The 114,475-nt window shown below is 54.7% G+C and carries 108 protein-coding genes, 5 tRNA genes and 1 pseudogene (2 of these 114 cut by a window edge); 53 read left to right on the top strand and 61 right to left on the bottom strand.

The genetic code is table 11. From position 1 onward, the window contains the following. The 6 genes from srlR to srlA all read right to left on the bottom strand — a co-directional run. A protein-coding gene (gene srlR / locus AC2TE5_RS17865; protein WP_032660362.1) for a glucitol operon DNA-binding transcriptional repressor SrlR crosses the window boundary here: on the bottom strand, positions 1-497 show its 5' portion. It extends 277 nt beyond the left edge of the window; the window shows 497 of its 774 coding nt (coding positions 1-497); it begins with the start codon at positions 495-497; its stop codon lies off the left edge, out of view. A 63-nt stretch (positions 498-560) separates the two neighbouring features. Further along, positions 561-920 (bottom strand): transcriptional regulator GutM, encoded by a 360-nt coding sequence (gutM, locus tag AC2TE5_RS17860; RefSeq protein WP_032660364.1) that lies wholly within the window; start codon positions 918-920, stop codon positions 561-563. Positions 921-987: 67 nt separating this feature from the next. Then, positions 988-1,767 (bottom strand): sorbitol-6-phosphate dehydrogenase, encoded by a 780-nt coding sequence (gene srlD / locus AC2TE5_RS17855; protein WP_407602296.1) that lies wholly within the window; start codon positions 1,765-1,767, stop codon positions 988-990. A 14-nt stretch (positions 1,768-1,781) separates the two neighbouring features. Further along, the gene (gene srlB / locus AC2TE5_RS17850; protein ID WP_023308951.1) at positions 1,782-2,144 is read right to left on the bottom strand and encodes a PTS glucitol/sorbitol transporter subunit IIA; all 363 of its coding nucleotides are present in this window, start codon (positions 2,142-2,144) and stop codon (positions 1,782-1,784) included. Between the two features lie 12 nt (positions 2,145-2,156). Next, on the bottom strand, positions 2,157-3,116 hold the full coding sequence (gene srlE / locus AC2TE5_RS17845; RefSeq protein ID WP_484612108.1) for a PTS glucitol/sorbitol transporter subunit IIB: 960 nt from the start codon (positions 3,114-3,116) through the stop codon (positions 2,157-2,159). After that, a complete protein-coding gene (srlA, locus tag AC2TE5_RS17840) occupies positions 3,113-3,676 on the bottom strand; it encodes a PTS glucitol/sorbitol transporter subunit IIC (RefSeq protein WP_023333189.1) in 564 nt (187 codons plus the stop codon). Before srlA ends, srlE begins: the two co-directional genes overlap by 4 nt. Positions 3,677-3,928: 252 nt before the next feature. Between srlA and mltB the strand changes: the two genes are divergently transcribed. The 19 genes from mltB (at position 3,929) to AC2TE5_RS17745 (ending at position 18,497) form a co-directional block, all read left to right on the top strand. After that, positions 3,929-5,029 carry a lytic murein transglycosylase B gene (mltB, locus tag AC2TE5_RS17835; protein WP_173651697.1) on the top strand — a complete coding sequence of 367 codons (1,101 nt, stop codon included), beginning with the start codon at positions 3,929-3,931 and terminating at the stop codon, positions 5,027-5,029. Between the two features lie 301 nt (positions 5,030-5,330). Beyond that, positions 5,331-5,984 carry a metal ABC transporter ATP-binding protein gene (locus AC2TE5_RS17830; RefSeq protein WP_045355803.1) on the top strand — a complete coding sequence of 218 codons (654 nt, stop codon included), beginning with the start codon at positions 5,331-5,333 and terminating at the stop codon, positions 5,982-5,984. Then, on the top strand, positions 5,981-6,841 hold the full coding sequence (locus AC2TE5_RS17825; protein ID WP_032660373.1) for a metal ABC transporter permease: 861 nt from the start codon (positions 5,981-5,983) through the stop codon (positions 6,839-6,841). Before AC2TE5_RS17830 ends, AC2TE5_RS17825 begins: the two co-directional genes overlap by 4 nt. 14 nt (positions 6,842-6,855) lie before the next feature. Further along, positions 6,856-7,734, top strand: a complete 879-nt coding sequence (locus AC2TE5_RS17820; RefSeq protein WP_213328625.1) for a metal ABC transporter substrate-binding protein — start codon at positions 6,856-6,858, stop codon at positions 7,732-7,734. A 129-nt stretch (positions 7,735-7,863) separates the two neighbouring features. After that, positions 7,864-8,361: a nicotinamide-nucleotide amidase gene (gene pncC / locus AC2TE5_RS17815; protein WP_023308944.1), complete on the top strand. Its 498-nt coding sequence runs from the start codon at positions 7,864-7,866 to the stop codon at positions 8,359-8,361. A gap of 89 nt (positions 8,362-8,450) precedes the next feature. After that, entirely contained in the window at positions 8,451-9,509 is a 1,059-nt protein-coding gene (recA, locus tag AC2TE5_RS17810) for a recombinase RecA (RefSeq protein ID WP_023308943.1), read from the top strand. A 68-nt stretch (positions 9,510-9,577) separates the two neighbouring features. Beyond that, complete coding sequence (gene recX, locus AC2TE5_RS17805) at positions 9,578-10,078, top strand: recombination regulator RecX (RefSeq protein ID WP_484612107.1); 501 nt, start codon at positions 9,578-9,580, stop codon at positions 10,076-10,078. Positions 10,079-10,209: 131 nt separating this feature from the next. Next, entirely contained in the window at positions 10,210-12,837 is a 2,628-nt protein-coding gene (gene alaS / locus AC2TE5_RS17800; protein ID WP_213328623.1) for an alanine--tRNA ligase, read from the top strand. Positions 12,838-13,078: 241 nt separating this feature from the next. Then, complete coding sequence (gene csrA, locus AC2TE5_RS17795) at positions 13,079-13,264, top strand: carbon storage regulator CsrA (RefSeq protein WP_000906486.1); 186 nt, start codon at positions 13,079-13,081, stop codon at positions 13,262-13,264. A 342-nt stretch (positions 13,265-13,606) separates the two neighbouring features. After that, positions 13,607-13,699 (top strand) — tRNA-Ser (locus tag AC2TE5_RS17790). Positions 13,700-13,703: 4 nt separating this feature from the next. Beyond that, a tRNA-Arg gene (locus tag AC2TE5_RS17785) sits at positions 13,704-13,780 on the top strand. A gap of 64 nt (positions 13,781-13,844) precedes the next feature. Then, positions 13,845-13,921: transfer RNA gene (locus AC2TE5_RS17780), tRNA-Arg, on the top strand. A gap of 29 nt (positions 13,922-13,950) precedes the next feature. After that, positions 13,951-14,027 (top strand) — tRNA-Arg (locus AC2TE5_RS17775). 160 nt (positions 14,028-14,187) lie between these two features. After that, positions 14,188-14,264 (top strand) — tRNA-Arg (locus tag AC2TE5_RS17770). Between the two features lie 125 nt (positions 14,265-14,389). Then, complete coding sequence (gene yqaB / locus AC2TE5_RS17765) at positions 14,390-14,956, top strand: fructose-1-phosphate/6-phosphogluconate phosphatase (protein ID WP_032648006.1); 567 nt, start codon at positions 14,390-14,392, stop codon at positions 14,954-14,956. Beyond that, the gene (locus AC2TE5_RS17760; RefSeq protein ID WP_008499541.1) at positions 14,953-15,381 is read left to right on the top strand and encodes a YqaA family protein; all 429 of its coding nucleotides are present in this window, start codon (positions 14,953-14,955) and stop codon (positions 15,379-15,381) included. Before yqaB ends, AC2TE5_RS17760 begins: the two co-directional genes overlap by 4 nt. Before the next feature lie 83 nt (positions 15,382-15,464). Continuing rightward, positions 15,465-17,009, top strand: a complete 1,545-nt coding sequence (gene gshA, locus AC2TE5_RS17755; RefSeq protein ID WP_159514771.1) for a glutamate--cysteine ligase — start codon at positions 15,465-15,467, stop codon at positions 17,007-17,009. 153 nt (positions 17,010-17,162) lie between these two features. Further along, a complete protein-coding gene (luxS, locus tag AC2TE5_RS17750) occupies positions 17,163-17,678 on the top strand; it encodes an S-ribosylhomocysteine lyase (RefSeq protein WP_047646219.1) in 516 nt (171 codons plus the stop codon). Between the two features lie 54 nt (positions 17,679-17,732). After that, a complete protein-coding gene (locus tag AC2TE5_RS17745; RefSeq protein WP_213328622.1) occupies positions 17,733-18,497 on the top strand; it encodes an AraC family transcriptional regulator in 765 nt (254 codons plus the stop codon). Here the strand turns inward: AC2TE5_RS17745 and leuA are convergent. From leuA to AC2TE5_RS17680, 13 genes are all read right to left on the bottom strand, one after another. After that, a complete protein-coding gene (leuA, locus tag AC2TE5_RS17740) occupies positions 18,484-20,139 on the bottom strand; it encodes a 2-isopropylmalate synthase (RefSeq protein ID WP_484612106.1) in 1,656 nt (551 codons plus the stop codon). The genes AC2TE5_RS17745 and leuA overlap by 14 nt on opposite strands. Before the next feature lie 182 nt (positions 20,140-20,321). After that, complete coding sequence (gene emrB / locus AC2TE5_RS17735; protein ID WP_038417314.1) at positions 20,322-21,869, bottom strand: multidrug efflux MFS transporter permease subunit EmrB; 1,548 nt, start codon at positions 21,867-21,869, stop codon at positions 20,322-20,324. 16 nt (positions 21,870-21,885) lie between these two features. Further along, positions 21,886-23,058, bottom strand: coding sequence for a multidrug efflux MFS transporter periplasmic adaptor subunit EmrA (gene emrA / locus AC2TE5_RS17730; protein ID WP_063144178.1), 1,173 nt, complete (start codon positions 23,056-23,058; stop codon positions 21,886-21,888). A gap of 126 nt (positions 23,059-23,184) precedes the next feature. Then, positions 23,185-23,715: a transcriptional repressor MprA gene (mprA, locus tag AC2TE5_RS17725; RefSeq protein ID WP_023308933.1), complete on the bottom strand. Its 531-nt coding sequence runs from the start codon at positions 23,713-23,715 to the stop codon at positions 23,185-23,187. 313 nt (positions 23,716-24,028) lie between these two features. Then, a complete protein-coding gene (locus AC2TE5_RS17720; RefSeq protein WP_121424494.1) occupies positions 24,029-25,213 on the bottom strand; it encodes an MFS transporter in 1,185 nt (394 codons plus the stop codon). 207 nt (positions 25,214-25,420) lie between these two features. Continuing rightward, a complete protein-coding gene (gene proX / locus AC2TE5_RS17715; RefSeq protein WP_484612105.1) occupies positions 25,421-26,416 on the bottom strand; it encodes a glycine betaine/L-proline ABC transporter substrate-binding protein ProX in 996 nt (331 codons plus the stop codon). 9 nt (positions 26,417-26,425) lie between these two features. After that, positions 26,426-27,496 (bottom strand): glycine betaine/L-proline ABC transporter permease ProW, encoded by a 1,071-nt coding sequence (gene proW / locus AC2TE5_RS17710; RefSeq protein WP_159514766.1) that lies wholly within the window; start codon positions 27,494-27,496, stop codon positions 26,426-26,428. After that, the gene (gene proV / locus AC2TE5_RS17705; protein WP_484612104.1) at positions 27,480-28,691 is read right to left on the bottom strand and encodes a glycine betaine/L-proline ABC transporter ATP-binding protein ProV; all 1,212 of its coding nucleotides are present in this window, start codon (positions 28,689-28,691) and stop codon (positions 27,480-27,482) included. Before proV ends, proW begins: the two co-directional genes overlap by 17 nt. 331 nt (positions 28,692-29,022) lie before the next feature. Beyond that, positions 29,023-29,982 (bottom strand): class 1b ribonucleoside-diphosphate reductase subunit beta, encoded by a 960-nt coding sequence (nrdF, locus tag AC2TE5_RS17700; RefSeq protein WP_213328617.1) that lies wholly within the window; start codon positions 29,980-29,982, stop codon positions 29,023-29,025. Positions 29,983-29,991: 9 nt separating this feature from the next. Then, entirely contained in the window at positions 29,992-32,136 is a 2,145-nt protein-coding gene (gene nrdE / locus AC2TE5_RS17695; protein ID WP_213328616.1) for a class 1b ribonucleoside-diphosphate reductase subunit alpha, read from the bottom strand. After that, positions 32,109-32,519, bottom strand: coding sequence for a class Ib ribonucleoside-diphosphate reductase assembly flavoprotein NrdI (nrdI, locus tag AC2TE5_RS17690; RefSeq protein WP_214539112.1), 411 nt, complete (start codon positions 32,517-32,519; stop codon positions 32,109-32,111). Before nrdI ends, nrdE begins: the two co-directional genes overlap by 28 nt. Further along, a complete protein-coding gene (gene nrdH, locus AC2TE5_RS17685; protein ID WP_213328614.1) occupies positions 32,516-32,755 on the bottom strand; it encodes a glutaredoxin-like protein NrdH in 240 nt (79 codons plus the stop codon). The genes nrdI and nrdH overlap by 4 nt, the downstream gene beginning before the upstream one ends. Positions 32,756-33,006: 251 nt before the next feature. Next, positions 33,007-33,333, bottom strand: coding sequence for an ElaB/YgaM/YqjD family protein (locus tag AC2TE5_RS17680; RefSeq protein ID WP_023333166.1), 327 nt, complete (start codon positions 33,331-33,333; stop codon positions 33,007-33,009). A 160-nt stretch (positions 33,334-33,493) separates the two neighbouring features. On the opposite strand from AC2TE5_RS17680, the gene AC2TE5_RS17675 reads away from it, so the two are divergent. After that, a complete protein-coding gene (locus tag AC2TE5_RS17675) occupies positions 33,494-33,838 on the top strand; it encodes a DUF2002 family protein (protein ID WP_023333165.1) in 345 nt (114 codons plus the stop codon). Between the two features lie 32 nt (positions 33,839-33,870). On the opposite strand, the gene alaE is transcribed toward AC2TE5_RS17675, so the two are convergent. Continuing rightward, the gene (gene alaE / locus AC2TE5_RS17670) at positions 33,871-34,320 is read right to left on the bottom strand and encodes an L-alanine exporter AlaE (protein WP_121424489.1); all 450 of its coding nucleotides are present in this window, start codon (positions 34,318-34,320) and stop codon (positions 33,871-33,873) included. 494 nt (positions 34,321-34,814) lie between these two features. Between alaE and stpA the strand changes: the two genes are divergently transcribed. Next, a complete protein-coding gene (gene stpA / locus AC2TE5_RS17665; RefSeq protein WP_213328611.1) occupies positions 34,815-35,219 on the top strand; it encodes a DNA-binding protein StpA in 405 nt (134 codons plus the stop codon). 38 nt (positions 35,220-35,257) lie between these two features. Here stpA and AC2TE5_RS17660 read toward each other — a convergent pair whose 3' ends face one another. From AC2TE5_RS17660 to AC2TE5_RS17645, 4 genes are all read right to left on the bottom strand, one after another. After that, complete coding sequence (locus AC2TE5_RS17660; protein WP_121424487.1) at positions 35,258-35,437, bottom strand: YodC family protein; 180 nt, start codon at positions 35,435-35,437, stop codon at positions 35,258-35,260. A gap of 79 nt (positions 35,438-35,516) precedes the next feature. Next, positions 35,517-36,038, bottom strand: coding sequence for a rhodanese family protein (locus AC2TE5_RS17655; protein WP_484612103.1), 522 nt, complete (start codon positions 36,036-36,038; stop codon positions 35,517-35,519). A 9-nt stretch (positions 36,039-36,047) separates the two neighbouring features. After that, positions 36,048-36,347, bottom strand: coding sequence for an ArsR/SmtB family transcription factor (locus tag AC2TE5_RS17650; RefSeq protein ID WP_063144167.1), 300 nt, complete (start codon positions 36,345-36,347; stop codon positions 36,048-36,050). A 37-nt stretch (positions 36,348-36,384) separates the two neighbouring features. After that, positions 36,385-37,323, bottom strand: a complete 939-nt coding sequence (locus tag AC2TE5_RS17645; protein ID WP_213328609.1) for a LysR substrate-binding domain-containing protein — start codon at positions 37,321-37,323, stop codon at positions 36,385-36,387. 320 nt (positions 37,324-37,643) lie between these two features. Between AC2TE5_RS17645 and AC2TE5_RS17640 the strand changes: the two genes are divergently transcribed. The 7 genes from AC2TE5_RS17640 (at position 37,644) to AC2TE5_RS17610 (ending at position 46,101) form a co-directional block, all read left to right on the top strand. Next, positions 37,644-38,249, top strand: coding sequence for an ankyrin repeat domain-containing protein (locus AC2TE5_RS17640; RefSeq protein WP_213328608.1), 606 nt, complete (start codon positions 37,644-37,646; stop codon positions 38,247-38,249). Between the two features lie 108 nt (positions 38,250-38,357). Then, positions 38,358-39,899 (top strand): acyl-CoA synthetase FdrA, encoded by a 1,542-nt coding sequence (gene fdrA / locus AC2TE5_RS17635; RefSeq protein WP_484612102.1) that lies wholly within the window; start codon positions 38,358-38,360, stop codon positions 39,897-39,899. Further along, entirely contained in the window at positions 39,899-41,314 is a 1,416-nt protein-coding gene (locus AC2TE5_RS17630) for a YlbE family protein (protein ID WP_213823010.1), read from the top strand. Before fdrA ends, AC2TE5_RS17630 begins: the two co-directional genes overlap by 1 nt. 11 nt (positions 41,315-41,325) lie before the next feature. Further along, entirely contained in the window at positions 41,326-42,906 is a 1,581-nt protein-coding gene (locus AC2TE5_RS17625) for a xanthine permease (RefSeq protein WP_484612101.1), read from the top strand. Beyond that, complete coding sequence (locus AC2TE5_RS17620) at positions 42,903-43,859, top strand: carbamate kinase family protein (protein WP_484612100.1); 957 nt, start codon at positions 42,903-42,905, stop codon at positions 43,857-43,859. Before AC2TE5_RS17625 ends, AC2TE5_RS17620 begins: the two co-directional genes overlap by 4 nt. Before the next feature lies 1 nt (position 43,860). Beyond that, positions 43,861-45,240 carry an amidohydrolase family protein gene (locus AC2TE5_RS17615; protein WP_484612099.1) on the top strand — a complete coding sequence of 460 codons (1,380 nt, stop codon included), beginning with the start codon at positions 43,861-43,863 and terminating at the stop codon, positions 45,238-45,240. Positions 45,241-45,366: 126 nt separating this feature from the next. Next, entirely contained in the window at positions 45,367-46,101 is a 735-nt protein-coding gene (locus tag AC2TE5_RS17610) for a class I SAM-dependent methyltransferase (RefSeq protein WP_484612098.1), read from the top strand. Here AC2TE5_RS17610 and AC2TE5_RS17605 read toward each other — a convergent pair. Then, entirely contained in the window at positions 46,095-46,697 is a 603-nt protein-coding gene (locus AC2TE5_RS17605) for a short chain dehydrogenase (protein WP_213328601.1), read from the bottom strand. The two genes, AC2TE5_RS17610 and AC2TE5_RS17605, sit on opposite strands and share 7 nt — an antisense overlap. 97 nt (positions 46,698-46,794) lie before the next feature. Between AC2TE5_RS17605 and AC2TE5_RS17600 the strand changes: the two genes are divergently transcribed. The 3 genes from AC2TE5_RS17600 (at position 46,795) to AC2TE5_RS17590 (ending at position 49,478) form a co-directional block, all read left to right on the top strand. Then, a complete protein-coding gene (locus AC2TE5_RS17600) occupies positions 46,795-47,682 on the top strand; it encodes a LysR family transcriptional regulator (protein ID WP_213328600.1) in 888 nt (295 codons plus the stop codon). A gap of 19 nt (positions 47,683-47,701) precedes the next feature. Then, positions 47,702-48,883, top strand: a complete 1,182-nt coding sequence (locus AC2TE5_RS17595; RefSeq protein ID WP_484612097.1) for an aminotransferase-like domain-containing protein — start codon at positions 47,702-47,704, stop codon at positions 48,881-48,883. A gap of 85 nt (positions 48,884-48,968) precedes the next feature. Beyond that, on the top strand, positions 48,969-49,478 hold the full coding sequence (locus AC2TE5_RS17590; RefSeq protein WP_484612096.1) for a DUF6622 family protein: 510 nt from the start codon (positions 48,969-48,971) through the stop codon (positions 49,476-49,478). A gap of 2 nt (positions 49,479-49,480) precedes the next feature. Here AC2TE5_RS17590 and nudI read toward each other — a convergent pair whose 3' ends face one another. From nudI to AC2TE5_RS17555, 7 genes are all read right to left on the bottom strand, one after another. Further along, positions 49,481-49,906, bottom strand: a complete 426-nt coding sequence (gene nudI / locus AC2TE5_RS17585) for a nucleoside triphosphatase NudI (protein ID WP_193805780.1) — start codon at positions 49,904-49,906, stop codon at positions 49,481-49,483. Positions 49,907-49,963: 57 nt separating this feature from the next. Beyond that, the gene (locus AC2TE5_RS17580; RefSeq protein WP_084492157.1) at positions 49,964-50,233 is read right to left on the bottom strand and encodes a HigA family addiction module antitoxin; all 270 of its coding nucleotides are present in this window, start codon (positions 50,231-50,233) and stop codon (positions 49,964-49,966) included. Between the two features lie 88 nt (positions 50,234-50,321). After that, on the bottom strand, positions 50,322-50,759 hold the full coding sequence (locus AC2TE5_RS17575; RefSeq protein WP_023333145.1) for a hypothetical protein: 438 nt from the start codon (positions 50,757-50,759) through the stop codon (positions 50,322-50,324). Between the two features lie 327 nt (positions 50,760-51,086). Next, positions 51,087-52,256: a beta-barrel domain-containing protein gene (locus tag AC2TE5_RS17570; RefSeq protein WP_484613357.1), complete on the bottom strand. Its 1,170-nt coding sequence runs from the start codon at positions 52,254-52,256 to the stop codon at positions 51,087-51,089. Positions 52,257-52,266: 10 nt separating this feature from the next. Continuing rightward, on the bottom strand, positions 52,267-54,465 hold the full coding sequence (locus AC2TE5_RS17565; RefSeq protein ID WP_484612095.1) for a type I secretion system permease/ATPase: 2,199 nt from the start codon (positions 54,463-54,465) through the stop codon (positions 52,267-52,269). Beyond that, the gene (locus AC2TE5_RS17560) at positions 54,462-55,865 is read right to left on the bottom strand and encodes a TolC family outer membrane protein (RefSeq protein ID WP_484612094.1); all 1,404 of its coding nucleotides are present in this window, start codon (positions 55,863-55,865) and stop codon (positions 54,462-54,464) included. The genes AC2TE5_RS17565 and AC2TE5_RS17560 overlap by 4 nt, the downstream gene beginning before the upstream one ends. A gap of 80 nt (positions 55,866-55,945) precedes the next feature. Beyond that, positions 55,946-66,028 (bottom strand): BapA/Bap/LapF family large adhesin, encoded by a 10,083-nt coding sequence (locus tag AC2TE5_RS17555; RefSeq protein ID WP_484612093.1) that lies wholly within the window; start codon positions 66,026-66,028, stop codon positions 55,946-55,948. Positions 66,029-66,787: 759 nt separating this feature from the next. Here AC2TE5_RS17555 and AC2TE5_RS17550 point away from each other — a divergent pair. The 3 genes from AC2TE5_RS17550 to AC2TE5_RS17540 are packed head-to-tail and all read left to right on the top strand — an operon-like array spanning position 66,788 to position 68,641. Next, entirely contained in the window at positions 66,788-67,315 is a 528-nt protein-coding gene (locus tag AC2TE5_RS17550) for a tetratricopeptide repeat protein (protein ID WP_213328594.1), read from the top strand. A 7-nt stretch (positions 67,316-67,322) separates the two neighbouring features. After that, positions 67,323-67,853 carry a sigma-70 family RNA polymerase sigma factor gene (locus AC2TE5_RS17545; protein ID WP_213328593.1) on the top strand — a complete coding sequence of 177 codons (531 nt, stop codon included), beginning with the start codon at positions 67,323-67,325 and terminating at the stop codon, positions 67,851-67,853. Next, on the top strand, positions 67,850-68,641 hold the full coding sequence (locus AC2TE5_RS17540) for an anti-sigma factor family protein (RefSeq protein ID WP_484612092.1): 792 nt from the start codon (positions 67,850-67,852) through the stop codon (positions 68,639-68,641). The genes AC2TE5_RS17545 and AC2TE5_RS17540 overlap by 4 nt, the downstream gene beginning before the upstream one ends. Here the strand turns inward: AC2TE5_RS17540 and AC2TE5_RS17535 are convergent. Both AC2TE5_RS17535 and AC2TE5_RS17530 read right to left on the bottom strand, forming a co-directional pair. After that, positions 68,633-69,190 (bottom strand): YceI family protein, encoded by a 558-nt coding sequence (locus AC2TE5_RS17535; RefSeq protein WP_213328591.1) that lies wholly within the window; start codon positions 69,188-69,190, stop codon positions 68,633-68,635. The two genes, AC2TE5_RS17540 and AC2TE5_RS17535, sit on opposite strands and share 9 nt — an antisense overlap. Before the next feature lie 174 nt (positions 69,191-69,364). Continuing rightward, on the bottom strand, positions 69,365-69,721 hold the full coding sequence (locus tag AC2TE5_RS17530) for a hypothetical protein (protein WP_029740047.1): 357 nt from the start codon (positions 69,719-69,721) through the stop codon (positions 69,365-69,367). A 402-nt stretch (positions 69,722-70,123) separates the two neighbouring features. Here AC2TE5_RS17530 and AC2TE5_RS17525 point away from each other — a divergent pair, with 402 nt between their 5' ends. Continuing rightward, positions 70,124-70,438 carry a hypothetical protein gene (locus tag AC2TE5_RS17525; RefSeq protein WP_484612091.1) on the top strand — a complete coding sequence of 105 codons (315 nt, stop codon included), beginning with the start codon at positions 70,124-70,126 and terminating at the stop codon, positions 70,436-70,438. Here the strand turns inward: AC2TE5_RS17525 and AC2TE5_RS17520 are convergent. Further along, complete coding sequence (locus AC2TE5_RS17520; protein ID WP_193941637.1) at positions 70,416-71,219, bottom strand: DUF4225 domain-containing protein; 804 nt, start codon at positions 71,217-71,219, stop codon at positions 70,416-70,418. The two genes, AC2TE5_RS17525 and AC2TE5_RS17520, sit on opposite strands and share 23 nt — an antisense overlap. A 330-nt stretch (positions 71,220-71,549) precedes the next feature. On the opposite strand from AC2TE5_RS17520, the gene AC2TE5_RS17515 reads away from it, so the two are divergent. From AC2TE5_RS17515 to AC2TE5_RS17505, 3 genes are all read left to right on the top strand, one after another. Next, entirely contained in the window at positions 71,550-72,335 is a 786-nt protein-coding gene (locus AC2TE5_RS17515; RefSeq protein ID WP_484612090.1) for a nucleotidyltransferase domain-containing protein, read from the top strand. A gap of 138 nt (positions 72,336-72,473) precedes the next feature. Beyond that, complete coding sequence (locus AC2TE5_RS17510; RefSeq protein WP_484612089.1) at positions 72,474-73,250, top strand: isocitrate lyase/PEP mutase family protein; 777 nt, start codon at positions 72,474-72,476, stop codon at positions 73,248-73,250. Then, complete coding sequence (locus AC2TE5_RS17505; protein ID WP_484613356.1) at positions 73,234-74,280, top strand: bifunctional transcriptional activator/DNA repair enzyme AdaA; 1,047 nt, start codon at positions 73,234-73,236, stop codon at positions 74,278-74,280. Before AC2TE5_RS17510 ends, AC2TE5_RS17505 begins: the two co-directional genes overlap by 17 nt. A gap of 147 nt (positions 74,281-74,427) precedes the next feature. Here AC2TE5_RS17505 and AC2TE5_RS17500 read toward each other — a convergent pair whose 3' ends face one another. The 5 genes from AC2TE5_RS17500 to arsH all read right to left on the bottom strand — a co-directional run bounded on the left by AC2TE5_RS17500 (position 74,428) and on the right by arsH (position 77,459). Beyond that, positions 74,428-74,895, bottom strand: a complete 468-nt coding sequence (locus AC2TE5_RS17500) for a hypothetical protein (RefSeq protein ID WP_484612088.1) — start codon at positions 74,893-74,895, stop codon at positions 74,428-74,430. Positions 74,896-74,897: 2 nt separating this feature from the next. Continuing rightward, positions 74,898-75,164, bottom strand: a complete 267-nt coding sequence (locus AC2TE5_RS17495) for a hypothetical protein (RefSeq protein WP_484612087.1) — start codon at positions 75,162-75,164, stop codon at positions 74,898-74,900. A gap of 31 nt (positions 75,165-75,195) precedes the next feature. Beyond that, a complete protein-coding gene (locus AC2TE5_RS17490; protein WP_484612086.1) occupies positions 75,196-75,468 on the bottom strand; it encodes a hypothetical protein in 273 nt (90 codons plus the stop codon). 773 nt (positions 75,469-76,241) lie between these two features. Continuing rightward, positions 76,242-76,460 carry a hypothetical protein gene (locus AC2TE5_RS17485; RefSeq protein WP_010434242.1) on the bottom strand — a complete coding sequence of 73 codons (219 nt, stop codon included), beginning with the start codon at positions 76,458-76,460 and terminating at the stop codon, positions 76,242-76,244. Between the two features lie 300 nt (positions 76,461-76,760). Next, complete coding sequence (gene arsH / locus AC2TE5_RS17480) at positions 76,761-77,459, bottom strand: arsenical resistance protein ArsH (RefSeq protein WP_332942161.1); 699 nt, start codon at positions 77,457-77,459, stop codon at positions 76,761-76,763. 85 nt (positions 77,460-77,544) lie between these two features. On the opposite strand from arsH, the gene AC2TE5_RS17475 reads away from it, so the two are divergent. The 3 genes from AC2TE5_RS17475 to arsC are packed head-to-tail and all read left to right on the top strand — an operon-like array spanning position 77,545 to position 79,637. After that, positions 77,545-77,865: a metalloregulator ArsR/SmtB family transcription factor gene (locus AC2TE5_RS17475; protein ID WP_032938043.1), complete on the top strand. Its 321-nt coding sequence runs from the start codon at positions 77,545-77,547 to the stop codon at positions 77,863-77,865. Between the two features lie 44 nt (positions 77,866-77,909). Then, positions 77,910-79,199 (top strand): arsenic transporter, encoded by a 1,290-nt coding sequence (locus tag AC2TE5_RS17470; protein WP_024274589.1) that lies wholly within the window; start codon positions 77,910-77,912, stop codon positions 79,197-79,199. Positions 79,200-79,211: 12 nt separating this feature from the next. Continuing rightward, the gene (arsC, locus tag AC2TE5_RS17465) at positions 79,212-79,637 is read left to right on the top strand and encodes a glutaredoxin-dependent arsenate reductase (protein WP_332942162.1); all 426 of its coding nucleotides are present in this window, start codon (positions 79,212-79,214) and stop codon (positions 79,635-79,637) included. A gap of 303 nt (positions 79,638-79,940) precedes the next feature. On the opposite strand, the gene AC2TE5_RS17460 is transcribed toward arsC, so the two are convergent. From AC2TE5_RS17460 to AC2TE5_RS17450, 3 genes are all read right to left on the bottom strand, one after another. Beyond that, positions 79,941-80,345 carry an H-NS family histone-like protein gene (locus AC2TE5_RS17460; protein ID WP_024274587.1) on the bottom strand — a complete coding sequence of 135 codons (405 nt, stop codon included), beginning with the start codon at positions 80,343-80,345 and terminating at the stop codon, positions 79,941-79,943. Positions 80,346-80,907: 562 nt separating this feature from the next. Further along, positions 80,908-81,135 (bottom strand): hypothetical protein, encoded by a 228-nt coding sequence (locus tag AC2TE5_RS17455; protein ID WP_010434226.1) that lies wholly within the window; start codon positions 81,133-81,135, stop codon positions 80,908-80,910. 268 nt (positions 81,136-81,403) lie between these two features. Continuing rightward, on the bottom strand, positions 81,404-81,622 hold the full coding sequence (locus AC2TE5_RS17450) for a cold shock domain-containing protein (RefSeq protein ID WP_332942163.1): 219 nt from the start codon (positions 81,620-81,622) through the stop codon (positions 81,404-81,406). A gap of 278 nt (positions 81,623-81,900) precedes the next feature. On the opposite strand from AC2TE5_RS17450, the pseudogene cspF reads away from it, so the two are divergent. The 3 genes and pseudogenes from cspF to AC2TE5_RS17435 all read left to right on the top strand — a co-directional run bounded on the left by cspF (position 81,901) and on the right by AC2TE5_RS17435 (position 91,097). Beyond that, positions 81,901-82,113, top strand: a pseudogene (cspF, locus tag AC2TE5_RS17445) (cold shock-like protein CspF). 75 nt (positions 82,114-82,188) lie between these two features. Next, positions 82,189-82,359 (top strand): YnfU family zinc-binding protein, encoded by a 171-nt coding sequence (locus AC2TE5_RS17440; RefSeq protein ID WP_305955329.1) that lies wholly within the window; start codon positions 82,189-82,191, stop codon positions 82,357-82,359. A gap of 155 nt (positions 82,360-82,514) precedes the next feature. Then, entirely contained in the window at positions 82,515-91,097 is an 8,583-nt protein-coding gene (locus tag AC2TE5_RS17435; protein ID WP_332942164.1) for a GH36-type glycosyl hydrolase domain-containing protein, read from the top strand. A 19-nt stretch (positions 91,098-91,116) separates the two neighbouring features. Here the strand turns inward: AC2TE5_RS17435 and AC2TE5_RS17430 are convergent, their stop codons facing one another. After that, on the bottom strand, positions 91,117-91,350 hold the full coding sequence (locus AC2TE5_RS17430; protein ID WP_004132711.1) for a hypothetical protein: 234 nt from the start codon (positions 91,348-91,350) through the stop codon (positions 91,117-91,119). Positions 91,351-91,443: 93 nt separating this feature from the next. On the opposite strand from AC2TE5_RS17430, the gene AC2TE5_RS17425 reads away from it, so the two are divergent. The 5 genes from AC2TE5_RS17425 to AC2TE5_RS17405 all read left to right on the top strand — a co-directional run bounded on the left by AC2TE5_RS17425 (position 91,444) and on the right by AC2TE5_RS17405 (position 95,355). Further along, positions 91,444-91,680 carry a YnfU family zinc-binding protein gene (locus tag AC2TE5_RS17425; protein WP_350308983.1) on the top strand — a complete coding sequence of 79 codons (237 nt, stop codon included), beginning with the start codon at positions 91,444-91,446 and terminating at the stop codon, positions 91,678-91,680. Positions 91,681-91,749: 69 nt separating this feature from the next. Further along, a complete protein-coding gene (locus tag AC2TE5_RS17420) occupies positions 91,750-92,022 on the top strand; it encodes a hypothetical protein (RefSeq protein WP_016247220.1) in 273 nt (90 codons plus the stop codon). 202 nt (positions 92,023-92,224) lie between these two features. Then, complete coding sequence (lpxP, locus tag AC2TE5_RS17415; protein ID WP_332942165.1) at positions 92,225-93,133, top strand: kdo(2)-lipid IV(A) palmitoleoyltransferase; 909 nt, start codon at positions 92,225-92,227, stop codon at positions 93,131-93,133. Positions 93,134-93,906: 773 nt separating this feature from the next. Next, positions 93,907-94,896, top strand: a complete 990-nt coding sequence (locus AC2TE5_RS17410) for a glycosyltransferase (RefSeq protein ID WP_047058004.1) — start codon at positions 93,907-93,909, stop codon at positions 94,894-94,896. 3 nt (positions 94,897-94,899) lie between these two features. Then, entirely contained in the window at positions 94,900-95,355 is a 456-nt protein-coding gene (locus AC2TE5_RS17405) for a hypothetical protein (protein ID WP_223226960.1), read from the top strand. 79 nt (positions 95,356-95,434) lie between these two features. On the opposite strand, the gene AC2TE5_RS17400 is transcribed toward AC2TE5_RS17405, so the two are convergent. The 13 genes from AC2TE5_RS17400 to AC2TE5_RS17340 all read right to left on the bottom strand — a co-directional run bounded on the left by AC2TE5_RS17400 (position 95,435) and on the right by AC2TE5_RS17340 (position 103,698). Next, entirely contained in the window at positions 95,435-95,809 is a 375-nt protein-coding gene (locus AC2TE5_RS17400; RefSeq protein ID WP_032938032.1) for a TA system toxin CbtA family protein, read from the bottom strand. A 38-nt stretch (positions 95,810-95,847) separates the two neighbouring features. Continuing rightward, positions 95,848-96,207, bottom strand: coding sequence for a type IV toxin-antitoxin system YeeU family antitoxin (locus tag AC2TE5_RS17395; protein WP_049101822.1), 360 nt, complete (start codon positions 96,205-96,207; stop codon positions 95,848-95,850). A gap of 22 nt (positions 96,208-96,229) precedes the next feature. Beyond that, on the bottom strand, positions 96,230-96,451 hold the full coding sequence (locus AC2TE5_RS17390; RefSeq protein ID WP_032938028.1) for a DUF987 domain-containing protein: 222 nt from the start codon (positions 96,449-96,451) through the stop codon (positions 96,230-96,232). 13 nt (positions 96,452-96,464) lie between these two features. Continuing rightward, positions 96,465-96,947: a RadC family protein gene (gene radC, locus AC2TE5_RS17385; protein ID WP_047058008.1), complete on the bottom strand. Its 483-nt coding sequence runs from the start codon at positions 96,945-96,947 to the stop codon at positions 96,465-96,467. An 89-nt stretch (positions 96,948-97,036) separates the two neighbouring features. Continuing rightward, a complete protein-coding gene (locus tag AC2TE5_RS17380; RefSeq protein ID WP_226863590.1) occupies positions 97,037-97,177 on the bottom strand; it encodes a hypothetical protein in 141 nt (46 codons plus the stop codon). A gap of 10 nt (positions 97,178-97,187) precedes the next feature. Then, entirely contained in the window at positions 97,188-97,667 is a 480-nt protein-coding gene (locus AC2TE5_RS17375) for an antirestriction protein (protein ID WP_075206252.1), read from the bottom strand. Between the two features lie 79 nt (positions 97,668-97,746). Next, positions 97,747-98,568: a DUF932 domain-containing protein gene (locus AC2TE5_RS17370; RefSeq protein ID WP_071067384.1), complete on the bottom strand. Its 822-nt coding sequence runs from the start codon at positions 98,566-98,568 to the stop codon at positions 97,747-97,749. Between the two features lie 106 nt (positions 98,569-98,674). After that, the gene (locus AC2TE5_RS17365) at positions 98,675-98,887 is read right to left on the bottom strand and encodes a hypothetical protein (protein WP_047058010.1); all 213 of its coding nucleotides are present in this window, start codon (positions 98,885-98,887) and stop codon (positions 98,675-98,677) included. Between the two features lie 84 nt (positions 98,888-98,971). After that, positions 98,972-99,331, bottom strand: coding sequence for a hypothetical protein (locus AC2TE5_RS17360; RefSeq protein ID WP_004136901.1), 360 nt, complete (start codon positions 99,329-99,331; stop codon positions 98,972-98,974). A gap of 54 nt (positions 99,332-99,385) precedes the next feature. Further along, a complete protein-coding gene (locus AC2TE5_RS17355) occupies positions 99,386-99,850 on the bottom strand; it encodes a hypothetical protein (RefSeq protein ID WP_004114621.1) in 465 nt (154 codons plus the stop codon). A 277-nt stretch (positions 99,851-100,127) separates the two neighbouring features. Continuing rightward, the gene (locus tag AC2TE5_RS17350; protein WP_224224984.1) at positions 100,128-101,348 is read right to left on the bottom strand and encodes a hypothetical protein; all 1,221 of its coding nucleotides are present in this window, start codon (positions 101,346-101,348) and stop codon (positions 100,128-100,130) included. Between the two features lie 302 nt (positions 101,349-101,650). Further along, the gene (locus tag AC2TE5_RS17345; protein WP_047058011.1) at positions 101,651-103,261 is read right to left on the bottom strand and encodes a YfjI family protein; all 1,611 of its coding nucleotides are present in this window, start codon (positions 103,259-103,261) and stop codon (positions 101,651-101,653) included. A 227-nt stretch (positions 103,262-103,488) separates the two neighbouring features. Beyond that, on the bottom strand, positions 103,489-103,698 hold the full coding sequence (locus tag AC2TE5_RS17340; RefSeq protein WP_032755279.1) for a helix-turn-helix transcriptional regulator: 210 nt from the start codon (positions 103,696-103,698) through the stop codon (positions 103,489-103,491). 277 nt (positions 103,699-103,975) lie between these two features. On the opposite strand from AC2TE5_RS17340, the gene AC2TE5_RS17335 reads away from it, so the two are divergent. The 4 genes from AC2TE5_RS17335 to AC2TE5_RS17320 all read left to right on the top strand — a co-directional run bounded on the left by AC2TE5_RS17335 (position 103,976) and on the right by AC2TE5_RS17320 (position 111,452). Then, entirely contained in the window at positions 103,976-104,737 is a 762-nt protein-coding gene (locus tag AC2TE5_RS17335) for a hypothetical protein (RefSeq protein ID WP_332942166.1), read from the top strand. Positions 104,738-105,627: 890 nt separating this feature from the next. Next, positions 105,628-107,937, top strand: a complete 2,310-nt coding sequence (locus AC2TE5_RS17330) for a TerB N-terminal domain-containing protein (protein WP_332942167.1) — start codon at positions 105,628-105,630, stop codon at positions 107,935-107,937. Positions 107,938-107,940: 3 nt separating this feature from the next. Next, on the top strand, positions 107,941-109,257 hold the full coding sequence (locus AC2TE5_RS17325) for an ATP-binding protein (protein WP_047058012.1): 1,317 nt from the start codon (positions 107,941-107,943) through the stop codon (positions 109,255-109,257). After that, entirely contained in the window at positions 109,254-111,452 is a 2,199-nt protein-coding gene (locus AC2TE5_RS17320; protein ID WP_159873020.1) for a DEAD/DEAH box helicase, read from the top strand. Before AC2TE5_RS17325 ends, AC2TE5_RS17320 begins: the two co-directional genes overlap by 4 nt. Before the next feature lie 204 nt (positions 111,453-111,656). Here the strand turns inward: AC2TE5_RS17320 and AC2TE5_RS17315 are convergent, their stop codons facing one another. The 4 genes from AC2TE5_RS17315 to AC2TE5_RS17300 form a co-directional block, all read right to left on the bottom strand. Next, positions 111,657-112,676 carry an NADP-dependent oxidoreductase gene (locus AC2TE5_RS17315; RefSeq protein ID WP_332942168.1) on the bottom strand — a complete coding sequence of 340 codons (1,020 nt, stop codon included), beginning with the start codon at positions 112,674-112,676 and terminating at the stop codon, positions 111,657-111,659. Next, a complete protein-coding gene (locus tag AC2TE5_RS17310) occupies positions 112,673-113,074 on the bottom strand; it encodes a hypothetical protein (protein WP_332942169.1) in 402 nt (133 codons plus the stop codon). Before AC2TE5_RS17310 ends, AC2TE5_RS17315 begins: the two co-directional genes overlap by 4 nt. Positions 113,075-113,076: 2 nt before the next feature. Continuing rightward, positions 113,077-113,895 (bottom strand): oxidoreductase, encoded by an 819-nt coding sequence (locus AC2TE5_RS17305; RefSeq protein WP_332942170.1) that lies wholly within the window; start codon positions 113,893-113,895, stop codon positions 113,077-113,079. Between the two features lie 132 nt (positions 113,896-114,027). Then, positions 114,028-114,475: the 3' portion of an SDR family NAD(P)-dependent oxidoreductase gene (locus AC2TE5_RS17300; protein WP_252052509.1), read on the bottom strand. The gene runs 335 nt beyond the window's last position; 448 of the gene's 783 nt are visible here — the last part of the coding sequence; the start codon falls outside the window, past its right edge — the gene reads right to left on this strand; the stop codon is at positions 114,028-114,030.

Below are 114,475 nucleotides of genomic sequence, written 5' to 3'. Positions count from 1 at the left end.
AAGCTGAAGTGCTCGAAGGCATTTTCCGCCAGCTGGCCGTGAAACGACGCCGATTTTTTGCGGAAGGTGCCGCCGGGCATCAGGATGGTCTGCTCGCTGTCGAACTCCGACAGGGCGTTGACGATGTGCAGGCTGTTGGTCATCACCGTGATGTTGTTAAAGCGGCTGAGCAGCGGGATCATCTGCAGGACGGTACTGCCTGCATCCAGAATGATGGAATCGCCATCGTGGATAAATTTTACGGCGGCTTCGGCAATCAGCGCTTTCTGGTGGGTATTGATCAGCGTTTTGTGATCGATAGGCGGGTCGGCTTCGTCTTTATTGAGCACCACGCCGCCGTAGGTTCGAATGACGGCGCCAGAATTTTCGAGCAATACCAGGTCCTTGCGTATTGTCGTGCCGGTGGTGTCAAAGTAGTGGGCCAAATCCTCTACCGAACATTTTCCCTGCTTTTGCAGATGTTCGAGAATGGCCGCCTGCCGCTGACGAGGTTTCATAGGCGCTTCGTTCCTTAGGTTGCGAAATGATAATTTCGCAAGTCTATAGCTTTCACAACGAAATTATCCATGTTTCAGATTAAGCGCTAATGATAGTGCATTCTGACAGAGTGGATCATGGGGAAAGATCACATCAGGCCGTAATTCCTGCAGCGAAATGCCGTTGATTGCCTGGATTTTCACCGGACGGGCGAAGACGGTCATGCCGCGCATGATCAGGGAATCGCACACCTGGTCGTGCTCATCCAGCGCAACGGCGACGACCACGCGCGGTTTGAAGCGTCCGCCGGAACGTCCGACCCCGACGCGACCTTTCTGGCACAGGGCATCAAACGCGCGGTTAAACTGGTGAATCTGCCAGCCGCCAAACGCCATCTGGCACAGCCAGGCGAGGGCGGCGACGGTGATGAGTGCGGTTACCATATCGACTCCTTGTTTTGTTCCCTCTCCCGGTGGGAGAGGGTTAGGGTGAGGGCATCAGGCCGCTCGATCAGAACATGACCTGCCCACCGGTCACGTTGATCGACTGCCCGGTGCAGTACGAGGCTTTCGGGCTGGCGTAAAACAGCAGCATATTCAGCACGTCCTGATAATCGCACCCGCGCTTCAGCGGCACTTTATCGATGTAGTACTGCTCCACTTCCTCAGCCTTGATGCCGAGCTTGGTGGCATACTGCGGCAGCAGGGACTGGAACATCGGCGATTTCAGCAGGTTGCCCAGCATCAGCGAATGCACGGTAATGCCGTACTCGGCCAGATCCAGCGCCAGAGACTGCGTCAGCCCCACGCCGCCAAACTTCGCCGCGCTGTAGCCGGAGTTATGCTTGCTGCCCACTTTCCCTGATTTGGAGTTGATCTGAATGATGCGCCCCTGAACGCCGTCGCGGATCATCAGACGGGAAAACTCGCGGGCGCAGAGGAAATAGCCCACCAGATTCACCTGCAGCGAACGGTCAAAATCCCCCAGTTCGAAATCGCTGATAAAGGCCGCTTTCGCAATCCCCGCGCTGTAGACTAGCAGGTCGGTACGCCCAAAAATCTCGTCCACGCCGCGGGCCAGCGCCATCACGCTCTGCTCGCTGGTGGCGTCGGCACCAAACCCGTACGCCGTCCCTTCACCAAACTCGGTGTTAAGGGTATCCGCCACGCGGGCGGCTTTTTCACTCTGAATGTCCACTACCGCCACGCGGTAACCCTCTGCGGCAAGCCCACGGCAGAGGAACTCGCCTAAGGTTTGTCCTCCACCAATGACAACGGCAACCTGACTCATGTGTTTCTCCTTAATTACGCAACAAATTTTAACGTGCAGCCTGGGGTGACAGCCTGCGGAACCGGGCCCGCCACGTGAACCGTGCCGGGATACTCGGCCTGCGGCTGGCCGTCGAAACGCAGGGTGATGTGGCCCAGCTCGCGCAGGTTTTGCTCGGCCACGTCGCCGACGGCGGTCACGGCATAGCGCGCCTCGCCCAGCTCCAGCTGGCTTCCTGCCTTCAGCTCGCCCTTCAGCTCGCCGTGGCAGTGAATAAAACAAAACTCTTCGATATCCGCCGGGGCGCCTTCGCGGAAGGTGATCAGCATCTGGTCGCTCAGCGCGTCGGCCGCGCTCTGGCCGATGCGGGTAATGGTGGTCTGGTAAATGACGGTCATCGCAGGAACCTCTTATTGATAAATAAAGCCGGAGACAAACCAGGCAATCAGCACCGTCGGCGCGCCCGTCAGAAAGCGGCTGACCAGCACCGACGGCACGCCCACCCGCACGGTGTCCTGGCGCGCTTCGGCCAGCGACAGCCCAACGGGGATGAAATCGCACGCCGCCTGGGCGTTAATGGCAAACAGGGCGGGCAGGGCGAGGTGCGGGGGAATGTTCCCCAGACCAATCTGCACGCCAATCAGCACGCCGATGACCTGGGCAATCACCGCGCCCGGGCCGAGGAACGGCGACAGCAGCGGGAAGGAGCAGATCAGCGCCAGCGTCACCAGCCCGAACGGGTGGCTGGCGAGCGGGGCGAGGCCGTGGGCAATCCAGTCGCCCAGGCCGGACGCCATGATGATGCCGATCAGCGCCGAGACGAACGCCATAAACGGCAGGATAGTTTTCAGCACCGTGTCGATGGTGTCGCGTCCGGACTGGAACAGCACCGCCACGGCGGAACCCATGCCCATCCCGACCTTCGCCAGCAGGCCGCCGCTCTGCTCGGTGATTTTCTTGCTGGTGTCGTACTCGCGCGGGGCCGCTTTTTGCGGCGCGGGAGTCCCGTTCACCAGCGTGATGTTGTCCTCCTTCACGCCTGAGACATAAATGTCCTCAAGGATGTACTGCGCCAGCGGGCCGGATTTTCCGGTGGAGTGAATATTCACCGTCGGAATGCGGCGCTTCGGATAGATGCCGCAGCGCAGCGTGCCGCCGCAGTCGATCACCGCCACGCCGATTTCCGCTTCCGGCGGCTCGCCTTCCTTGAAGCCGTCGACCGCTTCCCAGCCGGTCAGCTCGCGCAGCCTGTCGACGATCGCCGGGCGCGTCCCTGCGGTGATGTAGACGATCTTTTTGCCTTCGGTGGCGTCGAACTCCAGCGGGCCGCCCCAGCCGCCCGCGCCTTTCTCAATGCGGATCCGGTTCATGCTGTGGCTCCTGAAAGATGGACTTTCTGTTCAAGCTGGATGCCCATTTTTTTCTCAAAAATGGCGGTGGTGAGGTCGGTCACCCAGCCGCGGAAGAAGTTGGTGACCAGGCCGACCAGCAGATAGCTCACCGCCAGCGGGCCGAGCGGCAGGCCAAGGGTGGTGAGGCCGCTGGCGATCCCGAGATAGACAAACAGTTCGCCGGGGTTGATGTGCGGGAACAGGCCGTTCATGGAATGGCAGCTGTAGGAGGCGGCGGCGTAGTAGCTCGGCTTGTACTTTTCCGGCATGAAGCGACCGAGGCTTAAGGTCATCGGGTTACAGAACACGAAGGTACCGATGAACGGCAGTACCAGGTAGCGGGACAGCGGATTCCCGGCACAGCGCTGGGCGAAGCGTTCAATGCGCTGCTGGCCGATAAAGTTGATCAGCGCGTTCATGATCACCAGCAGGCTGATCAGCAGGGGCAGGATCCCGGTCACCATGCCGGTGAACACTTCTCCGCCTTTCTGAAACAGCCCGATGAACCACTCGGCGCCGTGGGTGATGGTTTCTATCATTCTTCTCTCCTGTGGGGCTTTTTTGTTTTTGTCTGACTGGGCTAATAATAATCACTTTGAAAGGTTTTAAAGTGTTATTTAGATCTCACAATGAAAGAAAAATGGATTATTTTGAAAGTTTATTGGTGGGGTGAATGATTTTCGGTGGAAAAAAGCGCGGATTTGCGTGGGGGAGGTGCGTACCGCTTCCTTGAGGTGTTGCGGATGCTTTACCATACTGGGTTCTTATCGAACCCGTTAAATGGATGTCTCATGTTCAAGCGTCGTTATGCAGCGCTGTTGCCTGCGCTTATTCTGCTGTCTGCCTGTAGTAGCAAACCTAAGACCGAAGCCGTTCAGCAAACGGCGGGCGCGCCTTCCGGAGGATTCCTGCTGGAGCCGCAGCACAATATGATGCAGATGGGCGGCGACTTCGCGAATAACCCGGCGGCCGAGCAGTTCATCGATAAAATGGTGAGCAAACACGGCTTTGACAGACAGCAGCTGCACGAAATTTTGTCTCAGGCCAAGCGTCTGGACTACGTGCTGCGCCTGATGGACCGTCAGGCGCCGACGGCCCAGGTGCCGAGCGGGCCGAACGGCGCCTGGCTGCGCTATCGCAAACAGTTTATTACCCCGGACAACGTGCAAAACGGCGTGGTGTTCTGGAATCAGTATGAAGATGCCCTCAACCGCGCGTGGCAGGTGTACGGCGTACCGCCGGAAATCATCGTTGGGATTATCGGCGTGGAAACCCGCTGGGGCCGCGTGATGGGTAAAACCCGCATCCTGGACGCGCTGGCGACGCTCTCCTTTAACTACCCGCGCCGCGCGGAGTATTTCTCTTCCGAGCTGGAAACCTTCCTGCTGATGGCACGCAGCGAGCAGGACGATCCGCTCGATCTGAAAGGGTCGTTTGCCGGCGCGATGGGCTACGGCCAGTTTATGCCGTCCTCCTATAAGCAATATGCCGTCGACTTTAACGGTGATGGTCACATCAACCTGTGGGATCCGGTGGATGCCATCGGCAGCGTGGCGAACTACTTCAAAGCGCACGGCTGGACGCCGGGTGGGCAAGTTGCGGTGCAGGCAAACGGCGAGGCGTTTGGTCTGGAAAACGGCTTCAAAACCAAATACAGCGTCGCACAGCTGACGGCGGCAGGCTTAACGCCGACGCAGCCGCTGGGCAATGTTGATCAGGTGAGTCTGCTGCGTCTGGATGTGGGAACCGGTTATCAGTACTGGTACGGCATGCCGAACTTCTACACCATCACCCGCTATAACCACAGCACCCACTATGCGATGGCGGTGTGGCAGCTGGGGCTGGCGGTGTCGCAGGCGCGCGTTCCGGCGGCGTCACCGTTTAGTCAGTAAGCCGCTCCGACGGGTAGGCCGGGTAAGGCAACGCCGCTACCCGGCATGGCTGCACGCACGGTGCGGCCTGATGCCCTCACCCACGGGAGAGGCAAATTCCTCAGAAACATTTCGCCACACTCCCTTTTCAAACCCGCCATTTACATCTTAACTGCCTTTTATTATTGTTATGTTATAACATTTAATGTGGTGTCGACATGTCAACGTCCCTTTTTTCTCTGTCTGCTCTGGTTCGGCTTTTGCTGGCGCTGGTGCTTGTTGTCTTTATCGGGCTGGCCGTGCGCTGGGCGGTGGCATTGCCATGATTGTGATGAATGAACTGGTTGCGGGTTATGAACGCCAGCCCGTTACGCGGCCCCTCTCGGGCACCATTGAACGCGGAAGCATGACCGCCATTATCGGCGCTAACGGCTGCGGGAAATCCACTCTGCTAAAAACGCTGGCGGGGTTTATCCCTCCCGTCAGCGGCGGCTTCCGCTGGCAGGGGAAGCGCCCGGTCATCGGCTGGCTGGCACAGCGTCACGCGCTGGAGGCGCAGTTTCCGCTGACCGTACAGGACGTGGTAAGCATGGGCTGCTGGCCGGGCATTTCGCTTTTTTCCGGGTTTCGTCGCGAAACGCGGCTGCGCATTGCCAGCGCGCTTGAGCGCGTTGGGCTTGAGTCCATGGCGTTATCCACCATCGATGAACTCTCCGGCGGTCAGTTTCAGCGCATGCTCTTTGCCCGCGTCCTGGTGCAGCAGGCGCCGCTGGTGATGCTGGATGAACCCTTTACCGGGGTCGATGAAGCCACCTGCAGCGTGCTGATGGATTTGATGCTGGAGATGTATATGCAGGGGCAAACGCTGCTCGCGGTACTGCACGACAGCGAGCGTGTGTCGCGCCATTTCCCGCAGACGTTACGGCTGGACGCTGACGTCCCCCAGTGGAAAACCGAGCGGGTGAGGGTGGCATGATCTGGCATCTCTTTTTTCAGCCGTTTATTGAGTACGGCTTTATGCGTCGCGCGCTGGTGGTTTGCCTGGCGCTCTCCGTCAGCACTACCGCGCTCGGCGTGTTTCTTCAGTTGCGTCGGATGAGCCTGATGGGCGACGCCCTTTCTCACGCCATTTTGCCGGGTGTCGCCGTGGGGTATTTGCTCAGCGGGATGTCGCTGCTGGCGATGAGTATTGGCGGTTTTATCGCGGGAATTACCGTGGCGCTGCTGGCCGGTCTGGTCAGTCGACGCACGCCGCTGAAAGAAGATGCGAGCTTTGCCGGGTTTTATCTTGGCTCGCTGGCGCTGGGGGTCACGCTGGTGTCGCTGCGCGGGTCAAATGTCGATCTGCTGCATCTGCTGTTTGGCTCCATCCTCGCCGTGGACAACGACGCCGCGCTGTTTGTCACGGGCGTTTGTATGTTCACCCTTATTACGCTGGCGCTGTTTTATCGCGGGCTGGTTACAGAAGCGTTTGATACCGCCTGGCTACAGGTGAACGCCCGCTGGCTGCCTGGCCTGCTGCACGGACTGTTTCTGGCGCTGCTGGTGCTTAACCTGGTGGCCGGTTTTCAGGTGCTCGGCACGCTGATGGCCGTCGGGCTGATGATGCTTCCGGCCGTGGCGGCACGCTGCTGGGTGCGCACGTTACCTGCCTTACTCCTGATGGCGGGTATCAGCGGTATTTTCTGCGCATGGCTGGGGTTGAGCCTCTCCTGGGCGATGAGTCTACCGGCCGGGCCATCCATCGTGCTCACCGCCAGCGCGCTGTTCTTTATTTCCATTTTACTGGGTACGCGAAGCAGGCTCGCTGGCAGTCTGCGCGCGCTTTTTTAACGCAAGGGGAAACGATGAAACGTACAGGATTTGTAGTGGCGCTCGCGCTGGGGATGATGTCGCACGGCGTGATGGCGAAAACGCTGAATGTGGTCACCAGCTTTTCGATACTGGGGGATATCACGCAGGAGGTAGGCGGTGACCATGTGAAGGTGACGACGCTGGTCGGGCCGGACGGCGATCCGCATACCTTTGAACCGTCGCCGAAAGACAGCGCGGCCCTGAGCAAGGCTGATGTGGTGGTGGTGAACGGCCTGGGGCTGGAAGGCTGGCTTGACCGTCTGGTAAAAGCCTCCGGATTTAAGGGGCAGCTGGTGGTGGCTTCAGCCGGGGTGAAAACCCACACCCTGGAAGAGGACGGCAAAACCGTCACCGATCCGCACGCGTGGAACAGCGCGGCGAACGGGGCGCGCTATGCGCAAAATATCCTGAACGGGCTGGTGAAAGCCGATCCGGATGATAAAGCCGCGCTGGAAGCCTCCGGTAAACCGTATATCGCGCAGCTTAGCCAGCTGGATAACTGGGCCAAAACGCGCTTTAGCCAGATCCCGCCGGCGAAGCGTAAAGTGCTGACCAGCCATGACGCTTTCGGCTATTTCAGCCGCGCCTACGGCGTGACGTTCATGGCGCCGCAGGGGCTGTCGTCTGAGAGCGAAGCCAGCGCGGCGCAGGTCGCTGAGATTATCAATCAGATTAAAGCCGACGGCGTGAAAACCTGGTTTATGGAAAATCAGCTCGATCCGCGTCTGGTTAAGCAGATTGCGTCGGCGACGGGCGCGCAGCCTGGGGGCGAGCTTTACCCCGAAGCGCTGTCGGCAAAAGGTGGGGCGGCAGACACCTACGTTAAGGCGTTTCGCCACAATGTGAACACCCTCGCTGAGAGCATGAAATAACCTTTCCACCGCCGGTGCGTCCGTACCGGCTTTTTTCTGAAGCCCCCTCGTAAAACCTGAAGTGCATCCCCACATCTGACGAGAAAGTGCTATCTTGTGCTGCACGTTTTTCTGATGCCTGGAGCGAGAATGACTGACCATGAATTGATGCAGCTTAGCGAGATCGTTGGCCTTGCGCTGAAGCAGCGTGGCGCGACAATCACCACTGCGGAATCCTGTACCGGCGGCTGGGTGGCGAAAGCGATTACCGATATTGCCGGCAGTTCCGCCTGGTTTGAACGCGGTTTTGTGACCTACAGTAACGAAGCTAAAGCACAGATGATTGGCGTGCGCGAATCCACGCTTGAACAGCATGGCGCGGTCAGCGAACCGGTGGTGATCGAGATGGCCATTGGTGCGCTCAAAGAGGCACGCGCAGATTACGCGATTTCCATTAGCGGCATTGCGGGCCCGGACGGCGGCAGCGACGTGAAGCCTGTCGGCACCGTCTGGTTTGGGTTCGCCACCTCCAAAGGGGAAGGGATCACCCGCCGGGAGTGCTTCAGCGGCGATCGCGAAAGCGTGCGTCGTCAGGCAACCGTTTATGCGTTAAAAACGCTCTGGCAACAATTTCTACAAAACACTTGATACTGTATGACCATACAGTATAATTGCACCAACAGAACAGAAATCCACGGTGAAGCACAGTCGCTTCTCCCGGCATGACAGGAGTAATAATGGCTATCGACGAAAACAAACAGAAAGCGTTGGCGGCAGCACTGGGCCAGATCGAAAAGCAATTCGGTAAAGGCTCCATCATGCGCCTGGGTGAAGACCGTTCCATGGATGTGGAAACCATCTCCACCGGTTCGCTTTCTCTGGATATCGCGCTGGGCGCTGGCGGTCTGCCTATGGGCCGTATCGTAGAAATCTACGGGCCAGAGTCCTCCGGTAAAACCACCCTGACGCTGCAGGTGATTGCCGCGGCACAGCGCGAAGGTAAAACCTGTGCGTTTATCGATGCCGAGCACGCGCTGGATCCTGTTTATGCCCGCAAGCTGGGCGTGGATATTGACAACCTGCTGTGTTCTCAGCCGGACACCGGTGAGCAGGCGCTGGAAATTTGTGACGCGCTGGCGCGTTCTGGTGCTGTTGACGTTATCGTGGTCGACTCCGTTGCCGCACTGACGCCAAAAGCCGAAATCGAAGGCGAAATCGGTGACTCTCACATGGGCCTCGCGGCACGTATGATGAGCCAGGCGATGCGTAAGCTGGCGGGTAACCTGAAGCAGTCCAACACGCTGCTGATCTTCATCAACCAGATCCGTATGAAAATTGGTGTGATGTTCGGTAACCCGGAAACCACTACCGGTGGTAACGCACTGAAATTCTACGCCTCTGTCCGTCTGGATATCCGCCGTATCGGCGCGGTGAAAGAGGGCGAGAACGTGGTGGGTAGCGAGACCCGCGTGAAGGTTGTGAAGAACAAAATCGCCGCGCCGTTCAAACAGGCTGAGTTCCAGATCCTCTACGGCGAAGGGATCAACTTCCTCGGCGAGCTGGTTGACCTGGGCGTGAAAGAGAAGCTGATTGAAAAAGCGGGCGCCTGGTACAGCTACAACGGTGACAAGATTGGTCAGGGTAAAGCGAACGCGATCTCCTGGCTGAAAGAGAACCCGGCTGCGGCGAAAGAGATTGAGAAGAAGGTGCGTGAGCTTCTGCTGAACAACCAGGACTCCAAACCTGATTTCGTGGTGGATGCCGCGGATGCTGAAGAAACTAACGAAGACTTTTAATTCTTTCGTTTAAAAATGAAGGGCTGCTGATGCGGCCCTTTTTGCATTTCTGAATCAGCAGGTTTTTTATGAGTGAACCGACAACACGTCGACCCGCGTATGCACGCTTACTGGACCGCGCGGTGCGCATCCTGGCCGTGCGTGATCACAGTGAACAGGAGTTGCGGCGAAAACTGTCGGCTCCGGTGATGAGTAAAAACGGGCCGGAAGAGATTGATGCCACCGCGGAAGATTATGACCGCGTGATTGCCTGGTGCTATGAGCATCGTTATCTCGATGACGAGCGTTTCGCCTCGCGGTTTCTCGCCAGCCGCGGCCGCAAAGGATATGGGCCCGCACGCATCCGGCAGGAGCTGAACCAGAAAGGGGTGGCCCGGGAATCCATCGAAAAAGCGATGCGCGAATGCGATATTGACTGGTGCGAGCTGGCCAGGGAACAGGCGATACGTAAATACCGCGAACCGCTGCCGCGTGAATTTTCAGAAAAAGTCAAAATCCAGCGCTTTTTGCTCTACCGCGGCTTTCTGATGGAAGATATTCAGGATATCTGGCGTAATTTTGCCGATTGAACGCATGCGGGATTTTACTTCCCACCCAAGAAAACTTATCTTATTCCCACTTTTTCCAGTAGCTGGTCTGTCCAACGGTTTACCGATACAGGCTGGCTACGACATTTCGTTAGCTTGATTTCAGGATAATTATGAGCAAGAGCACCGCTGAGATCCGTCAGGCGTTTCTCGATTTTTTCCATAGTAAGGGACACCAGGTTGTTGCCAGCAGCTCCCTGGTACCGAACAACGATCCGACTCTGCTGTTTACCAACGCCGGGATGAACCAGTTCAAGGATGTGTTCCTTGGTCTCGACAAGCGTAATTATTCCCGCGCCACAACCTCACAGCGTTGCGTGCGTGCGGGCGGTAAACACAACGACCTGGAAAACGTCGGTTACACCGCGCGTCACCATACGTTCTTCGAAATGCTGGGTAACTTCAGCTTCGGCGACTACTTCAAACACGATGCTATTCAATATGCGTGGGAACTGTTGACCGGTGAAAACTGGTTCAACCTGCCGAAAGAGCGTCTGTGGGTTACCGTCTATGAAACCGATGACGAAGCCTACGAAATCTGGGAAAAAGAAGTCGGGATCCCGCGCGAGCGTATTATTCGCATCGGTGATAACAAAGGCGCGCCATACGCGTCTGATAACTTCTGGCAGATGGGTGATACCGGCCCTTGCGGTCCGTGCACCGAGATCTTCTACGATCACGGCGACCACATCTGGGGCGGCCCTCCAGGTAGCCCGGAAGAAGACGGCGATCGCTACATTGAGATCTGGAACATCGTGTTCATGCAGTTCAACCGTCAGGCCGACGGTACGATGGAGCCGCTGCCGAAGCCTTCCGTTGATACCGGTATGGGCCTGGAGCGTATTGCCGCGGTTCTGCAGCACGTTAACTCCAACTATGACATCGATCTGTTCAGCACGCTGATCAAGTCCGTCGCGGAAGTGACCGGCGCGACCGACCTCAGCAACAAATCTCTGCGCGTTATCGCGGACCACATTCGTTCCTGTGCGTTCCTGATTGCCGACGGCGTTATCCCGTCGAATGAAAACCGTGGCTACGTGCTGCGTCGTATCATTCGTCGTGCCATCCGTCACGGCAACATGCTGGGCGCGAAGGACACCTTCTTCTATAAACTCGTTGGGCCACTGATTGGCGTGATGGGTGCTGCCGGTGATGAGCTGAAACGCCAGCAGGCGCAGGTAGAGCAGGTTCTGAAAACCGAAGAAGAGCAGTTTGCACGTACACTGGAGCGCGGTCTGGCGCTGCTGGACGAAGAGCTGGCGAAACTTAAGGGCGACACGCTGGATGGCGAAACCGCTTTCCGCCTGTACGACACCTACGGCTTCCCGGTTGACCTGACGGCGGACGTTTGCCGCGAGCGCAACATCAAAGTTGACGAAGCGGGCTTCGAAGCCGCGATGGAAGAGCAGCGTCGTCGTGCGCGTGAATCCAGCGGTTTCGGTGCAGACTACAACGCGATGATCCGCGTTGATAGCGCGTCAGAATTCAAAGGTTATGACGCGCTGGAACTGACCGGCAAAGTGACCGCTCTGTTTGTTGACGGTAAAGCCGTGGACAGCATTAGCGCGGGCCAGGATGCGGTTGTCATTCTGGACAAAACGCCGTTCTACGCGGAGTCCGGCGGCCAGGTTGGTGATAAAGGCGAACTGAAAGGCAACGGTTTCAGCTTCAGCGTCAGCGATACCCAGAAATACGGTCAGGCGATTGGTCACCAGGGCAAACTGGTTTCCGGTTCTCTGAAAGTGGGCGAGGGCGTACAGGCTAACGTGGATGAAGCTCGCCGCGCGCGCATTCGTCTGAACCACTCTGCAACCCACCTGATGCACGCTGCCCTGCGCGACGTACTCGGTACCCACGTTGCACAGAAAGGTTCTCTGGTTAACGATAAAGTGCTGCGTTTCGACTTCTCGCATTTTGAAGCGATGAAACCGTCTGAAATCCGCGCGGTGGAAGATCTGGTGAACGCGCAGATCCGTCGTAACCTGCCAATCGAGACCCACATCATGGAGCTCGAGGACGCGAAGAAAAAAGGTGCGATGGCGCTGTTTGGTGAGAAATATGACGACCGCGTTCGCGTGCTGAGCATGGGCGACTTCTCTACCGAGCTGTGCGGCGGTACGCACGCATCGCGCACCGGTGACATCGGCCTGTTCCGCATTGTTTCCGAGTCGGGTACGGCGGCAGGTGTGCGTCGTATTGAAGCGGTGACCGGTGAAGGTGCGATTGCCAGCCTGCATGCGCAGAGCGATCAGCTGCACGACATCGCGCAGCTGCTGAAAGGCGATAGCCAGAACCTGGGCGAGAAAGTGCGCGTTGCGCTGGATCGCACGCGTCAGTTGGAAAAAGAGCTGCAGCAGCTGAAAGAGCAGGCTGCGGCGCAGGAGAGTGCAAACCTCTCCAGCAAGGCTGTAGACATTAAGGGCGTCAAACTGCTTGTCAGCGATCTGGCGGGCGTTGAGCCTAAGATGCTGCGTACTATGGTCGACGATCTCAAGAACCAGCTTGGTTCTACCGTTATCGTGCTGGCGACAGTGGCAGAAGGTAAGGTTTCTCTGATTGCGGGCGTCTCTAAGGATGTGACCGACCGCGTAAAAGCAGGGGAACTGATTGGTATGGTCGCTCAGCAGGTGGGCGGCAAGGGTGGCGGTCGTCCGGACATGGCGCAAGCCGGTGGTACGGATGCGGCGGCACTTCCTGCGGCATTGGCCAGCGTTGAAAGCTGGGTAAGCGCGAAACTGTAATAACTACAAAGCACAAGCAGACGCCATAGCGGTAACGTTATGGCGTCTTGTTCACTGTGCTATCGATAACGATAAAGTCAGGTTGAGTTTGTGTATATCGGCTAAACTTACGTTTAACAGAATGTGATGCCGTGACTGCTTACACTTTACGTGTTTGTCATCGCTTACTTTTTGGCGTTATATGATGGATAATGCCGGGATACAAGAGACCCGACTCTTTTAATCTTTCAAGGAGCAAAGAATGCTGATTCTGACTCGTCGAGTTGGTGAGACCCTCATGATTGGGGATGAGGTCACCGTGACAGTTTTAGGGGTAAAGGGTAACCAGGTACGTATTGGTGTTAACGCTCCTAAAGAAGTATCTGTCCACCGTGAAGAGATCTACCAGCGTATCCAGGCTGAAAAATCCCAGCAGTCCAGTTACTGATATTGTCGCGTCTCGCTGTCGGGCGAGACGCAACCCTCCTGTCATTTTTCCTGCTCAACGTTACCGTTTAATTTCAAACGCTCTCTTTTTAACCACTCCGTCACCCTAAACTCGCCCTTACGCCGCCATTTCTGCAAAGGTTTTCTGTGAAGATGCCTGCAAAATCCGCTTATAAAACACCCTCTTTGCGGCTTTTACATGCGAATTGCGTGTGATTTGTGCAAACGATAAAAGCTTTTGGAAAATTGTTTGACTTATAAGTCCCAGAAAGTAATATATGCGCCACGCAGCGACGAGAAGCTCTTAACGAGTAACTCGAAGCACTCGAAAGAGGCGTTGTGTGGTGAGGTGGCCGAGAGGCTGAAGGCGCTCCCCTGCTAAGGGAGTATGCGGTCAAAAGCTGCATCCGGGGTTCGAATCCCCGCCTCACCGCCATTTTGCATCCGTAGCTCAGCTGGATAGAGTACTCGGCTACGAACCGAGCGGTCGGAGGTTCGAATCCTCCCGGATGCACCATCTATTACTTCATATTGCTTTAGAAGTGATATGAATATCGAGCAGTACAGTAGTAAATCCCGATGCATCCGTAGCTCAGCTGGATAGAGTACTCGGCTACGAACCGAGCGGTCGGAGGTTCGAATCCTCCCGGATGCACCATTTACTATTTCTGAAAGCAGTACCCTGATGCATCCGTAGCTCAGCTGGATAGAGTACTCGGCTACGAACCGAGCGGTCGGAGGTTCGAATCCTCCCGGATGCACCATATTCTCCGAGATAATAGCCACGCTGTTGTTTCAAGGTCTGCGAGTTAATCGCGAGCACCAGGGAGGATAACGTTGCTTCAGCAACGGCCCGCAGGGCGAGGCGCAGCCGAGTAATCCTCCCGGATGCACCATTATTATTTCTGAAAGTAGTTCCCTGATGCATCCGTAGCTCAGCTGGATAGAGTACTCGGCTACGAACCGAGCGGTCGGAGGTTCGAATCCTCCCGGATGCACCATCTCTTCTGTTATTCCCTTCGATGTTTAGTTCTTAATCACTCTCGTAGTTATCACTTCGCAATCAGCGACAAAAATCACCATTTACGATAAAGTAATGCTTTGTTAATCGTTTAGCGAGAGCACGATGTACGCACAGTATGACGGTTTGATCTTCGATATGGACGGCACTCTCCTGGATACCGAACCCACGCATCGTCAAGCCTGGACTGATGTCCTGGGCCGCTACGGTATGCGTTTCGATCTTCAGGCGATGATTGCCCTCAACGGATCCCCCACCTGGCGTATTGCACAGGCCGTGATTGAACTGAATCAGGCCGATCTCGACCCGCACCTGCTCGCGCGCGAAAAAACCGATGCGGTAAAAGCCATGCTTTTAGATACCGTACGCCCTCTGCCGCTGATTGATGTGGTAAAAGAGTGGCACGGGCGTCGCCCGATGTCGGTCGGAACAGGCAGCGAAAGTGCGATTGCTGAGGCATTACTCAATCATCTTGGCCTGCGCCACTATTTTTCTGCCGTGGTCGCCGCCGATCATGTTAAACATCATAAGCCCGCACCGGACACCTTCCTGCTTTGCGCTGAGTTAATGGGCGTCCCGGCGGCAAAATGTGTCGTGTTTGAAGATGCCGATTTTGGTATCCAGGCCGCGCGTGATGCCGGAATGGATGCGGTGGATGTGCGCTTACTGTGAGTGACGCGCTGTCACTCGCCTCATTATTCGCCAGCAGTTTTTTAAGCGCCACGCTGTTACCGGGAAATTCGGAAGTGGTGCTGGTGGCGATGCTGTTGTCCGGCGTGAGTCAGCCCTGGCTGCTTGTATTAATAGCAACAATGGGTAATAGCCTTGGAGGGCTGACTAACGTTATTCTTGGGCGTTTCTTTCCGCTGCGCGAAAAATCGCGCTGGCAGGAAAAGGCAGTCGGCTGGCTAAAACGCTATGGCGCTGCCACGCTGTTATTAAGCTGGATGCCTGTAATAGGCGATTTACTGTGTCTGCTGGCGGGATGGATGCGCATCTCCTGGGGACCGGTGCTCTTTTTTTTGTGCCTTGGCAAGGCGTTGCGCTATGTTCTCGTGGCGTGGGCAACACTACAGGGTATGACGTGGTGGCACTAATTGGTGGAATGAATACGCGACCTTCAATCGTCAACCATTACAATTATGCTGAGTAACATTACTTTGACAGGCGGGAGGTCAATTTGATCCCGGACGTATCTCAGGCGCTGGCCTGGCTGGAAAACCACCCTCAGGCATTGAAGGGTATTCAGCGTGGTCTTGAGCGTGAAACGCTGCGCGTTAACGCGGACGGTAGCTTAGCGACGACGGGTCACCCGAAGGCGTTAGGCTCGGCGCTGACACATAAATGGATCACAACCGATTTCGCTGAAGCACTGCTGGAGTTCATCACGCCAGTAGAGGGTGATATTGATCATATGCTGACGATCATGCGCGATATCCATCGCTATACCGCGCGCAACATGGGCGACGAACGTATGTGGCCGCTCAGCATGCCGTGCTATATCGAGCAGGGCCAGGAGATTGAGCTGGCGCAGTACGGCACGTCAAATATCGGTCGGCTGAAAACGCTCTATCGCGAAGGGTTGAAAAACCGCTACGGCGCGTTGATGCAGACGATCTCTGGCGTGCATTACAACTTCTCGCTGCCAATGGCTTTCTGGCAGGCGAAATGCGGTGAAACAGATAAAGACGCGATCTCTGAGGGCTATTTCCGCCTGATCCGCAACTATTACCGTTTCGGCTGGGTGATCCCGTATCTGTTTGGTGCCTCCCCGGCGATCTGTTCTTCGTTCCTGCAGGGGAAACCGACCACGCTGCCGTTCGAGAAGACCGAGTGCGGAATGTACTATCTCCCGTACGCGACCTCTCTGCGCCTGAGCGATCTCGGTTATACCAATAAATCGCAAAGCAATCTCGGTATTACGTTTAACGAATTGCACGAATATGTGGCAGGATTGAAGCGGGCGATCAAAACCCCGTCGGAAGAGTACGAGAAAATCGGCCTCGAAAAAGACGGCAAGCGCCTGCAAATCAACAGCAATGTGCTGCAGATTGAAAACGAGCTGTATGCGCCTATTCGTCCTAAGCGCGTAACGCGCAGCGGTGAAACCCCGTCGGATGCGCTTCAGCGCGGTGGGATTGAATACATTGAAGTACGCTCGCTGGATATCAACCCGTTCTCACCGATTGGCGTTGATGAACAGCAGATTCGCTTCCTGGATCTGTTTATGGTCTGGTGCGTGCTGGCGGATGCGCCGGAAATGAGTTCAGACGAACTGCTCTGCACCCGTACAAACTGGAACCGCGTGATTCTGGAAGGGCGTAAACCGGGTCTGACGCTCGGTATCGGCTGCGAAACGGCACAGTTCCCGCTGACCAAAGTCGGCAAAGATCTGTTCCGTGACCTGAAGCGTGTTGCCCGGACAATGGACAGCATCGACGGCGGCGACGCGTATCAACAGATCTGCGATCGGCTGGTGGAAAGTTTTGATAATCCGGAACTGACGTTCTCAGCACGCATTCTGCGTTCTATGATCGATCAGGGCATTGGCGGCACGGGGCGTTCACTCTCAGCGGAGTACCGTGAGATGCTGATGCAGGAGCCGTTAGAAGTGCTGAGCGAAGCGGATTTTGTAGCGGAACGCGATGCGTCCGTTGTGCGTCAGAAAGAAGTTGAAGCGGCGGATACCGAGTCGTTTGAGGCGTTTCTGGCGAAGCAGGCTTAAGCAGAAAAGAAAAAGGCCACATCGCTGTGGCCAAAATATACATCTCTGAATTCAGGGATGATGATAACAAATGCGCGTCTTTCATATACTCAGACGCGCATTCTGTAGAAGAGTTCAGTTTATTTTAAAAAAAATCACTATCGGAGGTGACGTATGCCGTTATTAGATAGCTTTACTGTCGACCATACCCGTATGGAAGCACCTGCAGTTCGCGTGGCGAAGACCATGCACACCCCGCACGGCGACACGATCACCGTCTTCGATCTGCGTTTCTGCGTGCCAAATAAAGAAGTGATGCCAGAGAAAGGCATTCATACCCTGGAGCACCTGTTCGCTGGCTTCATGCGTGACCACCTGAACGGCAACGGCGTTGAGATCATCGATATCTCTCCGATGGGCTGCCGTACCGGTTTCTACATGAGTCTGATTGGTGTGCCTGACGAGAAACGCGTCGCAGATGCGTGGAAAGCGGCGATGGAAGACGTGCTGAAGGTGAAAGAGCAGAACCAGATCCCTGAGCTGAACGTTTACCAGTGCGGTACTTACCAGATGCACTCTCTGGAAGAAGCGCAGGAAATCGCGCGTCACATCATCGAGCGTGATGTTCGCGTGAACAGCAACGAAGAGCTGGCCCTGCCAAAAGAAAAACTGCAGGAACTGCACATCTAGTGCACCTTTTCCCTCTCCCTCAGGGAGAGGGTAGGGTGAGGGTTGTTTAACCCCATGACCACAACCGCAACCTTCTCCTTTACCCATCGTCCCCTCGTTCCGTTTGCCCATGATTATGTTCATGGCGACAGCGAACCGTGGCATGAGCACGACTGCGCGCAGCTGTTGCACACCCTGAGCGGCGTGGTACGGGTGGATACCGCATCGGGCTGTTGGGTAGTTCCTCCCGGTCGCGGCGTCTGGCTGCCGGCGGGGACAGAGCACTCGCTTCGCATCACCGGCAACGTGGCGGCGCGAACGCTGTTCATCGATCCGCTGGCGCGGGCCGATCTCCCCGCAACCTGCCAGATCGTGCAGATCGCGCCGCTGCTGCGCGAGCTGATCCTCGTCTCCCTTGCTTTACCTGAATCGTACTCACCCGGAAGCCGGGATGAACGCGTCTATGAGCTCATTCTCGATGAAATCCGCACTATGCCGGTGCTGCCGTTTCATCTGCCGGAGCCGGAAAGTGAGGCGTTACGTCACCTGTGTCTGCAAATCCGGCAAAACGCGGGGGAAAGCTGGAGCAGCGCGCAGGCCGCGAGCATGACGAACATGAGCGAGCGCACCCTGAACCGCCATTTTCAGCAGCAGACGGGATTAAGCTACGGCGAGTGGTTGAGAAGGGCACGCCTGCTGGAAGCCTTAGTGCGGCTGGCGCAGGGCCAGCCGGTATTGCGCGTGGCGCTGGAGCTGGGTTACGGCAGCCACAGCGCCTTTACGGCGATGTTCCGCCGGGTGATGGGCGTCTCCCCCAGCGATTACTTTAAGAACGACTGACGGCGTTAAGCAGCGCCTGAAGCGACGCGCGCGCCACGTCGCTGTCAATGCCCACGCCCCAGCGGCTGCTGCCGTCCTGGAACAGGCAGCGGATGTAGGCCACCGAGCGGCTGTCGCTGCGTTCACCTAACGTATGCTCGTGATAATCCTTAATCATGAACGGGGCGTTGACCCAGCGGCTTAAGCCCTGAGCTGCGGCGGAGAGCAGACCGTTACCCTGACCTTCCAGCTGACGCGTTCCCCCCTGCGTAGAGATGCTTGCCGTCAAACGCAGCTGGCCGTCCTGCTGGCTGTCGCTGCGGTAGGATTGCAGCGCAAACTGCGGCGTGGCTACCAGGCCGTAGCGGGTGCGGAACAGCTGCCACAGCGCATTCTGCGTCATCTCTTTTCCGTGGCGATCGGTTTCCTGCTGCACGTGCTGGCTGAAATCCTGCTGCAGGGCGCGGGGTAATTTCAGACCGTGATTCTGTTCGATGAGCCACGCGCTGCCGCTTTTCCCCGACTGGCTGTTTACGCGGATCACCGCTTCGTAGGTGCAGCCGATATCCTGCGGATCGACGGGCAGATAGGGCATCTCCCAGCGCTCGCCAGGCCTGCGGGCATCAAAGCCTTTTTTGATCGCGTCCTGGTGCGAGCCGGAGAAGGCGGTATAGGCCAGCCGACCCGCCCACGGATGGCGCGGATGCACCGGCAGCTGGTTGCAGGCTTCCACCACTTCCACCACCCGGTTCATATCGCTAAAGTCCAGATTCGGGCTGACGCCCTGGCTGTAGAGATTCATTGCCAGCGTCACCAGGCAGACGTTGCCCGTGCGCTCCCCGTTGCCAAACAGGCAGCCTTCCACGCGGTCTGCGCCCGCCATTACGGCCAGCTCGGCGCTGGCGACGCCGGTACCGCGGTCGTTATGCGGATGCACGCTGATGCAGACGTCGCGGCGGCGGCTGAAGTGGCGGCAGAAATACTCGATCTGGTCGGCATAGACGTTCGGCGTGCTCACTTCGACGGTGGCCGGTAAGTTGATCACCATGGGCCGTTCGTCGCACGGCTGCCAGATCTCCGCCACGGCTTCACAAATCTCCAGCGCAAATTCCGGTTCGGTAAAGCAGAAGGTTTCCGGGGAATACTCATACTGCCAGCGGGTGTCCGGGTTCTCTTCACACAGCTGACGAATAAGCCGCGTGGAGCGCGTCGCCAGCTCGACGACTTGCGCTTTCTCCATGCCGAACACCAGGCGGCGGAACAGCGGGGCGGTGGCGTTATAGAGATGGACGGTGGCCTGTTTCGCACCGCGCAGGGATTCGAAAGTGCGATGAATAAGATCTTCCCGCGCCTGGGTTAACACCTGAATCGTGACGTCATCCGGGATGCGGTTTTCTTCAATCAGCTGACGAACAAAGTTGAAATCGGTCTGCGAGGCGGAAGGAAAAGCGACCTCGATCTCTTTGAATCCGCAGCCCAGCAGCAGGTCCCAGAACTGCAGCTTGCGTGCGCTGTCCATCGGCTCGGCAAGGGCCTGGTTGCCGTCGCGCAGGTCGGTTGAGAGCCAGCGCGGCGCGCGGGTGATGCGTTGCTCCGGCCAGCGGCGGTCGGGCAGGGAAAGGATCGGATAGGGTTGGTACTTGTCGGCGGGTGTGTTCAGCATGATGCGCTCCTGTTGTCTTTTCACTATCGTGAATTGATTTCAGGCGCGCTGCTTTATCGGAACTGACAATGGCTATCGCATTCTGGACACGGTGCGGTTTTTTGCCGGATGGCGGCTACGCCTTATCCGGCCTACGTTCGTAGGCCCGGTAAGCGCAGCGCCACCGGGCAACTGTCCCAGGACTAGTGCGCACCGCCGCCGCCGCTACCGGCGCCAAACGGCGGTTTAGCAAACCACACCAGTCCCAGCAGGACGATAAAGATCCCTGCCGATATCCAGAAAATCTCGTTGGCCGAGATAATCAGTCCCTGGTTGGTGATCTGCTGGGCAATCCACCCTGACGCCTGCTGCTCCGTCATGCCCATTCCCTGCAGCTGGTTGTACATCTGCTGAGAGTTCGGGTTGAACGGATTCACCGCTTCGGTCAGCTGTGCATGATGCATCGATTCACGGTTCGTCCACAGGGTGGTGGTGATCGACGTACCAATCGAGCCCGCCAGCGTTCGCGTAAAGTTCGACAGGCTCGATGCCGCCGCCATGCGCTCAGGCGGTAAACCGGAAAGCGTGATGGTGGTCAGTGGCATAAAGAAACACGCCACGGCAAAGCCCTGAATAAACTGCGGCCACGCGGAGGCGCCAAAGTCCATTCCCGGTTCGAACGTATACGCGCGCCAGTAGAAGCAGACGGCGTACATGATAAAGCTGAACGTCACCAGCCTGCGCATGTCGAGCTTGTGGGCGAAGCGGCCAATAATCGGCGACAGCAGAACCGGAATCAATCCAACTGGCGCCGAGGCTAAACCTGCCCAGGTTGCGGTGTAGCCGTATACCTCCTGCAACAGCTGCGGCAGCAGTACAATCGCGCCGAAGTAGAGCATGTAGGCGAGGCTGATACACAGACAGCCTATGGTGAAGTTTCGCGACTTAAACAGCGACAGGTCGACTATCGGGTTATCGTCCGTCAGCTCCCAGACAATCAGGAAGCTCAGCGACACCACCGCGACAATCGTCAGGATGATGATCTCCCGGGAGTTGAACCAGTCCAGCTCTTTACCCTGGTCGAGCATGACCTGCAGGCTACCGATGCCGACAACCAGCAGTGCCAGACCAATGGCGTCGATACGCCGCTGTTCCGTCCGGGTTTCTCTTCCGCGCAGCGACTGGAGCGTCAGCATTACCACGATGGCGCCAATCGGTACGTTGATGAAGAAGATCCAGCCCCAGTGATAGTTGTCGCTGATATAGCCGCCCAAGATAGGCCCGCAAATCGGGGCGACAATCACGGTCATCGACCACAGCGCCAGCGCGATGGAGCGCTTGGCGGGCGGGTAGTTGTTCAGCAGTAAGCTCTGCGACAGCGGAATCAGCGGCCCGGCGACAATCCCCTGAATAACGCGGAAGAAGATCAGCATCGTCAGGCTGCTGGACATGCCGCACGCCCAGGAGGCAAGAACGAACAATACCGTCGACCAGAGGAACAGCTTCACTTCACCGACGCGCTTTGCCAGCCAGCCGGTAATCGGAATGGAGATGGCGTTTGCCACCCCAAACGAGGTAATGACCCAGGTCCCCTGGCTCAGCGACGAGCCAAGGTTACCGGCGATGGTCGGGATCGCCACGTTCGCGATGGTGGAGTCCAGCACCTGCATGAATGTCGCCAGCGACAGCGCGATGGTCATAATGACCAGCTGCGCGCCTTCCAGCGGTTTTTGCGGCTTTTGCTGTTGCATAACGCTCACCTTCGGATTAACCGGCGTTTGCCTTCACGATGTCATCGATCAGCTTGTTGACCGGATCGAGGCTAATTTCACGGGCGTTACTTTCATAAGCCGGGCTGCTGCGAACCTGGCTTGCCAGGATCTGACCGTCGCGGTTGGCGGTGTCGACCGTCACCAGCGTAGAGAGGCCGATACGCAGCGGGTGATCCGCCAGCTGTTTGGCATCCAGCTCAATACGCACAGGCAGACGCTGAACCACTTTGATCCAGTTGCCGGTGGCGTTTTGCGCAGGCAGCAGGGAGAAGGCGCTGCCGGTCCCCATATCCAGGCCGACCACTTTACCGGTGTACTTCACGTCGTCGCCGTAGATGTCGCTGACAACCGTCGCGGTCTGGCCGATACGCATATGGGCAAGCTGCGTCTCTTTAAAGTTGGCGTCTACCCACAGATTGTCTGCCGGCACGACCGCCATCAGCGGCGTGGTTGGGCTAATCTGCGCCCCTGGCTGGACGGAACGACGGGAGACGTAGCCGGTCATCGGGCTGACGATTTTGGTACGCTGCAGGGCAAGCCACGCGTTGCGCACTTCGGTCGCCGACTGCTGTACGGCGGGCTGGTTTTCCAGGCTGGTGCCCAGCACCATCGCTTGGTTAGCGTTGTACTGTTGAATGGCCACATCCAGCTGTGCCTGAGCGCTGGCAACGGCATCGCGGGCGTGCTGCAGCTCTTCACGGCCAATCAGGTTAGCCGTGCCGAGCGGTACGCGGCGGTTCAGGTCGCTCTGCGCCTGCGCCAGCGCCGTTTTCTGCACGTCGATGTTGGCCTGCAGCTGCTTGCTGTTGATCATCAGCTGGCGGGTCTGACGGACGCTGGAGGCCAGCGCGGTCTGTGCTTTTTCAAACGCCTGCTGGGCGTCGGTTGGATCGAGGGTCACCAACACATCGCCTTTTTGCACAAAGTCGGTATTGTCAGCCCAGACTTTCGTCACGCTGCCCGACACCTGCGCCATAATTTGTACCTGGTTCCCTGCCACGTACGCGTCGTCAGTCTCTTCAGCATGACGCAGTACTAAAAACCAATAGATCCCATATGCCACGGCAATAATGATAAAGAGCAAGGTCAACAGAAGAAGGGCGCTCTTACGTTTGCCTTTCTTGTTGCCCGGCTGCTGCGGGGTAGTGCTCTCCGCATTTGCGCTCATTGTAGTTCTCCACGATCTTCTTATTTTCACATCGGCTGAGCCGACCTGTTGTCAGAAAGGCCAGCAGTGTGACGTGCTGGCCTGTCGGTTTTCTTATGAATCTGGAATGGTGAGCGTGTCGTCGCGTTAGCGCAGCGCCTCAAGAACGGCGCCGTCTTCATCCATCTGGTCCAGACGGGTGAGCAGCTTGCGAGTGATGTGCTCAAGCTGGTCGCGCTCGGCGGTGCTGAGGGCAGACCAGAGTTTGTGCAGGCAATTGTGCTGAGGTGGCAGCACCTCACGCAGGAACTGGTGACCTTTATCGGTCAGTTGCAGATGCAGGCAGCGGCGATCGTTGTCGCTTTCACGGCGCTCAATCCAGCCACGCTTTTCGAGTTCATCGGCAATACGGGTCGCATTGGTACGGGAGGAGCCCAGCGCGCAGCTCAGTTCGGAAGGCTGAATGCTGTGATTTTCCTGAGACTCCAGCGTAATCAACGCCATAAACAACGTCTCGTTAATCCCTTGAGCTTTCAGCATTTTATTACGGTTTTCCAGTAGCTTACCCTGCATGTGCATGCACAAGCGGGTCAGCAGGATTTCCTGGTACGGGAAGTCCTCATGGCGACTGGCGCGGAATTTAAGCATTTGTTCAATGGGCGTAAACGAACTATCCATTTGGGCATAACCTCATTAATTACAGCCGATATAGTAACGATAGTGACAAATAATGTAAATGAATTATTTGTGCGGTTATATCCGCCAAACTTATGTCACCATCAGAAAGCGCCGGGTAAGTCCGTGACCCGGTGAGCACAGAAAGCGTAGGGTGTGAACCCGCTGAAGAGAGGATGTGAGGACGGGGGTCTGAACTATTCATGCCGATTGTAAATATGTCACCCACATTAAAATTTCTGGGATAAATGATTACGTTTACATTAACAGAGTGAAGGGCCTCTTAACACCCTAAGAGGCCAACGCAATGTAAAACTTAGTGAATTGCATCCTGACGATGGTAGCCGCGCCACCATACTAGCAGGTTAAGGGTAGCGACGATGGCCCCAATCGCACATACCCCAGACCACCCTGCATGCTGCCACGCTGACGCGGAAATGAGCGAACCCGCAGCGCCGCCGATGAAGTAGCTGGTCATGTAACCGGCCGTCAGGCGGTTACGCGCCTCTGGCTTCACGCGATAGATGACGGTTTGATTGGTGATGTGAACGCCCTGCACGGTGAGATCGAGCACCAGGATACCGACGATCAGCGCCAGCACCGAGATGTGTCCGTACCAGATCGCCGCCCAGGAGAGCAGAAGTAAAACCAGCCCTGCGGAGGTGGTCAGGTGGGATTTGCCCTTGTCGGCCAGCCCGCCTGCGGGACGCGCGCCCAGTGCGCCAGCGGCGCCGGCCAGACCGAACAGGCCAATCACCCCTTCGGAATAATTGAACGGCGGCGCGGCCAGCAGAAACGCCATCGACGTCCACAGGATGCTGAAGTTAGCGAAGGTGAAACAGCCCAGCAGGGCGCGGGTGCGTAGAAGCTTGTCCTGGGTGAACAGACTGAAAACGGAGGCCAGCAGCTGAGGATAGTTCAGGTGATTTTCCTGCTTCACCTTTGGCAGCCCGCGCCACAGCGCCAGCGCCATGATGACCATCAGCACGCTCGCCACCCAGTATACGGTGCGCCAGCCGCCGAGGCTTGCCAGCAGCCCTGCAACGGTACGCGCCAGCAAAATCCCCAGCAGCAGGCCGCTCATGATGGTGCCCACCACCTTGCCGCGTTTTTCCGGGGAGGCGAGGGTCGCGGCGAGCGGAACCAGGATTTGCGCCACCACGGAAAACAGCCCCGTTAGCGCGGTACCCACGATCATCATCGTCAGCGACTGGCTGCTGGCGGTGATCAGCATCCCACCGGCAGCCAGCAGGGTCATGGAGACGATCAGCATTCGCCGTTCAAACATATCGCCGAGCGGTACCAGGAACAGCAGCCCGGCGGCATAGCCCAGCTGTGCAGCGGTGACGATAAAGCCTGCGGAGCTGGCGGAGAGATTGAACGCGCGGGCGATGGTGTCGAGAAGAGGCTGCGCGTAATAGTTGCTGGCGACTGCCAGACCCGTTGCCACGGACATTAAAAGGATGAGTGCGGGGCTAAGCCCTTGAGTTGTTTTTGTCATTAGTTTCAGGAATCGTTAGTTGAGTGATTATTTTTCCGGAAACCATAATAGCTAATGATTGTGAAAGTTGGGGGATTGTTGGGTGATGTATTGTGCGGTTTAGGGGATGGTGCGGTCTGGTGCCCTCACCCTAACCCTCTCCCACGGGGAGAGGGAACGCTAACACCCTCTCCCTTCGGGAGAGGGCTGGGGTGAGGGGAAAGTACTTTACTTCTGCGCCTCTAGCGCCTCTTTCACCCAGCCGTCAAACTGCTGCTGGTGGGCTTTGATCCAGCCGTCCACGTGGCCTTTCACATCCGCTTCAGACGATTTGCCCGCATGCATCATCGCGTTCTGGGCATTGATGTCCGCCAGCGGCAGCTTCATCACCGAGAACAGCTTCGCCACCGCCGGGTTTTTCTCCGCCCAGGCTTTGTTGGCCACGATATGCATGGTGTTCACCGGGAAGCCGTAGTTCATGCCGTTCGGCAGCCTGGTGTCGATATCTTTCTGCTCGCCCGGCAGGGAGGAGAACGGCACCTGCAGCCACACCACGTCTTTACCCGGCTTCAGCACGTCGCTCACCCAGTATGGCGTCCAGGTGTAGTAGATCACCGGTTTACCCTCTTTGAAGCGGGCAATGGTGTCGGCCATCATCGCTGAATAGTTGCCGTGGCTCACGTCGACCGTTTTCGCCAGATCGAAGGCTTTGTTCTGGTGGTTAATCACCGCCTCACAGCCCCAGCCCGGCGAGCAGCCCATCATGTCGGCCTTGCCGTCGCCGTTGGTGTCGAACAGTTTGGCGATCTTCGGATCTTTCAGCTGTTCAATATTGGTGATGTGGTACTTATCTGCGGTTTTCTTGTCGATCAGATACCCCTGCGCCGCACCCGTCACGAAGGTCCCTTCGCGATAGAACTTCTTGTCGCCACCGGCGGCGGCATACATGTCGTCGTGCAGCGGCTGCCAGTTCACCGCGGTAAAGGTGGCGTCACCGGAGGCAATCGACGTGTAGCCCACGTTGTAATCCACTTCGCTCGGCGTGTTGACCGTATAGCCCAGCTTCTCCAGCGCGCGGCTGACGATCAGGGTCTGGAAGCTCTCTTCCGAAATGGTGCTCTGCACCGGCTGCACGGTAATGCCTTTGCCCGGCAGGTCTGCCGCAAACGCGCTGGTGGAGACAAGGGTGGCAAACGCGGTAGCAAAAAGTACGTTATGTCGCATCGTTGTTCCTTATTTTGATTTGGTGAAAGGGCGGGTGAGTAACCCGACAGGGCCGGTGGTATACCAGCGACGGTTGCCGCGACTGCGTGAATCACGACCGACGGCCTGGGTCAGGCGGTCAAGAATAATGGCGAGGATCACAATTCCGACGCCGCCGACGGTGGCCAGCCCCATGTCGAGACGGCCAATGCCGCGCAGCACCATCTGACCCAGACCGCCAACGGCGATCATCGAGGCGATCACCACCATCGACAGGGCCAGCATCAGCGTCTGGTTAACGCCCGCCATGATGGTCGGCATCGCCAGCGGGAGCTGAACTTTAAACAGCATCTGACGCGGACTGGCACCAAACGAACGTGACGCTTCGATCAGGTCAGCAGGCACCTGGTTGATCCCCAGAATGGTCAGACGAATAATCGGCGGCAGGGCGAAGATAATGGTCACCACCACCCCCGGCACGTTACCGATGCCGAACAGCATCACGATAGGCACCAGATAGACGAACGCCGGGGTGGTCTGCATCGCATCCAGCAGCGGGCGAATAATCTTCGCCGCCCGCGGGCTGCGCGCCAGCCAGATCCCCATCGGTAAGCCGATGACAATGCAAAAGAGCAGGGCGGTCAGCACCAGCGCCAGGGTGATCATCGCCTGCGACCACGCGCCAATCGCGCCAATGGCAATCAGCGAAATCAGCGTAGCGATCCCCATCCCTGCGCTACCGAACTGCCAGGCGATCAGGGAGAACAGGATAATCGCCACCGGTGCCGGCATGCCCAGCATCAGCTGCTGGAAGCCGTTCAGGATGTAATCCACCGGGACGCGGATCCCCTGGAAGACCGGACGGAAGTGCGTGACCACCCAGTCGATCCCCTCTGTAACCCAGCTGTCCAGCGGGATCAGCGTTTTGTGGAACGGATCCATGATGTTGAAGTGTTCTGGCGCAGGCGCGGGTGCGCTGTTCAGCCAGTCTGCCGCGCCGCCGCCATCGGCAGGAGCGGGCGTGGAACCCCACGCGTCGGCGGATTGCGCAGCGCTGTCCGCTGCCTCAGTGGTACCCCACGGGTTAGATTGATCGGTCATTGTTTGCCCCCTCGCGATCTAAAGCCTGCAGCAGCATCCGTTTTGAGATGATGCCGACGTACTGTTGTTCCTCACCGACGACCGGTACGGCGCACGGCGCCTGGCCCACGTGAGAGAGCAGCTCGCTGAGCGGCGTTTCGGCGTCCACGGCAAGCGGAGCGTCAATTAACGCCGCATCGATTCCCTGGTTCTCAGTGAGAGCCGTTTTCAGGGAGTCGATGGAGACAATGCCAACAAATTTATTGCCGCGTTCAACCAGATAACCGTATTCACGGTCTTCGTCCTGCAGCAGCTTAAGCGCCGAGCGCGGGCCAAAGCCTGGCGTTTTACGGATAATGCCGTTTGGCGCTCGACGGGCAATATCTTTGGCGCTAAAGACCTGGCTAATATCCACGCCGCGGAAGAAGGTGCGGACATAATCGTTCGCCGGATTATTGAGAATTTCATCCGGCGTGCCGACCTGCACCACTTCACCGTTTTGCATAATGGCAATACGGTCGCCAATACGCATGGCTTCATCCAGATCGTGGGAAATAAAGACAATAGTGCGCTGATGTTTAGCCTGTAATTTTACCAGCTCATCCTGCATCTCGGTGCGAATTAACGGATCGAGGGCGGAGAAGGCTTCATCCATTAATAATATGTCTGGATTAATGGCTAATGCACGGGCTAATCCCACGCGCTGGCGCATACCGCCGGAAAGTTCATCCGGGTACCCATGCGCATAATTTTCCAGCCCGACCTGACGCAGTGCATCAAGGGCTTTTTCCTGACGTTCCTGAGCGGGCGTGCCGGCTAATTCCATACCGAAGGCGGTATTATCCAGCACCGTCATGTGCGGCATCAGCGCGAATGACTGGAACACCATTGCGATCTTCTTTCTGCGCACCTCGCGAAGCTCTGCGTCTGATATTCTGGCGATATCGACGCCGTCAATCAGTACCTGTCCGCGGGTGGGTTCAATCAGGCGATTGAGAAGGCGAACCATAGTGGATTTACCCGAACCGGATAATCCCATGATGACAAAAATCTCGCCTTCTTCAATGGCCAGACTGGCGTCTTTAACGCCAAGCGATAGCCCGGTTTTTTCCAGAATTTGCTCTTTCGTAAGGCCTTTCTCAATATATTTGAATGCGCGCTGCGGGTGCTCGCCAAATACTTTATAAAGATTTTTCACTTCTAATTTAATTGCCATGCAATAGAGAGTGTCCTGTTATTTGTTTATGCCGATATGATTACCATGGTAAATTGTTAACGGGCATAACCCTAACATACTGAGAATCTGAGACAACCCTGCATCGAGCTGAGGGCGGAATTTTGACGCAAGCGAAACGGCTGAATTTCCCATGAATAAAGGGCTGAGGGCGGTTTGAATTTTTCTCGATTTTTTGCTGCTGCATCGGGAAATTTCGCCTGAATCGGAATGATTCAGGCGAATATGACGCGGAAATTACAGTGTAGTTGTTTTGTAAATATTAGAGAGGGAATTGTTGGGTTTATATTAAATTAACGAACGTTAGCGTTCATTAAAAATCCCAGTCTTCATCCTCGGTTTCCACTGCTTTGCCCATCACATACGATGAGCCCGATCCCGAGAAGAAATCGTGGTTTTCGTCAGCATTGGGCGACAGCGCGGCCAGAATAGCCGGGTTCACCTCCGCCATCTCCGGCGGGAACAGCGCGTCGTAACCCAGGTTCATCAGCGCCTTGTTGGCGTTGTAGCAGAGGAAGGCCTTCACGTCGTCCTCCCAGCCGGTGCCGGCGTAGAGTTCTTCGGTATAGCTCAGCTCGTTGTCGTACAGATCCATCAGCAAATCGAGCGCAAAGCCTTTAAGCTCCTCGCGCTTTGCCTCGCTGACTTTCTCCAGCCCTTTCTGGTACTTATAGCCGATGTAATACCCGTGCACCGCTTCATCACGAATGATGAGCCGAATCAAATCGGCGGTGTTGGTGAGCTTGCCCCGGCTCGACCAGTACATGGGCAGCCAGAAGCCGGAATAGAAGAGGAAGGATTCCAGGAACACGCTGGCGATCTTCTTCTTCAGCGGCTCGTCGGCCCGGTAATACGCCAGCACCAGCTCCGCCTTTCTCTGTAGTGACTCGCTCTCTTCGCTCCAGGTGTAGGCCGCGTCCACGTCTTTGGTCTGACACAGGGTAGAGAAAATCGAGCTGTAGGAGCGGGCATGCACCGCCTCCATAAAGCTGATGTTCGACATCACCGCCTCTTCGTGCGGCGTTAGCGCGTCGCTCATCAGAGCGGGCGCACCGACGGTATTTTGAATGGTGTCCAGCAGCGTCAGGCCGGTAAAGACGCGGATCGTCAGCTGCTGTTCGGCGTGGCCGAGCGTTTGCCAGGCCGGAATATCGTTGGAGAGCGGGACCTTTTCCGGCAGCCAGAAGTTGCTGGTCAGACGGTTCCACACCTCCAGGTCTTTGTCGTCCTGGATTTTGTTCCAGTTAACGGCACTCACGCGTGACAGTTTCATCCTTTCTCCTTACAGCGCGCAGGACACGCAGCCTTCGATTTCGGTGCCTTCCAGCGCAAGCTGGCGCAGGCGAATGTAGTACAGCGTTTTGATGCCTTTCTTCCAGGCGTAGATCTGCGCTCTGTTGATATCCCGCGTGGTGGCGGTGTCCGGGAAGAACAGCGTCAGCGACAGCCCCTGATCCACATGTTTCGTCGCCTCCGCGTAGGTATCGATGATTTTTTCCGGGCCTATCTCATACGCATCCTGATAGAGCGCCAGGTTCTCATTGGTCATAAACGGGGCAGGGTAGTAAACGCGCCCGGTTTTGCCTTCCTTACGAATTTCAATTTTCGACACGATCGGGTGAATGCTCGACGTGGCGTGGTTGATGTAGGAAATCGATCCGGTCGGCGGTACGGCCTGCAGGTTCTGGTTATAAATGCCGTAGCGCATCACGTCGTCACGCAGCTGCTGCCACATCTCGTGCGTCGGCAGGGTAATCCCCGCGCGGGCAAACAGTGCGCGCACTTTTTCGGTTTTCGGCTGCCAGTCGCCTTCCAGATACTGGCTGAAATACGCCCCGCTGGCGTAGCGGGACTGCTCAAAGCCCGCGAAGCGCTGGTTGCGCTCGCGCGCCAGCATCATCGAGGTGTGCAGCGCGTGCCAGGTAATGGTGTAGAAATAGAGGTTGGTGAAATCCAGCCCTTCCGGACTGCCGTAGGCGATGCCTTCCCGCGCCAGATAGCCGTGCAGGTTCATCTGCCCCAGCCCGATGGCGTGCGACGCGGCGTTACCCGCTTCAATAGACGGCACGCTGCGGATATGGCTCATGTCCGACACCGCCGTTAGCCCGCGAATGGCGGTCTCCACCGTGCGGCCAAAGTCGGGGGAATCCATGGTGTGGGCAATATTCAGCGACCCGAGGTTGCAGGAGATATCCTTGCCGATGTCCGCGTAGTCCAGGTTCTCGTCGTAGGCTGACGCGCTGTTGACCTGCAAAATCTCCGAGCACAGGTTGCTCATATTGATGCGCCCGGCAATCGGGTTCGCGCGGTTCACCGTATCTTCATACATGATGTACGGATAGCCGGACTCAAACTGGATCTCCGCAAGCCGCTGGAAGAACTCGCGGGCGTTGATGGTTTTTTTGCGAATGCGATCGTCGGCCACCAGCTCGTTGTACAGCTCGCTGATGGCCACATCGCCAAACGCTTTGCCATAAATACGCTCAATATCGTACGGCGAGAAGAGCGCCATGTCGGCATTCTCCCTGGCCAGCTTAAAGGTGATGTCCGGGATCACCACGCCGAGCGACAGGGTTTTGATGCGGATTTTTTCGTCGGCGTTTTCGCGCTTGGTATCGAGAAAACGCAGAATGTCCGGGTGGTGCGCGTGCAGGTAAACCGCCCCCGCGCCCTGGCGTGCGCCAAGCTGGTTAGCATACGAAAACGCATCCTCCAGCATCTTCATCACCGGGATCACGCCGGAGGACTGGTTTTCGATGCGCTTTATCGGCGCGCCCGCTTCACGCAGGTTTGAGAGCAGAAACGCCACGCCGCCACCGCGTTTGGAAAGCTGCAGCGCAGAGTTCACCGCGCGGCCAATCGACTCCATATTGTCTTCGATACGCAGCAGGAAGCAGGAAACCAGCTCGCCGCGCTGGGCTTTGCCGCAGTTGAGAAAGGTCGGCGTGGCGGGCTGGAAGCGTCCGGAGAGGATCTCCTCGGTTAGCTGCTCCGCCAGCGCTTCATCACCCTGCGCCAGCGTCAGGGCCACCATCACGGTGCGATCTTCAAAGCTCTCTAAGTAGCGCTTGCCGTCAAAGGTCTTGAGGGTATAGCTGGTGTAGTACTTCCACGCGCCGAGAAACGTCTGGAAACGAAAGCCGCTGGCGTGAGCGCGTTCAAACAGCGTCACCACAAAGGCGCGGTCGTAGCGGGTCAGCACGCGTTCTTCGTAGTAGCCTTCTTTAATCAGATAGTCGAGACGTTCATTCTGGCTTGCAAACGTCACGCTGTTGGGCCGCACGTGGGCGGCAAAAAAGGCATCCACCGCCTCACTGTCTTTATCGAACTGGATGCGCCCCTCCCGATCGTAGAGGTTAAGCATGGCGTTTAATGCGTGGTAATCCGGTGTCGCCTGAATCACCCGTTCTGCGGTTGTCGTTGCCAAAATTCGTTCACTCCTTTACGCACGTTTTCGACGTCCTGCTGTGTCCCCATCAGCTCAAAACGATAGAGATACGGCACGCCGCATTTTTGAGAGATGACATCCCCGGCGCGGCCAAAGGCATCGCCGAAATTGCGATTCCCCGCCGCGATAACGCCGCGGATTAGCCCGCGGTTATGAGGATCGTTGAGAAAGCGGATCACCTGACGGGGAACGGCCCCCGCCGTGCCGCCGCCGCCATAGCTGGGCACCACCAGAATGTACGGTTCCTCTACCCGGATCCGCTCCCGCTCGTTGAGCGGAATACGCACCGCATGCAGCCCGACGCGCTCGATAAAGCGGAGCGTGTTTTCCGAGCTGCTGGAGAAGAAAACCAGCCCACTCATGCCCTGGCGGCCTGCGCGGTCAGGCGGTTAATCATGTCCGGGCGGAAGCCGGACCAGCTTGTCTCCCCGGCGATTACCACCGGAAGCTGACGAAAACCCTGCTTGCGCAGGGTATCTGCGGCCTCGGGGACCTGGTCAATATTCACCATCTCAAACGCTACGCCACGGCTTTCCATTGCCCGTTTTGTGGCGTGGCACTGAACACAATCGTTACGAGTGTAAATAATAATGCTCATGATTCGTATTTCCATTTAAAATGAGGGTGCGGCGCGAATCGTCGCGTCAGGTTGTGTGTGTCTTGCTAAAAGGAATACTAGATGTAGTTGTCTTAAGTTTCAACCATACAAGATATGGGAAATTTAGATTAATGTTGCCCCTATGATGAGCACAGCGGGGCAGGGCAGGCTATGCGGGTTTTTCAGGCGAGAAGGCAAAGAAAAGCCCGGCAGCCATTGGCCACCGGGGCTGAGAAACGTGCGCGAGGGGGTTATTTACGCAGGCTGAGCAGGGCACCCACGAAGATCCCGACGGCCGCGACCGTGCCCAGCGTGCAGAGCGGTTTTTCGCGCACGAAGGTCGTTGCGCAGCTGACCGCATCGCAGGCAGCCTGGGTCGTTCGCGTACGCCCGTTCAAGCGCGCGCGGGTTTCACGGAGCAGAGACTGAGCCTTACGTTTTGCGGCATCCGCTTCGTCCTTCGCGTCAGTTCCCCAGGATTTCAGCACCTCTTCCAGCGTATCCGCTAATTGGCTGACATCATTACGAATATCCTGAGCGTCGTCATTAATATCGTTTCGGTTCGGTCTGTTAAACATACGATCCTCCGTAATTTTGTGTTCCCGTTCAGTTTAGTTCAGAAATTTAATATCTGAAGCGCATCACGCGTTATCCGGCAGTTTATGGATTATTCTGAAAGCCCTGCTAATGCTGAATACTGTAAGGTGGCCGGGCAGGAAAAGATAACGAGGAAGAGATATGTATTTACGACCTGATGAGGTGGCGCGCGTTCTTGAAAAAGAGGGATTCACCATGGATGAGGTGACATCAAAAGCGTATGGATATCGCCGTGGCGAGAATTATGTTTACGTTAATCGCGAAGCAAGAATGGGACGTACCGCTCTCATTATTCACCCGACGCTGAAAGACAGAAGTCTGTCATTTGCTGAGCCTGCCTCGGATATTAAAACCTGCGATCATTATCAGCAATTTCCGCTCTATTTAGGCGGCGAACGGCATGAGCATTATGGTATTCCGCATGGCTTCAGCTCACGCATGGCGCTGGAGCGGTTTTTGAAGGGACTGTTTGGCGACGTACAGTAAATTCGCGACTGGCTTTCGCCAGTCGCTTCACATCACGCTTTTGCCTGGCTGTACTGGCTGACCTTAAACAAGCGGCGGCAGTAGTCGAGGAAATAGCCGTATACCGCACCCATCAGCATTGAAATCACAATATTCGAACTGACGGCCGCTGCGATCTGGTGCCAGTCTGCGCCCACCGTCAGCAGAATGGCCACGTAAACCGGCGACTGGAACGTCACATACGCCAGAACGTCCGCCAGGTTTTTCGCCCAGCCTGCGGGGCTGATACGACGCGCGAAGCGCATTACCGCATCGCGGTATAACCCGTAAGGCCATGCAATAATAATATTGACCGGGATCGCCACCAGACGAGAGGAAAGTGACTGCTCGAAGGACATTCCGGAGAGGAATATTTCGATCAGCATGTTCACAACGGAACAGTAGACAACCATCGCGAAAGTATCCGCCACGGCATGGCGAAGGCGTGATTGCGGTGAGAACATGTCTGAACTCCTTGAGAAGAACACAAAAGAAACGATTTTCCCGAAGCGATTAGTGCTTTAGGTTGGTTTGTTTGACATGTATAGCGTATATCTCTATGTTTGAACTAACAACTAGTGATTAATTTTTATTTAATCGCCTTTTGTCCACAAAATTCTCTAAAGTTGATTGTTTTTTGTTCGGTTCGTTATAATCTGTCTCGCTTGATAATTTTTTCATGTAAATCAGATGGTTGATGTTAATGGTGTCGAGATGGGATTTGCTCCTGTTGCGTGTAGCGTAGGATGCTGAAATTTGGATTAAAGTTGACCATTTATATTGATGTGGTGATTGAATCTGTGCGTATCCCATCTGCGTCATAAGATAATATTAACGGTGATATTTAAAGATATTTACACGACTGGCCGGACCGCCTCGCGGGTAGATATTTCTATGGAAATGAATTATTCTGTCGACGATTTATCTATTTACCCTAAAGAGAAGGTTTTCAAATAATATGTCTTTGACGTTACAGAATCTTAATAATATCCGAACTCTGCGCGCCATGGCGCGTGAATTAACCCTGGACGTTCTTGAGGAAACGCTGGAAAAGGTCAGGGTCGTTACTGAAGAGAAACGGAGTGAGCTGGCGGAATTAGAGCATCAGCGTGCCGAGCAGCAGGAAAAAATTAATGCCCTGCTGGAGCTGATGAAAGCCGATGGTATTTCACCGACTGACCTGCTGGGCTCTGAACGGGTGCAGGCGGGTAAGCCCGCGAAAAAGCGCAAGCCGCGTGAAGCAAAATATCGTTTTATTGACCAGAACGGTGAAGAGAAAACGTGGACCGGCCAGGGCCGCACGCCGAAGCCTATTGCCAGCGCGCTGGCAAACGGTAAATCACTGGATGATTTTCTGATCTAACAGGTTAGCCGGGCGGAACACGCCGCCCGGCTGGCTGTTCAGCAGACGCCGAAATCGCCTTCTTCGGTATACGGCGCCAGTTCGGCAGCTTTCAGGGTATATTTCTCGCCTTGCTCATTGCTGGCCTGGACCGCCACAATGCTGTCACCGTTCACTTCGAGCACTTTCAGCTTCGGGCCGCCTTTACGCGGTTGCACATAATCACCGACAGAAAACATATTACCTCCTCATCGTTTTAGCGATCTTCACCTTAGCCCACGCATGACGCCGGGTACAGCGTATTTCACCGATTACTGCTTATGAGGTACGCCGGTTCCAGGGCATCACCTTGAGCAGTCGCGCCATGCCGCAAAAGCCCGTCACACCGGCGAACAACAGCCCGGCTCCGACAAAACCGCTGAGCAGGAAAAAGCTGCTGGAGACGCTATAGCCCAGCACTACGCCACAGAGTATCAGCAGCCCGGCGGCAATTTGCACCTGACGCATCAGCGGCAGCGGCTGGGATTTGTCCTCGACGGTCGGCAGCCCGGCCTGCTTCCAGCCCTGAATGCCCCCCTCGACCACAAAGGCCTGTGCGGGCGCGGCGGCCTGAGCAAGGCGGTCGACATTCCCCGACGTCCGGGCGCCGGACTGGCAGTGAAAAATCACCGTATCACCCGCCTGCGCGTTAAGTCCGCCGGGTAAGGTATCCAGCGGCACGGAGCGCGCGGCGGGAATATGCTCGCGGGCGTACTCATCGGCATCACGAATATCAATCAGTTTTGCGCCTTCAGCGACGCGGGCACTGGCCTGGCGCGGGGAAAGAAGAGGAAGAGACATGGCGGCTCCTTACGGGCAATAAAGGGTTTTCAGGGTGCTGATCAGCTGATGTACCGCATCGTTTTTAATGAAATAGAGAATGCGCTGCGCGTCGCGGGTGCTGTCGATAAGCCCTTCCTCACGCATGCGCGCCAGATGCTGCGACGTAGCGGAGGGACTTAGCCCCGTGGCTCGCGCCAGTTCCCCCGCGCTGGTGCCGGGCGCTCCGCACAGGGTGCAGAGGATCAGCAGACGACGCGGGTTGCTCATCGCTTTTAAGAGTGTGGCGGCCTGCCCGGCGCTGGCCTGAAGCTGTTCAAGTTCGGTCATGATAGTTTAGCAATTACTTAATTAAGTAAATGCTAAACTAATTTGTGGCCTCGCGCCAGAGGAGATCGCTATAGATGTGGGTCAGCGCCCCCGCAGGGCCAAACTGCTGTTTGATCCACCGCGTGACCTGGCCGGTTGCGGCATGCTGTGTGGCGAGCAGCATACGCGAGTCCTGACGCGGGTTATTAATACGTCGGGTAACCAGCAGCCCCGCATCTACCGCCTCCCGGGTCATATATTCCGGTAAAAAACCTATCCCTTCGCCCAGGATCTGACACTGACATTTGGTGTTAAAGTCCGGCACCAGAATGGCCTCCTGACCGTGCAGCAGCCAGCCGACCTTTTTGTTAATGGTGTGCGCGGTATCTTCTACCATGATGTTGGGATACAGGCGCAGCTGGCTTTCCGCTATCGGCTCCGGGGTGAACGCCAGCGGGTGTTCCGGCGCGATGGCAAAGACCCAGCGGATGGCGCCGATCTCGGTGTAATCAATCCCGCCGCCGTCGAGCAGCGTGTCCGGCGCGCCAATCGCGATATTGGCCTGGTTGTTGATGATGGAGTCCCAGACGCCGTTGTACACCTCGGTGGTCACGGTGATCTGACAGGTCGGGAACTGTTTTTTCAGCACCTGCAGCAGCCTGGCGGTGTGGCGCGGCGTGTATAAAAGCTGATTAATACAGATGCGCACCCGCGCCTCGATGCCCTGCGAAATGGTATCTATCCCGCGCTTGATGGCGTGGAAGTCGTTTAGCAGGTCGGTGGCCTTACGGTAAAAGTAAAACCCGGACTCGGTCAGCTCAATGCTGCGCGTGCTGCGGACAAACAGCACCACGTCCAGCCCTGTCTCCATGCGCTTAATGGTGTAACTGATGGCGGAGGTCGTCACGCCCAGCTCGGCGGCGGCTTTGCTGAAGCTGCCGAAGCGTGCGGCGGTAGTAAAGGCCAGCAGGTTCTCTTCGGTAAAGATGGAATTCATATCTCACTCCCTTCAGCCATCAGTTTTGAACATATTTTAACAGCGTTGTTACAACACATTTGAAGCCGATCACAGTTCTGACTATTTGCCGAAAGCCGCATGCAGTAAGGCTTCGTCAGACATAAGCATAATGCAGTCTCGAGCGCTAAAACGTGGGGAAACATAAGAAAAAGATTGCACAGACGCACGTTTTGACCGGTTTGTTGAATTTAACTCAACAATGAATTGACTGTCGATGAATCATTTTTAAGCGGATTCTTTTATGACCAGGCTGTTGCTATTCTCAGGTCAACAGAAATAAAAACATCGGGAGTCTGAATATGTCTGCGAACGAACTCGTTACTGAATTTCTGCTGGCGGCAGAAGAGGGCAATAGCGATGCGCTAAAAGCCTGCCTGGAAAAAGGCGTGGATATTAACGCCACCAATCGACAGAAAAGAACCGCCGTTATTATTGCCAGCCTGAAAAAAAATTATGCCTGCGTGGAGTTATTAATTGCCGCCGGGGCGGATATTGATAAACAGGATCAGACCTGCTTTAACCCCTTCCTGATTAGCTGCCTGACCAACGATATCACTCTGCTGCGCATTGTCCTTCCGGCAAATCCGGATCTCGACCGCCTGACGCGTTTTGGCGGCGTGGGCATTACGCCAGCCAGTGAAAAAGGGCACGTGGAGATCGTGCGCGAGCTGCTGGAAAAAACCGATATCAACGTCAACCACACCAACTTTGTCGGCTGGACGCCGCTGCTGGAAGCGATCGTGCTCAACGACGGCGGCGCGAAGCAGCAGGAGATCGTCAAGCTGCTTCTGGATCACGGCGCAAACCCGCACATGACCGACAAATACGGCAAAACTCCGCTCGAACTGGCGAGGGAAAAAGGCTTCGATGCGATAGCAAACCTGCTGCTGGCGGCGGGCGCATAACGTATTCGGCCAGCCTTTTCCGTCTGGCCGTTAATTCAAAAAGTATTTTTTACCGACGTGCATTTTGCACGACGGCGGCCCCCTTTTATCCGCATTCAGGAGAAAATAATGCCAACGAAAATCGTGATTAAAAAGAACACCTATTTTGACTCCGTATCATTAATGTCCGTTTCTACTAAAGCCAATAAATTACCGGGCGTCGAGCAGGCGTTTGTGGCCATGGCGACGGAAATGAACAAAGGCGTCTTAAAAAACCTCGGGCTATTAACGCCGGAATTAGCCGAAGCTAAAAACGGCGACCTGATGATCGTGATTAAAGGCGACGCGGCGAATGATGAAACGCTGGCCGCTATTGAAGCGCTGTTCACCCGTAAAGAGAGCGCAGGCTCCCATGAGGCGCGCTACGCGACGATTGCCAGCGCCAAAACCCATCGCCCGGACAGCAACCTCGCGGTCATTTCCGTCAACGGTACCTTCGCCGCCCGCGAAGCGCGCCAGGCGCTGGAAAACGACCTTAACGTGATGCTCTTCTCCGATAACGTATCGCTCGACGACGAGCTGGCGCTGAAGCAGCTCGCGCACCGGAAAGGGCTGCTGATGATGGGGCCGGACTGCGGCACCGCCATCATCAACGGCGCGGGGCTGTGCTTTGCTAACGCGGTGCGCCGCGGCTCGATTGGCATCGTCGGCGCATCCGGCACCGGCAGCCAGGAGCTGAGCGTGCGCATTCACGAATTCGGCGGCGGCGTGTCGCAGCTGATTGGCACCGGCGGGCGCGATCTCAGCGAGAAAATTGGCGGCCTGATGATGCTCGACGCCATTGATATGCTGGAAGCCGACGAGGGCACCCGGGTTATCGCGCTGATCTCCAAGCCGCCCGCGCCAGCGGTGGCAGAAAAGGTACTGACCCGCGCCAGAGCCTGCCGCAAGCCGGTGGTCGTCTGCTTCCTCGGCCGCAGCGAACCGCCCGCCGATGAAAACGGCCTGCAGTTTGCGCGCGGTACCAAAGAGGCTGCCCTGAAGGCGGTCCTGCTCACCGGCGTCAAAAAAGAATCCCTCGATCTGCACCCGCTCAACTGGCCTTTGATTGAAGAGGTGCGCGCCCGCCTGACTCCGCGGCAGAAGTACATTCGCGGCCTGTTCTGCGGCGGAACCCTGTGCGACGAGGCGATGTTCGCGACGCTTGCGAAATTCGACGACGTCTACAGCAACATCCAGCCGGATCCGTCTAAGCGCCTGAGCGACATCAGCGTCAGTAAAGCCCACACCTTCCTCGACTTTGGCGACGACGACTTCACCAACGGCAAGCCGCACCCGATGATCGACCCGACCAACCGCATCAGCCGCCTGCTGCAGGAGGCGCGGGATCCGGAGGTGGGCGTGATCGTGATGGACTTCGTGCTGGGCTTCGGCGCGCACGAGGATCCGGTCGGCGTGATGCTCGATGCCATCAAAGAGGCACAGGCCATCGCGAAGGCCGATCGCCGTCCGCTTGAGATCCTCGGCTATGTGCTCGGCACCGACCTGGATCCGCAGTCGCTGGCGCAGCAGTGTCAGCTGCTGACCGACGCAGGCGTCATCTGGGCCAGCAGCAGCACCAATACCGGATTACTGGCACGCGAATTTGTTTGCAAAGGGGAGAAAGCATAATGACGACCTTATTCAACCAGCCGCTGAACGTCATTAACGTCGGCATTGCGATGTTCAGCGATGACCTCAAAAAACAGCACGTTCCCGTGACCCAGCTCGACTGGACGCCGCCGGGACAGGGCAATATGCAGGTCGTTGAGGCGCTCGACCAGCTGGCGGAAAAACCGCTGGCGGAGAAAATCGCCGCCGCTAACCAAATCGCCCTTGAGCGCATTATTCAGTCCCATCCGGTGCTGGTGGGCTATGACCAGGCCATTAACGTTGTGCCGGGCATGACCCGCACCACCATTCTGCACGCCGGTCCGCCCGTCTCCTGGGAAAACATGTGCGGGGCGATGAAGGGCGCGGTGACCGGGGCGCTGGTGTTTGAAGGGCTGGCGAAAGATCTGGACGACGCGGCAAGGCTGGCGGCTTCAGGCGATATTACCTTCTCGCCGTGCCACGAGCATGACTGCGTGGGCTCGATGGCGGGCGTCACCTCCGCGTCGATGTTTATGCACATCGTTGAAAACAAAACCTACGGCAACCGCGCGTTCACCAACCTCAGCGAGCAGATGGCGAAGATCCTGCGCATGGGAGCCAACGACCAGAGCGTGATCGACCGCCTGAACTGGATGCGCGACGTGCTCGGCCCGATGCTGCGCGACGCGATGAAGATTATCGGCGAAATCGACCTGCGCCTGATGCTGGCCCAGGCGCTGCACATGGGCGACGAGTGCCACAACCGCAACAACGCGGGCACCACGCTGCTTATTCAGGCGCTGACGCCGGGGCTGATTCAGGCGGGCTATCCGGTGGAGCAGCAGCGCGAGGTGTTCGAGTTTGTCGCCAGCAGCGACTACTTCTCCGGCCCGACGTGGATGGCGATGTGTAAGGCCGCGCTGGACGCCGCTCACGGCATTGAGTACAGCACCGTCGTCACCACCATGGCGCGCAACGGCTACGAGTTTGGCCTGCGCGTTTCCGGCCTGCCGGGGCAGTGGTTCACCGGCCCGGCGCAGCAGGTGATTGGCCCGATGTTCGCGGGCTATAAGCCGGAAGACTCCGGGCTGGATATTGGCGACAGCGCCATTACCGAAACCTACGGCATCGGCGGCTTTGCGATGGCGACGGCCCCGGCAATCGTTGCGCTGGTGGGCGGAACGGTGGATGAAGCCATCGACTTCTCCCGTCAGATGCGCGAAATCACCCTCGGCGAAAACCCGAACGTCACCATTCCGCTGCTCTCGTTTATGGGCATTCCGACCGCCATCGACATCACCAAAGTCGCGGGCAGCGGCATTCTGCCGGTGATTAACACCGCCATTGCCCATAAAGACGCGGGCATCGGCATGATTGGGGCGGGCATCGTTCACCCGCCGTTTAGCTGTTTTGAAAAGGCGCTGTTGACCTTCCGCGATCGCTACTTTTTATAAGGCAAGCATCCATGAAAAACATGAAACTGGAGTGGAAAAGAGGTGACTGGGCGGCCTATTTCGGGTTGATGACCAACAACCTGACCAATTTGCTGACCATGATGGGGCTGCTCATTTTTGTCGTCGGCATCCCGAAGGAGATTGTTTATGGACGCATCGCGCCGGCCTTCGGGCTGGCGGTGCTGGTCGCGAGTATTTGCTACGCCTGGTTCGGCATGCAGATGGCGCGCGCCACCGGGCGAACGGATGTGACCGCGCTGCCGTCCGGCCCTAGCGCGCCGTCAATTTTCACCGTGACCTTCCTGGTGCTGATGCCGGTTTATCAGCAAACGGGCGATGCGGAGTTTGCGATCCAGATTGGCCTGGTGTGGTGCTTCGTGGAGGCGATGATCCTCGCGGGAGGTTCGTTTTTAGGGGAAACCATCCGCAAGATGATCCCGCGTACCGTGCTGCTGTCGTGCCTCTCCGGGTTGGGCCTGCTGCTGCTGGCGATGAACCCGATGCTGCAGGCGTTTGAAGCGCCGACCGTGTCGTTCATCGTATTGCTGCTGATCTTCATTAACTGGTTTGGCAAAAAGCCGATTTTCGCCCGTATCCCGACCGGCCTGCTGCTGCTGATAGCCGGTACCGCACTGGCGTGGATCTCCGGCCTGCAAAGCCCGGAAGCGATAAAAGCGTCCATGTCATCCTTCGGCTTTAACCCGCCGCAGGTGCACGTGGAAGGCTTCCTGCAGGGCCTGCCGCACGCGCTGCCGTATCTTGCCTCTGCCGTGCCGCTGGGGCTGGCGAACTACATCTTTGACCTGGAGAACATCGAAAGCGCCCACGCGGCGGGGGATGCGTATCCGACGCGCAAGGTGATGCTGGCGAACGGTCTGGCCTCCATGCTCGGCTGCCTGATGGGCAACCCGTTCCCGGTGACGGTCTACGTCGGCCACCCCGGCTGGAAAGCGATGGGGGCCAGCATAGGCTACACGCTGGCCTCGGGCGTGACCATGTTCATCGTGCCGCTGTTCGGGCTGGGGGCGTTTATGCTCGCTATCATTCCGATGACCGCCATCGTGCCGATTCTGGTGTTTATCGGCGTCGTGACGGCCAACCAGGTGGTAAGGGAAACGCCCAAAGTAGAGGTGCCCGTTATCTTCATCTGCCTGTTCCCGTGGATCGCCAACTGGGCGCTGACCATGATGAACAGCGTGATGGGGGCGGCAGGCACCAGCGCGGCCAGAATCGGCACCGAGGTGCTGCACAGCAAGGGGATCTACTACGAGGGTTTAGTCCATCTGGGGAACGGCGCACCGCTCGCCAGCATGCTGTGGGGCTGTATCGCCATCTTCGCCATCATCAACAAACCGCTGCGCGGGGCCGTTGCGGCTGCGGGTGGGGCGCTGCTGGCGCTGTTTGGGGTGATCCACGCCCCGGTGGTGGGCTTTGCCGAAGGCAGTTCGCTGATGTTCGTCACCGCGTATCTGATGATGGGCGGCATGTTTGTGGTGAAGCATGTGCTGGAGACCTCTGTTAATCCCCCTCTCCCTGTGGGAGAGGGCCGGGGTGAGGGCACCAGAACGCACCTTCTAAAGGAAACAAAATGAAAGAGCTTATGGTCGTCGCCATCGGCGGCAACAGCATTATCAAAGACAACGCCAGCCAGTCGGTTGAACATCAGGCGCAGGCGGTGAAAGCGGTGGCAGAGTCGGTGCTGGAAATGCTGGCCTCCGACTATGACATCGTGCTCACCCACGGCAACGGCCCCCAGGTGGGGCTGGATCTGCGCCGCGCCGAAATCGCCCACGAGCGGGAAGGACTGCCCCTGACCCCGCTGGCAAACTGCGTGGCGGACACCCAGGGCGGCATCGGCTACCTGATCCAGCAGGCGCTCAACAATTGCCTGGCCGCGCGCGGGGAGCAAAAAGCGGTCACGGTCGTCACGCAGGTGGAGGTGGATAAAAACGATCCCGGCTTTACGCACCCGACGAAACCTATCGGCGCGTTCTTCAGCGAGGCGCAGCGCGATGAGCTGCAGCGCGCGCACCCGGACTGGCGTTTTGTTGAGGACTCCGGCCGTGGCTATCGCCGCGTGGTGGCTTCACCGCAGCCGCTGCGGATTGTTGAGGCGGATGCCATTAAGACGCTGACCCAAAAAGGGTATGTCGTGATCGGCGCGGGCGGCGGCGGGATCCCGGTCGTGCGCAGCGAGCAGGGGGATTACCAGAGCGTCGACGCGGTGATTGATAAAGATCTCTCTACGGCGCTGCTGGCGCGGGAGATCGGTGCCGACGTGCTGGTGATTACCACCGGCGTGGAAAAGGTGTGCGTCAACTTCGGCAAGCCAAACCAGCAGGCGCTGGACACCGTTAACGTGGCGCAGATGACGCGTTATATGGATGAAGGCCACTTCCCGGCGGGCAGCATGCTGCCCAAAATCGTCGCCTCGCTGGAATTTTTAAGCCACGGCGGCAAGCGGGTGATCGTCACCTCGCCGGACTGCCTGCCCGCGGCGCTGCGCGGGGAAACCGGCACCCATATCGTTAATGAAGGAAGATAAGATGAGTGAAAATAAAAGCCGCCGCGAGTTTATTAGCCAGAGCGGCAAAATGGTCACCGCCTGCGCGCTGTTTGGCGCGACCGGATCCGTCGCGTATGCTGCTGACTCCGCAAAGCCAACCTGCGAGACGGGTAAACCGATGAACATCACCGCGAAACATTACTATCTCGACAACGTGCTGCTCGAAGCCGGATTTAACGTCGACGGCGGCGTGGCGACGAGCACCCGCACCGAACTGAAAACGCTGGAAATCAAGGACGGGAAGATCGTCGCCCTGCGCGACAACAAGAGCCACGCCGACGCCACGCTGCCGCACTATGACGCAGGCGGCAAGCTGATGCTTCCGGCGATGCGCGACATGCACATTCACCTGGATAAAACCTTCTACGGCGGCCCGTGGCGCTCCCTGAACCGTCCGGCGGGCACCACGATTCAGGACATGATCCGCCTTGAGCAGAAGCTGCTGCCGGAGCTGCAGCCCTACACCCAGGAACGTGCGGAAAAGCTGATCGACCTGATCCAGTCGAAAGGCTCCACCATCGCCCGCAGCCACTGCAACATTGAGCCGGTTTCCGGCCTGAAAAACCTGGAAAATTTGCAGGCGGTGCTGGCGCGCCGCAAAGCGGGTTTTGACTGCGAAATCGTTGCCTTCCCGCAGCACGGCCTGCTGCTGTCGAATTCCGAAAAGCTGATGCGCGAGGCGATGCAGGCGGGGGCGCACTACGTGGGCGGGCTGGACCCCACCAACGTCGACGGCGCGATGGAGAAATCCCTCGATCTGATGTTCCAGATCGCGCTGGACTACGACAAAGGGGTGGACATTCACCTGCACGAAACCAGCCCGGCAGGCGTGGCGGCGGTGAACTATATGGTCGAAACCGTGGAGAAAACGCCGGAGCTGAAGGGGAAGCTGACCATTAGCCACGCCTTCGCGCTGGCGACGCTCAACGAGCAGCAGGTAGATGAGATCGCCACCCGCATGGCGGCGCAGCAGGTGACCATCGCCTCCACCGTGCCGATTGGCACCCTGCATATGCCGCTGAAGCAGCTGCGAGAGAAGGGCGTGTTCGTGATGACCGGCACCGACAGCGTGATCGATCACTGGTCGCCGTACGGTCTGGGGGACATGCTGGAGAAAGCGAATCTCTACGCTCAGCTCTATATTCGTCCCAACGAGCAGACGCTCTCCCGTGCGCTCGGTATCGCCACCGGCGACGTGCTGCCGCTGAACGACAAAGGCGAACGCGTGTGGCCAAAAGCGCAGGACGACGCCAGCTTTGTGCTGGTGGATGCCTCCTGCTCCGCCGAGGCCGTGGCGCGCATTTCACCGCGTACCGCGACGTTCCATAAGGGAAATCTGGTCTGGGGTACTGTGGGCTAAAAGCGAGCCGGGTGGCGGCTTCGCCTTACCTGGCCTACTGAAACCCTCAAATCGTAGGCCGGGTAAGCGCAGCGCCACCCGGCAATGTTTTATACTGGGAGTCACATTCTTAAAGAGGGATCTGCCATGGCACAAAACATCTACGACAATCCGGCGTTTTTTGAAGGCTACGCCCAGCTTCCGCGCTCGGTACAGGGTCTGGACGGCGCGCCGGAGTGGCCTGCGCTTAAGGCCATGCTGCCGGATTTAACCGGCAAATCGGTTGTCGATCTCGGCTGCGGCTACGGCTGGTTCTGCCGCGCCGCGCGCGAGCTGGGCGCGGCTCACGTCACTGGAGTCGATATCTCAGAAAAGATGCTCGCCCGCGCAGCGGAGCTTACCGCTGACCCACAGGTTCACTATCTGCGTAGCGATCTGGAATCTCTCACGCTCAACGAGAACAGCCTCGATCTGGTCTACAGCTCGCTGGCGCTGCACTACCTGCCGGAGCTGGACACGCTGTTCGCCAGGGTTCAGCGCGCGCTTAAGTCCGGCGGCAGCCTGGTCTTTTCGATGGAGCACCCGATATACACCTGCGCCTCCCGTCAGGGCTGGCTGACTGACGATAACGGCGAGCGGTTCTGGGGCGTAAACCATTATCAGGATGAAGGCAAACGCGTCAGCAACTGGCTGGCGGACGGGGTGGTGAAATACCACCGCACGCTCGGCACCACGCTTAACGCGCTGATCGGGGCCGGATTAACGGTAAGCGAGGTCAACGAGTGGGGGCCAGCGCAGGCGCAGATTGACGCCTGGCCCGCGCTGGCCGAAGAGGCGGAGCGCCCGATGCTGGTGCTGATCGCCGCCCGTAAGGCTCAGTAACCCACCTTATACACCCGCCCGCTCTGCACGCCTTCCACGCTGCGGCGGTAGGCCAGCGCCACGGTCGCGGCGGGAACGCTTTCAAAGCCCGGGAAGAATCCGTCGTACGCTTCGGCGGATTCGGTGAGCACCGTCGGGCTAATCAGGTTGATGCGGATCCCGCGCGGCAGTTCGCAGGCGGCAGCGCGGACAAACCCTTCCAGCGCCGCATTTACCGTGGTGGCATTCACGCCCTGCGCAATCGGCTCGTGTGCCACAATCCCGCTTATCAGCGTAATCGAGCCGCCTTCATTCAGATAGTGCTGGCCGGTCAGCGCCAGTCGCACCTGCCCGAGCAGTTTATCCTGCAGGCCCTGGTTGAAGTCGCTGTCCTTCATGGTCGCGAGCGGGCCAAAGTGAAGGCCACCGCTGGCGGAAACAATCGCATCCACCGGGCCTATTTTCTCAAACAGCGCCTGGACGCTCGCCTGCGAGGTGATATCCACCTGCTCGTCGCCCTGCGTGCGACCCACGCGGATGACCTCGTGGCGACGACTCAGCTCTTCCGTTACTGCACGACCGACCGTACCGCTGGCACCAATAATGACGATTTTCATAGCCGACTCCTTATGTTGTGAGCCTTTATTCTTTAATAAATAAAAATGCAGATAAACTGGGCTAAAGTTAGAAGATTACTAACCAGGGGTTTGGAATATGGATAAGCTTCGCGGTATGGAGACGTTTATTGCGGTGGTGGAAAGCGGCAGCTTTACCGGCGCGGCGTCACGTCTGGAGATGTCGGCGGTGATGGTGGGGAAGTATATTGCCCTGCTGGAGTCCCAGCTCGGCACGCGACTGCTGGAGCGCAACACGCGCCGTCAGAGCCTGACCGATGCCGGACGGGTCTATTTCGACGAGGCGAAGCGGGTGCTGGAGCAGGTCTCCATTGCTGAAAATGCAGTCGAGCGGCTGCGGGCTGCACCTGCCGGAACGTTGCGCGTCACGGCACCCACGTCGTTTGGCGGCTGCGTGATTGCCCCGCTGACGGCAACCTTTTTACAGCGCTACCCGGAGGTACGCATCGAGCTGGATCTTACCAACCGGATGGTCGATCTGGTGGAGGAGGGCGTCGATCTGGCCATTCGCATTGGTGACGTTCGCAATGACGATCTGGTGGCGAAATACCTGTGCCCCTACAACATGGTGATCTGCGCCGCGCCGGATTATTTAGCGCGACACGGCACGCCGCAAACGCCAGACGATCTGGTGGATCATCTGTGTCTTTCGCACACGGTGTGGACCGCGCGTAACGAGTGGCGGCTGCCGGGCGTGGAAGGGGAGGTGCGCTGGAAGCGGGATGCGATCTTAAGATGTAACGACGGCTACGGCTTACGCATGGCGGCGCGAGCCGGGGCGGGGCTGTTGCTGCAACCGGAAGTGCTGGTGGCGGAAGAGCTGGCAAGCGGCAGGCTGGTGAGGGTGCTGGAGCAGTACACGCCCGCGCCGAGGCCGGTGCATTTATTGTGGCGTCAGGATTTACGTCAACTGCCTAAGCTTACGGAATTTATCGCCCATATTCTGCTAAGATTGGGCACAATATAAAAAAGAAGGTAATCAAAGAATGTCTGCAAACAAACTCGCCAGCAGCGCGCAGGGCCTGCAATCATCTGCCATCCGTGAATTATTAAAACATAGCAAAATGGCCGGGGTGATTTCGCTGGGCGGGGGTATCCCTAATCCCGATCTGTTCGATCACGAAGGGCTTAAAATTGCCGCCGATGCCGTCTTATCACAGCATTTTGGCGAGGCGTTCCAGTACGGCCTGACGGAAGGCGTCCCGGGGCTGCGCGAAGAAATTCAGCGCATCTGCGAGGGACGCGGTATTGCCTGTAAGGCCGATGATGTGGTCGTGACCTCCGGTTCACAGCAATCGCTTGACGTGCTGGCGCGTGCGTTAATCAACCCGGGTGACACCGTTGTGGTTGAGCGTCCAACCTATCTTGCCGCGCTGCAGGTCTTCGGCCTGGCGCAGGCCAACTTTGAATCCGTTGGCACCGACGGCGACGGTATGAAGGTCGACGAACTTGAGGCCCTGGTGGCAAAGAAAGCTATCAAAGCGGTCTATATCGTTCCAACCTTTGGTAACCCCGGCGGCGTCACGCTGTCTGAAGCGCGCCGTAAGCAGCTGGTGGAATTATCAAAGCGCTATGACTTCGTGATTATCGAAGACGACCCGTACAGCGAAATTAATTATACCGATGAAGTCTTCCGCCCGTTGATTGCCCATGCCAAAGATATCGGCAATGAAGAGAACGTGGTGTATACCTCAACCTTCTCTAAAATACTCGCGCCGGGGACTCGCGTAGGCTGGGTGCTGGTGCCGGAATGGCTGAAGCGCGCGGTAGTGAACCTTAAGCAAACCACCGATCTGCACACCAGCACGCTGTCGCAGCTGATGACGTATGAGTACCTGAAAACCGGTCGTCTGGCCGATCAGATTAAAACGATCCGCGAAGCCTATCGTCAGAAATACCAGACGTTCGCAACCGAGCTGGAGGCCGAGCTGGGCGATGTGATGTCGTTCCACAAGCCGAAGGGCGGTATGTTCCTGTGGGCGAAGATGAATAATGGGTGTAACACCACCCGCTGGCTTGAAAAAACGTTAAGCAACGGCGTAGTATTTGTGCCTGGCGAGTTTTTCTACTGCAATGAGCCAGACCCAACGACGCTGCGCATGTCATTTGTGACGCCAACGGATGAAGATCTGAAAGAGGCGGTTCAACGCCTGAAAAAATCGCTCTAAAAGAGCTGCGCATAATGGCTTTCCTGCCGTTATGCGCAATACGCGTTCAGGGCGGCACGGGCCGCGATCGTTCATGGTGAGTTCCATGTTTGAATTTCTGATCGGTGTCGTTACCCACACGCCCGTCTGGGTATGGGTGCTGTTTATCTTCCTCATCTCTCGCGGCATTAAAGCCCGCAGGCCCACCACCGTTACGCTGGAGAGGCTTGCCGTCATTCCGGCGATCTTTCTTATCTGGGATATTTACGATCTGGTGGTCTACCGCACGTTAACCCCCGGGACTGTCGCATTGTGGACGGCGGGGATCCTCGCCGGGGCCGCGCTGGGGTATTTCCTGATTAAGCAGGCTGTTATCACCCGTACAGAGGCGCCGCGCACCCTTTTCCGCCAGGCAGACTACACCGCGCTGCCGTTTATGATGCTGGCGTTCGGGGTGAAATATGTGCTGGGCGTGATGAGCGCGGTCTCTCCCCAGACGATGCAGCAGCCCGCCATGAGCGCGCTGGCGATCGTCTCCGGCGGCGTGTTTGCCGGCGTGTTTCTCGGGAAATTTGCGCGCTATATTGGGGTGTATGTCGCCCGTGTTCCGGTCTGAATTTACAGGAGGCCCTTTTGGGCGAAGGTAATACGCGTGGCTTCGTTGAGATCAAGCTCTTTTAACGATTCCGGATTAACCCAGGCGATCTCCTGAAACTCGTCATTAAACGTGACGGCCCGGTTGGTGCTGATGCAGTCGAAGATCAGATAGATCATGTAAATCTCCTCAGTGGTGCCATCGGCGTAGGTTTTCACTCTGATGTCATCGCGAAAAGCCCATGGCGTGACCGAGGCGATCTCCAGCGCTTCGCCCAGCTCTTCGCGGATCTCACGGCGCAACGCCTGTTCCATGGTTTCGCCCGGCTCCATTCCGCCGCCGGAGAGGGCCCACTGGCCGGGGAACACGCCGCGATCGTTGGCCATTTTGCACAGCAGATAGGCACCGTCGTTCTGGATGATGGGGCAGACAATGGTTCGTTGGCGCATGATTTCTTCCTGAAAAATGAATTTGGGCTACTTTAGCAGATTGGGGGGATGATTATGTTAGAGGTGCTCGATTCTCGCTCCTTGGTTTTCTGCGTTTTGCTGCAGATTCAGCCAGAATTCAATACTGGTATCGAATGCGTTCGCCAGTCTTGTGGCCAAATCAACGGTGAGTTTGATTTTATTGTTTACCAGCGCGCTGGCAGTGGTGTGATCGGTGTTTATTCTCTCTGCCAGTTCTGAGATGCCGAGACTGAGTGGCTTAAGATAATCGTGCAGCAACACTTCGCCTGGTGTGGTTGAGATGCGTAGTTTTTCCTGGTTATTCATAATTAACTTCCTGTTTATAAATATAAAATGAGTGCGGTTTGATGCCCTCACCCCGACCCTCTCCCACAGGGAGAGGGAGAAAACCATGTCAACCCAGCAACGCGACCCCAGCCTCGGTTCTCAGCCAGCGCGGGGCTTTTAGCTGGTCAGCAAAATATCCCGTTAGTTCAAAGAGTAAATCTCCCATCACACGAGCGGATTCAGGGGCGAGCGCGCCCCCCATCAACAGTTGCGTAATTTCCTCGCAGTAGCGACAGAGCTGATCGGATTCAGCGTTGAATGCAGGTTCACATTCGGGGAACACATTGACGGTAAGACGTTCCTGTAAGTGCTCAGGGAGCGGCTCCAGCAGCATCGGGCGAAGCAGGGCGAGGGTCGATGCAAGACGACCGCAGAGCGCTATTTTTCTTGCAGGATCGGTCTCTTCCACCAATGCTTCGCAATAGCGTTGGCAGTTGTCGGCAAGTTCAGTGAAGTCGGTATTGTGGCCGAAGGGGGTCGTGAAAAGTGCGTTACTGGTGGTCATATGACAGTTTCCATTAAGTGATTAAGACCCTGCCAGAGAAATGCCAATTTCCCGGGTGGCAGGACTGAACGGAGTTGGCATTACCGGCCTTAATGGACACCGGCGCGTCTTGCGACGCCCCCGTCCAGCCCACCATTGAAATGTAGCCAGACGCACGGCGCAACAAGAGCTCACGCCGCCATTAAGTTTAACCGGGATGCCAATCCCGACGCCAGATTTTGCTGGCGTGGAAGGAACATACGCCCGATTAACCCTAATAAAAAGCAGGCTACCCAGAAGAAGTTAAATCCTGCGAGGCGGCTTCAGAAAATGATTTAAGGCGTTTCATCACCGCTCCCTCAGCGCCTCTTTCGCCCGGTTAAACGGCTTGATCATATAATCCAGCACCGTTTTCTCTCCGGTCTTAATGTCCACCGTCGCAATCATCCCCGGCACAATCGAGAAGTGCCTGCCCGCCTTATTCACCAGGTAATCCTGGCTGGTGCGGATGAACACCCGGTAATAGAACACCTCTGGTTTGGCTTCGTCCTGGATGGTATCCGGGGAAATGGTTTCCACCACGCCGTGCAGCCCGCCGTAAATGGCATAATCGTAGGCGGTGATTTTGACCAGCGCCTCCTGGTTCGGGTGGATAAAGGCGATATCGCGCGGCGACAGGCGGGTTTCAATCAGCAGGTGATCGTCCACCGGCACAATCTCCATCAGCTCGCCGTTGGGTGGGATCACGCCGCCGATGGTGGTGACCTTGATGTTTTTCACGATCCCGCGTACCGGGGATTTTACCGTCAGACGTGTCACGGAATCCTGGCGGCCTTTGAGGATGGCCGAAACCATATCCACCTCCGCGTTGGCTTTGGAGAGCGCCTCGCGCGCCTGAACGTAATACTGCGAGCGCAAGTCGGTGAGCTTCAGCTCCAGATCGCTTTTCTGCCGCTGCAGGCGCAGCACCTCCACGTGGCTGGCGGCGCCGGTTTTGACCAGACGCTGGGTGATGGCCAGCTCCTTATTGGCGAGATCTAACGCGGCGCGCAGCTCCCGCTGGGTATCCTCCAGCTGCGCGCGGCGGGAGTTGTAGAGCCGAGTTTCGTCAGCCATCAGATCCGGCCATTGTGCCAGCGAGGGGGGGAACTTCAGCGGGAGATCGTTCACCTCGGCGTACAGGCGGGCGCTGGAGGCCAGTGAAGCCCGGTAGCGCGCCGCGCTTTCGCCGACGTTCGATTCGGAACGCGTCGGGTCGAGCCGCGCCAGCACCTGTCCGGCCTGCACCTGATCGCCCTCGTGCACGTTCAGCTCGGTGAGGATCCCGCCGTCGAGAGACTGTAAGACCTGCTCGCGCGAGCTGGGGATCACTTTACCCGAGCCGGTTGACACCTCGTCCAGCATGCCAAACCACGCCCAGACGCCCAGCACCACGAACATCAGCAGCGAGAAGATCACGATCCGACGCGCGCCGGTGTAGCCGCTTTCGGAGTCGAGAGCGTTATCCAGATCGTCCATTGCCGCCACGTCACGCTGACTGATTTTCATTTTTCCACTCCCTTCCGGTTGCTGCCTGCTGCTGCTGTTGCTGCATACGGCTGTTGTTCAGCGCCTGGGCTTTTGGCGCGTCCATCACCAGCATCCCCTCTTTCAACACCACGACGCGCTCCACCAGTTCCAGCACCGGCACGCGATGCGTGGCGACAATCAGGGTGCGATGCCCGAGCCAGTCGCCCAGACGCTGGATGAATTCCCGCTCGGTGTGCTCGTCCAGCGACGCGGTGGGTTCATCCATCAGCACGATATTCGGATCGCGCAGCAGCATTCGCGCCAGCAGAATCGACTGCCGCTGCCCGCCGGATAACCCCACGCCGTTTTCCATGATCGGGTAGTCCAGTCCTTTTGGGAGTTTCTGCACAAAGCCTGCCGCGCCTGTCAGCTCCAGCGCCTCGAAAATCTCTTCGTCAGTGGCGCGCGGCATGCCGAGGGTGATGTTTTCGCGCAGGGTGCCGTAAAACAGCCGGGCGTTCTGGGTCATAAAGCCGACGTTGCGCCGGACGTCGGCGACGTCGAGATGCGGCAGGCTGAAGTTATCAAGCCGCAGCTCGCCGGCCGCCAGATCCATCCCGCCCGCCATGGCCTGCAGCAGGGTCGATTTGCCCGCGCCGTTGCGCCCCAGAATCGCCACTTTTTCACCCGGCCGGATCTCCAGCCGGTTAATGCGCAGCGCCATGCGCGGATCGTCCGGCTGATAGCGGAACTGCGCCTGCTCGAAGAGGTAGTGACCGCGCAGCACGTCCTGGCGGATCGGCGTCTCCTCGCGCTGGTTTTCGGTGGGAAGCTGCATGATGCTGTCCAGCCCCTCTTTTGCCGCTTTGACCTGCTGCCAGCGGGCCAGCACGCCGCACAGCGTCGCCATCGGGGCGATCATGCGGGAGGCCAGCATCGACGCGGCGACCACCGAGCCGGTGGTCAGGGTGCCGTCGATCACCATCGGGGCGCCGACCACAATCACTCCGGCATAGACCAGGCTCTGGATGGTCATCCCCCAGCTGATCAGGTTCTGCGTCAGCTCGCGGGTGCGCAGGCCGGATTCCGCGGTGATCTGGATATAGCTGTTCCACTGCTGCAAAAAGCGGTTTTCCGCCTGCATCAGCTTGATGTCCTCCAGCCCCTGCACGCTCTCCACCAGCACCGCGTTGCGCAGGGTCGATTCATGGGCTGACTGCTTCGCCAGCTCCGCCAGCTTCTTCTGCATCAACAGGCCGGGCAGGACCATGATCACCGCGGCGACCGGGGCGATCCACGCCAGCTGCGGAGCGATGATCGCCAGCACTACCACGAACAGTAAAAAGAAGGGCAGGTCGACAATCGTTGAGATGGTGGACGAGGTCACCATCTCGCGGATCTGCTCCAGCTCGCGCAGCTGGGAGATAAAGCTGCCGGTGGAGCGGGGAATAGCGCTGTTGCGCAGCCGCAGCGCGTGGCCGAAGACGCGATCCGAAACGCGCATATCCGAGCGCTTGCCCAGCAGATCCATAATGTGCCCGCGCGCCACGCGCAGCACAAAGCCAAACAGGGTGGCAATCAGCACCCCAATGGTCAGGACGTAAAGCGTCGGGTAGGACTGGGCGGGGATCACCCGGTCATAGACCTGCATGGAAAAGACGATCCCGGAGAGCGACAGCACGTTGATAAAGAGGGCGGCCAGCATGACCCAGCTGTAGGGGCGCAGGTCGCGCATCACCAGCCGGTAGAGCCAGTCCGGGCGGTATTTTGAAATATAGGCGTCCACGCGGCTGTCCTTCAGCGCGGCGAGAGGACGCAGGGCAATAACGTGGCGGATAGCGGGCAGCATCGCCGTCATCGACAGCCGGTTGGTGTAGGTCTCATCGCCGAAAAAGCTGACCTCCAGCGTATCGTCCCCGTCGAAATGCTCGATCACGCCGATCCTGCCGTCATGCATCGCCACCACCACCGGCAGACGCCAGCTGTTGATCGCCTGCCGATCGTCGGTAAGGAGCTGAAACGACAGCCCCGCCTCGCGGGCCAGCTGGGTGAGGGCGGGTACCATCGGTTTGCCTTTTAGCCACGGCGCACCTGCCAGCAGCGCGCCGGGAGAGCAGGCGACGCGGTAGCGCGTGGCGACAAAACCAAAGGCCTGCGCCCACTGCGCCAGCGCCTCATCCGTCATGTTTTCACCTTGCGGGATATCACGCTGCTTCATGGCTGGATCTCCACGGTCTGGATGGTGCGGTTATCAAGATCGAACGCATGACGCAACTGCCCGGTGTTATACAGGCAGTTGAGCTGCAGCTGGTGCAGCTGACCGAGGGTCTGCTGCTGGGTGAAGCGCGCCTGATAGACCTCCTGCTCGGCGTTGAGCACGTCGAGCAGCGGGCGCGAGCCGAGATCGAGATACTGCTGCTGGTACAGTTCGCGGGTGCGGGCGCTGAGGGCCTCCTGGCGGCCCTGGATTTGCAGCGTGCTTTGCAGGCTCACCACCTGGCTGCGGGCTTCCAGCAGCTTCTGGCGGACATCAAGACGCGTACGCTGAATGGTGGACTGCGCCGCCTCCACCGCGTGTCCGGCAGCGTTACGCCGGGCGGTGAGGCCGCCGCCCTGGTAGAGCGGCATCTGCACTTTCACCCAGGCGGAATACTGGGTGCGATCCCGCGTTTCACTCCCCGCGTAGCGATCGTTCATGTAGTGACGCACCTCCGGCTCCAGCGAGACGGTTGGCGTCATCTGCGCGTCGGCGTAGTCGAGGTTAGCCTGGGCGGCGTTAGCCTGCGCCCAGGCGGCAAGCACCGCAGGCACCAGACGGTCATCCGGCTCGGCGATGTCGCAGCTCCGGCCCAGCTTTTGCGGAAAGTCATTGCTGATGGCGTTCAGGCTGTTCCAGCCGAGAAAGCTCATCAGCGTGGCGCGGGCGCTGTCCAGGCTGGCCTGGTACTGCATCAGCTGGGCGCGCGCGCCTTCAATGCGCGCATCGGTCTGCACCACGTCAGAGAGCGACGTGGCCCCTTCGTCGTTACGCTGGCGGGTCAGCGTGCCAATAGAGGAGAGGGCGTCGAGCTGTTCTTTAGCGGTGTCGACCATCTGCTGCAAGGTTTGCACCTGCACCATGGCGATGGCGGTATCGTGGGCGATAGTGTCGATACTCACCAGCACGTTGGCCTGCTGCTGGGCAACGCCGGCGCTCTCGGCGCGCACCTGGCTGGCCACTTTGCCAAAGTCGTAGAGCATCTGTGAGAGAGAGAGCACAAGCGACGGCGTAAAGCCGTTCTGATCGCCGTCATGGGAATAACCGCTGTCCACGCCGGCATTAATCTGCGGATAGTATTTTGATTTAGCGACGTCCACCTCTTCGCTCTGTTCATAGAGTTTTCCCACGGCTTCGCTGATGGCCGGGTGCCAGGTGACGGCGCGGTTGACGGCCTCGCCTAGCTGCAATGAACCGGGGGCGGCTTTGCCAGCCGCAGGGGCGACGCGGCCATTGAGCGAGGGGAGTTCCTGCGTTTCGCGAAGCTGTCCGGTATTGATGATTGCCGCCGGGTTCGCGCAGAGAGCGGGCACAGATATCAGGCAGCACGAAAGCCACCAGTAAGGCATCTTCATTCCCATGTCATGTCCCTATTAAAAAAATATAGCTTTATTATTTATGCCCGGGCGCTGTGCGCCCGGGTCATCTCTTGCAGGTGCTATCAGGTAATGATGTGCTGCTGGTTAACAAGCTCGTCGTAGGTGGTCTGAACGCCATCAAGCGTAACGAGCGTGGTATTAGTGTAGGTGCTCCCTGTACCGTCACGGTCGATGGAGATCACGGTATTGCCATTACTATTAGTGACATGGAGATAATTCCCCAGCGTCGAGGCGCTACCGTTCCAGCCCACCAGCAGATCGCCGATGTCGATCTTGTCCCCCTGCGCCAGCGAGAAGCCGGTCCAGTGATCGCCCGCGGTGCTGCTGACGTTACCCGCCGTGGCATTCCCTACCGTACTGTTCAGCACCTGGTAAATCAGCGTATCGCCGTAGGCCGTACCGGTGATGGCGTCGTTATGCTCCGAGCTGATGAACTGCGGCGCCATATTGATGGTCAAGGTGGCGCTGTCCGTTCTCCCGGTAGAATCGGTCAGGGTGTAGTTGAAGGTCTCCTTCGACGTCATGGATGAGAGCGATACCCCGCTGTTGAGGGTATAGGTGTAATGACCGTCAGCGCCGATCGCCAGGATGCCGTAATGGCCGGTGATGTTCACCGTTGCGCTGCCGGTATACGGATCCAGCGTGGTGGCCACGCCGTTATAACCGGTCACGCTCAGACGGGTATCCACCGAGTGGAGCTGATCCAGCACGCCGCCAGAGTCGGTGCCGTCAAAGATATTGCCGTTGACGGTGTGGCTGCCGGTGACGTCGAAATCACTCAGCGAGTAGGTGGTGCCGTTCACGCTAGGCGTGATGGTGATGGTCCCGACGCTCAGCCCCGGGACGCTACCGGTAAAGTTCAGCGTATAGGTCCCGGCGTTGAGATCCAGCCCGGTCAGCGGGACGTCGATACTGCCGCCCAGCAGCGAGCCGCCGCTAAAGGAGCCGCTGCGGATCACGCCCGAGCCGTCGCTGATTGTCCAGTTCACCGTCAGCCCGCCCAGCGCCAGCAGCGAGGCCACGCTAAAGTGCAGCGACGCGTTGTGCAGCGCGGTGTTCGGGTCGACCACGAAAGTTCCGCTGCCGGAGCCCTGGGTTGATGAAAACAGCGCCGTCGTCCAGTTGGCGACGCCCACGGTGGTATCCGAGTAGACCGACGTGTGGTGCACCGAGGTGAGGTCCATCGTGCTGCTGACATCGTTCACCGCATCCATCGCCCGCGCGGTTGGGGTGATGTTAAGCGATGCCGTATCCTTCGAGCCGTCAGGCGCGGTCACGGTGTAGACGAAGGTGTCCGGCGTGCTGATATGGTCCGCCCCCACGCCGCTTCTCAGGGTATAGGTGTACTGGCCGGACGAATTAATGGTCAGCGTGCCGTATTCCCCCTGAATATCGGTTGTTCCGCTGCTGTTGACCGTCACGCCGTTCACTTCCGTGACCACGGTGCCCGCCGGAACAGGGTCATTCGCCAGCACGTCGCCCGTGGTGGTTTCGCTGATGCTCGCCACGCTGTAGACATGATCCTGCAGGACGCTCAGCGTGTAGCCCGTCAGGACGGCGATCCCCGATGCGGTATTGAGTAAGAACAGGTACTCCCCGGCGGGCAGATTCAGCGTCAGCTGGGATGACGTGCCCCCCAGCAGCGGGGCGCGCAGCCAGCCCGACTCGACGCGAACCTGCTCGAAGGTCTGGGTGGCGTTGTTGAACTTATAGACGTACAGATCGAATACCGACGCCAGCGCCACGCCCCCCACGGAGGCCTGGATGGTCATGGTGCGTGTCGTGCCTTCCTCCACGTTGTAGATAATCGGGTTGGTCATGTCGTCGAGCAGGTTAAGCCCCAGCGTGCTGCCGAGATTAATGCCCACCAGGGTAAAGCCGCCCTGAGACGAGGCGCCGTTATTGATTTCGTGCACGCTGGTGTCGAAAGTCAGCGAGGCCGTGTCGTCCACCGCCACAATGCCGTTGATTACCGTACCGGCACCCAGAGACAGTACCAGCTGCGCCGACGCGCTGACGCCGTTGTGGGTGATGGTGTAGGTGAAGCTCTCCGTCCGGCCAATGACCGCGGCGCTGGTATCGGTCAGGTTATAGGTGTAGCTGCCGTCGCGGTTGATGGTCAGCGTACCGTATTTGCCCTGGATCACCGTGCCGTCGGCGTTCACGCTGGTGGTGATGCCCTGGGCGTTAGTGACCGCGGAGATAGTGGTTCCGGCCGGCGCGTTGTCGCTGCCGGCGGTCGGGTCCGTATCGAGGATCACGTTGCCGTTGAGGCTGGTATCGCCCGTGACCGTACCTGGACCGGTCTCTTTTACCGCCACGTCGAGGCTGGTGTAGGAGCCGGTCGCCAGCAGGTTGGTGTTGTAGCTGAGCACGCGATAGTTGCCGTCAGCCAGCCCGCTGAGGTTCAGCGATACGCCGGTTGCGCCGAGGGTCAGCAGATCGGCAAACTGCGGCTGGCCGGTATCCACCACGGTGGTCCACGCACCGTTGACGTAATGCTGAACCACCAGCTCCAGGGTATTGAGCAGAGAAAGCACCGCCCCCGTAGCGTTGGCGTTCACCACGATATCCGCGCTGCCGCCGCTGCCCACCGTGAAGTTCACCTGGGCGGTATCATTGCCCAGCAGCGTCAGGACGTTGCCCACGGCGCCGACCAGCAGGAAGCCGTAATCGCTGTACTGGCTGTTGGTCACGGTTGCCGTGGTGCTGAGGTTCAGCTCTTCGACGTTATTACTGGCGGAGAACGGCACCACCGGCGCAAGGGCAGAGCCCGGCAGCGAGGCGTTGCCAGCGGCGTCGGTGGCGGTGATCTGCAGCGTCTGGCCTTCGATCTGTTTGTTAATGAAGGTGTAGCTGTAGGTGCCGTTGCTGCCCGCAATGGCGGTCACCGTCGAGCCGTCCGCAAGGCGGATAGAGACGGTGCTGCCTGCTTCCGCAGTCCCGGTCAGGACGCTACCGTCGGCGTTGAAGGTCCCGGTCGGCGCCGTTGGGGCGGTCGTATCGACGATAATGGTCGTCACGGCTGACGCCACGCTGGTGTTGCCCGCCGCATCGGTGGCCGTGGCGGTGAAGTTATGCGTGCCTTGCGTCAGCGTGGTGGTTTGCGGCAGGGTCCAGTTGCCGCTGCCGTCGGCGGTCACCGTGCCCACCAGCGTGATGCCATCGTAGATCCGCACCGTGGCATTCGCTTCGGCTGTCCCATTGAGCGTTGGGCGCGTGTCGTTGGTCGGATTCGTACCGGTCACCGGCCCGGTGACGCTGCCGACATCATCAATGACCGAGCTGATGACCGGCGCGCCCGGCGCGAGGGTATCGACGTTAATCACATACCCGGCGGTAGGCGAGCTGGCGTTGCCCACCGCATCGGTGGCGGTAAAGGTCAAATTGTGCGGACCGTTGCTCAGCGCCGGGGATGGCGTAAAGCTCCACGCCCCGCCGGTTGCCGTCACGCTGCCGATTTGTACGCCGTTATCAAAGATTTTCACCGTCGATCCCGCTTCCGCCGTACCGGTGAGGGTCGGCTGCGCGTCGTTGGTGAACCCGCCGTTCGCAACCGGCGTTGGCGCATTGCCCACGTCATCCAGAATGCTGGTCAGCACCGGCAGCGCAGGCGGCGTGGTGTCGACGGTGAGGCTGAAGCTGGTGGACGACACGCTGGTGTTGCCCGCCGCATCCGTCGCCTGCGCGGTGAAGCTGTGCGCGCCCGCCGTCAGCGTGGTGTTGAGCAAGATACTCCAGCTTCCGTTGCCGTCCGCGGTGCCCGTTCCGACAAGCGTAGTTCCCTCATAGATTTTCACGGTGGCAAACGGTTCGCTGGTCCCGACAAGGCGCGGTACCGTATCGTCGGTTGTTTGCCCGGACGTGAGCGGGCCGGTGATGCTGCCTACGTCGTCTATCGCCTGGCTGATTACCGGCGCGTTCGGTGCCGCGGTATCAACAATCAGGGTAAAGTTCGGCGAGGTCGGGCTGACGTTGCCCGCTGCATCGGTGACCGTGGCGGTCCAGGTATGGCTGCCGTTAGCCAGCGGCGTTGACGGCGTAAAGCTCCATGCGCCGGTACCGTCCGCCTGAACGGTGCCGACCGGCTGCCCGTTTTCATAAACGGTGACCGTGGCGTTGGCGGTCGCGGTGCCGTTCAGCGTCGGCGTGGTGTCGTCGGTGCTCTGCCCGGAAGTGAGCGGGGTTTGAATGCTACCCGCGTTGTCACCCGCGGTCGAAATGACCGGTGCCGACGGCACGCCCGTATCCACCGTCAGGTTAAACGGCGTCGTCGTGCTGCCGGTATTGCCAGCCGCGTCGGTGGCGTTGAAGGTGATGGCGTGCGGCCCGTCGGGCAGATCGGTACCCGGGGTGAAGGTCCAGCTGCCCTGGGCATTCACCACCGCAGTGCCAATTTCGGTGCCATCAACGATCACGTGCACGGTAGAACCCACGTCGCCCGTGCCGTTGAAGGTTGGACGCGCGTCGTTGGTGCTGTTGCCTGACGTGAGCGCCCCGGTGACCGGACCGACATCGTCAATCACGCTGGTCACCACCGGTACGCCAGGGGCCGCGGTATCAATGGTAAAGGCAAAGACCGACGAGTTCGCCGAGGCGTTGCCTGCAGCATCCGTTGCATATGCGCGTAGGGAGTAGCTGCCGTCGCCCAGCGGCGCGGTCGGCGTAAAGGTCCAGTTGCCGCTTCCGTCAACAACCGCAGTACCAATCTGCGTGCCGTTGTTCATGATGTGAATGGTGCTGCCCGCCAGCCCGGTGCCGCTAATCGTAGGGGTGCTGTCGTTGGTCGTCTGCCCGCTGGTGAGGTTGCCCGTAACGCCGCCAGGGACGTTGTCATTTACCGTATCCAGCGTCGGAACCGTCGGTGCCGTCAGGTCAACCACCACGCTCCAGGGGGCAGAGACCGCGCTGACGTTGCCCTGCGGATCGGTCGCTCGGACGGTGAAGCTGTGCGAGCCTTCGCCGAGCGCGGTGTCAGGGGTAAACGTCCATGCGCCGTTGATGTCAGCCGTGACCACGGCAATCTGCGTGCCGCCGTCGAAAATGGTCACCACGCTGTTTGCATCCGCAGTCCCCGAAAGGGTTGGCGTGGCGTCGTTCGTTTCGCTGCCGCTAACCACCGTAGTGGCGGCGTTACCGACGTTATCCGTGACGTTGGTGATAACCGGCGTGGTGGAAACGGAGTCCACCACGACGGTGAAGCCCGCCGAAGGACCGCTCTGGTTTCCTGCCGGATCGGTTTCGCGGATGGTCAGGACATGGTTGCCCTCTGTCAGGGCAGGCGTCGTATAGCTCCAGGTGCCGGTGTTGCCGACCTCCACGCTGCCCAGCAGCACGCCGTTGTTGTAGATGGAGATGGTATCGCCCACCGCGCCGGTGCCGGTGAGGGTCGGCTGGTTGTCGTTGGTAGTCTGGCCGCTGGTCAGCGGGCCGGTGCCCGGACCGACATCGTCAATCACCGCGCCGATAGTTGGCGTGCCCGGCGCGGTAAGGTCGACGGTGACGCTGGCCGCCGGAGAGCGGCCGCTGGTCAGGTTATTGAGGGTCGCGGTCACCTCAAAGGTGTGCAGTCCCTCGCCAAGCGCGGGTGGCGTATAGCTCCAGTTGCCGCTGCCGTCGGCGGTTACCGTCGTCAATGGCGTCGTGCTACCGTCCAGATAGATGGTGATCAGGCTGCCCGCCTGAGCCGTACCGGTGAGGGTTGGGGTAGTGTCGTTGGTGGTTTTGTCCTTCACGTCGCCTGTGATTGGGGCGACGTCGTCGTTGATCGCCGTGATCGCGGGCACGTCAGGAAGATTCGGAAGCGTACCGGTGACATTGTAAGTCGCATCAGGGCTGGTACGTCCGGACGCATCGGTTGCGGTCACGGTCAGGGTCGCGCCATCCAGCGGGGCCGGGCTGACCGCGATGGAGAAGCTGCCGCCGGTCGCAACCCCGGTACCAATGACGTTACCGCCGCTATCCTTAACGGTGATGAGTGCGCCTGCTTCGGCGGTGCCTGTCAGCGGCGTACCTTCTTGAGCAAGGCTAAGATTGCCCGGGGCGGCTGGGTCCAGGGTATCCACCGTCACGCTCAGCGGTGCTGAACTTCCTGAGGCGTTACCCGCAGGATCGGTAGCGGAGACAGTGAAGGTATGCGAACCATCCGACAGCGTAGTACCGGCGGTCCAGCTCCAGCTGCCGTCCGGCTGTATCGTCACCGGCACGCCCGACGGGGTACCATCGATGGAGACGATAACGGTGGTGCCGGGTTCGCTGGTCCCGGTAAGGGTCGGCGTGCCGTCGCGGGTGTAGAGCACGTTGTTGGTGAGCTGGCTGTCTGAAACGGCATTAATCTGCGGTATCCCAGGCGCAACGGTATCGAGCGTCACGGTAAAGATCGAACTCGGGGCGCTGACGTTGCCCGCTGCATCTACGCCCGCCACGGTAATGTTTAGCGGGCCGTCCGTTTGCGTTGGAAGCGTCAGGCTCCATTCTCCGTTCACCACCACGACACGGCCCAGCTCGACGCCGTTGCTGTAGACGATCACCGTCTCACCGTTAACGCCGGTTCCGCCGACTGTCGGTGTGGTATCCGTGATGTAGCCGCCGTTCGGCTCACCGCCGACGGCGCTAATGACCGGCGTATCCGGCGCCAGGGTATCCACGGTGATCGTAATCGCTGGCGACGGGTCAGAGACGTTGCCCGCCTCATCGGTGGCGGTGGCGGTATAGACGTGGCTGCCCTCCGCAATGTCGCTGCCAGGGCGCCAGCTCCAGTTGCCGTTGCTGTCTACCGTGACGGTGCCAACGACGGTTGGCGTGCCGCCGTTGACCGTGTCAGTGATGTTGATTACGTCGTTCGGCGTCCCGGTGCCGCTCAGGACCGGGCGCGGATCGTTGGTGGTTCCGCCATCGGGAACGGGGCCGGTGATCTGGGTGACGCTGTCGGTGACGGTCGGTGCCGCAGGCGTGGCAGGCGGGTCGGTATCAATGGTGATGGTGACCGGCTGCGACGGGGCGCTTTCGTTGCCCGTACCGTCCATGTTGGTGACGGTCAGGGTAATGTCATAGGTGCCGTTAGGCAGCGGGGTTGATGGTGTCCAGGTCCAGTGGCCGGTACCGTCCACGATGACATCATCAAGTTTGACGCCGCCGTTGTAGATCGTCACGGTATCGCCCGCCGTGCCGGTACCGCTCAGGGTTGGCGTGGTGTCGCGGGTGGTTTCGCCCGGGTTCAGCGGTATTTCTGTGCCGCCAGGATTGACGGTAATTGTCGGGATATCCGGCGTGGCAGGCGCGACGGTATCTACCGTCAATACAAACGGGCTGGAGATGGTGGTATTGCCAGCGGCATCCGTGGCGTGAACCGTCAGGGAATGCGGGCCGTCGGTGAGCGGGGTAACGGGCGTAAAGCTCCAGCCGCCGCTGCCGTCGAGGGTGGCGGTGCCGAGCAGGGTGGCGCCGTCATAAACGGTGATTACCGCATCCGCCGGGGCGGAGCCCTGCAGCAGCGGTTTGGTGTCATCCGTGGTATCGCCGCTGCTGAGCGTGCCCTGAACGCCGCCGACGTCATCGGTCACGGTGGCGATGGTGGCTGCTGTTGGCGGTGTGGTATCGACGGTCAGGGTGAAGCCGCTTGACGGCTGGCTGGTGTTCCCCGCCGCGTCGGTGGCGACAACGGTAAAGGTATGAGGCCCGCTGCCTAGAGGCGTAGTGAGGGTATAGCTCCACGCGCCGTTGTTGTCGACCGGAACCGTGGCAAGATCGGTGCCATCCAGGCGGATGGTGACTGTCGATCCCGGTTCAGCCGTGCCGTTGAGCGTGGGGGTGGTGTCGTTGGTGCTGTCGTTGGAGGTGAGCGCACCGAGGCGCTCCGGCACATCATCTATCACCTGGGTAATCACCGGAGCGGCAGGCGCGACGCTGTCAACTGTCAGAGTCCAGGTGTTGGAGACGCCGCTGGTGTTACCTGCCGCGTCGGTCGCTACGGCGGTCAGGGCGTGCGGACCCTCACCGATCGGCGAGGAAGGCGTAAAGATCCATACGCCAAGGCCATTGGCGACGGTCGTACCAATAGCAACACCGTCCACGCGGACGGTGACCGTCGCGTTTGGTTCGGCGGTACCGCTGAGCGTCGGGGTGGCGTCGTTGGTGGTCTCATTAATATCGAGCGAGCCGGTACGCCCGGGGACATCGTCCACGACTTGTGAAATAACCGGGGCGCCGGGTGCCGTCCCGTCGACGTTAATTGTCCACGCGGTTGATATTCCGCTCGGGTTACCGGCGGGATCCGTCGCCGTTGCCGTCAGCACGTACGTGCCATCGGTCAGCGGTGCGGGCGGCGTAAAGCTCCACAGGCCGGAGGAGGGAACAACCGTCGTACCGAGGACATCGCTGCCGTTATAAATCGTGATGGTCGAGCCCGCCTCGCCCGTTCCGTTCACGGTCGGCGCCCGGTCGTTGGTAATCCCGTTAGGGCCTACGGGGCCGGTGGTGGCCTGCACGTCATCAATCACAGACACGATAATTGGTGCCTGCGGTGGGGTAATATCCGGTGACGCCGCGGAGGTGGCAGGCCCCGTGTTGCCTGCCGCGTCGGTGGCGTCGGCGGTCAGGATTTCGCCGTTGAGTTTCGGTGGGGTCAGCGTCAGGCTGAAGTTGCCCTGGCTATCGACAACAGCGGTGCCAAGGGTGACGCCATCTTCACGGATGGTCACCGTGCTGCCTGCCTCCGCTATACCGCTGATGGTGCCGCCATCATTCGACACCACGAGGTTTCCAGGGGCTAACGGCGGCGTGGTGTCCACGGTGAAGATGACAGGCTCTGAGGCCGTGCTCTGGTTTCCGGCGGCATCGGTTTCAGTGACGGTAATTGAGTGCGTCCCGTCCGGGAGCGGACCGTCTGGGGTAACGCTCCAGGTGCCGTTGGGCAGCACCGTCGTTGTGCCAATCGCCACGCCGTTATCATAGATGGTGATGGTCCCACCGGGCTCGCCCGTTCCCGCCAGGATCGGCAGCGAAGCATCGGTAGGTGCGACCGACGTGATGGTTCCCCTGATATTGCCCGTATCGTCGGTCAGTACAATCGCGGTCGGTGCGTCCGGCGGGGTAAGATCCACAGTCAGTGTAAACACCGGTGAGGCTGGCCCGGTGTTGCCGGCGGCGTCGGTTGCCCGCACGGTAATCTGGTGAGTACTTTCACTCAGGTCAACCGACGGGGTAAAGGTCCAGGTGCCGTTGCTGGCGACCACCGCCGTACCAATAGCGACGCCGCCGTCATAAATCGTCACGGTCGAGCCCGCTTCGCCGGTGCCGGTAAGCTGCGGACGCTGATCGTTGGTGCTGCCGCCGTTGCTGACTGTCCCCGTCTGCGGGGCAATATCGTCCGTTACGCTGGTGATTGCTGGCGCATCGGGCGCGGTGATGTCCGGCGCGTTGAGCGTTGTGCCCGGGCTGGTATTCCCGGCGTTATCCGTCGCGGTGGCGGTCACCTGCTCGCCGTTGGTCAACGGTGTGCCGAGAGAGACGGTAAAGTTGCCATCGCTGCCCGTTTTTCCTGTGCCAATAACATTACCGTTTGCGTCTTTCAGCGTAACGGTACTGCCGGGTTCGGCGGTACCGGTAACGGTTTTGCCATCTGAAGAGAACGTAAGACCGGAAGGCGGATTCGGCGGTGTTGTATCCGGATCGGCAGGATCGACAGGTATGTTGGGGTTGGTGCCATTGTTATTGCCGCCACCACCTCCGCCGGTGCTTGCCGCCGCCGCGATGCCGCCCGCTGCGACAATGCCGCCCAGTGCCCAAGGCCAGATGGCGGCGGCACCGGCGTCACTCCCGGAGGCCGCGAGCAGCACGTCCGTAGACGCGATAGATTCGTACGTGGCGACTCCGGTCGGATCTTCGATCCACCATAATGCGCCGTTGCTGTCCTGCAGTACTAGCTGGCTCACGCCCTGCGCGTCCGTGACGTAGAAATTTTTAAGGGTGATCACCTCGCCGGAGTGCAGCGTAACCAGCAGATCGTTACCACTTCGCGCGAAGTGGGAGACGCTCGCTCGCTCGACATGAAGCTCAACGATAGAGGAATGGCTCAGCGTAACCTGCGTGCCTTCCGTGGTCGTTTCCACGCCAGTAAGTTTCGATATAACAGAGATTTGGCTCATTTAGGTATTACTCCAGCAGATGTGTCATGAACGGCGAGCAAGACGAGCCATCTCTGCAGAAGGTAAAGGGCGCCCCGGCGCAGTCGCTGTTATTACGCAGCACTGACCGTTGTTTTTAGCGCGCACGATGCCCGCCAGGATTTAGAGTGGCAACATCAGAGCGAATCTAATTTCTTATGAAAGAGAACCGTTTTTTTCGTATTTTATGTTTTGTAAAACCCTGTAATTAATAGAGGAATTATTTTTGAGGATATAAAAATGATATAGACAGAAAACACATGTTGTGCAAATTAAGCTTTCGTAAATAAGTGCGGAAACAGTGAAGAGGGCATTAATATATTCGTATTGCAAATAATTGCATTGCTGTAACTATCTGTTTTATATGATTTTAATTTCACATTGCGATGTTGATTATTAATGTGGTTTAGGCAGTATGATAATTGGTAGGGGGCATTTTGGATATAATGTAAAACGTCATTGTTTAATCACACTTAATATTCATTTAAGTTAGGGTAACGTTTTTGATATAAAATATATTATGTCACTTGCGCAATGAAATATATTCTTATGTAGGGTTAAAATTCTGCTATCACGCGAAAATAATAACGTTAAGGCAAGGATAAAATAGCCTGGTTCATTTTCGTTGGGCCTACGACGTCAGCATGATTTTGCGACAGAAAAAAAATTACGGGGAGAATGAATAAAACTCGTCAGTCGGGCGTTTACTGACGTCACTCCCTTCTTACCCTGGAGCTTTATATGAACACGACCTCGCTTCGTTTGATCCCGGTGCTGATTTTTTCCCTGCTTTCCCCCCTGGCGCTGGCAATGGGCAATAATAGTACCGAGAGCAAAACGCCCGACTGTCCTTCCGGACAGGTGTATGACAGCGCCACCCAGAAATGTGTGCCGGACAAGAGCAGCAGCCTCAGCGACCAGGACAAAACCAACTATGCGTACCATCTCGCGAAAAAAGGCGAGTACCAGGCGGCGCTGAATCTGCTTGATTCGCTGAAAAATGGCAATACGGCTGAAGCGTGGAACTATCGCGGGTTCGCCACGCGTAAACTTGGCCGCACGGACGAAGGTATTGGTTACTACCAGCGCGCGCTGGCTATCGCACCGGATTATGCCAAAGCCCGGGAATATCTCGGTGAAGCGTGGATGGTAAAAGGACGTCCTGACCTCGCGAAAGAACAGCTGAAGGTGATTGCCGGTATTTGTGGCCAGTCCTGCGAAGAGTACCGTGACCTGCAGGCCGCCATCAACGGACATCCGGAATCCTGATTTTCTCGTGGAGGGAAAACACATCGCTACCAGTGAGGTTCGTCAACAGTTAGCGGCACACCTGTCGCGTCTCTGGCGCTATGGGCTGGTGCTGTCGCGAAACACGGATATCGCCGAAGAGCTGGTTCAGTCCACCTGCGTGCGTGCGCTTGAAAGGAGCAGCCAGTATACGCCGGGCACGCGCATCGACAGGTGGCTGTTCGCGATACTGCACTCCATCTGGATCTCTGAGCTTCGGGCGCGACACGTGCGTCAGGGGCAGGGATTTGTGGCCAGCGATGAGCTTCTGGCGCCGGACACCCGCGAACAGGATGAGACGCGCCTGCATTACCTGAAGGTGATGCAGCGCGTGAACGCGCTGCCTGAAGCCCAGCGCAACGCGGTATTTTTGGTTTATGTCGAAGGCTTTACCTACCAGGAGGCGGCGGAGACCCTGGCGGTGCCAATCGGTACCGTGATGAGCCGCCTGGTAACGGCACGGGCTCGGCTTGCCAGGTCCGCTGACGCTCTGCCTCCGGTAAAGGAGAAACGCTCTTGAACTCGCACCGTTTTGCACCGCCTTACAACGACGACGCTATCGTGGCATGGATAGATGGCGAGATGTGCCGCGCCGACGCGCAGCAATTTGAAGAACAGATGAAAAGTGACGAACGCCTCTCCGGGCGAACCGCCGAACTGATGAAAAGCAGCCAGGATTTCGCCGGGGCGTTTGCCTCCCTGCTGGATGACGCCCCTCTGGAGACAATGCAGGCGCGTCTGGCAGCGATTCCCGAGCCACAGTCCTCCACGCCGGCAGGCGTCAGCAGGCGGGCGCTGATTGCCGCCTCGGTCAGCTTCTTGATGGTCGGCTCCGGGCTGGGCTACCTGCTGAGGCCCGCTTCCGTGCCGGCGGATGAGAACGCCCACATTCGCGACCTGGAAGCGCAATATATGTCCCTGTACAGCGTCGAGACGCTGCTGGATATGGACAGCGCAACGCCGGTCCTGCAGCGCGGGCTGGAACGGGCCGCGCAGGACATCGGCATGAAGCTGCAAATGTCGCAGCTTGTCCTGCAGGGGGCTGAGCTGAAAATGGTGCGAATGCTGCGCTATGAAACCACCTCTATCGCGCAGATTGCCTGGATCAACGCCGACTACGGCCCGATGGCGCTCTGTATCTCTCCTGTTGATGAGAAGACGACGGCCTCTCTGCGCCAGGAGCAGCGGCACAGCATGAACCTGGCGTGGTGGCAGGAGGCGGGCTACCAGTTTGTCCTGATTGGCCGTAACCCGCCGTCTCACCTGCGGGGAAACGCGGAGCAGCTACAGCGGCTCATCTCAGGATGACGGCACGTCGTTCGTCTTAATCGCAATGGCGATGGCAATACGATCGTCCACCACCAGCGCAAACTTATCCATCCCGTAGGACGCGCGCGAGATCGCCGTCGTGGCATCCAGGGTGAGAGCCTGGGCGTGCGGGTCTTTCACGATGGCTTCCAGAATCACCGGGCGGGCAATGTTTCGCACGGTCAGCGTGCCGAATACCCTGTACCGCCCGTCGCCCTGAGCGACCACGCGAGAGCTGATGAACTCGATAGTCGGATAACGCTCAGATTCAAAAAACATGTCGCTTTTCAGCTGCCAGGTGAGCAGCTTGTTTGACGCCACAAGCGTCGCTACGGGAATGGTGACGTGAATATGGTCGTCGACGTCGTTCTCCGGATTGAGCGTCACGGCGCCCGTCACGCCGCTGAACGTCGCCCAGGAGAGGATGCCGCCAAAGGCATGCCACGATAGCCGAATGTCGGTGTTATCGGTGTCGATAATGTAGCTCTTCGGGGCTGCCATCGCCCACGGACAAACCAAAACAAGCACTATCACCAGGCGTCGCAGCATCTCAGGATCTCTTTTAGGGGGGCAGGGAGTAAACGCGTCACCTCCGGGATCTATTCGGCTTTGTTGACATTATTTCAACCGGAGCGCGATAACCGGACCTGGTGACAAGTGTAGCCTTGAGAACACAGCGCTGCGGGGAATAAAAAAGGCCGCTTGCGCGGCCTTTCGAAGGGATTACTCAGTGACTTTCTTTTCCAGCTCGCTGGCACCTTCTTTGGTTTTGTTCCAGCCTTTCTCAGCGCCTTCTTTGGTGGCATCCCACCCTTTCTCGGTGCCTTGTTTGGTTTTATGCCAGGCTTTCTGGGAATCTTCGCTGACCTTGCTGCCCAGGCTCTCGCTTTTGCCTTCCGCAGCATGCTTCTGTTTCAGCTTCAGCTCTTCACCTTTGTTCTGCTCTTCGTGCAGTTTTTGCTTCGCCTCGTTGGCGTTTGCGTTCGCCGCAGCGACGGTATCGTCAGTTGCATGTGTGGTCGCAGCAAATACTGGGGAAGCCAGCAGAACGGCAGATAATGCGATAATTGTTTTTTTCATAATATCCTCATTTAACGTTATCGGTTATGAGCGTGATTCAGCATGGCACAGGCGAAGCGGGATGGCTTTAGGAAAAAACTGTAATGAGATCAATGTGCCCTGATGAGGGATATTTCGCCTGAGGATTATCCAAAGGATAAAAAGCCTATTTCAGCAAGGGCGGCGAGGGTCAGGAGAATGAAAATTATGACGGTTATGGGTTTGTACATGTTGGGGTTCCTTCCGGGTTGGGGCGGCTAATCCGTAGCGCTGGGTGGTACGGGTAATTTTGCACAGGAGGGGGGAGAGGGTGTTGATGTTTGTCAAAGCCAAGGGGTAACACTATAAACTACTGGCCTGTTGGTCGGTTTTTTTTTGCAAAGATCACGGTATACTGACTTTGATTAGAAGAAGGGGAATGGCATGGCGATAACGGAAGAAGCGTTGCTTAAGTCGGGTTTCACAAAAGAAGAGCTGCAAAAACTTAAACGCTATGTGGATACTCAGCGTTCGACGCTGGATATTTTGCTTCCTGCGCTTTCAAATCGGTTTAAAGGGACTGTTATACTTTCAGTCGTACTTACTGTTCTGTTCATGCTGGCTGTTTGCTTCGCTTCCCGAGAAAATATCATCTCATCAGGCGTTGCTGTGCTGTTTATCTTTGGCATCTTCTGTTGGATGACTCCTCTCAAATTAACGTATAAAGCCTGGCGATTTAAGAGGGGCTATTATCAATAGACAGTAAGTCAAAAACAATTTTTGCGTTTATGCCATATCCGATGATTTTCATAGTAAGTTTTGGCCGACTCATTGAGTCCATTTTTCTGTAAAAATCTGAGCGCATAAAATAAAACAAACGCCAGGAGCCAGGTTTGCGAAGTAAACCAAATACGCTGTAAGCATTGGCAGCAAGGCTTACCGTTTTATACGCAGCCAGACCAGTCTCACCGCGAAATCCCATAAACTCTGCAACCGACATCGCTGTGTCAGCGATAAATCCCTGCGAATCAGGTTTGTTCAGTAATTGATTATTCACTTCTCTGGATACGGTATTAGCCGCATCAATTACTAGTGTGGCACCTAACAACACACCGACCGGAGTCATTGAGCTCGCAAGGAGTAATCCACCTGCGGCTTGTAACCCAGCAAAAACAACCTGTACAGCGGAGATGACATAGCCAACAACTTTATTGTTTTCCTTGATGAACTCAACCCTGGCATAAAGCTGCGCTGCTTTCGTTCTGAGCAGGCGATCTTGTTCAAGAAGATTCTCGTTCTCTGCCCTGAGATTTTTTATATAGGAAATCCCTTCTTCGTCGGATTTCGCTTTGCGGGCAAGAGAAAATTGCTCAGTTATAAAAGTCTTAATGTCTTCCATAAACTGAATTCTGGTGAGTCCATCCTTGAGATGGTTAGCTGCTACCATGTTTGCAGTGTTAATGAGTTTACGAGCTTCCAGATTAATCATGGTCGCTGACCATGCGTTAGTCTGTTGTCCTGTAAGCAGCGAAATATCCATATATACCCCCATCAACGCGTTATGACAGCTCCGGCCAAAAGCATATAACAATGTTTACTCGTTTGCATATGTTCTTGCAGCGCAAGAGCTACGCAGAGGGCCGTGTCATAATCTCATAAAGACTGCTTTGTTGCCTTTACTGGTACGACTATGTCAGTCAGATATCGGAGTAATCGACGATGGCCAGAAATTTTTCCGAATTTACAGGACAATATAACGCATCGGGAGAATCCTCTTAGAACATTATAGTTCCTGCAAAAAATATCTAGCCTGCCTATACACGGCGCGATACTCTGTAATGCTTTGTCTTTTTTGTGAACAGGAAAAAGTATGCTTAGTACGTTACCCGATTTACACAGAAGTTTTACAGAGCAACTCAAGCTTAAATTTCAGGCTGACTCGCGGATTCACTCCCTTCTCGCTGGCGGCTCGCTTGTTCATGGCGGGTTCGATAAATACTCCGACCTCGATTTTGTCGTTGTGGTAGACCCTCTCTACTATGACGAAATCCAGGCACAGCGTATTGTGCTCGCCGGAACACTAGGCCATCTGCTCCATGCTTTCACCGGAGAACATGTGGGAGAGCCTCGTCTGCTTATCTGCCTGTATGGCCCCGAACTCCTTCACGTTGATCTGAAATTTGTCACCCTGGAAATGCTCACTCAACGCGTTGAAGAGCCAGCAGTGCTGTTTACCCGTGATAACCTTGCTCTGGAGCGTCAACTGGCAAAATTTAGTGCTCACTGGCCTAATATGACGCCGGAGTGGTTTGAGTCCCGAGCCTGGATCTGGCTTCATTATGCGGTGGTGAAGCTGGGAAGGGGCGAACTCTTTGAAGCGATTGGTATGCTGTCATTCTTCCGGGAGCAAGTGCTGGGACCTATGCTGTTCCGTCGTGCAAATCTTCCGCAACGTGGGGTTCGCCGCATTGAATTCCTCAGCATTGATCCTGATGGTCTGCTGATTTCCACGCTGGCAACGCACGATCGTGACTCCGTCAGCATGGCCATCAGAAAGGCTGTTGACGCTTATATCACTCTGCGGGCTGATGCGCTCCCGGAAAATATCGCAGACGATGCGGCACGTTGGGCGCTCCTTGCCATGCTGAAAGCTTGAACCCGACCCTGGAAGGTTTTGGTCTGCTCCGCCCCCGCGTTCAGACGACCTTTGCTAAAAAATGGTCGTCTGAATTTCGGTTGTGAGGCTCTTACTGAATGCTTAGATTCATTTTCAATCTATCGAGAGGGTATGAATATGAACTTTGCAGAACTCCATTATCAGCATGAGCCTCTTCTTATCGCCAACGTCTGGGATGCCGCCAGTGCTGTCGCAGCGCAAAAAGCAGGCTATCAGGTACTCGGAACATCCAGTGCAGCTATAGCGTCCACGCTGGGGTATGAAGACGGGCAGGGAGTGCCGTTTGATGAGTTATTTTATATGGTCACCCGGATCCGGGCTGTCAGCAACCTGCCATTGAGCGTTGACATGGAAGCAGGATATGGTGATTCAGCCGAAGAGATAACAGCCAATTTGAGGCGCCTTGCTCAGACAGGCGTCGCAGGCGTTAACCTCGAAGATAGCAGAGCCATAAACGGGGTGCGTCAGCTCGACGATGTCTCTGATTTTTCCCGTAACCTGAGAACAGTATGCGATGCGCTGAGGAGCGAAAATTACCGCCTGTTTCTGAACATCCGGACTGACACGTACCTTCTTGGGCATGAAGATGCGTTGCAGGAGACGATATTACGGGGGCAAAGATATAAAGCTGCAGGTGCTGACGGCCTTTTTGTTCCCTGCCTGACGTCAGAGAGAGACATCAGCCTCATTGCAGAGGCAACGGGTCTGCCTCTGAATGTCATGTGTATGCCTAATCTTCCGTCATTCAGCAGGCTGAAATTGGCCGGGGCAAGCCGCATTTCAATGGGCAATTTTGTTCATTCAGCCATGCAGTCAACGCTGACTGATGTCATGCATGCGATCCGATCTCGTCAGACGTTTGAAGGACTTTTTGGTGATGAAAATAACCGATAAGAATTTGTGTGATATCTGGTATCAGGCATTACTTGAACGTGCTTCAGAATATACTGGCGTGTTTTTTGTAGGCGTCAAAACCACTGGCGTATTCTGCATTTCGGTATGCCGGGCGCGAAAGCCCAAACGCGAAAATGTAGAATTTTATAAAGATGCCAAATCTGCCCTGGCGGACGGCTTTCGTCCCTGTAAGGTCTGCAGGCCCGCTGAAAATGCACATAGCGCACCATTATTTGTTGAACAGGCGCTTGCGCTTGTCAGGCGCGATATCAAATCCCGTGTTGCTGACGCGGAGCTTCGTCAGCATGGGATCAGCCCGGAGCGGGTAAGACGCTGGTTCCTGCAACATCATGGCATCACTTTTCAGGCTTTCCAGAGAATGCAGCGGGTCAACGTTGCCCTGCAGGAGCTGAAAAGCGGACGAGCGGCGACTGACGTTGCGCTGGACAATGGCTATGAATCACTGAGCGGGTTTGGTTATACCTACAAGCGGCTTACTGGCGCAGCGCCGACTCAGACAACTCAGGTGATTGTTATTCACCGGTTTACCACCACGCTTGGGCCTATGTTTGTCTGCGCGACAGAGCGGGGAGTCTGTCTCCTGGAGTTTACCGATCGCCGGATGTTAGAAACAGAATTTCGCGATATCCAGCGTTTATTTAACGCCAGAATTGTCACCGGAGAAAACAGTCATACCCGGCAGACAGTAAAAGAGATCAGCGAGTATTTTGCCGGAAAACGCCGACAATTTGATCTCTCTTTAGATGCTCCGGGCAGTGATTTTCAACATTCCGTCTGGCATGAGCTGCGTGCCGTTCCCTATGGACAGACTTCACACTATCAGGCCATTTCGCTACGGATGAATAAGCCAAATGCTGTGCGCGCCGTCGCTGCTGCTAATGGTGCAAACCGGATTGCGATTGTGATCCCCTGTCACAGGATAATTGGAAAAGATGGCGCGATGGCAGGTTACGGAGGGGGTATTTCTCGCAAAGAATGGCTCATTGAGCATGAGAGAAATAATGTTTAATGACGTGACATGTTGAGGGTACAAAAAAGCCCGCAGGGCTTGCGCCATGCGGGCTTTCAGGACTTCATCAGATGCGAAGTCTGCATACTTATCAGGAGCATTTATCCAGCTCAGCGGAAAGCCTTTTCATTCTGTTAAATAATGACTTCAGCTTACGTTTCCCGACGCCGGTGCGGCAGATATCGTTATGTACTTTTTCAGACCAGACTCCCGTTTAACTCCTTTGGGATCGGAAACAAAAGGAAGCCTCAGGCGAGGTGAATCTGATACTTTCAGTGACCAGATATAATCACCAATAAACCTGAAATCCACGTTATCGTCAGTGACCTGGAGATCCGCAAAACTCCCTGTCGAGTACTCATTTCCCAAACGAACAATTTCTTTAAGCCCGTCATGAACGTCAATAAGGGCAATTGTCAGGGATTCTTCAAAAATAATGTCATCCGTCAGAAACAGGATGTAACGCAGCTCATTAACCTGGACCGCTGCTTCAAACACTTGTCCCGGTACAATAATGCCCGTGCTTTTACCATTGAGCACAACGTCAGATTGAGCCTGGGATACATCGGTAGCGTCGTGAACCTTAACCAGAGATATTGAATTAACCTGTTGCATAATCAATTCCACAAACGTCCCATTTCCCATGCGGCAAGAGCGCCGCCGACGAAGCCACCGATAAGTACGCAAACAGGTGCGCCTGGCCCACACATTAATCCCGCCATGGCACCGCCTGCAGCAGCACCGGCAATACCTGCACTATTAATCGCTATCTGTTTGCCTGATTCAGAAACCTTATCATCAGCGGTATAAATTTCGTAAACAGAAATCGCAATCGAAAGAACACTCAGCCCTTTTCCAATGCGCGAGAGCTGCATCATTTTCATGTTTACTTGTGGGTTAGACTTACCTGCGGATTCAACGATACCTGCATATATCTGATTTTTTTTGTACTTCCGAAAGGCTGTTAAAATTTGCCTGTGGGCCGAACAAAGCTTTCGCTTTTTTTGCTACCAACTCATTAAGCGTCTTCCCCTCGCTTTTTATACGTTCGGCCATTGCCCGTCCGAGTGGAGTGCTGCGAGAGCGCACCATCTCCATGATCAAATTTCTCGTTTCCTGAGCCTCTCGCGCAGCTTTGTCCCAGGAGATCACTCCAGCATTGGCCTTGGCGCGTAAGTCTGCGGACATTTCTTTGATTCTTTTTGAGTACTCAAGGCGTAAGCGGGGGGGCGACCGATAACCTCGCGGCTGCAGCGGAAACATCGCCTTGTAAGGCATTCATAGCGCTTTCGAATTTATCGCGTCCATCGGTATCTAATGCGCTCAGCAACGTCGTATCCATATTCTCATTATTCCTGTCATTGGCTCTGAGATACGTTGAACAAATCTCTAGCACATTATCGGCAAAAGGTCTTTTTAATAATTATTAGCTATGCTTTTGGTTTTATATTTTTGCTTTTCTTTCAATGTGATATGCGTGATGTTAGAGGCGCTTCTTTACTGGATGCAGGAGAATCGTCTTGGACAGTTACAGGCACAAAAAAGCCCGCAGGGCTTGCGCCGTGCGGGCTCTTAGGACTTCATCGGATGACTCTGGTAATCACCGATGGAGAATTTTGGTGGGCTGGCGGAGTCTGAATTGGTTGTGTAATTCATTGAATTAATTTGAATAACTGCTAGTTCAACTTTTCTTAGGGGCCTATTTGGGTGCCTAAAAGTTTTTTCTCCCTTTGATGAGAAAGAAGACGAGATAGGGACTGTGCGTGGTGATATCTAGTTGAGTCGTCACACTGAAAAACAGATTTGACCTGGTAACCATTTCTTGCGCAGCAAACGCGCCGCGCATATACGGTTTGGGCTTACCTTTTATCAAACGCTTAGACTACTATTCGCCTGCGAAATTTTTTGGATAAAAGCCATCATCACCAATGCAGCATCGAAAAATGCTTAATTAAAAATGCTCACGCCTGCATCCCCTTACCCCGTGCCAGGTTAATTCTTTCAACGCATTCCTTAAACGCTTTAAGTTGCTCCGTAGAGAGTTCAGATTCATCAATTTTGACCAGAAGAGCGTTGAGAGAGCGTTCAATATCATTTTTAATTAACCGTAAGCAGATAACCTTAACCCAACGTGGAGAGAGCTTACTGAGGCCAATTGCTCTTGTGATTTGTAATTTCATGCGATGCCTCTCAACCGCCAGTGTGCCGGTTTTCAACCTCGGTTATAACACGCAATGGACAGGACTTCTGTTATTCCTTCGCCTAAAATTTAGCATGAAGCGCTTAGCTTGGGTGCAACCAGGATTTCATTAAACATCAAAATTAGTTTTGCATCATGACGCGCAAGCGCCACGTCATAACCAGAGTTACTAGTTCACCTCAAGGTAGTTTTTCATATTCTGACACAGGATGGGATATCTCCTTTGTGCCATAGTGGATGTTATTAATCTCATGCAGTATGGATTCACGAAAAATATACGTTAAATTTTGTCCTGATTGACACGGGATGAAAGCTCCTGATAGCTCTCTTTTCTCTCGCTGTAACGATCTGCAAGATAACCAGTTTGTCCCTTAAGCAGCACCGTGATTTTAAACAGCTCCTCGGCTACATCGACGATACGGTCATACCATGACGAAGGTTTCATTCGGCCGTTTTCGTCGAACTCTTGCCATGCCTTAGCAATGGAGGACTGGTTGGGGATCGTGAACATCCGCATCCATCGGCCCAGAATGCGCATTTGGTTCACCGCATTAAAGGACTGCGAACCACCGCAGACCTGCATCACTGCAAGTGTCTTGCCCTGCGAAGGACGAACCGCGCCTTCACTTAAGGGTATCCAGTCTATTTGCGCCTTCATCACCGCGCTCATCGTCCCATGCCGCTCAGGGGAACTCCACACCATCCCGTCACACCATCTGACCAGGCCGCGTAGTTCGGTGACCTTAGGGTGCGTGTCTGGCGCATCATCAGGCAGGGGTAAACCAGAGGGGTTAAAGAATTCCACCTCCGCGCCCATTGCAGTCAGAAGACGACCGGCTTCCTCCGCGGCAAAGCGGCTGTAGGAGCGCTCTCTTACTGAGCCATACAGGATAAGAATCCGTGGTGGCACTTGCAGGTTCAGGCGTTCAGCGATGTGTTGATCAAAGAATTCAATATTAAGGGCAGGAAATTGTTCCATTTTTCTCCTCCGGAGAGAGTAGATGATTTCAAATTTAACACATATGATTTATCATATATATATTCTAAAGGGAACGGAGTGAAAAATGCTACAACCTGTTCAGCTTTTCAAAATCCTGTCGGATGAAACTCGGCTCGCCATCGTCATGATTCTCCGGGAGTCAGGAGAACTGTGCGTTTGTGATATCTGCGCAGCCATTTCCGAATCACAACCCAAAGTCTCGCGACATATGGCTATCCTTCGTGAGGCCGGGCTGGTTCTGGACCGTCGTGAAGGCAAATGGATCCACTATCGTCTGTCACCCCACATACCGGCATGGGCAGCTGAGACAATCACGACGTCCTGGCAGTGTATGCGGGAGGATTTGTGTAAATGGCTGGATAAATCAGCCTGCACCTCCTGCTGAGAAAAGAAAACAAATTCACATAATCATATATAACGGAGTCTGAGATGCTTTTGGCGGGGAGTATATTTTTACTGACGTTGATACTGGTGATCTGGCAACCCGGAGGCCTGAGTATTGGCTGGAGTGCGAGTATCGGGGCTGTGCTGGCGCTGGTAACTGGAGTCATCCATATCGCTGATATTCCCGTTGTCTGGAATATCGTCTGGAACGCGACAGCGGCATTTATTGCGGTCATCATCATCAGCCTGCTGCTCGATGAGTCCGGCTTCTTTGAATGGGCCGCACTGCACGTCTCCCGCTGGGGTAACGGACGTGGCCGCCTTTTGTTTAGCTGGATAGTCTTGCTTGGGGCTGCTGTTGCTACACTGTTTGCCAATGACGGAGCCGCACTGATCCTGACGCCGATCGTAATTGCGATGCTGCTCGCACTGGGATTCAGTCAGGGCACGACACTGGCCTTTGTCATGGCCGCAGGATTTATTGCAGATACGGCCAGCCTGCCGCTCATTGTTTCTAACCTGGTGAATATCGTCTCGGCGGACTTTTTCGGTCTGGGCTTTACGCAGTATGCCTCCGTGATGATCCCCGTAGATGTGGCCGCGATTACGGCCACGCTGGTCATGCTGCATCTCTTCTTCCGCAGGGATATTCCGGTGACGTATGACGTTTCGCTGCTGAAGACGCCTGCCAGTGTGATAAAGGATCCGGCAACGTTCAGGGCGGGCTGGATTGTCCTGTTTTTGCTGCTTGTCGGTTTCTTTGTTCTGGAACCTCTTGGGATCCCGATAAGTGCGATAGCCGCTACTGGCGCAGCAGTACTGTTCATAGTGGCGAAAAGAGGTCACGCCATCAACACAGGAAAAGTCCTGCGCGATGCACCATGGCAGATAGTTATTTTTTCACTGGGCATGTACCTGGTGGTCTATGGCCTGCGCAATGCAGGGCTCACGGAGTCTCTGTCTGACGTGCTAAACCTGCTGGCAGAAAAGGGGTTATGGGCAGCAACGTTCGGCACCGGCTTCCTGACCGCGTTCCTGTCGTCGGTAATGAATAACATGCCGACGGTGCTGATTGGTGCGCTGTCGATTGACGGAAGTACGGCGACAGGTGTCGTCAAAGAGGCAATGATTTATGCCAACGTGATTGGCTGCGATTTAGGCCCGAAAATCACTCCGATTGGCAGTCTGGCAACCCTGCTGTGGCTACATGTGCTGGCACAGAAAAACATGACCATCACCTGGGGATATTACTTCCGCACCGGCATAATCATGACCCTGCCCGTGCTTTTCGTCACTCTGGCTGTGCTGGCGTGGCGGCTCTCTGTCACCTTGTAGCGAGATATTGATATGAGCAATATTACCATCTATCACAACCCGGCCTGTGGCACCTCACGTAACACGCTGGAGATGATCCGCAACAGCGGCAACGAACCGACAATAATTTATTATCTCGATACTCCCCCGACCCGTGATGAGCTTATTAAACTTATTTCAGATATGCGGATTACAGTGCGCGCCTTGCTGCGTAAAAACGCTGAACCTTATGAACGCCTGGGTCTTGATGAAGAGAAATTTAGTGATGAGCAGTTGATTGATTTCATGCTTCAAGATCCAATCCTGATTAATCGGCCGGTAGTCGTTACGCCGCTCGGTACTCGTCTTTGCCGCCCTTCGGAAATAGTGCTGGATATTCTTCCGGAAGGTCAGAAAGGAGCGTTTACCAAAGAGGATGGCGAGAAGGTCATTGACGAAACGGGAAAGCGGGTTAGGTAATCTGTCCACTTCAAGATATCGGACGCCTGTTTAATCTACGAGGGCGTCCGCTTGCCGTTCACTAAAGACCTCCAGCCTACTAACCCCGTCCGCATTATGCTATGAGAGGAAAAACTGTGGTGTTGGCTGCATTACAACTGCGTAATGTCACCATTAATACATTCTTTACCCAGTTTATAGCGCAACATAATCTCTTCATGAAACACCTTGTTGAAGCCGGTTACGAACCAGATGCTTCTCGACGATCCTCTAAGGATGGTTGTGGGCTATCCGTAAAAAGAGCCGGGTATGCCCGGCTCTTTTTTAGCTGATTTCGAAATCTTTTAATTCTCCACCTTCAGCAATCAGATTTGAGATCCGCTTCGGCATTCGCCCCTGACCTGACCATGTTTTTGACTCTCCAGTTTCGTCAGTATATCGATACTTCGCGGGGCGGGGGGAGCGCGTCCTTTTAGCCTTACCCGGAGAGCCAATAGCAGCTAAAAGTTCGGAGGGGTCGATACCCTCATCAAGCATCATCTGACGAAGTGTTTCCAGTTTATCGCGGCGCTGACTTTCATTTGCAAGACGTAATGTCTCTTCTTCTCGTCGTTCTATAAGAATAATTTTAAACTTTTCCAGAACATCTTCCAGTACATCTAATGACATTTCACGAGTCTGAGAACGTAAGGTACGGATATTGTTTAACTGTGTAAGAGCATCTGACATAAAGAGACCTTTTAAAGTTTTTTCGTTGTTCAGCAAATACCAATGTCGACGGTTGCTCATCAACCCGATTTTTCTTACTGAGCATTTTAATCCGATTGGTACATATTGTTATTAACGAGGTTTAGACTACTTATATAAATCTCTTATCGCAAGACAAAATTAAGAAGAATGTGCAAGAACTAAATTACAACTCCTACGAAATGTCCATGCATTTTTGAAGGTACTTAAAACTATGATGCCAGGAGTCATCCGGAGAGCCTTTTTATACCCTCATAACTTATTGCTTCAGTCACACCTGATGAGATTTGAAATGAGGAGAGACAGCGCCGCCACTTAGCAAGGTTTTCACAAATGGCAAGATGGCACGCAGGGGGGAGACACCTGCATTTTGTCAGAGGGTAGCGAATTACTCTCTCTTTATAGAGACGTTTCTAAAAAAGTGTAATGTAAAAAAAAGCCTGCTGTTAGCAGGCCATAAATGCTTTTAACTCATTTTTTGTTCGATTCTGATAAATAGGGTAAGCATGCAATTAAACGTGGAGCAGAGAGCATGACAAAAATTCTATAAATATTTCCTGGCCGCATCAAGTATCTCCTGTGACGTTAACTCCCTGTCAGTAGCCACGTAAACAATACCATGATCGCCAGTTAAGGAAGGAAAACCTGCAGACATAATCCGAAGATGTGTTTCTTCACCGTTTGGATATTCCTGCCTGATAGAGGATATACCTTCCAGAACGGTCATGACTTTACAGGATTCAGCATTAAAGAAAACAAGGACTTTAATCATATTCTATTACCCTGTTCTCTCGTGGATATTAACTGGCAGATGCCATTAAGGTCAAAGCCATTACGCACTTCTTATTTAACATGTGGTTAGCTTGTGCTTTTAGACTTTTTATGCAGTAGTACTGCACTTCATCACATCGCTTAGCATACTCATAATTTTGAAAAATATGCTGATCAGATATTAAGAATAAACGACTTTCATCTGATTTAAGTTATGGATCTGTCTACTCAGGAATAATCCTTCATCGTTATCGCAGACCCACAATGATTTATTTATCGCAAAGTGTTACATTTGCAGCAGCAGGACCCTTGTCTCCGCGGTGAATGGCGAATTCAACTTTCTGACCTTCAAATAAAGTTTTAAAGTTGTCGCCATTAAGTGCAGAAAAATGGACAAAGATATCTTTGCTGCCATCAAGAGGAGAGATGAAGCCAAAACCTTTGTCTTCGTTAAACCATTTAACCAGGCCCATAATTCTCGAGGTCATACTGACTCCGTTATACATGATTGTATTGATAGTAAACGTATAAGATTAAACGTATGGACTCAAAAGAGGGGATATCAACGATAGCGCCTGGTAATGAGAACTGCCCGGAAAATTTCTAACTTTCATTAGTACATCGAACTGATGGGATTCATTAAGACACAGGGAATCGATATAAGCAAATTATCTTTTAGCCGTCCAGAGGTCCTGTAGGGAAAATAAAAGTGGCTGAATGCCATTTTCAATGTATAGTCTTTAAGTGTTTTCAATAAGGAATTGACTTGTCCCATAAAATGACAGGAATTGTCAAAAGCTTTGATATTCTTAGTGGTAAAGGCCTCATCATCCCATCTGATGGACGAAAAGACGTTCTGCTTCACATTTCAGCCGTTAACTCTCGCTAATCAGAATTACTCATCCCTGGAAGCCGCATAGAGTCTTGCCGGATAAACGGTCTCAGGGGGCCTGTGGCTGCGAACATTTATCTTTCCTGATTTTCAGTATGTCAAAATAGATAGATTAAAACTTAACCACATGTGGTACGGTGAAGCTCATTCATTGAAAGGTTAATGGTTATGTCTGTTATCAATTACGCAATGAAATTCTTCAGCAGTGCGTCTACTGCCACTGCTGCCTGTCCTGTTTGTGGCTTAAAATCAGTACAACCGTTGTCAAAAATCCGGCTCAACCAAACCATGCTTTGCCCCGGATGTAAGGCTCTGTTTATCTCCCGACGCTAGCTCGACCAAAATCGCAGAACAGAGCTCATGTCCTATACTTATGTTAGATTCCGGCAGCTGTTAAATCCCTGATGCCTGACGCCCATCCTGAGAGAACGTTTCTGAACTGATTTCGCAACTGCTCCTGCGCGCTAACGTCGCATCAGAGCAATGCTATGAAAATGATCCCCAGAGCGTGGTTTAACCGCTCCCGTATTCTGATGAATGCTGCCGAAAACATAACGTTTTCGGCGAACGATCCTGCCGGTGAAAGCTCGCCGCGGTCAGAACTCTTTTCGACCGTCCAGATGGAACGCTACGGCCAGAAGCTGGCGCGGACTCATAAAGTATCACCGGATAGGCATCCTTATTATCTTCTGAAACGGCTTGGCGACAATGAGGCCGTCATTACCCAAAACTGCTATGAGCTTAACGCGGGTAAAAAGACCAGTATCATGCCCGCCGGTGAATGGCTGCTGGACAATTATTATCTGATTGAGGAACAAATCCGCACTGTCCGCCAGCATCTGCCGAAAAGCTTTGGCAAAGGTCTTCCGTCGCTGGTATCGCCGTTGAATTGCCCACGAATTTATCATATTGCATCAGAGGCCATTGCTCACGGCGATGGCCGCTGGGATGCCGCCAGCCTGACCAGCTATCTCACTGCCTATCAACAGGTGACGCCGCTGACGCTGGGTGAAGTCTGGGCGTTACCGGGAATGCTGCGCCTTGCGCTGATTGAAAATCTTCGTCGTATCAGTATGGAAGTGATAAAAGCGCAGCAGGACAGAAACCTTGCTGATACGTGGATAACAAGGATTGTCGAATGTGCAGAGAGTGCGCCTGGTGATTTAATCATGGTGGTTGCCGATATGGCGCGCTCCCGACCTCCGTTAACCAGTGCGTTTGTCGCAGAGCTGGTGCGGCGCCTGCAGGGGCATGGCAACGCGCTGTCGTTACCTCTGACCTGGGTTGATCAGTGCCTTCGGGAACAGGGGATCACCACTGACGTTCTCATACATAGTTTCAATCAGCAGCTTGCCGCCAGCCAGCTGTCCGTCAGTAACAGCATCGCGGGCCTGCGTTTATTGAGTGAAACGGACTGGGCTGATTTCGCCGAAACGATAAGCGTTGTCGAACAGGCATTACGCAATGATCCTGCCGGCATCTATCCCCGGATGCATTTCAATACCCGGGATCATTACCGGCACGTAGTTGAGGTTCTGGCCAGAGACAGCGGTCTCAGCGAGCCTGAGGTTGCTGAGAAGGCGCTGGCGTTTTCAGAGGAAAAAGCGCCTGATACACCGGAACATCATGTTGGTTATTATCTTGCGGGCGAAGGTCGACAGGCGCTGGATATTCATCTCCTGGCAGACGCCTCAAGGCTCATACGCTTGCGGCACAGTTTCAACAGAATAACCCTGCTGTCATGGCTTGGAAGCCTGGCGTTGCTGACAACCGCAGCGACCGCAGCAATATTGCACGAAACCGCCATGCAGGGGGCAGACTGGCTATTGATCGCGGTGATATTACCTCTGATTATCGCATTAACTCAGTTAATGAGCGATTTGCTCAGTGATGCAACCACCCGTTTTCGCGTTCCTCGACCCTTGCCGGGGATGGATTTTTCAGCCGGTATTCCCGCTGACAGTGCCACCATGTTAGTCATTCCCTGCATGTTGACCAGCCACGAAAGTTTCAGCCAGCTCCTCACCAGTCTTGAAGTCTGCTGGTTGGGGAATGAAAACGAAAATCTCAGGTTCGCGCTGCTCACTGATTTTGCTGATTCTGAAAATGAACCCTCGCCGGAAAGTCACGCACTGCTCAGACAGGCTATCGCCGATACGCAGGCGCTTAATCGCCGCTACCCCTCCGGCCGACCACGTTTTTATCTGTTACATCGCCAGCCTGAATGGAACCCCTCGGAAGGCGCGTGGATGGGCTATGAACGCAAGCGGGGAAAACTGGCGTTACTGAACAGCTGGTTGCGCCATCCCGGAACGCAATTCGTCAGCGTTGCAGAGATGCCTGCCCACCTTTTACCGGGTCACATAAAATACGTCATTACCCTGGACAGCGATACGGTGCTCCCGCGCGATACGGCACACAAACTCGTCGCGACGATGGCGCATCCGCTGAATACGCCTGAGTATGATCCGGTACGCCAGAGGGTTGTCAAAGGATTCGGTATTTTACAGCCCGGTCTTGCGGAGGAGATACCACGCAACGGTCAGGGGCGTTACGCAGCCCTGCGCAGCAGCGTACCGGGCAATAACCCTTATTCGATGATGTCTTCGGATATTTATCAGGATCTCTTTGGGGAAGGCTCGTTTGTGGGCAAAGGGATTTACGATGTTGATATTTTTATGCAGGCCACTACGAACATCTGCCCGGAAAATCTGGTACTCAGCCACGATCTGCTTGAAGGATGCTATGCACGTTCGGGTCTGCTGAGCGAGGTGTTACTGTACGAACAGTACCCTAATAATTATCTGTCGGATGTTGCACGACGTTCACGCTGGATCCGGGGTGACTGGCAACTGCTTAACTGGCTAAAACCACGCGTCAGAAAAGCCGATGGAACCCGGGTCAGGAATCCGCTGACCGCGCTTTCTTACTGGAAATTACTCGATAATCTACGTCGCAGTCTGGTCGCCCCCTCCTTACTGATATTGCTGTTCTTCACTCTGCTTTGGGTACCCAATCCGGTTTACTGGCTGGGCATACTGTTGCTGATATGGTTGTTGCCAGCCATCCTCTGCATTAGCCACGACCTTCTGCATAAACCTCTGCGTCGCCGCGTGAAGTCGCATCTGTTACTGGTGGGGGCGGGCGCGCTAAAGCGTCTGTCAGGTATCAGCCTTAATTTTGCGATACTGCCGCACGAAGCCGGATATTCGCTGAAAGCGATCGCCGTGACGCTATGGCGACTGGGGATAAGCAGGCGTCACCTCAGCCAGTGGGTCAGCCACAGCCAGGACAGCAGTCAGGCCAGACCCACTGTTGCACGTTTTTATCAGGCGATGTGGCTGAACGCTGCCGGTGGCGTGGCGCTGACAATACTGACCGGACAATTTGCCCCACAGCTGCTGGGGATTGCGTTACCGATCGGTTTGGTATGGTGTGTGGCACCGCTGCTGATGAGCTGGCTGAGTCGCCAGCCCGTGCGAAAGGTTTTTTCGCCTAATCAGGAACAAAAACAGCTGTTACGCCAGACAAGCCGTGAAATCTGGGCTTTTTTTGAAACATTTGCCACAGCAAAAGAGAACTGGCTTCCGCCTGATAATTATCAGGAAATACCACAACCGACGGTGGCACACCGAACTTCTCCTACCAATATTGGTCTTTCACTTATGGCTAACCTGACGGCATGGGACTTTGGCTACCTGCCTGGCGGAGAGGTGCTCCGGCGCGTGTCGCTCACGCTCGACACGATGGATAAAATGGAGCACTACCGGGGCCATCTCTACAACTGGTATGACACCCGTACGCTGGTCCCCCTCAGTCCACGCTATATCTCCAGCGTCGACAGCGGCAATATGGCCGGGCATTTATTGACCCTGCGTGCAGGCCTGTCCGCCATGCGTCATCAGCCTGTTTTAAGCAACCAACAGATACTGGCAGGACTGAACGATACGCTGGATATTCTGGAAAAACAGTGGGGTAAGAACCCACCTGACAGCCTGAGACTGCTGCGCAAGCATTGCCTGAACGCGGTGTCGCTCTCTCCGCAGGCGCTTTTCAGCGAACTGAAAAGCATGCGCACCCAGTGCAACCATCTGACCAGCGCATGTCATCAGGGATCTCCTCTTCAGATGCGCTGGGCTGGACATCTGGAGCATCAACTGGTTCAGCTTTGCCATGAGTGGTCTCTGTTGCTTGGCTGGTTGCCTGCATCCTGGAATGAACAGACGCTGCCGACGCTGAGCGAGCTTGCCCGTCCGACATTAACCGGTACAGGAACGCCTCCGGCGTCAGTGGCGGAGCAGGCCCGAATGCGACTCAATATTATCACCGAGCTGGAACAGCGGCTGGATGAGCATGCCCGGATGGATTTCGCCTTTCTGTACAGTGAAGCAACCAGTCTGCTCAGCGTCGGTTATAACTGTGACACCAATATGCCTGACAAGAGCCACTACGATCTCCTGCCGTCTGAAATCCGCCTGACCAGTTTTCTTGCCATTGCGACTAATCAGCTGCCTCTTAAAAGCTGGTACGCGCTGGGTCGATTGTTTACCACGATTGATAATGAAACTGCCCTGATGTCATGGAGCGGATCCATGTTTGAATATCTGATGCCGAATCTGGTGATGCCCACCTGGCCCGGCAGCCTGCTCGATGAAATGAGTCAGTCGGCGGTTATGCGCCAGATTCACTGGGGGAAAGAACGCGGGGTACCATGGGGTGTTTCAGAGTCTGGCTATCATGCTTTTGATGTTCAGCATAATTATCAGTATCAGGCATTTGGCGTACCGGGGCTCGGTCTACGCAGGGGACTTGCCGATGACATGGTTGTCGCTCCTTACGCCACGCTGCTGGCGCTGATGGTTTCCCCGCAGAAAGCTTGTGAGAACCTGTTCAGGCTGCAAAAAAATGGTGCATGCGGAGAATACGGTTTTTATGAAGCGCTGGACTATACCCCCTCACGTCTTGCAACCGGTCAGCTCTATGCGGTGGTACAGTCCTGGATGGCGCATCACCAGGGTATGGCATTTCAGGCGCTGGCTCATGTGCTGCTTGATGCCCCCATGACTGAACGCTTTATGTCCAGTACGGTATTCCGGTCAGCGAGTCTGCTGTTACAGGAGCGCGTGCCGGATGCGGTCGATCTGTACAGTCCGCGCCGTCATTTTGAATCTCATGAGGGCATGGTCAAACCCGTTCGCTATGAACCCCGTATTTTCTATAGCGTGGATACCCCCGCCCCGGATATTCAACTCCTGTCCAACGGCCATTATCATCTGATGTTGACCGCGGGCGGCGGCGGTTACAGTCGCTGGAATGATATTGCACTAACGCGCTGGCGCAGTGATACCACCCGTGATAACTGGGGAGCATTCTGCTACATCCGCGATACCCAGACGGGAGATGTGTGGAGCAATACCTGGCAACCAACAGGCTACACCAGCGGACAAGACGAGGAAGTGTTGTTCACCGATGCGGGGGCAGAATTCAGACGCAGCTTAGGGGGACTCAGCGTCAAAACTCAGGTGGTGATCTCTCCGGAGGATGATGTTGAATTGCGACGGCTCACACTGATTCATCGTGGTCGCAAGCCTCGCTCTCTGGAGCTGACAACCTATGCTGAAGTGGTACTGGCACCTGATGCCAGCGATCTGGCACACCCGGCATTCAGCAATTTGTTTATTCAGACTGAGCTGGCTCCTGAGCGTGACGCTATTCTTTGCCACCGGCGCCCGCGCTCACCGGATGAACCGGGCCCTTGCCTGTTTCACATGATGGTGGTGCACGGCGATAACCGACATAACGTGTCGTTTGAAACGGACAGGGCAAGGTTTATTGGACGTGGCAGAAACCCTGCGAATGCACAGGCAATAGAGACGGGAGGGATGCTAGGCAACACGTCGGGCTCGGTGCTGGATCCGATACTGGCAATTCGCAACGCCATTATTCTGCAGCCGGGGCAGCCGGTTACGATTGATATCATTTATGGCATCAGCGAGACCCGTCAGCAGAGCCTGGCGTTGCTGGAGAAATATCGCGATTACCCTATCGCCGATCGCGTCTTTGAACTGGCCTGGTCTCACAGTCTGGTGGTATTGCGCCAGATGAACGCCAGTGAAGATGATGCCACGTTGTTCAATAGTCTCGCCAGCGCTGTGCTTTACCCTGTCCAGGAGCTGCGCGCCGAAGGCCAGGCGATCGGCCGCAACCGGCGTGGCCAGTCCGGACTGTGGGGCTGGGCAATTTCAGGGGATCTGCCGATAGTGCTGCTGAGTATAACCAGCGAGGAAAGTATCACCTCAGTGACCACACTGATTCAGGCACACCGTTACTGGAGACAGAAAGGGCTGGATGTTGATTTAGTTATCCTGAATAACAGCCCCGGCGGCTACCAGCAGGGATTACAAAATCAGATTATGGAGTTAATTTATGCCGGGTCTGAAGCCAGTCTGCTGGATAAAAAGGGCGGGCTTTTTGTCCGCAACGGTGAGCATCTCTCCGCTGAGGATAAGTTGCTTTTGATGAGCGTGGCCTGTCTTTATCTTGATGACCGCGCAGGGGGGATTAATGAGCAGCTTAACCAGCGTATTCATACCCTGAAATCGCCGGCAAGGGCATTCATTCCGCGTGCTGTGCGCGAGCGTAATCAACATACGGACTGGAGCCCTGATACCAGTCAGTTATGCCATTTCAATGGGTACGGTGGATTTTCTCAGGATGGGCGGGAGTATCAGATCGTCCTTCGGGAAAATGCGCTTACACCGGCTCCCTGGTCGAACATACTGGCAAATTCTCGTTTTGGCAGTGTGATCTCAGAGGCAGGGCAGGCCTATACCTGGTATGAGAATGCCCATGAATACCGGTTGACGCCGTGGGAGAACGATCCGGTGAGCGATCGCAGCGGCGAGGCATTTTACCTGCGCGATGAAGAGAGCGGGGAGTGCTGGTCGCCGACGGCTTTACCTGTTCGCGGACACGGTGATTACCTGACCCGCCATGGTTTTGGCTACAGCGTTTTTGCCCATCGTGAGAGTGGTATAGACAGCGAGTTGACGGTCCTGGTTGCTGAAGAAGATCCGGTTAAACTGGTGCTCCTGACGCTCAGTAACTCTTCGGGACGGACACGTCAACTTTCCGTCACAGGCTATGTAGAGTGGACGCTCGGAGAAACACGAACGCGCTCAGCCCCTCACATTGTGACACATGTGGCCAGAACGCCCGGCGGCTGCGGGATACTTGCGAATAACTTTTATGGTGATAATGGTGGCGGCCGAACTACATTTTTTGCCGTCAGCGGTAATGACTGTTCTCTGACAGGGGACCGCCGGGAGTTTATTGGCCGTAATGGTTCCCTTCACGCCCCTTCGGCTATGAAACTGCAAAAGCTTTCTGGTAAGACGGGGGCCGGTCTGGATCCCTGCGGAGCGGTGCAATCGGCGGTTACATTAATTGACGGGGACCAGAGGACGTTTATTTTTATCCTCGGCGCAGAGGAGAATGATGTTTGTGCTCAGGAGACGCTGGCCCGCTACATGAACGAGGATACGGTCCGTCAGGAGCTGAACCGGATTCATAATCACTGGCACAATGTTCTCGATAAAATCGTAGTTAACACCCCCGACACGTCCGTAAATTTACTGGTTAATGGCTGGCTGTTGTATCAGACGGTCGCCTGCCGTCTTATGGCCCGGAGTGGCTACTATCAGTCTGGCGGTGCATTTGGTTTTCGCGATCAGCTGCAGGATACGCTGGCTCTGAGCCATGCTGCTCCGGACCGGATGCGTGAACAGATAATACTCTGTGCATCACGGCAGTTTATCGAGGGGGATGTGCAGCACTGGTGGCACCCGCCACACGGCAACGGTGTGCGTACCCGCTGTTCCGATGACTATCTTTGGCTGCCGCTTGCTGTTTGCCACTATGTTGAAACGACGGGGGATATGGATGCACTGGAAATACGCATTCCTTATCTGGAGGGACGCTCGCTTCAGCCTGGTGAAGAGTCTGTCTATGACACGCCGGTCATCAGCGGCACCGAAGAGACACTCTGGTTACACTGCGTCAAAGCTATTCACTATGGACTTCGCTTCGGGGAGCATGGCCTGCCGCTGATGGGGGCTGGTGACTGGAATGACGGGATGAACCGGGTGGGTATCGAAGGCAAAGGTGAAAGCGTCTGGCTGGGCTTCTTCCTGTACGACATTTTGCAGCGGTTTGCAGCGCTGGCGGAGCGCAGGCTGGATGAAAGCGTCGCCGCGATGTGCCGTTCACAGGCTCTGCGCCTGCAAAGTAATCTCGAAGCCCACGCCTGGGATGGGGAATGGTACCGGCGCGGGTATTTTGACGATGGTACTCCCCTGGGATCGAAAACCTCACAGGACTGCCGGATTGATGCGATTGCGCAGAGCTGGTCTGTATTGTCCGGCGCCGCGAGCCCGGGACGGTGCGCAAAGGCCATGCAGGCGCTGGATAAGCACCTTGTGGATAACGAAGGAGGGCTGATCAAACTGTTAACGCCTCCTTTCGACGGACACGGTCCAAATCCGGGCTACATACAGGGGTACCTGCCCGGCGTGCGGGAAAACGGAGGGCAGTATACGCATGGCGCCATCTGGGCAGTGATGGCCTTTGCCCGAATGGGGAATGCCGGACGAGCCTGGCAACTCTGGTCAATGCTCAACCCTATAAATCATACCCTGAATGCGGACTCTGTCGGGATTTATAAAGCTGAGCCTTATGTCATGAGTGCTGATGTCTACAGCGTCGCTCCCCATACCGGACGTGCAGGGTGGAGCTGGTATACCGGTTCCGCAGGCTGGGCCTGGCGTTTACTTACCGAGGAATTACTGGGGATAAAACGTTCCGGCACTGACTTTAGTGTTCATGCCAGGTTACCGGATGAGTGGTCGTCTTTTTCTATGGCATATCAATATGGTGAAAGCCATTATCAGATTAGTGTTTCACGCGGCGATGCAGAATATTGCGTGACGCTGGATGGTGTTCTCCTCCCTGATGACAGAATACCGCTGAAGGATGATGGACAAAACCATACGGTTGAGATCATTCAGAACTGACACTGATCCCGGAGGTGCATTAACGTCTGCCGTTAATGCGCTGATTATCCCTGAGAACATCAATCGCAGTCTGCATGGCGATTTTGTCATCCCGCCTTTTTTGTTTGTCCTGCATGACCTGAAGGTATTCCAGCAAGGTGCGGGTATTAATCGGTCGGCCCTGTTTACCCACAGCCAGCACGGCTTCGCCAAGAATAATTTTCACAGGCGGTAGTTGTGCCGGATACCAGTCAAGGGTGTCTTCTGATTTCATCTTAAATTTCTCACGGAAGGGTAGTGTATCATAAATAAGACGTTCAATTTTCAATATCTGATATCCTGATTCAGACACAACTTAACATAACTTATGCCAGTTATTTTTATATTAAAGCGTATAATAATTACTGTATTCCTCAGAGAATTATTTATGTCTTATACAAATGGGCTCAGGTATTTTAAAGAAAGACCGGTTCATGTTGCCTGCCCGGTATGTGCACACAGAGCCGATCAGAAAGCAGGTAAACTAAGAAAAGATGCGGTTCTTGAGTGCCCTGCCTGCGGACTGTTGTTCAGACCTTCAGAATGCTGGTGTATCGGCGGCTGATCACTTAACGTCAGTGATGTCGGAAAATGACAACATTCCTCCTGTACTGCTGTTGTCGAGGGTATGATAATGAAATCTAAAAAATCTGTTTTTATTGAAGGGCATATCATGTCGAACAGCTGTCACGGACAGCCTGGCCAACCTTTCTGTATTCACCGGGTCAGGTTTAGTAATGGTAAATATGCGATTATTCGGGTGGCATCCGGGATATGTTTCAAACCAGGCGAAATTATTCAACGAAACGATTGTGAGTGGTTTTATAAACTTACCAAAATTCGGCTTCTTTCTTTTGAGTACCTTGATGATGATGAATCAAGAAGACAATTCCTTGAGTATCAATGATAAAACCATGGATTTATAACAGAATAAATTTGCTGGCTTACAATTCACCCTTGGCTCTTTAAATTATTCACCAGTCATTGGAAAATATTTTTTCCTAAATTTAGATGAATTTAAATTATCTAAAACAAAATGTATCGCTAAAGACGAATTGCCTCATTGTTTTCCTTTTGCGTTATAACCTTCATTAGCATTAAGGAAATTTATGGCACAGACTTTTACTCATAATTTACTTCATCCTCGCCACTGGCTTACCTGGTCTGGTTTGGGTCTGCTGTGGCTTCTCGTTCAACTTCCTTACCCGGTTTTACATATTCTGGGCTCTGGCCTTGGAAAAATATCCAGACCCTTTCTGAAACGCCGGGAACGGATTGCGATTAGAAATATCGAACTGTGCTTTCCCGAGATGACACCGTTTGCCCGGAGCCAGATGGTCAATAAAAACTTTGTTTCTCTCGGGCTGGGACTGATGGAAACAGGAATGGCCTGGTTCTGGAGCGATGCGAGAGTCAAAAAATGGTTTGATGTCGAAGGGCTTGAAAACCTGACCGGTGCGACAAGAGGAGTAATGGTTGTCGGGATTCATTTTATGTCCCTTGAGTTGTGTGGAAGAGTAATGGGGTTATGCCATCCTATGATGGCAACGTATCGCCCACACAATGATCCATTAATGGAATGGGTACAGACAAAAGGGCGTATGCGTTCAAATAAAGCTATGATTAATCGACGTAATTTATCTGGTTTTGTTCATGCGCTAAAAGCTGGTGAAGCCGTTTGGTTTGCACCAGACCAGGATTATGGGTCTAAAGGAAGCGTTTTTGCACCTTTTTTCTCGGTAAAAAAAGCAGCAACGACGAACGGAACGTATGCCCTTTCAAAACTCGCTGGTGCACTCTTGATCACACTTAGCATGATTCGACGTAGCGATAAAAAAGGTTATCACATGTATATCAGCAATCCGTTATCAGGCTATCCAGGGGAAGACAAGGTCGCCGCAGCGGCTTATATGAACAAGATCATCGAGCGTGAAATTCTCCGTGCCCCTGAGCAATACCTGTGGATGCATCGCAGGTTCAAAACGCGTCCTGAAGGCGAAGTCTCTTTATACAAATGAACAACTCTACTTGTCACGAGCCAGAATCCATCTTTCTTGCCACTGCGTATTTGTAAAAAATGGGACAGGGGATTATTCGATCGGCTTCATGTTAACGATGGCGTAACTGACAACCAAGGTTAATCAATTGAACCTGTTCGGATTTGAAGGTCCGCTTCTCGCTTATAGCTGCCATTCAAAGCGATAATAATTTTTGTATATTTTCTCTTCCACATGATGTCAGTTATCGGGAATGGTTTGACTATCCAGCAGGCATAGCATCCTTTACAGCTCGACAAACCGAACGCTCCGATAGGGTATGCAGGCACACGGATGGCGTGTAAAGCAGAGTGAAAAAGATGATCGATTAAACCGATCGATTTTATAAAATTGATCTGCAAAATGAATTATCCGGCACGCTAGTGCCTGTGCTAAATTCCCAGCAATTCATTTAACGTATTGTTTATTAGTTTATTTCCTGTCTTCTGGTGGGCGCCCTTCTTTTGTCCTGCGGGCACGGCATGGGAATGCGACAGCAGGTGATGGAATGAAAAGATGTGCCCGATGTAACAAGAAAAGAAGCATTCTGGACCGGATTTTCGGGCTGGATAAAGAATTTTGCGATGGCTGTCTGATGGTGGTTAACCAGGAAATCAGAGAAAAACGAGTGGTGTCCACACCAGCACGAAAATCACCGGGACGCTCTTCCTGACAATGTTTCGTACCCGGCAGGTTATTGCCTCTGATGGGGTAACAACTCTGAAGCTTCCCTCTGTTTACATTCCCTTTGATCAATGAAAATCAACATCGATATCAGCGTCATCATTCCTGCCTTCAATGCAGTTGACAGCATCGGGGCTCTGGTCCATACACTGCTTGGCGAAACAACGCTCAGTACTGAAATCATTGTTGTGGATGACGGTTCAACCGACGAAACATGGACGCTACTCAGCGCCATTACAGATGAACGGCTTATTCTCATTCGTCAGGAAAATCAGGGCGTGTATGCTGCCCGTAATGCTGCACTGGCGATTCACCGTGGTGAATGGGTGGTGTTCCTGGATGCGGATGACCGGGTTGCGGCAGATTTTCTGCAGGAGCGGCTGCGCACAGCCCGCGAAGCACAGGCCGATGTCGTCCTTTTCAATGCCCGGCATACAGACAGCGCCGGACATCTGCGGCATACCGTTCACCGCAGACAGCCTTACGGTCAGACGCTGACGGGTCAGCAGTGGATACGCCATTGCGTCAGTCAGAGGGAATGGCCGCATTATCTGTGGCTGCAGATAATCCGTTCAGCGTATATTCGCGAGCATGACCTGCGATTCCAGGAAGGGAAAAGCCACAAGGACATTCTCTGGACGATACAGCTTGCCGCCGCAGATGGCCGATTTTATTTCTCTGACAGACAGGATTACCTGTGGGTGAATAACCCGGCGTCAATTACCCACCGCCCGGATTATTACGATATCCGCGCGTTCAGCTATTGCGACGTGATTGCAGATATTCTGGCACTCAGTACACAGACGCAGTACCGATCTGTCAGACGAGCGCTGGTCAGGCATGCGCTGGTGGAAAGCCGCCATTTTCTGGGCCTGTACCGGCGCAGGGTGAATGACCGGCTGGCGGTCCGGGCGCGTTTTCGTGCGCGGATAGCCTTTCGCCATCTGGTATCCGGCGTGAGCAACCTGAGCGATGTCTTTTTCCTCCTGAAGCTGGTCCGCAATATTTATCTGCCTGGTGTCCGCAATACTCCCGCAGCCGTTTCGCAGGTGCGGCGTTAATCCATGGATATCGCAACGCTTCTGGCGCGGTCGTGGCAAACTGCGACAACGGGTGATGACTCCATTCGCTCCGCCAGGGATATCGTCGAACACTGGTATGATAAAGGCGGTGACCTCACCCGACGGACCCGACGGTTTATGCTGCGGGAATGCCTGTGGATAGCCGCACATTACCGGGACACTGAAACGGTACTCACCCGACAGTTTCGCCTGCTGGCCGTGTTACTGTATCTGGGCGGTTATTTTCCGAAAGGAAATGTCGACGGTATGCTCCCGGAGAAATGTTTCATTTTACTGAACGCCCCGGAATTAAGCCCCATCCTGACAGACGATACGGCCCCTGATGTTCTGGCGGCGTCCTGCCACACCCTCTTCTACCTCAGACGGATATCTCCGTTAAGGTGTTACCACCATACGCGCTGTCTGAGCGAACATCTTTTTCAACTAATGGAGATCTGATAAAAGCGCCAGTCTTTGTACTGGTACCTGAGGGGCTGATCGCTGACGGTGTTGGCGTCAACGATCAGGGCTAACGTCATTATTTCCCTCCGCTGAATCTGCCACCTGTGATGTCAGTAACGGTTTTATATCCCTTGCGGGTCATCAGCCCGGTAGCCTTCCGGTCTCGGAGCATATCAAGGCTGCCGATAAACGGAGACTGCTCTTTCACGCTGAAGCCGTGACGGTCAGTACGCACCAGGTCGTACTTTTCCACGATAAAATTCACAGCGTCACACAGTGAGATTCCCGCATCAATGTGTTTCTGGATCACACTGTCGTTGCCAAACGGTGTGTCGTTGAGGGTAAGGCCGTAGTGTTGCTCCAGCAGATACTCCAGTAATTTTTGCCAGATTTTGACTGATGACAGACGTGACGATGCCGCCCTTTGAGGGGGCAGGGATTGTATTTGCATGGTTTGCACTCTTTTGACGAAGGAAAAGCGTCCGGGGTTTATGCGGTTGTTGCAGACGCCGGATAAATTACGATATACAAATAGCCACAGGAACCGAGCGTATCGGCCTTACATATCAGCCCTTTTGCATGGAGCGTGATGCAGCGCTGAATGCGGGGCATGAGTTCGCTGCTGGTCAGCATGAGCTCCATCTGCTTCATCAGTAACGGAAATGCCTGGTCCAGATGGCGTAAATCTGCGTCATTAAATGTCCCGGTGGTGCTGGCGCGGTCAGCAAGGTAATGCAGGCGGTTACCCTCCTGTACCAGCCGGGCACCAAAACATGGCGTGACGTTGCGTCTGAGGCCCCACCAGGGTTCCGCGATGTTATGGTTGATTACACGGGTTGCTTTCTGCATGTAAGTACTCCTTAACGGTGAGTTAATTCAGGGTGACGCTGCGCAGGATCACATACGGACCGTTGCGGTCCTGTCGACGTTCAGCAAACACGGCCAGTACACCCCGGATATCCTGCACTTCCCTGCCGTAGTAATGGCAGATACTGCCGGACCACTTATATTTCCCGGTACAGAAGCGAAACAGCCGGGACTCAGAATGCTGGCGGTATATCGCCATTGCCTGACGTTTGCTGATGATTTTCATCGTTATTCTCTCCCTAAAGCCAGCCACGCTCGGCAAACGAGACGATGTCCATGCCTCCCACTACCAGGTGGTCCAGCAGACAGATATCCACGAGTTTAAGTGCCTGCTTCAGATGGTCAGTAAGCAATCTGTCGGCATGGCTGGGTTCGGCATAACCTGACGGATGATTGTGTGAAAGCACGATGGCAGCCGCGTTGTATTTCAGTGCTGCCTTTATCACTTCACGGGGATGTACCTGCGTATGGTTGATGGTGCCGGTGAAGAGCGTTTCATGGGCAATAAGACGATGCTGGTTATCGAGGAAGAGCACCATGAATACTTCACGCTCCAGTGTGGCGAGCTGCAGGCGAAGCCAGTCGCGAACTGCATGGCTGGAGGTAAATGCCTCGCCGGGCTCGCGTAACTGGCGTTCCAGCAGGGTCAGAGCGCGTCTGATGGTGCGCTGCGCGGTGGGAGATATTCCCCCGCTGTCAGGGGGACACGTGGTGATATTCATTTGCTTTTCCTGTCTGTTGACGCGTTGGGAGGAGATGTGTTGTACAGTTTTTCGGCAACGACGAACTCGTCGTGCAGGGATTCAAACCATCACCAGATATGGAAGAGAGGGGTACCCGTCAGGAAATGCAGGAAGGGTTCGTCGGTCACAAGGTCACCGTCCTCATCCCTGACCGTTGTATTCCTCAGCGTATCCCACAGGGCATTAAGGTGAGACAGTTCATACGGCATGGCGGGATGCTCAGTCGATAATGCGCATGATGGCGCTGCATTCTGCGTGGTTCAGCGCATAGTCACGCAGACGCCAGTAATGTTCCGTCATGGAGTCGCATTCCGTGCGGCAAGCGTGATGACTGTAAGCGATAAGACAGACTGCAATCCCTGCAGCTTCGGCGCTCATGTCTGAGGCGTTGCCGTTCATGGCGTTGAACAGCGACCAGAAGACATCGTTGTCCGTTTCCGGAACCATGAAGGCCCCGCCGTTGCTGAGAGTATAAAAATTCCAGACACCGCCGCTGTAGTCAGCGCAGAACCGATCCATCCAAGCAAAGACCTGCGGTTCAAGGGTTATCCACTGCGGGATGTTGCCAAAGTGCTGCGGCCAGAACTCCACACGCTGTTCGTCTGGTACGGGCGCGGCTGTCAGAGCATGTGCAGAACCGTTATCGTCAGCCTGCAGAGGTAGCTGATTTTTATCGTTAATATTAATCATGTCGGTCATGTTAATTTTTCCTTATGCATGGAGATGTTGAATGGAAGACTCGGGCCGGGGATTGATTTCGGTGGCGGGGCGCGGGTTATTACCCGCCCAACAGGCCCATCATGTTTTCGGCCATCACCCAGAGCGCACGGTTTAACTTAACGTCGCCATCAATCCCGTTTACTGCGCGGGTATGGGTACGTTTACCCTGCGCGGTACGGCCACTTAGCCCGCCTTTCAGCAGGTTTTCCTGAATGCGCTGGTAGGTAGTCCACAGGTCATCGCTCTCGTCCTGCCAGCGGCGAGGTGCAAGGATTTGCGATTCAGTCACTGGCTGGTACTCTTCCCCAAAACGGTAGGCCAGCGCCGCTTTAGCAAGTGCATGCTGTGCTGGTGACGGGAGTTGCAGGGACTGCATAGCGTCACGTTTCTCTTCCACCCGGTCAAAGACGCTGAGCACCTCATAGGCACCCTCAATCACCTTCCCGACGACATCCCCCCTGTGTGGCACGCGGATCTCGCCAAACGACTGTCCGCAGACGAGCGAATTAGTGCAGACACTTCGGAATATCCCCGGCAGTAACTGAAAACTCGACGCGCCATCGTGCGAATTCAGAATGATGATTTCCGGCACCTGCTGACCGTTTATCTGACCGGCACGACGCAGGCGCAGCATATGCTTTGTATGTTCCCGTCGGCTCTGGTCGCGCACTCGTGACTGACAGGCAAAGAATGGCCGGAACCCTTCGCGTTTAAGGTTCTCCAGCAGGGTGATCGTGGGTATGTAGGTGTACTTTTCGCTTCTGGAGTCGTGCTTGTCTTCCCCGAAGACGCTGGGGACATGCTGCATCAGTTCTTCGTGGGTTAAGGGACGGTCACGGCGAATCTGGTTCACCCGACCAAAACGGCTGGCTAATCGCATAGTTGATTCCTCATCTGGTTAATCTGAAGGCATAAAAGCAAAAGCCCCTGCTCCGTGAGGAGGCAGGGGCTGGATGTGTTGTTCTCAATGAACGGATAGGGCGGGATTACAGCGTATCCAGAATCTTCAGTATCTGCGCCATCAGGGCGGAGATAAGTGCAGTGACCAGCAACGTGACCGCTTCCCGGGCTGTATCAATGCAGTCGTCATCGTAACCGGCCTGACGAAAGCGGATTTCAATATACTGCCGGGCATGATGTCCGCCGCACCAGGTCAGCGCCTGGCTCAGGGCGGTCACCAGCATTTTCAGAAAGGTCATAGGATTTACTCTGGACTGCGCAGCGGCAGCCCGTTGGTCTTGTGGCATTTTTTAGGTTGGGAAACGTTAATCAGGGGCGGGGACTCAGTGGTAAGTGTAACGCCATCCCCCCTTATCAGTAGTGACGACGACTTCTGAAGCCACGCAGTTATTATAAAAACTCACGCTGACGGACTGCCCGTAACGCAGGGTGGCAGGCAAAATAGTTTCTTTATTACTGGAGTACAGATATTTCTGGTTGGCAATGCGACAGTTTCCCCGGTTCACGTCAATATTTTCGACTTTCACGGTGTTATCCAGTGCAGTGACCACGACCGTGACGTAGCGTGTTCCGGCAGGGTGAACCTGATTACTGGTCTCCACTTTGATGGATGGCGTTGGCTCTGCCAGCGCCAGGGCTGACAGTGCAAACAGTGCGGGCACCAGCATGTGTTTAAATTTCATAAACTGTTCCTTTTAAAAATAACGTAATCAACAGGTATTAAATTCAGATGCAGGCTAGAGTGCATCTTTACCCACGCAGCCGTGGGTCCCGAATACTGGCAATACCTTTGCTGCCCCAGCCAGCGTGAATGTGGCATCCTTAACACCGTCTCCGGTTACTGAGACCTGTTTGCCATTACGTAGCTGAGCCCAGGCCAGCGCCAGGTTATTACCGCCCACTCGACTGCCAGATTCGCTGATGTCGATGGGGGCTCCACCGTCGATACTGACCTGAAGGCTTTTATCTTCATCCATACTGACCTGATGCCCGCTGGCGTCAGTGAATATGACCGTGGCCGGTTGCGAGCCGTAATCCTCACAGGTCAGAGACAGTTGCGATTGACTTTCCCCATTGATAACAAACTCTGATACTCCCTGGCCCCAGCCCCGGGTCCAGGTGGTTTGATTACCGAAGGCCATTGCCACTGCCGGTACCAGCGCACAGGTCAGTAGTAAAGGGTGAATCATTTTTCTGTTCATTTTTGTGCACCTCTGGTTTTCGTAAAACGCTACCCGGAAAGGGTATCTGCATGATTTTTAGTAGAAGACAGACAGTCATAAGCATCCCGTTGGGATTTTATAGCTGCAAAAAAGAAGGGGATAACGATGAAATTCGATCGAACCGATCGACAAAATTGATCGTGGTTCAGTAAATATATTTACCGTAAACCTCGCCCGAGTTTATCGATGGTCCGGTTTCACTTCAGAAGGGTGATATATATCTGAGATTTTATTGAACACAGGCTGAGGAAATGCATCACTGAGGCGGTATGGCGCAGACACCGTCCTCTGTGACAGGAGGAACACTAAAAAAGCGGTTATAGAAGAGATTACAGGCTCTGTGGTCGCTAGTGTCAATGTGAAAATATTTTGCCATGTACTGGCTGAGTATATGCTGAAATTCGTCGTAGATTTGTTGAGACCCCCGCTTGTGCTTCACCCTGATTTCATCGACTAAACGATAACATTGCTCCAGCAGGCGGTCGCCGTCGCCGTTCAGCAACGCATGAAACGCGGCAACGGCAAATAATTCATTCGCAGGCCCGGCATTAAGCCAGACGCTGACTTCGGTACAAACCAGCGTTTCCCATAGTGACATCAAATTCAGGCGTAAGGCTTCCTCTTTTAACAGACGGGTTAGTGGAGGAAATGCGTAAATATCAGTGTCAAATAGCCTGCGTGACAGACTTAAATCAGCAAAGGCAAGATGCTTAACTCCGTACAATGCTTCCTGTACAGCATCTGAACCGTATTTATCCGTTAACGCTTTCAGTAAGGTCGATTTAACCGGTTGAGGTGTTTCCATTGCTTTTATGCCACTCAGCACTCCTGACTGACAGCAGGGGATAAAATCCTTCATCATCCGGTTTATAGCAGCAGGTGCGATGATAATGTTTCTGGCGATATTTGCACCGCCCTTAGAGTTAGGGTAAATGTGGCATAGCTCAAGATCCAGCCAGGGGATTAACCTTTTTGGCGTATCAGCAACTCTGTGCCCGTTCAGCGTATTATACGTTTTCTGGTGGTCAGCTTTGCGCTGATATAACCGAATGAGGTCTGCAATATCCGTCGGACCGGTGATACTCCCCAGTCCAAGGGAATTATTTTTTAGCATAGCTTCCACATTGAGCCAGTAAGAGTGCTTAACCAGTCTTATAATAGCATCGTCATCGATTAACCTCCGGGCTTTATCCCGATGTTCCTTACAACAATAAAACTGATTGCGGGTTTCAGATATACTGATACCACAGGCAGGATACTGGCATATTAATGCTGCTCTTTCCGTTCGTCTGGCTGCATTTAACTGTCTGCCCTGATAATGTGCCGGGCATAGCCGTAATATCCGTTCGGCGGGTGAATGGCCGATCTGTGCCATGCAGTTATTTCTTTTACATACGGCCATAATTAAACTCTTATTTAATGTGGTAATATCTTTGCTTTTATTGTTAATAATAATGATGCTATTTTTATATGTCATTAAATATATTTATTGATCAACATTAATTAAATGTTAATGTATTTGTCTCAAATGAGTAAGAAATACACTAGCAAAACACATTGTGTTAAATTACATGTTTTGATGGCTGTTAATGGTTCATATCCACAGAGCTTTCCACCAGTCGTCATTATCTGTTTTTTAGCACTGTATTCTGAGAAAACCCCGCGCGGATTGCGACCAGTCGCGACTGGCGCGGGGTTTTTGCCTCTGTGGCTGTTTTTCGAAGACATTTAACCGGTTTACGCTCTGGCCATTCGGGTCTCTGTAGTGAGGTGTCCCGATTAATATTCCAGCCTGTTAAAGTCAAAGTATTCAAAACCATACCTACCAGTAACATTCTCTGGCGATGCAATAATCGGATTATGTCCGTTCTCCAGGAATGCCGGTGGAATACACCATGAGTGGCGATCTTCCAGGGAAGGCATGGCAATATACACCGCAGAATGACGGCCCGGACGAATAAAACAAATCAGACCCAGTGCGATTAACTGCTCCAGAACAGATTGTGATTTACTGGCGTCACGCAACCGATTCGGGCCGTTCCGGTTTACCTCATTTTTCCTGAATGGATATCCCTTATCATCGAGAAATTTCTCCTTAAGCCACCTGAACATCTCGTAAACGTCTTCCATAAATGCATTCCGTTCAGAAGAAGGGAAAAAAAGCCTTTCCGCTTCTTCAAGATGCCATTCCACAATGTTGAAGGCGGCCTGGATTACCCCCCGCGAAATACATAAACTCTCAGGTGAATACATATATGTCAGGATGGCCGCAACCCTGAGGGCATTCGCCCCCGCTTTGGCTGCAATTTCACTGATATGTTCCATCTGTTGTCCGGGGGCTGCTTTACGGCTGAGCTCTGACTGTTTTTCTGCCCAGTAAGCGGTCGCATCATCAGATAACCTGAGCGTTTGTTTCTGCGAGTCGTTACTATAAAAACGCACCTTCTGCTTATCAAGCAACTGGTTAATTTTCTGGTGGAATACATTTAATGCTTCATCAGACTGAGCGTGACCTGTATTGGTGCGGCGACGACCCAGTGTGCTGATGGTATTGATGTAAAGAAACCGTGACAGAAAACCACTTCCCTTGCTGAGTTCACCGTGGTTGCGGCAGTAATTTTCAAAGACCGGAGGCTGAACCATTAATGCCAGGGTCAGACAGGCATTGATATCGTACTCTTCGCCGCCCGGGCGGTGGTATTCATAGGTCTCCCCGTCCCAGGCTTTATTCAGTAAACCGAGGTTGTTTTTCAGATACCCTTTAAAAAAGGTAATTGCCTCATCTGAGACCACCCCGGCTTCAGAGTACCGGCTCAGACCTTCCAGGAGCGCCTTTGCGGTGGTGTCATCATAAAGCATCGCCAGACGGGCTGGAGGCTGCTGCCGGGTTTCTGCATGCTCATCTAACAGCCGTTCTTCTTCCATCCCCTCATAACCGTTTTTGATGGCAGTGTACAGATTACTGGTCAGTGCTTTCTGGTGTATTTTCCAGATATTGTCAGCACGCAGGTGCGTCTTCATCAGACTGTCGTGCTGCTGCTTCATTTGCTCAGAGAACCGGTAAAAAGGTTTCATCACTTTTTTGCTGATACTGGTCTTACCTTCTCCTGAGACCGCCAGCGTCAGTAGATACAGTGCACAGTGCATCGGATCCGATGAGTGTGGTGGTACCACCTCAATATGAGCCTGACAGGCGAGGGAAGCGGCTGCCAGTACGGCCCCCGCTATCAGTTCCGCCGGGATACCCGTCTCGTTATAAAGAGCATCAATGACATCCCGCATCACCGGCGGGAACGCGAAGACAGGGTAACCCTCCGGGGTTCTGTTTTGTACGGGAATATAAGGCTCCGGCATTTTCGGAATGACAGTGTATGGCAGTAAATTCTGCATGTAATATTCTCCTTGGTTACTGTTTTCAGTAACGGGTTAGTTGTGAATATAATAAAATAGCCAAGCGTTAAAATTTATTTAAAGTAATAATCTTACCCAATAAATAATCGCATTCTGTTTCCTTGCAACTGGCAAAAATATGTCGCAGCGAGCGCATATTTAAATCAGAGACGTTGTTATATAACCTGCGTATCCTCCTTTAATTTTTACCAATACTATCTCATCGCTTATGATGGCTGCTGGCGTTCCAGCAGCCATGCATCTAGCTCTGACTCAAGCCAGCCGACGGACTGCATACCCAGCCTGCGCTGTTTCGGGAAGGTCGGGTCGTAACGCGGTGACTTCGGGTTAATCCAGTCATAGATGGTTGAGCGGGCGATGCCAGTTTTGTTAACAACGGCGCGTATGCGCAGTATCCTGATACCTTGTACAGACATATCTGTTAATTCCCCCTGTTCTTTCGATATGGACGCAATTGTATGGTGCCGGAACAGGTAATGGCACCCGCCTGGTGGCTGTAGCAAAAAAGGCATTTTATAACAACGAGATAGGGTTTTTTTTAGGGTTTTTTTCCATTTTTTGTTGGTGACAGAATGTTTTTTTTTCGAAAATGGTGTCGGAAGCGTCTGGCTAAGGGCAAGAATGAGTCGTTCCAGGTGTCAGGCAAGGAAATTTACTGGAGTATAGAAATTGTCATTCAAAAAGAGGGACTTCATGGCTGATTTAGACAGGGATTTTACCCCTGATGAGTTACTCATCGTATTTCGTAAAAAGAGGAAAGCGTTACGTTTTCATCTCGGGGTCAGACAGAAACATATCGCCAGGCAATGGCTGAATAAAGATACTGAAATTGTTATCGTGCTACAAACAGGGAGACAAACGAAGGATGAAGATTTAGCGCGGCGACTTGCTGATGAGCACGGAGAGAAAAAATGGCGGCGTTATCTGAAAATTTTCAGTCTTTCAGAATGGATGATAAAGGGGATCAGGAACGATATGTCTAAGGCTGAACAATACTGGGAGCAGGGAACATCGGCTCTCGAATCTGATCCAGATCATGCGGTGCAATTAATGCTGAGGGCTATCGCGTTGTTGGATCGCGGTCTGAAACGCAGTGAATCCGCAGCAGGTAAAAGAATCAAGGAACGGCATAAACTCAATTCTGCTTATGGCGGAAAGGTCAAAGCGACACGTTTTGATGGCGTTAAAGACGAAGTGATAAAACACCTGGAAGCGCAACCTGAGGGCTGGGAAACTAAAACCGATGCCATCAACGCAATTATTAAAGCGTTAAGGCCCTATCTTGAGGAGCATGGATGGCCTTCCGCACAGGATAAAAACGACTCACGGGACGCGGCAATGGTGGAGGCAAGCCAGAGCAAGTTGTTGGCTGAATGGTCAGTCAAAGACAAAAGAGTGAAGGCGGCGTTCGCGAAGGCAGTACAAAAACGTATCGGGGTGTCGCAAAATCGATAGTCCGGTACCTTGAGAGCGCTACGTGATTCAATGTGACTGCCTTTTCTCAGATGTGGCTGTGCAGAAGAGCATAGAGCTGATAATAAGACGATACGAGCTCCCCTGAACATCATCATCTTTTTAGCGATACTGACAGGGTTGATAGCGATACAACTTTTTAATGGTATGCCGGATCACACTGTCCAATCTGGCAATGGTATTCGTCGTGTAAAACCGCCTCTGCCGCTGGTACCCCAGGTCATGGGTTAATGCTTTGTAGTCCTTCTAAGATACAAGCCGTAGGCTATTGCGCACCATGTGAATGATACAGAACTTAATCCGCTCTCCGGATAAACTGCATTAATGGCGTCAGAGGTGCTCTTCAGCTCATCAACGTAGGTGATGAGGATATCTTAACTTCGGCACAACTCAGCTCATAGCTTAATTAGTTGATAAAAATCAGCGTGGGGCCCCTCGCTATATCTGCTCATAGATCAGGTTTGACTTGACGCAGCTATTACACAAAACTAAACCAGCTACTCTTAAAATCCGAGAATGTACAGTCTCTAACGGCTTTCCAATAGTTACCGAAATTCTCAACGACTAGGTAAATGTCATCATACAGCGGTCAGTTCTGCATCCGAAGTATATTTGCTCGTATGTTAACCTAGCATTAGTACAACATCATTTTTAGGCGAATGGCCCAGCAGGCTTTTTACTCCTTAAAAATTCACTTCTGGTTAAGTAAATCATTTAATGATTTTTGTCATTTAAATCAATTGGTTAATTTTAATTGCGATTTGCTTTTAACCCTAGCGATTTAGACGTATTATTTTGAGATTAATCCACTTGCCATGAATTCCCTACCACATTTCAAATGTGAATAGAGAATGATTTTAAGGTTATATATCATGGAGTTATTGAGGTTTTTGGCGGCGATTTTAGTAATTTACTTGTTGTTTTTTAGAAAGAAAAAACGTAAATCTCCAAAGTCTTATGCTTCAAGCCCCGTGAAGGCACCACCAAAAGAATGGCTCGCTGACATCAAGAAAAAAGAGGCGGTTGTGCGAAACGATGATAGTGAAGACGATAACCTTGCAACTTTTACATTGAGCGGTGGCCGGGGTGTTGAACTTCGGGTGACAACCAATCATTACCGGAACACCTCAAAGTCAGCAGGTGCACTAGCTCGATGGGTACTTCCGGGTGAGATGATAACTGTAGCTGGTGTAGCAATTAGCGGTGGCCACATATACTTGGGGCAACGTATGAAGCCCTCCGGTCAGGAATCAGGCGGCTATTATGACGATGGAAATGAGGCATCATTAATTGATGACACATGTAAGATAAAACCTACTTCTTATCTTTACGAGGACAGTTCATTAGGATACTGGCCCAGGTTTTCCTCTCTTTCCCCAGAAGCACGCGGTGCGTATGTCAGTTGGCTCGCCAGCGATAGGTCTGATCAATCGTGTCCTATCGGCTATGTTTTTATCTACCTCTACGGCCTGGAAAGAAAAGCGCTCATAGATTCCATTGACCCAAAATTCCCTGATGCTGAGTTCCGTAATCTGTTCAAAGAAGTCGCTCGGTTAAGAGCCGTATTCATTGAGAACCGCTCATTCCGTGGATATTCGGCCCAGTTACTCGAAGCCATGTCTATTCTGCGCCCGAACATGGGCTTAGCCACTGAGCTCGATAGCAATTCAGGTTTCAGCAACAGCATGCAATTTAAGCTGGCTCTGGCAAAAACTGTACATGAAGGAGTTCCTGTATCAGCTGAACTGGCGTTGAACTGGGTAATAAACCACACCGAGTATTCGCTGCGTACCCCGGCTCGCCGCTGTGCTAAAGAGTTTGCTGCGCTTTTCAAACGGCGTTACACCCTCAAATATGGTGAAGGGATGGTCGTTAAGGCGAATAAAACGCGCCTAAGGTTAGATTACACACCAGCAAGTCCTAGTTTGCGAGGTGTTCGACTCCCTGTTCCCGACCTGCCTGATCCAAGTGCGTTGAAGAGCCCTGTCCAGAAAATTATGGCTCTTGCCGACATATGTACGGATGAACTTGATGCTTATAGTCGCTACCTTGGTAGGAAAGGTAAGTCAGTCAATGATACGGCTGCAATTATGTTGCTCCCTTCAGAGATCGTTAATGAAAGCGCAGAAAAAATATTAAGCTCATTCAAACGCTGGGCTGATGAGGCGATCCTCGTCAAGGAGGGGTTAGTCTCAGTTGCTGACTTTTGGGCACATATGAATGCCAGTTGCCCCAATAAGATCAATAAAAAAGAGGCCGATTTGATGCAGGCCTTTGCTCTGAAGATGGGTTACGGTCTGGCACCTGACCCGTATTATCACCATGTGAAGGCGGATGTTGATGGGACACTTGTTCTATTCCCTGCCGCCGAAGGTGGACGCTTCTCACCTTCTTCTGAATTTATCTCAGCAGTAATGACGCTCAGATTAGGGGCGATGGTCGCCTTGATTGACGATTCTCTTGATCAAGCTGAACAGAAAGTGCTTGAGAATGCCATCAACAACAATACTGGCTTCACCGATGATGAAAAACGCTCTCTACATGCGTATTTAACGTGGCAACTTCATACCCCAGCCAATATGACAGGAATGAAAAGCAGGATTGAGTTGATGGGGGCCGCGGAAAAAGCTGCTGTGGGTAAAGTTATCGTTAGTGTTGCCTGTTCGGATAGGACAATAGCGCCTGCCGAAATCAAACAGCTTGAGAAGATTTATTCAAGTTTGGGGCTGGATCCCTCATCTGTCTCGAGCAATATCCATCAGCATTCCGCAACTGAACATGATCTCGTCTCGTCTATACCAACTGATCAGCCAGCAGTAGGGTTCACACTGGATGCTAATGTACTTGCCCGCCACGAATCTGCCACGGATGATGTTCGTAAATTGCTGAACACAATTTTCACCGAAGAAGAACCGGAAGAGCCAGAAAGCGCTCCAGCCTCATTAACGGAGGCGGGGGGGCTAGACTCCGCACATAGCCAGCTTTATCGCAGTTTGCTGGAGAAAGAACAGTGGTCCCGGAAAGAGGCGACAGAATTGTGCGGAAATTTGAATTTGATGCTCGGCGGTGCGCTTGAGGTGATTAATGACTGGTCCTATGCGGAGGTTGATGCTCCGGTACTGGACGATGCCGATGATGATATCTGGGTTGACCTGGAAATTGCCAAAGAATTAGAGGGATAGTGAATGTCTGTAACACGTATAAGAGTGAAAGAACGCGACGCTATTATTCAGTCACTTAAGTCAGGTGTAACGCCAAGGATAGGCATTCAGCATATCCAGGTTGGCCGCGTGAATGAGATCACCGCTCTCCACCAGGATATTGAGAGGATTGCTGACGGTGGTGCAAGCTTCAGACTTATCATCGGTGAATATGGTTCTGGTAAAACGTTCTTTCTGAGTGTTGTGCGCTCTATTGCGCTAGAGAAGAAGCTGGTGTCAATCAGTGCAGACCTTTCTCCTGACAGACGCATTCACTCATCGGGAGGTCAGGCTCGTAATCTCTATTCTGAGCTTATGAAAAACATGTCCACCAGAAACAAGCCGGATGGTAATGCGTTACTTAGCGTTGTTGAAAGATTCGTTACGGAGGCAAGGAAGGAAGCTGACACGAACGGCTCCGAGGTTTCATCAGTTATTCATAAACGCCTGGCAGCACTATCAGATATGGTCGGCGGATATGACTTTGCGAAGGTCATTGATGCATTCTGGCGCGGGCATGAGCAGGATAACGAAACACTAAAATCCAATGCTATTCGCTGGTTGCGGGGAGAGTACACCACTAAAACTGATGCCCGTAACGATCTCGACGTTCGGACTATTATCTCAGACGCTTCATTCTATGACTCTTTGAAGCTGATGAGCCTTTTTGTCCGCCAGGCAGGCTATGCCGGTCTTTTGGTCAGCCTCGACGAAATGGTGAACCTCTTTAAACTGAATAATACGCAAGCAAGAACAGCGAACTACGAACAGATTTTGCGGATCCTGAATGACTGCCTGCAAGGCTCAGCCGAGAATATTGGTTTTATCCTCGGGGGGACGCCAGAGTTCCTTTTCGATCCTCGCAAAGGTCTTTACAGCTATGAGGCGCTCCAATCACGTCTGGCGGAAAATCGGTTCGCGCAAAAAGCAGGAGTGATTGACTACTCGTCTCCCACTTTGCATCTTGCCAGCCTCACCCCTGAGGAACTGTATATTTTACTGAGAAATCTTCTTCATGTTTATGCAGGCGGAGATCCAGAGAATTATCTGGTTCCAGATGAGGCACTGACTGGATTTCTGCATCACTGTAGTAAAACCATTGGAGACGCTTACTTCCGTACCCCCCGTAATACCATAAAAGGTTTCCTGGACATGCTGGCCGTGCTGGAACAAAACAGAACGATGAACTGGCAAACACTAATCGAGGGTGTGGCGATTGAAGAGGACAGGCCCAGCGAAATGGATGACGCCATTATAGAGGAAAGCGATGACGACGACGGACTGGCTAACTTCAAATTATGAGCAGTGCCTATGATAGTCTCGATCCCCGCGTCCGCAAGTGGGTTTACAAGCAGGGGTGGTCTACATTAAGGCCCTTGCAGGAGAGTTCTATCCCGGCAATTTTAGCCCGTGATCGAGACGTGCTAATCAGTGCAGGCACAGCAGCGGGTAAAACAGAGGCTTTCTTTCTTCCTGCCTGTTCGGCAGTTGCAGATCTCACTAATGGATTTGGCATCGTCTATATCAGTCCGTTGAAGGCATTGATTAACGATCAGTACCGTCGTCTTGAGAGCCTTGGAGATGCATTAGAAATGCCAGTGACTCCTTGGCACGGGGATGTACCACAAAGCAAAAAGAAGAAGGCTCGGACAAACCCTGCTGGCATTTTACTGATTACACCTGAGTCACTTGAGTCTTTGCTCATAAATTCAATGGGCTGGCTCAAACAGGCGTTTTCGTCAGTCGCATACATCGTTATTGATGAGTTTCATGCTTTCATTGGCTCAGAGCGTGGTGTACAGCTGCTTTCTCTGCTCAATAGAATTGACCATGTGTTAGGACGCCTGGTAAATCCAATTCCCCGCGTTGCGTTGAGTGCCACGCTGGGGGAACTGGAAAAAGTACCCGAACTTTTGCGCCCGGACAAACGACTACCCTGCGTAACTGTTACAGATAGTAAGAGCGAGGCCACTCTTCAGGTACAGGTCAAAGGTTATCTGGAGCGAGTGCTCCAAAAAGAAGAAGAACTTCAGAGTTCAGCTGAACATGACGTTTGCGCTGACATTTTTAGACTTTGCCGTGGCGATTCTCATTTGGTCTTTGCAAACAGTCGAAAGCGGACTGAAAGCATTGCTGCCACGCTGAGCGACATGTGTGAGGAACATATTGTTCCCAATGAATTCTTTCCCCACCATGGTTCCCTTGCCAAGGAATTGCGGGAAGCGCTTGAAACTCGTCTTCAGAAAGGAAATTTGCCCACAACAGCTGTTTGTACAATGACGCTTGAGTTGGGAATTGATATCGGTAAGGTTAAGTCGGTTATCCAAGTTACGCCTCCGCATACTGTTTCCAGTCTGCGTCAGCGTATGGGACGTTCTGGGCGACGCGACTCCCCATCAGTTCTAAGAATGCTAATTACAGAAAATGAGCTCACTGTGACTAGCAGTATCGTTGACCACCTACGGCTGCATTTGGTCCAGTCGATGGCAATGATCAGACTGATGATCTCTAAACAATGGTTTGAGCCTGCCGATTCCCAGCAGATGCATTACTCCACGCTGCTACACCAGATTCTTGCTATTACCGCGCAATGGGGCGGAGTTCGTGCCGATCAACTCTGGTCACAGCTATGTCAAACAGGCCCGTTCCGTAATGTGGATATAGGCGATTTCAAAAGCCTGCTTAAACATATGGGGGCATGTGGCCTGCTCACTCAACTCGCTAGTGGAGAAATGGTTGTTGGGGCAGAGGGAGAGAAACTGACTAACCATTATACGTTTTATGCCGTGTTCAACACACCAGAAGAGTTCCGCATTGTCACCGGAAACAGAACCCTTGGAACAGTGCCTGTGGACTCCCCACTGCTACCAGATCAACACATCATCTTCGGTGGGCGGCGCTGGAGAGTGACAGAGATCGAGACAGAGAAAAAAGTTATCTATGTAGAGGCGACCAAAGGCGGTCAGCCACCACAATTTAGTGGGGGGGGAATGTCTGTTCATGATGCCGTTCGTCAGGAAATGCTCGCTATCTATAGGGAAGGTGATTACCGCATAGCAATAGGTAGCAAGAGAGTAGATTATGCCGATTCTGCCGCCAGAAGCCTATTTGCGGAAGGCAGTCGTAACTTCCAGAGTTATAACCTGCAAAATGAGTATTTTCTTACGAGCGGCCAATACTGTTACATCCTCCCATGGATGGGAGATAAGGTTGTCAATACGATTACAGCCTTGCTCATACGTTGTGGCTTTAAAGCTAATTCATTGGCTGGAGTTATAGAAATTGACGGCTCAAGTATCACTTCTGTTCAACAGGCCCTTAAAGGCCTGCTGCTGTCAGGCTTGCCCTCAGCGTTTGATCTTGCTGTAAATGTTCCAGAAAAGTACTTAGATAAATATGATGAATATTTACCAGAGTTTCTGCTTGCGAAAGGATTTGGGGAAAAAGCGTATGACATTGAAGGCGCGTGTACCTGGCTGAAAGAACATCTTCAGTAAACTGGTTACATAAAAAGGGGGAGATGTTCCCCTTAAGCTTGAGGCCGATTGATGATATCAATTTTCGCTCTTGGCTCGGATCTGCCAGAAATCGAGGTCATAAGGTCTGCTTTGAGCGAGGAGCGGACGTTGTGCACCTCTTCCCTGAGGCAAAAGCCTCTTGCGATTTACTCAAAAGTAGGCTGATACAAATCACCGTTCTTTTCAATCTTGTATCTTAACGACAACTTTGCCCTTCGCATGTCCTCCAGCAAGATAGTCAAGAGCATGCTTTGATTCTGCAAAGGGGAAAACCTTATCGATCACTGGAAGGACGTGTTCCGCTTCCACGAGCATACTTATTTGAGTGAGTTGTGCGCCATCAGGTCGAACGAACAGAAATGAATAGGTTTGGCTCCTCTTCTTTGCAAGACGTATGATTTTACGGCTCATCAGGCCGAATACAGTACGCAGAAAAATATTTAAATGTCGCTCACGTGCAAAAGCAGCATCTAATGGCCCAATGAGTGAAATAATCTTTCCGCCAGGCTTAAGAATGTGAGTGGACTTTTCTATCGTATCTCCTCTCACAGTGCCCAGAACAATATCGTAGCCACTCAGAACATTTTCAAACTCCTGCTTTTTATAATCAACCACTTCATCTGCGCCAAGACGACTAACCCATTCGACATTGACTAAACTTGTTGTCGTTCCCACTTTTGCGCCAAGGTGCTTCGCCAACTGGATGGCAAAACTACCAATTCCTCCTGAACCAGCCGGGATGAAAACCTTCTGTCCAGACTGCAAACAGGCTCTTTCTGTGAGCGCCTGCCAGGCGGTGAGGCTTACCATCGGGAGTGAAGCTGCCTGCACAAAATCGATATTTGCAGGTTTAATGGCCGCGAGACTTTCAGGAACAACGGCAAATTCGGCAAGAGAGCCTGTACCTCTGTCGAAAATACTCGCGAAGATTTCGTCGCCTGGCTTGAAACGCGTCACCCGGCTTCCTGTTGCAATCACAATCCCGGAGAGGTCGCTACCTAGTGTTGCTGGCAGCTTAAAATGCAAAACTGGTTTGAAAATTCCGGTGGGGATCATGTTGTCAATGGGATTGAGGCCTACAGCGTAAACCTTAACCAGAATTTCGTCAGGACCGATGGAAGGATAATCTATGTTATCAAATCCCAACTCCGGAGATTTACCATAGCGTTTAAACGTAAACGCTTTCATCGTCTTCGTATTCATTTGTTGTTTATCCTGTTGATTTTCCGGGTGCCAATGCCAATATTGCTGAGTAAAAAAGCGGTTCCCAGTAGCAGCTCGATAAATACTGCAAAAAGAATTTGCCCGTTAACATGTCCTTTGTACCATTCGAACAGGCCAGACACGGCTAACATGAAAGATATCGTACTAATGCCGGTGGCCAGAGCATATCGGGTTGGAGAAGGCTCAGCATTCCTCGCTAAAACATACATTGCTCCTGTTCCAGCGAAGAATGCAGCAGAACGTCGGCCGAGCACATTGGTACCTGGTGTGCTTTCAATCCCCCACAAGGCGAGGAGCTGTTCCGGGAAAATCATCCATACCGTAGCGAGGATGAAAAACAACACTGATGCCAGGATAGCCAGTCGCGAAAATTTCATTTTTATTCTCTAGCATCAAGCTGAAGACTATTTCTCACTACCTCATCCAGGATTTTTGAGGGCGCGAATTTGAGAAGAAAATTCAGTTTAGCCGCCAGCGTTCCCGCGGTATAACGCACTTTTGGTCGTAAATCCTCAGCAGCTTTAACCACTACGTCCGCCACAACTTCCGGACTTTCCGCTTCGGCCATTGCTTTGCTCACCACTTTCGTCAGCTTAGCCCGGATAAGGTCATACTCTTCAAGCCTGGCATCCGGTTCGATATTATTGGCTTCAAACTCGGTCTTTATGTAAGCAGGTTCAATGACAGAAACCCGGATACCCTGCGTGCGCAGCTCGTGATCAAGTGCTCCCGTGTATCCTTCGACCGCATGCTTACTGGCAGCGTAAAGAGCCACATACGGCAACGGAACGATACCGAGTATCGAACCAATGTTAATGATACGCCCGCTGCCCCGACGGCGCATATGAGGGACAACAGCACGTGTTAACCTAACGATGCCCAGAAAATTGGTGTCGAAAATAAGCCTGGCCTGATCGAGAGAGCTTTCTTCTGCAGCTGCTGGCGCGACCCCGAAACCCGCATTATTTACAAGAAGATCGATCCGCCCCTCCAGGCGCAGCAACTCATCAATGGCTGCCTCAACAGAGGCGTCGTCCGTCACATCCAGCGTCAATAGTGGAAAAGGATGTGTTCCCGCCAGCGCGCCACGCCGACTTGTGCCGTATACCGTAAAACCCGCAGCTAAAAGTTTAGTCGCTGACGCTTTGCCGATACCTGACGAAGCGCCTGTAACCAGCGCTACACGTTTTGTTGTCATACTGAACGAGACCTTTATGATTTGTTTGAGGTTTCTCATAGGGAATGAGAAAACCTGCTATCAGGGCGTTATGCTTTATTTGCCCGTCTGAAAAACACCTAAAAGATTGTTCTGCAGAGGGCAACTCTTTACTTAACGTGTTTTATATCGCTCTGCGGCTTCATCTTGTTTGATGTCTGAAAGCAGAGCCTGGCGGGAAGCATCGAGGGTCTCCCAGTGCGCAGCATTCTGTAAAGGCGGGATGGTGACGAGTTCGCGACGATCAAAACCCACCAGGGCTGCATCGACTAACTCACCTACTTCCATCATTTTGGCAAAGTTACTGATGTCGATACCCGCACGATCCCAAATTTCCGTGTACGTCCCGGCAGGCAGTACCGCCTGGATATAAATACCCTTAGATGACAGCTCCAGACTCATTCCCTGAGACAGGAAAAGCACAAAGGCTTTGGTTGCACCGTAAACCGTCATTGCAAATTCCGGAGCGAGCCCAACTATGGAACTGATATTGACGATAGAACCTTCGCCCGCTTTTACAAAGCGTGGTGCTACTGCATTTGCCAGTCTCGTCAGTGCCGTG

The organism is Enterobacter sp. N5-15, from assembly GCF_057221635.1.
Note: the sequence above shows the minus strand (reverse complement) of the source record. Positions and strands in the feature narration are given on the sequence as shown.

Coding starts and splice junctions, on each gene's coding strand:
- gutM (WP_032660364.1), bottom strand. CDS start 920: ATGGTAACCGCACTCATCACCGTCGCCGCCCTCGCCTGGCTGTGCCAG.
- srlD (WP_407602296.1), bottom strand. CDS start 1,767: ATGAGTCAGGTTGCCGTTGTCATTGGTGGAGGACAAACCTTAGGCGAG.
- srlB (WP_023308951.1), bottom strand. CDS start 2,144: ATGACCGTCATTTACCAGACCACCATTACCCGCATCGGCCAGAGCGCG.
- srlE (WP_484612108.1), bottom strand. CDS start 3,116: ATGAACCGGATCCGCATTGAGAAAGGCGCGGGCGGCTGGGGCGGCCCG.
- srlA (WP_023333189.1), bottom strand. CDS start 3,676: ATGATAGAAACCATCACCCACGGCGCCGAGTGGTTCATCGGGCTGTTT.
- mltB (WP_173651697.1), top strand. CDS start 3,929: ATGTTCAAGCGTCGTTATGCAGCGCTGTTGCCTGCGCTTATTCTGCTG.
- AC2TE5_RS17830 (WP_045355803.1), top strand. CDS start 5,331: ATGATTGTGATGAATGAACTGGTTGCGGGTTATGAACGCCAGCCCGTT.
- AC2TE5_RS17825 (WP_032660373.1), top strand. CDS start 5,981: ATGATCTGGCATCTCTTTTTTCAGCCGTTTATTGAGTACGGCTTTATG.
- AC2TE5_RS17820 (WP_213328625.1), top strand. CDS start 6,856: ATGAAACGTACAGGATTTGTAGTGGCGCTCGCGCTGGGGATGATGTCG.
- pncC (WP_023308944.1), top strand. CDS start 7,864: ATGACTGACCATGAATTGATGCAGCTTAGCGAGATCGTTGGCCTTGCG.
- recA (WP_023308943.1), top strand. CDS start 8,451: ATGGCTATCGACGAAAACAAACAGAAAGCGTTGGCGGCAGCACTGGGC.
- recX (WP_484612107.1), top strand. CDS start 9,578: ATGAGTGAACCGACAACACGTCGACCCGCGTATGCACGCTTACTGGAC.
- alaS (WP_213328623.1), top strand. CDS start 10,210: ATGAGCAAGAGCACCGCTGAGATCCGTCAGGCGTTTCTCGATTTTTTC.
- csrA (WP_000906486.1), top strand. CDS start 13,079: ATGCTGATTCTGACTCGTCGAGTTGGTGAGACCCTCATGATTGGGGAT.
- yqaB (WP_032648006.1), top strand. CDS start 14,390: ATGTACGCACAGTATGACGGTTTGATCTTCGATATGGACGGCACTCTC.
- luxS (WP_047646219.1), top strand. CDS start 17,163: ATGCCGTTATTAGATAGCTTTACTGTCGACCATACCCGTATGGAAGCA.
- AC2TE5_RS17745 (WP_213328622.1), top strand. CDS start 17,733: ATGACCACAACCGCAACCTTCTCCTTTACCCATCGTCCCCTCGTTCCG.
- leuA (WP_484612106.1), bottom strand. CDS start 20,139: ATGCTGAACACACCCGCCGACAAGTACCAACCCTATCCGATCCTTTCC.
- emrB (WP_038417314.1), bottom strand. CDS start 21,869: ATGCAACAGCAAAAGCCGCAAAAACCGCTGGAAGGCGCGCAGCTGGTC.
- emrA (WP_063144178.1), bottom strand. CDS start 23,058: ATGAGCGCAAATGCGGAGAGCACTACCCCGCAGCAGCCGGGCAACAAG.
- mprA (WP_023308933.1), bottom strand. CDS start 23,715: ATGGATAGTTCGTTTACGCCCATTGAACAAATGCTTAAATTCCGCGCC.
- AC2TE5_RS17720 (WP_121424494.1), bottom strand. CDS start 25,213: ATGACAAAAACAACTCAAGGGCTTAGCCCCGCACTCATCCTTTTAATG.
- proX (WP_484612105.1), bottom strand. CDS start 26,416: ATGCGACATAACGTACTTTTTGCTACCGCGTTTGCCACCCTTGTCTCC.
- proW (WP_159514766.1), bottom strand. CDS start 27,496: ATGACCGATCAATCTAACCCGTGGGGTACCACTGAGGCAGCGGACAGC.
- proV (WP_484612104.1), bottom strand. CDS start 28,691: ATGGCAATTAAATTAGAAGTGAAAAATCTTTATAAAGTATTTGGCGAG.
- nrdF (WP_213328617.1), bottom strand. CDS start 29,982: ATGAAACTGTCACGCGTGAGTGCCGTTAACTGGAACAAAATCCAGGAC.
- nrdI (WP_214539112.1), bottom strand. CDS start 32,519: ATGAGTGGGCTGGTTTTCTTCTCCAGCAGCTCGGAAAACACGCTCCGC.
- nrdH (WP_213328614.1), bottom strand. CDS start 32,755: ATGAGCATTATTATTTACACTCGTAACGATTGTGTTCAGTGCCACGCC.
- AC2TE5_RS17680 (WP_023333166.1), bottom strand. CDS start 33,333: ATGTTTAACAGACCGAACCGAAACGATATTAATGACGACGCTCAGGAT.
- AC2TE5_RS17675 (WP_023333165.1), top strand. CDS start 33,494: ATGTATTTACGACCTGATGAGGTGGCGCGCGTTCTTGAAAAAGAGGGA.
- alaE (WP_121424489.1), bottom strand. CDS start 34,320: ATGTTCTCACCGCAATCACGCCTTCGCCATGCCGTGGCGGATACTTTC.
- stpA (WP_213328611.1), top strand. CDS start 34,815: ATGTCTTTGACGTTACAGAATCTTAATAATATCCGAACTCTGCGCGCC.
- AC2TE5_RS17660 (WP_121424487.1), bottom strand. CDS start 35,437: ATGTTTTCTGTCGGTGATTATGTGCAACCGCGTAAAGGCGGCCCGAAG.
- AC2TE5_RS17655 (WP_484612103.1), bottom strand. CDS start 36,038: ATGTCTCTTCCTCTTCTTTCCCCGCGCCAGGCCAGTGCCCGCGTCGCT.
- AC2TE5_RS17650 (WP_063144167.1), bottom strand. CDS start 36,347: ATGACCGAACTTGAACAGCTTCAGGCCAGCGCCGGGCAGGCCGCCACA.
- AC2TE5_RS17645 (WP_213328609.1), bottom strand. CDS start 37,323: ATGAATTCCATCTTTACCGAAGAGAACCTGCTGGCCTTTACTACCGCC.
- AC2TE5_RS17640 (WP_213328608.1), top strand. CDS start 37,644: ATGTCTGCGAACGAACTCGTTACTGAATTTCTGCTGGCGGCAGAAGAG.
- fdrA (WP_484612102.1), top strand. CDS start 38,358: ATGCCAACGAAAATCGTGATTAAAAAGAACACCTATTTTGACTCCGTA.
- AC2TE5_RS17630 (WP_213823010.1), top strand. CDS start 39,899: ATGACGACCTTATTCAACCAGCCGCTGAACGTCATTAACGTCGGCATT.
- AC2TE5_RS17625 (WP_484612101.1), top strand. CDS start 41,326: ATGAAAAACATGAAACTGGAGTGGAAAAGAGGTGACTGGGCGGCCTAT.
- AC2TE5_RS17620 (WP_484612100.1), top strand. CDS start 42,903: ATGAAAGAGCTTATGGTCGTCGCCATCGGCGGCAACAGCATTATCAAA.
- AC2TE5_RS17615 (WP_484612099.1), top strand. CDS start 43,861: ATGAGTGAAAATAAAAGCCGCCGCGAGTTTATTAGCCAGAGCGGCAAA.
- AC2TE5_RS17610 (WP_484612098.1), top strand. CDS start 45,367: ATGGCACAAAACATCTACGACAATCCGGCGTTTTTTGAAGGCTACGCC.
- AC2TE5_RS17605 (WP_213328601.1), bottom strand. CDS start 46,697: ATGAAAATCGTCATTATTGGTGCCAGCGGTACGGTCGGTCGTGCAGTA.
- AC2TE5_RS17600 (WP_213328600.1), top strand. CDS start 46,795: ATGGATAAGCTTCGCGGTATGGAGACGTTTATTGCGGTGGTGGAAAGC.
- AC2TE5_RS17595 (WP_484612097.1), top strand. CDS start 47,702: ATGTCTGCAAACAAACTCGCCAGCAGCGCGCAGGGCCTGCAATCATCT.
- AC2TE5_RS17590 (WP_484612096.1), top strand. CDS start 48,969: ATGTTTGAATTTCTGATCGGTGTCGTTACCCACACGCCCGTCTGGGTA.
- nudI (WP_193805780.1), bottom strand. CDS start 49,906: ATGCGCCAACGAACCATTGTCTGCCCCATCATCCAGAACGACGGTGCC.
- AC2TE5_RS17580 (WP_084492157.1), bottom strand. CDS start 50,233: ATGAATAACCAGGAAAAACTACGCATCTCAACCACACCAGGCGAAGTG.
- AC2TE5_RS17575 (WP_023333145.1), bottom strand. CDS start 50,759: ATGACCACCAGTAACGCACTTTTCACGACCCCCTTCGGCCACAATACC.
- AC2TE5_RS17570 (WP_484613357.1), bottom strand. CDS start 52,256: ATGGACGATCTGGATAACGCTCTCGACTCCGAAAGCGGCTACACCGGC.
- AC2TE5_RS17565 (WP_484612095.1), bottom strand. CDS start 54,465: ATGAAGCAGCGTGATATCCCGCAAGGTGAAAACATGACGGATGAGGCG.
- AC2TE5_RS17560 (WP_484612094.1), bottom strand. CDS start 55,865: ATGGGAATGAAGATGCCTTACTGGTGGCTTTCGTGCTGCCTGATATCT.
- AC2TE5_RS17555 (WP_484612093.1), bottom strand. CDS start 66,028: ATGAGCCAAATCTCTGTTATATCGAAACTTACTGGCGTGGAAACGACC.
- AC2TE5_RS17550 (WP_213328594.1), top strand. CDS start 66,788: ATGAACACGACCTCGCTTCGTTTGATCCCGGTGCTGATTTTTTCCCTG.
- AC2TE5_RS17535 (WP_213328591.1), bottom strand. CDS start 69,190: ATGCTGCGACGCCTGGTGATAGTGCTTGTTTTGGTTTGTCCGTGGGCG.
- AC2TE5_RS17530 (WP_029740047.1), bottom strand. CDS start 69,721: ATGAAAAAAACAATTATCGCATTATCTGCCGTTCTGCTGGCTTCCCCA.
- AC2TE5_RS17525 (WP_484612091.1), top strand. CDS start 70,124: ATGGCGATAACGGAAGAAGCGTTGCTTAAGTCGGGTTTCACAAAAGAA.
- AC2TE5_RS17520 (WP_193941637.1), bottom strand. CDS start 71,219: ATGGATATTTCGCTGCTTACAGGACAACAGACTAACGCATGGTCAGCG.
- AC2TE5_RS17515 (WP_484612090.1), top strand. CDS start 71,550: ATGCTTAGTACGTTACCCGATTTACACAGAAGTTTTACAGAGCAACTC.
- AC2TE5_RS17510 (WP_484612089.1), top strand. CDS start 72,474: ATGAACTTTGCAGAACTCCATTATCAGCATGAGCCTCTTCTTATCGCC.
- AC2TE5_RS17505 (WP_484613356.1), top strand. CDS start 73,234: ATGAAAATAACCGATAAGAATTTGTGTGATATCTGGTATCAGGCATTA.
- AC2TE5_RS17500 (WP_484612088.1), bottom strand. CDS start 74,895: ATGCAACAGGTTAATTCAATATCTCTGGTTAAGGTTCACGACGCTACC.
- AC2TE5_RS17495 (WP_484612087.1), bottom strand. CDS start 75,164: ATGAAAATGATGCAGCTCTCGCGCATTGGAAAAGGGCTGAGTGTTCTT.
- AC2TE5_RS17490 (WP_484612086.1), bottom strand. CDS start 75,468: ATGTCCGCAGACTTACGCGCCAAGGCCAATGCTGGAGTGATCTCCTGG.
- AC2TE5_RS17485 (WP_010434242.1), bottom strand. CDS start 76,460: ATGAAATTACAAATCACAAGAGCAATTGGCCTCAGTAAGCTCTCTCCA.
- arsH (WP_332942161.1), bottom strand. CDS start 77,459: ATGGAACAATTTCCTGCCCTTAATATTGAATTCTTTGATCAACACATC.
- AC2TE5_RS17475 (WP_032938043.1), top strand. CDS start 77,545: ATGCTACAACCTGTTCAGCTTTTCAAAATCCTGTCGGATGAAACTCGG.
- AC2TE5_RS17470 (WP_024274589.1), top strand. CDS start 77,910: ATGCTTTTGGCGGGGAGTATATTTTTACTGACGTTGATACTGGTGATC.
- arsC (WP_332942162.1), top strand. CDS start 79,212: ATGAGCAATATTACCATCTATCACAACCCGGCCTGTGGCACCTCACGT.
- AC2TE5_RS17460 (WP_024274587.1), bottom strand. CDS start 80,345: ATGTCAGATGCTCTTACACAGTTAAACAATATCCGTACCTTACGTTCT.
- AC2TE5_RS17455 (WP_010434226.1), bottom strand. CDS start 81,135: ATGATTAAAGTCCTTGTTTTCTTTAATGCTGAATCCTGTAAAGTCATG.
- AC2TE5_RS17450 (WP_332942163.1), bottom strand. CDS start 81,622: ATGACCTCGAGAATTATGGGCCTGGTTAAATGGTTTAACGAAGACAAA.
- AC2TE5_RS17440 (WP_305955329.1), top strand. CDS start 82,189: ATGGTTATGTCTGTTATCAATTACGCAATGAAATTCTTCAGCAGTGCG.
- AC2TE5_RS17435 (WP_332942164.1), top strand. CDS start 82,515: ATGAAAATGATCCCCAGAGCGTGGTTTAACCGCTCCCGTATTCTGATG.
- AC2TE5_RS17430 (WP_004132711.1), bottom strand. CDS start 91,350: ATGAAATCAGAAGACACCCTTGACTGGTATCCGGCACAACTACCGCCT.
- AC2TE5_RS17425 (WP_350308983.1), top strand. CDS start 91,444: ATGCCAGTTATTTTTATATTAAAGCGTATAATAATTACTGTATTCCTC.
- AC2TE5_RS17420 (WP_016247220.1), top strand. CDS start 91,750: ATGAAATCTAAAAAATCTGTTTTTATTGAAGGGCATATCATGTCGAAC.
- lpxP (WP_332942165.1), top strand. CDS start 92,225: ATGGCACAGACTTTTACTCATAATTTACTTCATCCTCGCCACTGGCTT.
- AC2TE5_RS17410 (WP_047058004.1), top strand. CDS start 93,907: ATGAAAATCAACATCGATATCAGCGTCATCATTCCTGCCTTCAATGCA.
- AC2TE5_RS17405 (WP_223226960.1), top strand. CDS start 94,900: ATGGATATCGCAACGCTTCTGGCGCGGTCGTGGCAAACTGCGACAACG.
- AC2TE5_RS17400 (WP_032938032.1), bottom strand. CDS start 95,809: ATGCAAATACAATCCCTGCCCCCTCAAAGGGCGGCATCGTCACGTCTG.
- AC2TE5_RS17395 (WP_049101822.1), bottom strand. CDS start 96,207: ATGCAGAAAGCAACCCGTGTAATCAACCATAACATCGCGGAACCCTGG.
- AC2TE5_RS17390 (WP_032938028.1), bottom strand. CDS start 96,451: ATGAAAATCATCAGCAAACGTCAGGCAATGGCGATATACCGCCAGCAT.
- radC (WP_047058008.1), bottom strand. CDS start 96,947: ATGAATATCACCACGTGTCCCCCTGACAGCGGGGGAATATCTCCCACC.
- AC2TE5_RS17380 (WP_226863590.1), bottom strand. CDS start 97,177: ATGCCGTATGAACTGTCTCACCTTAATGCCCTGTGGGATACGCTGAGG.
- AC2TE5_RS17375 (WP_075206252.1), bottom strand. CDS start 97,667: ATGACCGACATGATTAATATTAACGATAAAAATCAGCTACCTCTGCAG.
- AC2TE5_RS17370 (WP_071067384.1), bottom strand. CDS start 98,568: ATGCGATTAGCCAGCCGTTTTGGTCGGGTGAACCAGATTCGCCGTGAC.
- AC2TE5_RS17365 (WP_047058010.1), bottom strand. CDS start 98,887: ATGACCTTTCTGAAAATGCTGGTGACCGCCCTGAGCCAGGCGCTGACC.
- AC2TE5_RS17360 (WP_004136901.1), bottom strand. CDS start 99,331: ATGAAATTTAAACACATGCTGGTGCCCGCACTGTTTGCACTGTCAGCC.
- AC2TE5_RS17355 (WP_004114621.1), bottom strand. CDS start 99,850: ATGAACAGAAAAATGATTCACCCTTTACTACTGACCTGTGCGCTGGTA.
- AC2TE5_RS17350 (WP_224224984.1), bottom strand. CDS start 101,348: ATGACATATAAAAATAGCATCATTATTATTAACAATAAAAGCAAAGAT.
- AC2TE5_RS17345 (WP_047058011.1), bottom strand. CDS start 103,261: ATGCAGAATTTACTGCCATACACTGTCATTCCGAAAATGCCGGAGCCT.
- AC2TE5_RS17340 (WP_032755279.1), bottom strand. CDS start 103,698: ATGTCTGTACAAGGTATCAGGATACTGCGCATACGCGCCGTTGTTAAC.
- AC2TE5_RS17335 (WP_332942166.1), top strand. CDS start 103,976: ATGGCTGATTTAGACAGGGATTTTACCCCTGATGAGTTACTCATCGTA.
- AC2TE5_RS17330 (WP_332942167.1), top strand. CDS start 105,628: ATGGAGTTATTGAGGTTTTTGGCGGCGATTTTAGTAATTTACTTGTTG.
- AC2TE5_RS17325 (WP_047058012.1), top strand. CDS start 107,941: ATGTCTGTAACACGTATAAGAGTGAAAGAACGCGACGCTATTATTCAG.
- AC2TE5_RS17320 (WP_159873020.1), top strand. CDS start 109,254: ATGAGCAGTGCCTATGATAGTCTCGATCCCCGCGTCCGCAAGTGGGTT.
- AC2TE5_RS17315 (WP_332942168.1), bottom strand. CDS start 112,676: ATGAATACGAAGACGATGAAAGCGTTTACGTTTAAACGCTATGGTAAA.
- AC2TE5_RS17310 (WP_332942169.1), bottom strand. CDS start 113,074: ATGAAATTTTCGCGACTGGCTATCCTGGCATCAGTGTTGTTTTTCATC.
- AC2TE5_RS17305 (WP_332942170.1), bottom strand. CDS start 113,895: ATGACAACAAAACGTGTAGCGCTGGTTACAGGCGCTTCGTCAGGTATC.